The organism is Aquibium sp. ELW1220, from assembly GCF_030398385.1.
Taxonomy (GTDB): domain Bacteria; phylum Pseudomonadota; class Alphaproteobacteria; order Rhizobiales; family Rhizobiaceae; genus Aquibium.
On sequence record NZ_JAOAOQ010000008.1, the window covers coordinates 1 to 108818 of the forward strand.

The 108818-nt window shown below is 67.2% G+C and carries 122 protein-coding genes and 1 tRNA gene (1 of these 123 running past the window's edge); 48 read left to right on the forward strand and 75 right to left on the reverse strand.

The annotated features are described in order from the left end of the window. Nucleotides 1–401 (forward strand): hypothetical protein (locus N1F91_RS09595; protein WP_354670537.1); only part of this gene is annotated, 401 nt, incomplete at its 5' end. Next, on the forward strand, nucleotides 401–664 hold the full coding sequence (locus tag N1F91_RS09600) for a hypothetical protein (protein WP_289991721.1): 264 nt from the start codon (nucleotides 401–403) through the stop codon (nucleotides 662–664). The genes N1F91_RS09595 and N1F91_RS09600, both read left to right, overlap by 1 nt. Before the next feature lie 571 nt (nucleotides 665–1235). Here N1F91_RS09600 and N1F91_RS09605 read toward each other — a convergent pair. Continuing rightward, nucleotides 1236–1511: a hypothetical protein gene (locus tag N1F91_RS09605; protein ID WP_289991722.1), complete on the reverse strand. Its 276-nt coding sequence runs from the start codon at nucleotides 1509–1511 to the stop codon at nucleotides 1236–1238. 167 nt (nucleotides 1512–1678) lie between these two features. Between N1F91_RS09605 and N1F91_RS09610 the strand changes: the two genes are divergently transcribed. The 5 genes from N1F91_RS09610 to N1F91_RS09630 are packed head-to-tail and all read left to right on the forward strand — an operon-like array spanning nucleotide 1679 to nucleotide 6235. After that, nucleotides 1679–2257, forward strand: a complete 579-nt coding sequence (locus N1F91_RS09610) for a hypothetical protein (RefSeq protein WP_289991723.1) — start codon at nucleotides 1679–1681, stop codon at nucleotides 2255–2257. Beyond that, complete coding sequence (locus N1F91_RS09615; protein ID WP_289991724.1) at nucleotides 2245–2658, forward strand: phage terminase small subunit P27 family; 414 nt, start codon at nucleotides 2245–2247, stop codon at nucleotides 2656–2658. Before N1F91_RS09610 ends, N1F91_RS09615 begins: the two co-directional genes overlap by 13 nt. Next, nucleotides 2627–4246: a terminase TerL endonuclease subunit gene (locus N1F91_RS09620; protein ID WP_289991725.1), complete on the forward strand. Its 1620-nt coding sequence runs from the start codon at nucleotides 2627–2629 to the stop codon at nucleotides 4244–4246. The genes N1F91_RS09615 and N1F91_RS09620 overlap by 32 nt, the downstream gene beginning before the upstream one ends. A gap of 10 nt (nucleotides 4247–4256) precedes the next feature. Beyond that, the gene (locus N1F91_RS09625) at nucleotides 4257–4454 is read left to right on the forward strand and encodes a hypothetical protein (protein ID WP_289991726.1); all 198 of its coding nucleotides are present in this window, start codon (nucleotides 4257–4259) and stop codon (nucleotides 4452–4454) included. Beyond that, complete coding sequence (locus N1F91_RS09630) at nucleotides 4454–6235, forward strand: phage tail tape measure protein (RefSeq protein ID WP_289991727.1); 1782 nt, start codon at nucleotides 4454–4456, stop codon at nucleotides 6233–6235. The genes N1F91_RS09625 and N1F91_RS09630 overlap by 1 nt, the downstream gene beginning before the upstream one ends. A gap of 23 nt (nucleotides 6236–6258) precedes the next feature. Here the strand turns inward: N1F91_RS09630 and N1F91_RS09635 are convergent, their stop codons facing one another. Beyond that, on the reverse strand, nucleotides 6259–7140 hold the full coding sequence (locus N1F91_RS09635; protein WP_289991728.1) for an AbiJ-NTD4 domain-containing protein: 882 nt from the start codon (nucleotides 7138–7140) through the stop codon (nucleotides 6259–6261). Nucleotides 7141–7611: 471 nt separating this feature from the next. Here N1F91_RS09635 and N1F91_RS09640 point away from each other — a divergent pair, with 471 nt between their 5' ends. Beyond that, on the forward strand, nucleotides 7612–7806 hold the full coding sequence (locus N1F91_RS09640) for a hypothetical protein (RefSeq protein WP_289991729.1): 195 nt from the start codon (nucleotides 7612–7614) through the stop codon (nucleotides 7804–7806). 587 nt (nucleotides 7807–8393) lie between these two features. On the opposite strand, the gene N1F91_RS09645 is transcribed toward N1F91_RS09640, so the two are convergent. Next, nucleotides 8394–8909 (reverse strand): MarR family transcriptional regulator, encoded by a 516-nt coding sequence (locus tag N1F91_RS09645; protein WP_289991730.1) that lies wholly within the window; start codon nucleotides 8907–8909, stop codon nucleotides 8394–8396. 182 nt (nucleotides 8910–9091) lie between these two features. Between N1F91_RS09645 and N1F91_RS09650 the strand changes: the two genes are divergently transcribed. Genes N1F91_RS09650 through N1F91_RS09685 form a run of 8 tightly spaced genes read left to right on the forward strand, consistent with a single transcriptional unit; the run spans nucleotide 9092 to nucleotide 16604 of the window. Continuing rightward, nucleotides 9092–10117, forward strand: coding sequence for an ABC transporter substrate-binding protein (locus N1F91_RS09650; RefSeq protein WP_289991731.1), 1026 nt, complete (start codon nucleotides 9092–9094; stop codon nucleotides 10115–10117). Nucleotides 10118–10165: 48 nt separating this feature from the next. Continuing rightward, complete coding sequence (locus tag N1F91_RS09655) at nucleotides 10166–11233, forward strand: ABC transporter ATP-binding protein (RefSeq protein WP_289991732.1); 1068 nt, start codon at nucleotides 10166–10168, stop codon at nucleotides 11231–11233. Then, nucleotides 11230–12081 carry an ABC transporter permease gene (locus N1F91_RS09660; protein ID WP_187971442.1) on the forward strand — a complete coding sequence of 284 codons (852 nt, stop codon included), beginning with the start codon at nucleotides 11230–11232 and terminating at the stop codon, nucleotides 12079–12081. The genes N1F91_RS09655 and N1F91_RS09660 overlap by 4 nt, the downstream gene beginning before the upstream one ends. After that, nucleotides 12078–12866 carry an ABC transporter permease gene (locus tag N1F91_RS09665; RefSeq protein WP_289991735.1) on the forward strand — a complete coding sequence of 263 codons (789 nt, stop codon included), beginning with the start codon at nucleotides 12078–12080 and terminating at the stop codon, nucleotides 12864–12866. Before N1F91_RS09660 ends, N1F91_RS09665 begins: the two co-directional genes overlap by 4 nt. Before the next feature lie 13 nt (nucleotides 12867–12879). Beyond that, nucleotides 12880–13701, forward strand: coding sequence for a polysaccharide deacetylase (locus tag N1F91_RS09670; protein ID WP_289991738.1), 822 nt, complete (start codon nucleotides 12880–12882; stop codon nucleotides 13699–13701). Then, nucleotides 13698–14447 (forward strand): SDR family NAD(P)-dependent oxidoreductase, encoded by a 750-nt coding sequence (locus tag N1F91_RS09675; RefSeq protein WP_289991739.1) that lies wholly within the window; start codon nucleotides 13698–13700, stop codon nucleotides 14445–14447. The genes N1F91_RS09670 and N1F91_RS09675 overlap by 4 nt, the downstream gene beginning before the upstream one ends. A gap of 10 nt (nucleotides 14448–14457) precedes the next feature. Beyond that, a complete protein-coding gene (locus N1F91_RS09680) occupies nucleotides 14458–15213 on the forward strand; it encodes an SDR family NAD(P)-dependent oxidoreductase (RefSeq protein ID WP_289991740.1) in 756 nt (251 codons plus the stop codon). Nucleotides 15214–15224: 11 nt separating this feature from the next. Continuing rightward, a complete protein-coding gene (locus N1F91_RS09685; protein ID WP_289991742.1) occupies nucleotides 15225–16604 on the forward strand; it encodes an amidase family protein in 1380 nt (459 codons plus the stop codon). A 347-nt stretch (nucleotides 16605–16951) separates the two neighbouring features. Here the strand turns inward: N1F91_RS09685 and N1F91_RS09690 are convergent, their stop codons facing one another. Next, nucleotides 16952–17860, reverse strand: coding sequence for a LysR family transcriptional regulator (locus N1F91_RS09690; RefSeq protein ID WP_289991743.1), 909 nt, complete (start codon nucleotides 17858–17860; stop codon nucleotides 16952–16954). 128 nt (nucleotides 17861–17988) lie between these two features. On the opposite strand from N1F91_RS09690, the gene N1F91_RS09695 reads away from it, so the two are divergent. Both N1F91_RS09695 and N1F91_RS09700 read left to right on the forward strand, forming a co-directional pair. Continuing rightward, on the forward strand, nucleotides 17989–18318 hold the full coding sequence (locus N1F91_RS09695) for a nuclear transport factor 2 family protein (RefSeq protein WP_289991744.1): 330 nt from the start codon (nucleotides 17989–17991) through the stop codon (nucleotides 18316–18318). Beyond that, nucleotides 18315–19097 (forward strand): SDR family oxidoreductase, encoded by a 783-nt coding sequence (locus N1F91_RS09700; protein WP_289991745.1) that lies wholly within the window; start codon nucleotides 18315–18317, stop codon nucleotides 19095–19097. Before N1F91_RS09695 ends, N1F91_RS09700 begins: the two co-directional genes overlap by 4 nt. A gap of 31 nt (nucleotides 19098–19128) precedes the next feature. Here N1F91_RS09700 and N1F91_RS09705 read toward each other — a convergent pair whose 3' ends face one another. After that, a complete protein-coding gene (locus N1F91_RS09705) occupies nucleotides 19129–19593 on the reverse strand; it encodes a MarR family transcriptional regulator (RefSeq protein WP_289991746.1) in 465 nt (154 codons plus the stop codon). Nucleotides 19594–19735: 142 nt separating this feature from the next. Between N1F91_RS09705 and N1F91_RS09710 the strand changes: the two genes are divergently transcribed. The 5 genes from N1F91_RS09710 to N1F91_RS09730 all read left to right on the forward strand — a co-directional run bounded on the left by N1F91_RS09710 (nucleotide 19736) and on the right by N1F91_RS09730 (nucleotide 23921). Next, a complete protein-coding gene (locus tag N1F91_RS09710) occupies nucleotides 19736–20527 on the forward strand; it encodes an alpha/beta hydrolase (RefSeq protein WP_289991747.1) in 792 nt (263 codons plus the stop codon). 139 nt (nucleotides 20528–20666) lie between these two features. After that, on the forward strand, nucleotides 20667–21860 hold the full coding sequence (locus tag N1F91_RS09715) for an adenylate/guanylate cyclase domain-containing protein (protein ID WP_289991748.1): 1194 nt from the start codon (nucleotides 20667–20669) through the stop codon (nucleotides 21858–21860). Nucleotides 21861–21893: 33 nt separating this feature from the next. Further along, nucleotides 21894–22181, forward strand: a complete 288-nt coding sequence (locus N1F91_RS09720; protein ID WP_289991749.1) for a hypothetical protein — start codon at nucleotides 21894–21896, stop codon at nucleotides 22179–22181. A 157-nt stretch (nucleotides 22182–22338) separates the two neighbouring features. After that, nucleotides 22339–23313: a DUF3179 domain-containing protein gene (locus N1F91_RS09725; protein ID WP_289991750.1), complete on the forward strand. Its 975-nt coding sequence runs from the start codon at nucleotides 22339–22341 to the stop codon at nucleotides 23311–23313. Nucleotides 23314–23477: 164 nt separating this feature from the next. Continuing rightward, nucleotides 23478–23921: a DUF302 domain-containing protein gene (locus tag N1F91_RS09730; RefSeq protein ID WP_289991751.1), complete on the forward strand. Its 444-nt coding sequence runs from the start codon at nucleotides 23478–23480 to the stop codon at nucleotides 23919–23921. Between the two features lie 248 nt (nucleotides 23922–24169). On the opposite strand, the gene dprA is transcribed toward N1F91_RS09730, so the two are convergent. The 7 genes from dprA to N1F91_RS09765 all read right to left on the reverse strand — a co-directional run bounded on the left by dprA (nucleotide 24170) and on the right by N1F91_RS09765 (nucleotide 32244). Next, a complete protein-coding gene (gene dprA, locus N1F91_RS09735; RefSeq protein ID WP_289991752.1) occupies nucleotides 24170–25309 on the reverse strand; it encodes a DNA-processing protein DprA in 1140 nt (379 codons plus the stop codon). Next, nucleotides 25306–25920: a glycerol-3-phosphate 1-O-acyltransferase PlsY gene (gene plsY, locus N1F91_RS09740; RefSeq protein WP_289991753.1), complete on the reverse strand. Its 615-nt coding sequence runs from the start codon at nucleotides 25918–25920 to the stop codon at nucleotides 25306–25308. Before plsY ends, dprA begins: the two co-directional genes overlap by 4 nt. A gap of 40 nt (nucleotides 25921–25960) precedes the next feature. Beyond that, complete coding sequence (locus N1F91_RS09745) at nucleotides 25961–27250, reverse strand: dihydroorotase (protein WP_289991957.1); 1290 nt, start codon at nucleotides 27248–27250, stop codon at nucleotides 25961–25963. Nucleotides 27251–27261: 11 nt separating this feature from the next. Beyond that, nucleotides 27262–28224: an aspartate carbamoyltransferase catalytic subunit gene (locus N1F91_RS09750; protein WP_289991754.1), complete on the reverse strand. Its 963-nt coding sequence runs from the start codon at nucleotides 28222–28224 to the stop codon at nucleotides 27262–27264. Nucleotides 28225–28307: 83 nt separating this feature from the next. Further along, nucleotides 28308–29801, reverse strand: coding sequence for a glycerol kinase GlpK (gene glpK, locus N1F91_RS09755; protein ID WP_289991755.1), 1494 nt, complete (start codon nucleotides 29799–29801; stop codon nucleotides 28308–28310). Nucleotides 29802–29965: 164 nt separating this feature from the next. Next, a complete protein-coding gene (locus N1F91_RS09760) occupies nucleotides 29966–30730 on the reverse strand; it encodes a DeoR/GlpR family DNA-binding transcription regulator (protein WP_289991757.1) in 765 nt (254 codons plus the stop codon). 92 nt (nucleotides 30731–30822) lie between these two features. After that, on the reverse strand, nucleotides 30823–32244 hold the full coding sequence (locus N1F91_RS09765; protein ID WP_289991758.1) for a pyridoxal-dependent decarboxylase: 1422 nt from the start codon (nucleotides 32242–32244) through the stop codon (nucleotides 30823–30825). Between the two features lie 169 nt (nucleotides 32245–32413). Between N1F91_RS09765 and hpaR the strand changes: the two genes are divergently transcribed. Then, complete coding sequence (gene hpaR, locus N1F91_RS09770) at nucleotides 32414–32890, forward strand: homoprotocatechuate degradation operon regulator HpaR (protein WP_289991759.1); 477 nt, start codon at nucleotides 32414–32416, stop codon at nucleotides 32888–32890. Here the strand turns inward: hpaR and N1F91_RS09775 are convergent. The 5 genes from N1F91_RS09775 to N1F91_RS09795 all read right to left on the reverse strand — a co-directional run bounded on the left by N1F91_RS09775 (nucleotide 32885) and on the right by N1F91_RS09795 (nucleotide 37464). Next, nucleotides 32885–33616: a proteasome-type protease gene (locus tag N1F91_RS09775; protein WP_289991760.1), complete on the reverse strand. Its 732-nt coding sequence runs from the start codon at nucleotides 33614–33616 to the stop codon at nucleotides 32885–32887. The two genes, hpaR and N1F91_RS09775, sit on opposite strands and share 6 nt — an antisense overlap. A 34-nt stretch (nucleotides 33617–33650) precedes the next feature. Beyond that, entirely contained in the window at nucleotides 33651–34445 is a 795-nt protein-coding gene (locus tag N1F91_RS09780; RefSeq protein WP_289991761.1) for a transglutaminase family protein, read from the reverse strand. 14 nt (nucleotides 34446–34459) lie between these two features. Then, nucleotides 34460–35401, reverse strand: coding sequence for an alpha-E domain-containing protein (locus tag N1F91_RS09785; protein ID WP_289991762.1), 942 nt, complete (start codon nucleotides 35399–35401; stop codon nucleotides 34460–34462). A 165-nt stretch (nucleotides 35402–35566) separates the two neighbouring features. Next, entirely contained in the window at nucleotides 35567–35959 is a 393-nt protein-coding gene (locus N1F91_RS09790; protein WP_289991763.1) for a four helix bundle protein, read from the reverse strand. Nucleotides 35960–36048: 89 nt separating this feature from the next. Further along, nucleotides 36049–37464, reverse strand: coding sequence for a circularly permuted type 2 ATP-grasp protein (locus N1F91_RS09795; protein WP_289991764.1), 1416 nt, complete (start codon nucleotides 37462–37464; stop codon nucleotides 36049–36051). Between the two features lie 260 nt (nucleotides 37465–37724). Between N1F91_RS09795 and N1F91_RS09800 the strand changes: the two genes are divergently transcribed. Beyond that, on the forward strand, nucleotides 37725–38144 hold the full coding sequence (locus N1F91_RS09800) for a DUF4864 domain-containing protein (RefSeq protein ID WP_289991766.1): 420 nt from the start codon (nucleotides 37725–37727) through the stop codon (nucleotides 38142–38144). A 33-nt stretch (nucleotides 38145–38177) separates the two neighbouring features. Here the strand turns inward: N1F91_RS09800 and N1F91_RS09805 are convergent, their stop codons facing one another. The 7 genes from N1F91_RS09805 to coaD are packed head-to-tail and all read right to left on the reverse strand — an operon-like array spanning nucleotide 38178 to nucleotide 43027. Next, entirely contained in the window at nucleotides 38178–38600 is a 423-nt protein-coding gene (locus N1F91_RS09805) for a DUF2177 family protein (RefSeq protein ID WP_289991767.1), read from the reverse strand. Nucleotides 38601–38659: 59 nt separating this feature from the next. Continuing rightward, a complete protein-coding gene (gene tgt / locus N1F91_RS09810) occupies nucleotides 38660–39790 on the reverse strand; it encodes a tRNA guanosine(34) transglycosylase Tgt (RefSeq protein ID WP_289991768.1) in 1131 nt (376 codons plus the stop codon). Nucleotides 39791–39813: 23 nt separating this feature from the next. After that, nucleotides 39814–40890 (reverse strand): tRNA preQ1(34) S-adenosylmethionine ribosyltransferase-isomerase QueA, encoded by a 1077-nt coding sequence (gene queA / locus N1F91_RS09815; protein ID WP_289991769.1) that lies wholly within the window; start codon nucleotides 40888–40890, stop codon nucleotides 39814–39816. A gap of 10 nt (nucleotides 40891–40900) precedes the next feature. After that, a complete protein-coding gene (locus N1F91_RS09820; protein ID WP_289991772.1) occupies nucleotides 40901–41350 on the reverse strand; it encodes a DMT family transporter in 450 nt (149 codons plus the stop codon). Between the two features lie 8 nt (nucleotides 41351–41358). Continuing rightward, nucleotides 41359–41868 carry a peptidylprolyl isomerase gene (locus N1F91_RS09825; RefSeq protein WP_289991773.1) on the reverse strand — a complete coding sequence of 170 codons (510 nt, stop codon included), beginning with the start codon at nucleotides 41866–41868 and terminating at the stop codon, nucleotides 41359–41361. A 57-nt stretch (nucleotides 41869–41925) separates the two neighbouring features. After that, nucleotides 41926–42504 carry a peptidylprolyl isomerase gene (locus N1F91_RS09830; protein WP_289991774.1) on the reverse strand — a complete coding sequence of 193 codons (579 nt, stop codon included), beginning with the start codon at nucleotides 42502–42504 and terminating at the stop codon, nucleotides 41926–41928. A 22-nt stretch (nucleotides 42505–42526) separates the two neighbouring features. Further along, entirely contained in the window at nucleotides 42527–43027 is a 501-nt protein-coding gene (gene coaD, locus N1F91_RS09835) for a pantetheine-phosphate adenylyltransferase (RefSeq protein ID WP_289991776.1), read from the reverse strand. Between the two features lie 285 nt (nucleotides 43028–43312). Here coaD and N1F91_RS09840 point away from each other — a divergent pair, with 285 nt between their 5' ends. Next, nucleotides 43313–44593, forward strand: coding sequence for a D-alanyl-D-alanine carboxypeptidase family protein (locus N1F91_RS09840; protein ID WP_289991777.1), 1281 nt, complete (start codon nucleotides 43313–43315; stop codon nucleotides 44591–44593). Nucleotides 44594–44662: 69 nt separating this feature from the next. Here N1F91_RS09840 and N1F91_RS09845 read toward each other — a convergent pair whose 3' ends face one another. The 6 genes from N1F91_RS09845 to N1F91_RS09870 form a co-directional block, all read right to left on the reverse strand. Next, nucleotides 44663–45358, reverse strand: a complete 696-nt coding sequence (locus tag N1F91_RS09845) for a DnaJ domain-containing protein (RefSeq protein WP_289991779.1) — start codon at nucleotides 45356–45358, stop codon at nucleotides 44663–44665. Beyond that, on the reverse strand, nucleotides 45355–46140 hold the full coding sequence (locus tag N1F91_RS09850) for a VWA domain-containing protein (RefSeq protein ID WP_289991780.1): 786 nt from the start codon (nucleotides 46138–46140) through the stop codon (nucleotides 45355–45357). Before N1F91_RS09850 ends, N1F91_RS09845 begins: the two co-directional genes overlap by 4 nt. A 29-nt stretch (nucleotides 46141–46169) precedes the next feature. Continuing rightward, nucleotides 46170–47093, reverse strand: a complete 924-nt coding sequence (locus N1F91_RS09855; protein WP_289991781.1) for a division plane positioning ATPase MipZ — start codon at nucleotides 47091–47093, stop codon at nucleotides 46170–46172. A gap of 110 nt (nucleotides 47094–47203) precedes the next feature. Further along, nucleotides 47204–47641, reverse strand: a complete 438-nt coding sequence (locus tag N1F91_RS09860; protein ID WP_289991782.1) for a DUF1489 family protein — start codon at nucleotides 47639–47641, stop codon at nucleotides 47204–47206. 75 nt (nucleotides 47642–47716) lie between these two features. Continuing rightward, nucleotides 47717–49117, reverse strand: coding sequence for an L-serine ammonia-lyase (locus tag N1F91_RS09865; protein ID WP_289991783.1), 1401 nt, complete (start codon nucleotides 49115–49117; stop codon nucleotides 47717–47719). Between the two features lie 184 nt (nucleotides 49118–49301). Beyond that, on the reverse strand, nucleotides 49302–49430 hold the full coding sequence (locus N1F91_RS09870) for a hypothetical protein (RefSeq protein WP_289991784.1): 129 nt from the start codon (nucleotides 49428–49430) through the stop codon (nucleotides 49302–49304). A gap of 282 nt (nucleotides 49431–49712) precedes the next feature. Between N1F91_RS09870 and N1F91_RS09875 the strand changes: the two genes are divergently transcribed. Beyond that, a complete protein-coding gene (locus tag N1F91_RS09875; RefSeq protein WP_289991786.1) occupies nucleotides 49713–50402 on the forward strand; it encodes a DUF599 family protein in 690 nt (229 codons plus the stop codon). Here N1F91_RS09875 and N1F91_RS09880 read toward each other — a convergent pair. The 8 genes from N1F91_RS09880 to N1F91_RS09915 all read right to left on the reverse strand — a co-directional run bounded on the left by N1F91_RS09880 (nucleotide 50392) and on the right by N1F91_RS09915 (nucleotide 56991). Continuing rightward, nucleotides 50392–51213, reverse strand: a complete 822-nt coding sequence (locus N1F91_RS09880) for a YdcF family protein (protein ID WP_289991787.1) — start codon at nucleotides 51211–51213, stop codon at nucleotides 50392–50394. The genes N1F91_RS09875 and N1F91_RS09880 overlap by 11 nt on opposite strands. 45 nt (nucleotides 51214–51258) lie before the next feature. Next, nucleotides 51259–51894 carry a hypothetical protein gene (locus tag N1F91_RS09885; protein ID WP_289991788.1) on the reverse strand — a complete coding sequence of 212 codons (636 nt, stop codon included), beginning with the start codon at nucleotides 51892–51894 and terminating at the stop codon, nucleotides 51259–51261. A gap of 64 nt (nucleotides 51895–51958) precedes the next feature. After that, complete coding sequence (locus tag N1F91_RS09890) at nucleotides 51959–53158, reverse strand: cytochrome P450 (protein WP_289991789.1); 1200 nt, start codon at nucleotides 53156–53158, stop codon at nucleotides 51959–51961. A 249-nt stretch (nucleotides 53159–53407) separates the two neighbouring features. Further along, entirely contained in the window at nucleotides 53408–54979 is a 1572-nt protein-coding gene (locus N1F91_RS09895) for an amidase family protein (RefSeq protein ID WP_289991790.1), read from the reverse strand. Then, nucleotides 54976–55446 carry a GNAT family N-acetyltransferase gene (locus tag N1F91_RS09900; protein WP_289991791.1) on the reverse strand — a complete coding sequence of 157 codons (471 nt, stop codon included), beginning with the start codon at nucleotides 55444–55446 and terminating at the stop codon, nucleotides 54976–54978. Before N1F91_RS09900 ends, N1F91_RS09895 begins: the two co-directional genes overlap by 4 nt. A 6-nt stretch (nucleotides 55447–55452) precedes the next feature. Then, nucleotides 55453–55740: an Asp-tRNA(Asn)/Glu-tRNA(Gln) amidotransferase subunit GatC gene (gene gatC / locus N1F91_RS09905; protein WP_289991792.1), complete on the reverse strand. Its 288-nt coding sequence runs from the start codon at nucleotides 55738–55740 to the stop codon at nucleotides 55453–55455. 106 nt (nucleotides 55741–55846) lie between these two features. Further along, nucleotides 55847–56251: a hypothetical protein gene (locus tag N1F91_RS09910; RefSeq protein ID WP_289991794.1), complete on the reverse strand. Its 405-nt coding sequence runs from the start codon at nucleotides 56249–56251 to the stop codon at nucleotides 55847–55849. Between the two features lie 32 nt (nucleotides 56252–56283). Next, nucleotides 56284–56991 carry a metal-dependent hydrolase gene (locus N1F91_RS09915; RefSeq protein WP_289991797.1) on the reverse strand — a complete coding sequence of 236 codons (708 nt, stop codon included), beginning with the start codon at nucleotides 56989–56991 and terminating at the stop codon, nucleotides 56284–56286. Nucleotides 56992–57065: 74 nt separating this feature from the next. Here N1F91_RS09915 and ruvX point away from each other — a divergent pair, with 74 nt between their 5' ends. After that, nucleotides 57066–57545, forward strand: coding sequence for a Holliday junction resolvase RuvX (gene ruvX, locus N1F91_RS09920; protein ID WP_289991798.1), 480 nt, complete (start codon nucleotides 57066–57068; stop codon nucleotides 57543–57545). Here ruvX and N1F91_RS09925 read toward each other — a convergent pair. Together N1F91_RS09925 and N1F91_RS09930 are read right to left on the reverse strand one after the other, a co-directional pair. After that, nucleotides 57518–57832: a DUF6105 family protein gene (locus N1F91_RS09925; RefSeq protein WP_289991800.1), complete on the reverse strand. Its 315-nt coding sequence runs from the start codon at nucleotides 57830–57832 to the stop codon at nucleotides 57518–57520. The genes ruvX and N1F91_RS09925 overlap by 28 nt on opposite strands. Then, nucleotides 57832–58383 carry a hypothetical protein gene (locus N1F91_RS09930; RefSeq protein ID WP_289991802.1) on the reverse strand — a complete coding sequence of 184 codons (552 nt, stop codon included), beginning with the start codon at nucleotides 58381–58383 and terminating at the stop codon, nucleotides 57832–57834. The genes N1F91_RS09925 and N1F91_RS09930 overlap by 1 nt, the downstream gene beginning before the upstream one ends. Nucleotides 58384–58582: 199 nt before the next feature. On the opposite strand from N1F91_RS09930, the gene N1F91_RS09935 reads away from it, so the two are divergent. Then, complete coding sequence (locus N1F91_RS09935) at nucleotides 58583–59521, forward strand: AEC family transporter (protein ID WP_289991803.1); 939 nt, start codon at nucleotides 58583–58585, stop codon at nucleotides 59519–59521. Here the strand turns inward: N1F91_RS09935 and N1F91_RS09940 are convergent. Both N1F91_RS09940 and N1F91_RS09945 read right to left on the reverse strand, forming a co-directional pair. After that, the gene (locus N1F91_RS09940; protein ID WP_289991804.1) at nucleotides 59503–61131 is read right to left on the reverse strand and encodes an acyl-CoA dehydrogenase family protein; all 1629 of its coding nucleotides are present in this window, start codon (nucleotides 61129–61131) and stop codon (nucleotides 59503–59505) included. The two genes, N1F91_RS09935 and N1F91_RS09940, sit on opposite strands and share 19 nt — an antisense overlap. Nucleotides 61132–61274: 143 nt before the next feature. Then, entirely contained in the window at nucleotides 61275–61718 is a 444-nt protein-coding gene (locus N1F91_RS09945) for a BA14K family protein (protein WP_289991805.1), read from the reverse strand. 179 nt (nucleotides 61719–61897) lie between these two features. On the opposite strand from N1F91_RS09945, the gene N1F91_RS09950 reads away from it, so the two are divergent. The 5 genes from N1F91_RS09950 (at nucleotide 61898) to N1F91_RS09970 (ending at nucleotide 68091) form a co-directional block, all read left to right on the forward strand. Then, on the forward strand, nucleotides 61898–63361 hold the full coding sequence (locus tag N1F91_RS09950; protein ID WP_289991806.1) for a deoxyribodipyrimidine photo-lyase: 1464 nt from the start codon (nucleotides 61898–61900) through the stop codon (nucleotides 63359–63361). Further along, nucleotides 63358–64701, forward strand: coding sequence for an FAD-dependent oxidoreductase (locus N1F91_RS09955; protein WP_289991808.1), 1344 nt, complete (start codon nucleotides 63358–63360; stop codon nucleotides 64699–64701). Before N1F91_RS09950 ends, N1F91_RS09955 begins: the two co-directional genes overlap by 4 nt. A 9-nt stretch (nucleotides 64702–64710) precedes the next feature. Beyond that, nucleotides 64711–65556 (forward strand): DUF1365 domain-containing protein, encoded by an 846-nt coding sequence (locus N1F91_RS09960; RefSeq protein ID WP_289991810.1) that lies wholly within the window; start codon nucleotides 64711–64713, stop codon nucleotides 65554–65556. Nucleotides 65557–65611: 55 nt separating this feature from the next. Beyond that, complete coding sequence (locus N1F91_RS09965) at nucleotides 65612–66856, forward strand: cyclopropane-fatty-acyl-phospholipid synthase family protein (RefSeq protein WP_289991811.1); 1245 nt, start codon at nucleotides 65612–65614, stop codon at nucleotides 66854–66856. A 215-nt stretch (nucleotides 66857–67071) separates the two neighbouring features. Continuing rightward, a complete protein-coding gene (locus tag N1F91_RS09970; protein WP_289991812.1) occupies nucleotides 67072–68091 on the forward strand; it encodes an aldehyde reductase in 1020 nt (339 codons plus the stop codon). Between the two features lie 55 nt (nucleotides 68092–68146). Here N1F91_RS09970 and ilvC read toward each other — a convergent pair whose 3' ends face one another. The 4 genes from ilvC to N1F91_RS09990 all read right to left on the reverse strand — a co-directional run bounded on the left by ilvC (nucleotide 68147) and on the right by N1F91_RS09990 (nucleotide 71623). Continuing rightward, entirely contained in the window at nucleotides 68147–69166 is a 1020-nt protein-coding gene (gene ilvC, locus N1F91_RS09975; RefSeq protein ID WP_289991814.1) for a ketol-acid reductoisomerase, read from the reverse strand. 28 nt (nucleotides 69167–69194) lie between these two features. After that, entirely contained in the window at nucleotides 69195–69854 is a 660-nt protein-coding gene (locus N1F91_RS09980; protein ID WP_289991815.1) for a TetR/AcrR family transcriptional regulator C-terminal domain-containing protein, read from the reverse strand. A gap of 73 nt (nucleotides 69855–69927) precedes the next feature. Continuing rightward, nucleotides 69928–71205, reverse strand: coding sequence for an NAD(P)/FAD-dependent oxidoreductase (locus tag N1F91_RS09985; RefSeq protein WP_289991959.1), 1278 nt, complete (start codon nucleotides 71203–71205; stop codon nucleotides 69928–69930). Between the two features lie 7 nt (nucleotides 71206–71212). Then, entirely contained in the window at nucleotides 71213–71623 is a 411-nt protein-coding gene (locus N1F91_RS09990) for a helix-turn-helix domain-containing protein (RefSeq protein ID WP_289991817.1), read from the reverse strand. 122 nt (nucleotides 71624–71745) lie between these two features. On the opposite strand from N1F91_RS09990, the gene N1F91_RS09995 reads away from it, so the two are divergent. Then, nucleotides 71746–72636 (forward strand): SDR family oxidoreductase, encoded by an 891-nt coding sequence (locus N1F91_RS09995; RefSeq protein ID WP_289991818.1) that lies wholly within the window; start codon nucleotides 71746–71748, stop codon nucleotides 72634–72636. A 50-nt stretch (nucleotides 72637–72686) separates the two neighbouring features. Here the strand turns inward: N1F91_RS09995 and N1F91_RS10000 are convergent, their stop codons facing one another. Beyond that, the gene (locus tag N1F91_RS10000) at nucleotides 72687–73433 is read right to left on the reverse strand and encodes a pyridoxine 5'-phosphate synthase (RefSeq protein ID WP_289991819.1); all 747 of its coding nucleotides are present in this window, start codon (nucleotides 73431–73433) and stop codon (nucleotides 72687–72689) included. Between the two features lie 215 nt (nucleotides 73434–73648). On the opposite strand from N1F91_RS10000, the gene N1F91_RS10005 reads away from it, so the two are divergent. After that, nucleotides 73649–74473, forward strand: a complete 825-nt coding sequence (locus tag N1F91_RS10005; protein ID WP_289991820.1) for a glycosyltransferase family 25 protein — start codon at nucleotides 73649–73651, stop codon at nucleotides 74471–74473. On the opposite strand, the gene N1F91_RS10010 is transcribed toward N1F91_RS10005, so the two are convergent. The 9 genes from N1F91_RS10010 to N1F91_RS10050 all read right to left on the reverse strand — a co-directional run bounded on the left by N1F91_RS10010 (nucleotide 74470) and on the right by N1F91_RS10050 (nucleotide 79617). Continuing rightward, the gene (locus N1F91_RS10010; protein ID WP_289991821.1) at nucleotides 74470–75597 is read right to left on the reverse strand and encodes an ATP-dependent RecD-like DNA helicase; all 1128 of its coding nucleotides are present in this window, start codon (nucleotides 75595–75597) and stop codon (nucleotides 74470–74472) included. The two genes, N1F91_RS10005 and N1F91_RS10010, sit on opposite strands and share 4 nt — an antisense overlap. A 45-nt stretch (nucleotides 75598–75642) precedes the next feature. Beyond that, nucleotides 75643–76032, reverse strand: a complete 390-nt coding sequence (locus tag N1F91_RS10015) for a type II toxin-antitoxin system VapC family toxin (RefSeq protein WP_289991822.1) — start codon at nucleotides 76030–76032, stop codon at nucleotides 75643–75645. Next, nucleotides 76032–76292, reverse strand: a complete 261-nt coding sequence (locus N1F91_RS10020; protein ID WP_289991823.1) for a type II toxin-antitoxin system VapB family antitoxin — start codon at nucleotides 76290–76292, stop codon at nucleotides 76032–76034. Before N1F91_RS10020 ends, N1F91_RS10015 begins: the two co-directional genes overlap by 1 nt. A gap of 88 nt (nucleotides 76293–76380) precedes the next feature. Next, nucleotides 76381–76743: a nitrile hydratase accessory protein gene (locus N1F91_RS10025; protein ID WP_289991961.1), complete on the reverse strand. Its 363-nt coding sequence runs from the start codon at nucleotides 76741–76743 to the stop codon at nucleotides 76381–76383. 1 nt (nucleotide 76744) lies between these two features. Then, a complete protein-coding gene (nthB, locus tag N1F91_RS10030) occupies nucleotides 76745–77404 on the reverse strand; it encodes a nitrile hydratase subunit beta (RefSeq protein ID WP_289991824.1) in 660 nt (219 codons plus the stop codon). Then, a complete protein-coding gene (nthA, locus tag N1F91_RS10035; protein WP_289991825.1) occupies nucleotides 77401–78066 on the reverse strand; it encodes a nitrile hydratase subunit alpha in 666 nt (221 codons plus the stop codon). Before nthA ends, nthB begins: the two co-directional genes overlap by 4 nt. Before the next feature lie 21 nt (nucleotides 78067–78087). Beyond that, on the reverse strand, nucleotides 78088–78582 hold the full coding sequence (locus tag N1F91_RS10040; RefSeq protein WP_289991827.1) for a hypothetical protein: 495 nt from the start codon (nucleotides 78580–78582) through the stop codon (nucleotides 78088–78090). Between the two features lie 72 nt (nucleotides 78583–78654). Next, a complete protein-coding gene (locus tag N1F91_RS10045; protein ID WP_289991829.1) occupies nucleotides 78655–79248 on the reverse strand; it encodes a LysE family translocator in 594 nt (197 codons plus the stop codon). 120 nt (nucleotides 79249–79368) lie between these two features. After that, complete coding sequence (locus N1F91_RS10050) at nucleotides 79369–79617, reverse strand: ParB N-terminal domain-containing protein (RefSeq protein WP_289991831.1); 249 nt, start codon at nucleotides 79615–79617, stop codon at nucleotides 79369–79371. Between the two features lie 168 nt (nucleotides 79618–79785). Here N1F91_RS10050 and N1F91_RS10055 point away from each other — a divergent pair, with 168 nt between their 5' ends. After that, complete coding sequence (locus N1F91_RS10055) at nucleotides 79786–80667, forward strand: polysaccharide deacetylase family protein (RefSeq protein WP_289991832.1); 882 nt, start codon at nucleotides 79786–79788, stop codon at nucleotides 80665–80667. A gap of 33 nt (nucleotides 80668–80700) precedes the next feature. Here the strand turns inward: N1F91_RS10055 and N1F91_RS10060 are convergent, their stop codons facing one another. From N1F91_RS10060 to N1F91_RS10080, 5 genes are all read right to left on the reverse strand, one after another. Beyond that, nucleotides 80701–81489, reverse strand: coding sequence for an ATP12 family protein (locus N1F91_RS10060; RefSeq protein ID WP_289991963.1), 789 nt, complete (start codon nucleotides 81487–81489; stop codon nucleotides 80701–80703). Between the two features lie 59 nt (nucleotides 81490–81548). Further along, nucleotides 81549–82469, reverse strand: a complete 921-nt coding sequence (locus N1F91_RS10065; protein ID WP_289991833.1) for a DMT family transporter — start codon at nucleotides 82467–82469, stop codon at nucleotides 81549–81551. Continuing rightward, a complete protein-coding gene (locus N1F91_RS10070; protein WP_289991834.1) occupies nucleotides 82466–83455 on the reverse strand; it encodes an RluA family pseudouridine synthase in 990 nt (329 codons plus the stop codon). The genes N1F91_RS10065 and N1F91_RS10070 overlap by 4 nt, the downstream gene beginning before the upstream one ends. Nucleotides 83456–83659: 204 nt before the next feature. Further along, complete coding sequence (locus tag N1F91_RS10075) at nucleotides 83660–84322, reverse strand: DUF1236 domain-containing protein (protein ID WP_289991835.1); 663 nt, start codon at nucleotides 84320–84322, stop codon at nucleotides 83660–83662. A gap of 82 nt (nucleotides 84323–84404) precedes the next feature. Continuing rightward, a complete protein-coding gene (locus tag N1F91_RS10080) occupies nucleotides 84405–85166 on the reverse strand; it encodes a DUF1236 domain-containing protein (RefSeq protein ID WP_289991836.1) in 762 nt (253 codons plus the stop codon). 527 nt (nucleotides 85167–85693) lie between these two features. Between N1F91_RS10080 and N1F91_RS10085 the strand changes: the two genes are divergently transcribed. Next, a complete protein-coding gene (locus N1F91_RS10085; protein WP_289991837.1) occupies nucleotides 85694–86188 on the forward strand; it encodes a hypothetical protein in 495 nt (164 codons plus the stop codon). Here N1F91_RS10085 and N1F91_RS10090 read toward each other — a convergent pair. The 6 genes from N1F91_RS10090 to N1F91_RS10115 form a co-directional block, all read right to left on the reverse strand. Continuing rightward, on the reverse strand, nucleotides 86185–86850 hold the full coding sequence (locus N1F91_RS10090; protein ID WP_289991839.1) for a response regulator transcription factor: 666 nt from the start codon (nucleotides 86848–86850) through the stop codon (nucleotides 86185–86187). The genes N1F91_RS10085 and N1F91_RS10090 overlap by 4 nt on opposite strands. Further along, a complete protein-coding gene (locus N1F91_RS10095; protein ID WP_289991965.1) occupies nucleotides 86847–88214 on the reverse strand; it encodes a sensor histidine kinase in 1368 nt (455 codons plus the stop codon). Before N1F91_RS10095 ends, N1F91_RS10090 begins: the two co-directional genes overlap by 4 nt. Before the next feature lie 275 nt (nucleotides 88215–88489). Beyond that, on the reverse strand, nucleotides 88490–88867 hold the full coding sequence (crcB, locus tag N1F91_RS10100) for a fluoride efflux transporter CrcB (RefSeq protein ID WP_289991840.1): 378 nt from the start codon (nucleotides 88865–88867) through the stop codon (nucleotides 88490–88492). A gap of 94 nt (nucleotides 88868–88961) precedes the next feature. Beyond that, nucleotides 88962–89519, reverse strand: a complete 558-nt coding sequence (locus N1F91_RS10105; protein ID WP_289991842.1) for a flavodoxin domain-containing protein — start codon at nucleotides 89517–89519, stop codon at nucleotides 88962–88964. Between the two features lie 32 nt (nucleotides 89520–89551). Next, nucleotides 89552–89842, reverse strand: a complete 291-nt coding sequence (locus N1F91_RS10110) for a hypothetical protein (protein WP_289991844.1) — start codon at nucleotides 89840–89842, stop codon at nucleotides 89552–89554. A 250-nt stretch (nucleotides 89843–90092) separates the two neighbouring features. Beyond that, a tRNA-Tyr gene (locus N1F91_RS10115) sits at nucleotides 90093–90177 on the reverse strand. A 284-nt stretch (nucleotides 90178–90461) separates the two neighbouring features. On the opposite strand from N1F91_RS10115, the gene N1F91_RS10120 reads away from it, so the two are divergent. Continuing rightward, complete coding sequence (locus N1F91_RS10120) at nucleotides 90462–91637, forward strand: acyl-CoA dehydrogenase family protein (protein ID WP_289991846.1); 1176 nt, start codon at nucleotides 90462–90464, stop codon at nucleotides 91635–91637. Nucleotides 91638–91860: 223 nt separating this feature from the next. Next, nucleotides 91861–92745 (forward strand): 3-hydroxyisobutyrate dehydrogenase, encoded by an 885-nt coding sequence (gene mmsB, locus N1F91_RS10125; RefSeq protein WP_289991847.1) that lies wholly within the window; start codon nucleotides 91861–91863, stop codon nucleotides 92743–92745. 266 nt (nucleotides 92746–93011) lie between these two features. Here the strand turns inward: mmsB and N1F91_RS10130 are convergent, their stop codons facing one another. From N1F91_RS10130 to N1F91_RS10150, 5 genes are all read right to left on the reverse strand, one after another. Continuing rightward, entirely contained in the window at nucleotides 93012–93371 is a 360-nt protein-coding gene (locus N1F91_RS10130) for a hypothetical protein (RefSeq protein ID WP_289991848.1), read from the reverse strand. Between the two features lie 87 nt (nucleotides 93372–93458). Next, nucleotides 93459–93869 carry a carboxymuconolactone decarboxylase family protein gene (locus tag N1F91_RS10135; RefSeq protein WP_289991849.1) on the reverse strand — a complete coding sequence of 137 codons (411 nt, stop codon included), beginning with the start codon at nucleotides 93867–93869 and terminating at the stop codon, nucleotides 93459–93461. A gap of 77 nt (nucleotides 93870–93946) precedes the next feature. Continuing rightward, nucleotides 93947–95329 (reverse strand): aspartate aminotransferase family protein, encoded by a 1383-nt coding sequence (locus tag N1F91_RS10140; RefSeq protein ID WP_289991851.1) that lies wholly within the window; start codon nucleotides 95327–95329, stop codon nucleotides 93947–93949. A gap of 46 nt (nucleotides 95330–95375) precedes the next feature. Beyond that, entirely contained in the window at nucleotides 95376–95537 is a 162-nt protein-coding gene (locus tag N1F91_RS10145) for a capsid protein (protein WP_289991852.1), read from the reverse strand. A gap of 39 nt (nucleotides 95538–95576) precedes the next feature. Further along, entirely contained in the window at nucleotides 95577–96752 is a 1176-nt protein-coding gene (locus N1F91_RS10150; protein ID WP_289991853.1) for an MFS transporter, read from the reverse strand. 205 nt (nucleotides 96753–96957) lie between these two features. Here N1F91_RS10150 and N1F91_RS10155 point away from each other — a divergent pair, with 205 nt between their 5' ends. The 5 genes from N1F91_RS10155 (at nucleotide 96958) to N1F91_RS10175 (ending at nucleotide 104222) form a co-directional block, all read left to right on the forward strand. After that, on the forward strand, nucleotides 96958–98538 hold the full coding sequence (locus tag N1F91_RS10155; RefSeq protein WP_289991854.1) for a trimethylamine methyltransferase family protein: 1581 nt from the start codon (nucleotides 96958–96960) through the stop codon (nucleotides 98536–98538). A 131-nt stretch (nucleotides 98539–98669) separates the two neighbouring features. Beyond that, a complete protein-coding gene (locus tag N1F91_RS10160; protein WP_289991856.1) occupies nucleotides 98670–99143 on the forward strand; it encodes a DUF559 domain-containing protein in 474 nt (157 codons plus the stop codon). After that, nucleotides 99140–101713 (forward strand): FAD-dependent oxidoreductase, encoded by a 2574-nt coding sequence (locus tag N1F91_RS10165; RefSeq protein ID WP_289991858.1) that lies wholly within the window; start codon nucleotides 99140–99142, stop codon nucleotides 101711–101713. Before N1F91_RS10160 ends, N1F91_RS10165 begins: the two co-directional genes overlap by 4 nt. Before the next feature lie 241 nt (nucleotides 101714–101954). Further along, nucleotides 101955–102782, forward strand: a complete 828-nt coding sequence (locus tag N1F91_RS10170) for an NYN domain-containing protein (protein ID WP_289991859.1) — start codon at nucleotides 101955–101957, stop codon at nucleotides 102780–102782. Nucleotides 102783–102839: 57 nt separating this feature from the next. Beyond that, complete coding sequence (locus tag N1F91_RS10175; RefSeq protein ID WP_289991860.1) at nucleotides 102840–104222, forward strand: Xaa-Pro peptidase family protein; 1383 nt, start codon at nucleotides 102840–102842, stop codon at nucleotides 104220–104222. Nucleotides 104223–104252: 30 nt separating this feature from the next. Here the strand turns inward: N1F91_RS10175 and N1F91_RS10180 are convergent, their stop codons facing one another. The 3 genes from N1F91_RS10180 to N1F91_RS10190 all read right to left on the reverse strand — a co-directional run bounded on the left by N1F91_RS10180 (nucleotide 104253) and on the right by N1F91_RS10190 (nucleotide 106500). After that, on the reverse strand, nucleotides 104253–104393 hold the full coding sequence (locus N1F91_RS10180; RefSeq protein ID WP_289991863.1) for a hypothetical protein: 141 nt from the start codon (nucleotides 104391–104393) through the stop codon (nucleotides 104253–104255). A gap of 185 nt (nucleotides 104394–104578) precedes the next feature. Beyond that, nucleotides 104579–105412 (reverse strand): PhnD/SsuA/transferrin family substrate-binding protein, encoded by an 834-nt coding sequence (locus N1F91_RS10185; RefSeq protein WP_289991864.1) that lies wholly within the window; start codon nucleotides 105410–105412, stop codon nucleotides 104579–104581. A gap of 77 nt (nucleotides 105413–105489) precedes the next feature. After that, entirely contained in the window at nucleotides 105490–106500 is a 1011-nt protein-coding gene (locus N1F91_RS10190; protein ID WP_289991865.1) for a fatty acid desaturase, read from the reverse strand. A 152-nt stretch (nucleotides 106501–106652) separates the two neighbouring features. Between N1F91_RS10190 and N1F91_RS10195 the strand changes: the two genes are divergently transcribed. The 3 genes from N1F91_RS10195 to N1F91_RS10205 form a co-directional block, all read left to right on the forward strand. Further along, nucleotides 106653–107498, forward strand: a complete 846-nt coding sequence (locus N1F91_RS10195) for a helix-turn-helix transcriptional regulator (protein ID WP_289991866.1) — start codon at nucleotides 106653–106655, stop codon at nucleotides 107496–107498. A 60-nt stretch (nucleotides 107499–107558) separates the two neighbouring features. Then, nucleotides 107559–108578: a betaine--homocysteine S-methyltransferase gene (gene bmt / locus N1F91_RS10200; RefSeq protein WP_289991867.1), complete on the forward strand. Its 1020-nt coding sequence runs from the start codon at nucleotides 107559–107561 to the stop codon at nucleotides 108576–108578. 89 nt (nucleotides 108579–108667) lie between these two features. Next, nucleotides 108668–108818, forward strand: the 5' portion of a protein-coding gene (locus tag N1F91_RS10205; protein WP_289991868.1) for a hypothetical protein. Its footprint extends 371 nt past the window's final position; the window shows 151 of its 522 coding nt (coding positions 1–151); its start codon is at nucleotides 108668–108670; the stop codon falls past the right edge of the window.

The window sequence follows — 108818 nt, forward strand, 5'->3', positions numbered from 1 at the left end:
ATATTACCATTCGTCCGGTCATTGCGCCGGGCACTTACAACAATGCCGGGACGACTCCGTGGGTCGGCGCCATCATCGACCGGCTCGGCTATGACTCGCTGACCTATGCCATTGCTACCGGCACGCTGTCGGACGCGGACGCGACCTATACTGTGCTTCTGGAGGAGTCGAACGACTCCGGCATGTCGGGCGCTACTGCCGTTGCGGATGCCGACCTTATCGGTACGGAAGCCGCAGCCGGCTTCACGTTTGCCGACGATGGCGAGACCCGGAAGCTGGGCTACGTGGGCAACGCGCGTTATACGCGCCTGACCATTACGCCCGCCGCTGCGAACTCGGGAGATAGCCCCATTGCGGCCATGGCTATCCTTGGTCGTCCGCACAGCGCTCCGGTGACCTGATGCCGACCGAGATCCTTGCGACTGCCGCCACGGCAGACGATTCCGCGGATGTCGTTGTGGCTGACGGTGATTCCCTGACTGTGGCGCTTAAGGGCCTGACGGACGACACCGCCCGCGTGCTCGTTCTGCTCAAGGATGACGCAGGCGCATACAACGGCGTGACCGAACTTACCGCGTACGACAAGGCAAAGGTGCTAGCCGCGCCGGGAACCTATCGGTTCACGCGCGTTGCGGGCGGCACCTGCGGCGTCTTCAGCGGCTAGCCCACACACTTCGGCGGCACAACCACGAGGGCAACTCCTGCCGCAAGCGGCGGGACAACGGGCCTGTCCAGCAACAGATAGTCACCTCCGGGCCGCCAAGCAGTCTTTCCGGACAAGGTGACAAGGCTCAGACACCAGCCGTTTTTCATGGGCGGCCAAGGGTCGGCAGCGGCTCGTCAGTAATGGCGGGCCGCTATCACACAAGGAGGGCACTATGGCCAACCGCATATGCCCCTGCGGCCATAGCGTGCCTAAGGGCGCTAAATGCCCTTGCCAAGTTCGCAACGGCAAGGCGCGCCAGAAGACCAACGACGAGGCCCGCGGCAGCGCCGCTGAGCGTGGCTATGATGCGCGCTGGCACAAGGAGAGCCGCGCGTACCTGAAGGCGCTAGGCGCCCCCTTGTGCGCGTGCGGATGCGGTCGGCCTGCGGACATGGTTGACCACGTCGTGGCGCCTAAGGGCGACATGCAGCTATTCTGGGATAGGTCCAACTGGCAGCCGTTCAATGGGCTGTGCAATCGGCGGAAGGCAATCAAGAGCGAGGGCGCGTTTGCGCGTTAGGGTGGCGGCTTAGCTCTTCATGTTAGCGATCTTTTCGGCTCTGACGAAGAACAGGCTGCTTGTATTCAGTATGATTTCTTCGCGCGGCATGTTTCTCTCAACCGATGTGGCAAGCAATTCTTCGAACTCGTGCTTAGAGAAGTCAGGCCCTAAGAACTTAACCAAATTACCATCAACAGCCGCCACTTCATACACTCGTTCTGACTCGTACGTAGACCATTTCCCTTCGTAGTTGTCGCCGGTCTCAAGCGTAATTACTTTGTATTCACTCCCAATCTCAAACACCGAATATCTCCCGCCAGATTCAAAGGGCTAAGCGCGTCAGCAGAATGCGTTTGCCTCCACCTTTGCCACCCTCGCACAACCGGGGGGTGGTCGGCAACTTCCTGCCGTCTGGCTCGCACCACGCGCCCCCACAATTCGCAATTCACCAATAATAGGAATTTGAACCTATGGCCATTGTCGTAGTTACCGCACCGGCAGTTGAGCCGGTGACGTTGAACGATCTTAAGCAGCACGTGCGCGCGACGGACTTTACTGACGACGACGAAATCCTGACCGCAAAGGGGATTTCCGCGCGCCAGCACGTGGAGCGCTTCATTGGGAAGCCGCTAATCTCAACGACCTTCGAACTCGTCTATGACGCGTTCCCGGCTGGCGAAATCACGCTGCCGAAGGGGCCGCTGCAGAGCGTTACAAGCGTCAAATACCTGGACGCCACGACGGGCCTTGAGGCCACGATGCCGTCGGATGACTATGCGGTCGACACGGCGTCCGATCCGGGCCGAATTAAGCCGGGCGTTAGCGGCTGGCCCGACACTGCCGATACCGTCAACGCGGTCCGTATCCGCTTTGTGGCCGGTTATGGCGACGCGCCTAGCGACGTGCCGGAGCCCTTGCGAGAAGCCGTCCTGCAGCTTGCCGCGCAACTGTACCAGCACCGCGCGGCTGCGTTGGTCGGCGAGTCGGCGGCGTCCATTCCGTTTGGCGTCGGCGACATGCTCGGCGAATATCGCGAGTGGTCGTTCTGATGCGTGGCCGCAAGCCTGCGATAACGGCGCTCGACGGGGCGTTGTCGACCTCGCCGGCCGCACCGAAGTGGCTGCCGCCGCACGCCCGCACTGAGTGGCGCCGCGTGGTGCCGCAGCTAGTGGCCGACCGGAAGATCGCCGCGCACGAGCTTGCAACGGTGGAGTCCTACTGCCTTGCGGTCGCAACCATGCGATCGGCTGAGGAAGCCGTGCGCAAGCATGGCCTGACCTACGAGTCGGACAGCGGCCCCAAGCGGCGGCCGGAGACAACCATCCTTAAAGAAAACCTCGAAGCCGCGCGCCGGCTTGCCGCCGAGCTTGGGCTTACGCCCGCCTCGCGGACGAAGAACAAGGGGGGCGCGCCGGGCAATGACGACGACGACGCCCTTGGCGATATCTAGCCACCTCGCGTGGATCTTCGATAACAGCGAAATTCCCGACCCGCATGGCAAAGGCGAGCGCGCCATCCGCTTTATCAAGGCGCTAAGGCATCCGAAATCCACCCTCCCCGGCCGCGCTTTTCAGCTTGATCGCTGGCAAGAGCGGATCGTCCGCCGCGTCTACGGCGACACCCTGCCCGACGGCACGCGGCGCATCAAAACGGTCTTCGCGCTTATCCCTCGCGGCAACCGCAAGACCACGCTCGGCGCCGCACTTGAACTCATGCATCTTGGCCCGGAGCGGATCCCGCGTTCGCAGGTGGTCGGCGCCGCGGTCGATCGCGACCAGGCGCGAATTGCGCTGGAGGAGATGGTCGGGATTATCGGCGCGCATCCTCGCACTGCCGAAGCGTTCCAAATCCAGGACACGAAGAACCGCATCACCCACAAGCGCAGCGGCGCGTTCTATCGCGCTATGTCGGCGGACGCGGCAACGGCGCACGGGCGTACACCTGTGTTCGCCCTCGTGGATGAATTGCACGCCTGGAAGAAGCGCGACCTATGGGACGCGCTAAAGACCGGCCTTGTGAAGACGGCGGGCAGCCTGCTTGTCGTGACGACAACGGCAGGCGTCGGGCGCGAAAACATTGCGTATGACATGTACGCTTACGCGAAGCAGGTGGCGACTGGCGCCATTCACGACGACGCGTTCCTGCCTATCCTGTTTGAAGCCGACCCCGAAGACGACTGGCGCGACGAGGCGGTTTGGCACCGGGTAAATCCCGGCTTGTCGTGCGACCCGCCCTATCCGGACATTGTCGGCTTGCGGCAGCTAGTGCGGGAAGCCGAGCACCGGCCGGCCGATCGCGAGATGTTCCGGCAGTTGAACCTCAACGTTTGGCTGGACGGCGCGGCTAATCCGGAGTGGGATCTTGCGATTTGGGACCAGAACGGCGACGCATGCGAGCTTGCCGCGCTTAAGGGCAAGCGCGCTTGGCTGGCGGTTGACCTATCGAAGCGCATCGACTTGGCAGCCGTTGCCGCAGCGATAGAACTGGACGACGGGCGCTATGCCCTGCACGTGCGCGGCTTTGCGCCGGAAGCGCAACTGCGCAAGCGCGCTGACAACGATGGCGCGCCGTATGCGCTATGGCGCGACCAGGGGCACCTCACGGCCTGCCCCGGCGACATCGTCGACCGCGGGGTCATCGAGGACCACATCCGCGAATTGTGCGACATCCTTGACGTGCGCGAAGTGGCGTTCGACCCGTACATGGCCCGCGAAATTATCGAGAACCTGGAAACGGACGGCATCCCTTGTGCCGCCTTCTCGCAGACGCTGGCGAACTACGCGAAGCCGGTGGACGACTTTGAAGACCTGATGATGACGCGCCGGCTTTGCCACGGCGGCAACCCGCTCCTGCGCTGGGCGGTTGGCAATGTTGTGATGATGGCTGACCAGTCCGGCAATCGTCGACCGAACAAGGCGCGGGCCGCCGACCGTATCGACCCGGCCGTGGCCGCGATCATGGCTTGCGGTCGTGCCGTCGCCAGCGCGAGCGGACGCTCGATTTATGACACCGCGTCCGACGACGCTTTCTTTTTCTAGGGGATACCCAATGAACGACGAACTCTCTGTCTCCGAAGCCGCGACGGCAGCCGTTGCCGAGGCAATGATCCGCAACGGGCACGCGGTCGAGCACGTCGCCGCGGCTATGGCTATGCAAGGGATAGCTATGTTGCGCGTGCTGGACGGCGCGGCTGCGACGGCTGCCACGCTGCGCAGCCTTGCCGCACATATGGAAGGCGCGCGCTAATGGCCCAGGAAATCCAAAAGCTCGTGGTCGCACTTGAAGCACGCACGGCGTCATTCGAGAAGGCACTCAAGCGTGCGACCGGCGCGACGAATCGGCAGGCGAAAGCCATTGAGACGCGGTTCGAAGCGGCCAACAAAAAGGTCGCAGGCATTTTCAAGAATTTCGGCGCCGGTCTCGTCGGTGGCATCGCGGCGGGCGGAATTGCCGGCATCGTCACGCGATTCGCGGAAGTCGCGCGGAGCGTCGCAACGATCGGCGACGAGGCCAAGCGGGCGGGCGTGTCGGTCGAGGCGTTCCAGGGTCTGAAATTCGTAGCTGAGCAGAACCGGATCGGCATCGACGCCATGGTCGATGGCTTGAAAGAACTGAATCTGAGGGCGGATGAGTTCGTGCAGACGGGAAGCGGACCGGCTGCGGAGGCTTTCCAGCGCCTGGGCTATGGCGCCGAGGAACTTCAACGCAAGTTGAAGGATCCGTCCGAACTGCTGCTTGAGATTATCGGCCGGCTCGGCTCGTTCGACAAGGCGGCGCAGATACGCATTGGCGACGAGATTTTCGGCGGCTCTGCTGGCGAGCGTTTCGTCGAACTCATTGCCCAAGGCGAGGACGGGCTTCGCGCGACGATCGACCGGGCACACGAACTCGGCACAGTCATGGATGCCGAGCTAATCGACAAGGCCGCCGAACTCGATCGGCGCTTTAACGAGGTTGCGACCACAATCGGCACGGCCTTGAAAACTGCCATCGTCGAAGCTGCAACCGCGCTAGAGGACTTCATCAACGCCTTCAGCGGCGCGCTGGCGGACCTCGACAAGCGGCGCCAGGCGGTCGACCTTGGCGAGCAGTTTGGCGCGCTGGCGGGCACTACGGGGGGCGGCAGCTTCCCTCGCACGACGACAACCGCGAAGACCGACCGCTTGCCGCCGGCAACGTTCGTGCCGCCTGTGGCGCCCGCCGGCGGCTTTGGCGCGATTAAGGCGGGCGGCGGGACAAAGCGCGACGCAAGCGCATCCGCAGCCCTACGCGAGGCCGAAGCCGTCCGCGAGCTTATCGCGGAGCTTGAGGCCGAGCTTGCGCTAGTCGGCGCGACGGATTTAGCGCGGGAGGTGGCAACAACCCTCCGGCAGGCCGGCGCCGCTGCCACGGCCGAACAGCAGGCGCAGATTGTGGCGCTGGTCACGGCGCTGGAAGCGGAGGCCACGGCCACACGCAACGCCACGGCGGCGGCAGAGGAGCTTCGCGGCATTGGCCGCGACGTGCTCGGCGGCATGATTTCCGACCTGCGCAGCGGGGCGTCGGCTGCCGAGGTGCTGCAGAACGCGCTTAGCAAAGTGGCCGACCGGCTCATCGATATCGCGCTCAACAGCATCTTTGACGGCGGCGGCTTCAACATCCTTTCCATCTTCGGATTGAAGGACGGCGGCGGCGTGCAGCGGCTGGCAAGCGGCGGGCCGGTACGCGGACCAGGCGGGCCGCGTGGCGACAAGATTCCGGCGATGCTGAGCGACGGCGAGTTCGTCACCAACGCCCGCGCGACGTCCAAGCATCGCGGGTTGCTGGAGGCAATCAACAACGACCGCATAGGCAGCTTCCAGGCGCCCGCCATTCCGGCGCAGAGCGGCGGCGGCACAATGCGGCACGTGGTCGAGGTAACGGGCGTGTTCGTGGACGATGGCGGCGTGGTGAAGGGTATCGCGACGCAACAGTCACGCGCGGCAGTCACACAAGGGCTTGCCGGGTACGACCGCGCAAAGCAGCGGCAGCAACTGACGAATGGGTGATTACGGAGGCGCGGCGTAGACTATCAGGGCTTATCAGCTTGAAGCAGACCCGCTTCCTGACCCTTACGAATAAGAAAACTGACAAACGATGCACAAGCACCAAGCATGAACAGAGCATCTGCTTCGTCCACTTCTGCATCCGACTTGTCTAGAAGCGCGTGACGGATCCCTTCTTTGTCACTCGTGTACCCATAAAGTGAGGCGAACGCGCTACGCATAGCTCCATGAAGTTTCCCCGATTTCTCAATGCGGGCCAAGGCCGGACCGAGTTCTTTCGCTGACGGTTCCAAGCGTTTCGCGACCGATTCGACAGCGTGAATGCTCTCGCGAACACTGTCCGCCCACTTACCTTCGGTGCAGAATGCACTGGCGCGCTTCAGGTGCTCCCGTGCACCTGGAGTGGGGCCTGACAGAACTAAGGCGTCGGCTATTGCTTGTCCTTCTTGGGGGGAGGCGATCGGTACGAATGTTCGCTCCATAAGCCGGTAAGAAGCACGTGTACTTTCTAGTACGCGCGCTATATCTCTCGGAAAGTGATCAGGACATTTCGGATGTCTGACAAAAAATTGAAGTGTACCAAAAAACTCTATGTATTCACCCTCGAATATAATCTCTTTCAGATGATCGATCACACCGCGAGACGATCTGTCAAATTCGTCGATCGGTCGGTGCGATTTTTCAACATGAAAATCTTCCAGTATTATCTCCCATGCCTTCGTTACAACGGGTTTTCTCTGCAGGAGGGTATCAAGATATTTGAATTCAAGGCTTCTGTAGATCAACGCGTACATCTTTCCGCGAAGCTCTGAAGATAGCTCCTTTAGCTGAAGCTGGCGCGGAAGCGAAGCGGCTCCCTCTGCCTGCTCAAATGTGAGATGTACTCTACGCTTAAATTCGTCATCCATGTTTCTCTCGCGGATGGTCGGATACTTGAGTCAAGCTCGGCTACGTTGTCCCACGACATCAACCGGTTGTCCACTTGACCTGGCGAGGCATTTGTTCCTATTTTGTTCGCATGCCCCGCCGACGTCGCCCCGAAGCCCTCTCCCCTGCCGAAGCCGCCGAGTTAATCCGGCGCGCTTTGCACCTTCGGGATTCGATCATTCATGGGCTGGCGAGCATAAGCCCCTATGCGGCGCACTACCATGCGCTAGCGGAAGCCCGTGAATCGCTGGACAATGCACTCGCGGCCATTTCAGGCCAAGAGCTAGACTACCGTCTTCCCAACCTGGGCATCCGTCTTGACTAAATGTTTTCGCACAAAGCATTGCACGTATTGTGCGAAAACAACTACAGTAAAAACCACTTGCCGCCCAAACTACACTATGCGTATATTGTTCCCGTAGCCGCATCGGGCGGCGTTGAGGGGAATGAATATGAACATGCATGTTTCTTCGACCGCGGTTGCGGCGCCCGCTTTCGTGGCGCCAATCGCGCTTGGCGCCCAGGTCGAGGCGGACGGCCTGATCTATGACGTCGTCGGCCGGAACGAGATGAACGGCGACCTGCTCGTCCGCTTCGGCGCCGAGCACTATTGGGCGCCGGCCGATGCCTTCAAGGTGGTGGCGTGATTCACTAAGCGCGGCCAGCCGGCAGGCGGAAACCAAGCGTCGACCGCCGCGCGGCCCGTCATCCGAAAGGGTGGCGGGCCTTCTGGTACGACATTCGGTACAACATAAGCCGCGGAATTCGGGGGTTTAGGGCCGATCCGTCCAGTCCATCATGGGCGCGACGGCGAACACCTTGTTCGCGTAAACCCCGCTTCCGGTCCATATGTCCTGATTTTTCAACGTCGTGATGCTGCCCGTTTCGTCGATGGGGATCTGTCGCACCGATGGGAACCAAAAACGGCCCGCCAAACAGCGAAGGGGATGGCAACCCGATATACCGCGCAAATCCGGAAAAAGCGAGACGGACGGATCGTCCACACCGAGGCGAGGACATCGAACGCGAGCGGGCTGCAGAAGCCGGATTCCGGCGGAGAGAAATCGAGCCTTGCGAACCGGGCGTGGTCGAGCGGTCGAAAACGCCCGACATCACCTTGTCGCAGGCTATGGTCCGGCAAATTGCCTGGTCCGCGCAAGACGATCGGCCGGACGAAGGAGCAGGGCCTGAGTCCCGCCACGCAATACGGCTTCGCGTCGATGGAGTGAGCTTCTCAACGCTCGGTCGCCGCTATCATCAGCGAAAGTGCACGGGCCACGGTCTCCTGAAGTTCGGGCGAAAAGCAGTTCACAAGATCACGCTCCATGGCGGCGTGATCTGCCATGCTGGCGTCGGCCACCGCGATGCCCTTTTCGGTCAACTCGACGATCACGCCGCGTCCGTCGCGCTTGTCGGCCATGCGCGTGATATAGCCGTCCGACTCCATGCGGCGCAGCAGATTGGAGAGGCCTCCGGACGTGACCAGCAGCGACGACAGCAGTTCCGTCGGCGACATGCGGTAGGGCGCGCCGGACACGCGGATCGTCGCCAGGACGGCGTAGACCGGATACTTCACGCCATGCCGGGCGAGCACCTTGTCCACGGCGCGCATGATGATGTCGTTGAGATGCAGGATGCGGCCGACGACGGCCTTGCCGCTGCCGTCGATGTCCGGCCGTTCGCGACGCCAGGCCGCCATGCCGCGACCGACCCGATCCAGTTCCCAATACCTCAGGGGTGTTTCGTCCAATGCTTCCATGTCCCGACCGTTGCGTTCACCGTCTAGTCCGGCGGGGAGCCGCGGACAAGGTGACGGGTAAGGAAGTTTACCTTTCATATTTCTTTCTTGAAAGGTAATTCGCCCGATGGTAGCGTGATCCCCGTTGGCGTCCTTCAGAGATGCCCGGGGCCTTCGGAAATGGGAGAAAGTCAATGAAATCTCGTATCAAGCTGCTCACCGCCGCCACCATGCTGGCCGGCGTCGCCGTTTCGTCCGCCTCGGCGCAGGAGCTCGTGCTCGGCGAGTTCGGCGGCTCCTTCGCCGACAACGTGAAGGCCTGCTATATCGACGTCTTCGAGAAGGAGACCGGCGCCACCGTCGTGACCAAGCTCGCCAACTCGGCGCAGCAGGCTGCCGCGATCCGCGCCACCGCCGGACAGTCCGACATGGACGTGGTCTTCGCCGACGACGCCTTCGCCGTCCAGATGGCGAACGAGGGCCTGCTGGTCACGCTCGACCGCGCCAAGCTCGGCAACGCGCCGGAAATCATCGACGGCGCCTGGGGCAAGGACGACGCCTATGTCGCGGCCATGCTCGGCTCGACGACCATCATCTACAACAAGGACAAGATCACCACGCCGCCGACCTCCTGGAACGATCTCTTCGACGAGGCCTACAAGGGGCGGGTGACCATCGGCGACATCTCCGGCACCACCGGCTGGCAGTTCCTCGCCGCGGTGAACAAGATGGCGGGCGGCTCGCTCGACGATATCACGCCCGGCATCGAGAAGATCAAGCCGCTGGCAAAGGATGCGGTGCTCCTCTACACCCAGGCAGACCAGGTGGTCTCGCTGTTCGAGCGCGGCGAGATCGACATCGCGGTGTGGTATCCGGACCGCGCCGGCGTGCAGATCGGCAACGGTCTTCCGCTCGCCGTCGCCTATCCCAAGGAAGGCGCGGTCGGCATCCGTCCGTCCATCATGATCCCCAAGGGGACCGAGCAGGAAGATCTCGCGCTCAAATTCATCGACACGGTCCTCGACGCCGAGAACCAGAAGTGCTTTTCGGAGCGCCAGTTCATCGGCTCGGTGAACAAGAACGTCAGCCTGTCCGATGCCGTATCGGCCGTGGTACCGACGGGCGAGGCGCTGAACGACATGATGTTCCTCGATCCGAGCGAGATGGCGACGAAGCTGCCCGAATGGACGCGGCGCTGGCAGCGTGAAGTCCTGCGCTGATCAAGAACCGGGTATCCGGGAGGAACCCACGGCTTCGATTGGGGCACGATGAGCAACCTTACCCTGGACCATGTGGTCAAGCGCTACAGCAGCGTGACCGTCGTGAAGGACGTGTCGCTCGCGATCGACGAGGGCGAGTTCGTTTCGCTGCTCGGGCCGTCGGGATGCGGCAAGACGACGATCCTGCGCATGGTGGCAGGGCTCATCGACCCGAGCGGCGGCACGATCCGCATCGGCGACCGGGACGTGACCCGGTTGCCGCCCAACAAGCGCAACATCGGCCTGGTCTTCCAGTCCTATGCGCTGTTCCCGCATCTCACCGTCCATGAGAACGTCGCCTTCGGCCTGCGCCGCAAGGGGCAGTCCGGTGCCGCACTCGACGCGCGCGTCGGCGAGGCGCTGGCCATGGTGCGGCTTGCCGGCTACGGCGAGCGCTATCCGCGCCAGCTCTCCGGCGGGCAGCAGCAGCGCGTCGCCATGGCGCGTGCGATCGCCCCGCGTCCGAACGTCCTGCTCTTCGACGAGCCGCTGTCCAACCTCGACGCCAAGCTTCGCGACGAGATGCAGATCGAACTGAAGCGCCTGCAGCGCGAATTGGGCATCACCACCCTCTTCGTCACCCACGACCAGGCCGAGGCGCTCAGCCTGTCCGACCGCGTCTGCGTGATGCAGGACGGCGTGATCCAGCAGTTCGCCGAGCCCGAGACGATCTACCGACGTCCGGCGACGGCCTTCGTCGCGAGCTTCATCGGCAAGCCCAACCGGCTCGCCGGCACCATCCGCGGCGGGCGCGTGGCGCTGGACGAGCAACTCGAACTGCGTTCGGAAAGCGACCTGAGCGGCGACGGCAGGCCGGTCGAGGTCTTCATCCGCCAGGAGGCGATCAGCCTGGCGGCGAGCGGCGACGAGAGCGTCAACCGGATTGCGGGGACGGTGGCGCTGCGATCCTTCTCCGGTCCCCAGGTCAAGTATGTCGTGCGGATCGGCAGCGACCAGGAACTCGTGGTCGAAGCCCCTTCCTCGGGGCCGGCCGGCGACCTCGCCCCGGGGCAGCCGGTGATGCTGGAGGTGCACCCGCAGGACGTGCTGGTGCTGTCGCGGGAGACCGCGCCATGAGATCGTGGCGGACGGGCGTGCTGCTGTTCTCGCCGCTGCTCCTGGTGCTCGCAGGCGCCTTCATCGTCCCGCTGATCCTGCTCGCGCCGACCAGTTTCCGCGAATACCAGCCGGGAATGGGCATCGTCGCCGGGTCGTTCACGCTGCAGAACTACGTCCGCATCGTCGCCGACGATTATTATCGCGAGGTCGTGCTGCGCACCCTGGGGCTGGGCGTCGGCGTGACCGTCGCCTGCCTGCTGCTCGGCTATCCGGTCGCCTACCTCATCGTGCGCGGCCGGCCTGGCTGGCGGCTGCCACTGACGCTGCTCGTCATCTTCCCGCTGATGCTGAACCTCGTGGTTCGCTCCTTCGGCTGGATCGTGCTGCTCACCAACCGGGGCGTGGTGAACAACCTCCTGATCGACGTCGGCCTGATCGAGGCGCCGCTGAAGCTGATGTTCAACGTGACCGGGGTGACGATCGGGCTCACCCACATCTACCTTCCGTTCATGGTCCTGATGCTCGTCGCGGCGCTGCAGAACGTGCCCCGCGACCTGGAGGCCGCAGCCGCCACGCTGGGCTCGAGCCGGTTCCATGTCTTCCGGGCCGTGACCCTGCCCCTGACGGCGCCCGGCATCATCGCCGGATCGATCCTGGTGTTCGTGCTCACCATCAGCGCGCTGGTGACGCCGCGGATGCTCGGCGGGCCGACCTACCAGGTGATGGCGACGCTCATCTATGACGAGTACATGCAACTGCTCGACTGGCCGAGCGGCTCGGCGCTGTCCTTCGCGCTCGCTTTGGCGACGCTCCTCATCATCTGGATCTCGAGCCGCATGACCAAGCGCTGGGCGGGCCTGGCATGAACGACCAGCGCCCCACGCTCCCCGTCACGACGATCGCACTCCTGGTGGTCGTGTTCCTGCAGATTCCGGTCATCGTGGTCGTGCTGGCCTCCTTCAGCGAAACCTCCTACCTGACGATCCCGCCGCAGGGCCTCACGTTGAAATGGTTCGAGGCGGTGCTCACCGACAGCGCCTATCTCGGCGCTATCCGCAACAGCCTCGTTCTGGCGATCGGCGCGACGACGATCTCGATGGTGCTCGGCGTTGCCGCGTCCTATGCCCTGTTCCGCAAGATGCTGCCGGGCTCGGAAGCGCTCACCTCGCTGCTCATGTCGCCGCTGATCATCCCTTCGGTCGTCATCGGCGTGGCGCTGCTGCAGTACTTCACGCTGGTGGGGCTGCGCGGCGGCTTCGTGGTGCTGCTGCTTGCCCATGTCGTGATCACGGTGCCCTATATCGTGCGCTCGGCGCTGGCGAGCCTGTCGGGCATCGACCTCTCCGTCGAGGAAGCGGCGCGCTGCCTGGGAGCGGACGGCTTCACCGCCTTCCGGCTGGTGACGCTGCCGCTGATCAAGCCCGGCCTGGTGGCGGGCGCCCTGTTCTCCTTCGTCACCTCGATGGAGAACGTGCCGGTGACGATCTTCCTCGCCGGGCCGCGGCAGACCACGCTGCCGATCCTCATCTTCACCTCGGTGGAGATGGGCGTTGATCCGAGCGTCGCCGCAGTCTCGACCCTTCTCATCATCGCGACCGTCCTGGTGCTCTTCTTCGCCGAGCGATGGACCGGCTTCCACCGCTTCGTCTGATCGGACCATCGTCATGCATCTCACCAGCCGGGGCTTTCCCCTCTTCCTGACCTTCGATCTCGATGCCGAGACGATGTGGACAGCGCGGGACCCCTCCTATGCGAACCGCCCCGTCCTGATGTCCCAGGGCGCCTATGGCTGGAAAGTCGGCACCGATCGCATCCTGAAGCTGCTGGCGCGCTACGGGCTGAAGACGACCTTCTTCATCCCCGGCCTGATCATCGACCAGCGCCCGGACCTGATGGAGCGCATTCTGGAGGGCGGCCACGAGATCGCCCACCACAGCTACACGCATTCCTGGATCCTCAACCTCACGCCCGAACAGGAGCGCGAGGAGATGCAGAAGGGGTACGACGCGATCAAGCGCGTCGCGGGCCATCCACCGCGCGGCTGGCGTTCGCCCGCGGCCGAGATCAGTCCGATCACCATGCCGATGCTGGTCGAGTACGGCTTCGACTATTCCTCCAATTTCTTCGACGACGACTCGCCCTATCTCCACATGGTCGAGGGCCGGAAGACGAAGATCGTGGAACTGCCGTTCCGCTGGGTGCTCGATGACGCGCCCTTCTTCCAGTACTCGATCGTCCTGCCGGGCCGCACGATGCAGGCGCCGTCGGCGCTGTCGGAGGCCTGGACCGCCGAATTCGACGTGCTCTACGCGGAAAAGCGCATGATGATGGTCGGCATGCATCCGCAGATCATCGGCCAGCCGTCACGCATCGGCGTTCTGGAACGGCTGATCGAACATGCGCTGAAGCATGGCGACGTCTGGATCGGCCGCTGCGACGAAATGGTCGAGGCGATGCGTCCAGGCCTCGAAAAGGCAGCCGCATGAGCGGCGACTTCACCGGCCGACGAATTCTCGTGACGGGTGGCGCCCGTGGCATCGGGCGCGCGAGCGTGGAGCGTTTCCTGGCGGGTGGTGCACGGGTCGCCTGCCTCGATCGCGACGAAGCGGCGCTCGCAGCACTGGCCCCGCGGGACGAACTCCGATGCATCGTGGCGGATCTGACCGATGCCGGCGGTGTCCGCCGCGCCGTGGACGATTCAGCCGATGCTCTCGGAGGGCTCGACGGCATCGTCAATTCGGCCGGCATCGATCTCGAATGCCCGATCGAGGCCATGGAAGACGAGCAATGGCAGCGGCTGATGGCCGTCAACCTGACGGGGCCGATGCTGGTCTGCCGCCAGGCCGTCCGGCATCTGCGCGCGGCGGGACATGGATCGATCGTCAACGTGTCGTCGGGCGCGGGCCTGCAGCCGCTGCGGCATCGCACCGCCTACGGTGCTTCCAAGGCCGGCCTTCAGATGTTTTCCAAGGCGCTCGCCATCGAAGCAGCGGATTACGGGGTTCGCGTCAACATCGTGTGCCCAGGCGCCGTCGACACGGAGCTGTTTCGCGGTTCGCTGCCATCGAGCGATCCGGAGCTCGCGCTGCAGGCAGTACGGGACCGATATGCGCTGGCGCGCATTGCGGATCCCGACGAGATCGCCGCCGTGATCGCCTTCCTGACCAGTCGCGACGCGTCCTACATCACCGGGACGACGATCGCGGTGGATGGCGGCCGGACCTTCCACTGAGGACCTCGGGATGATCGCCGCCCAACGCTTCAGGGACCGTGTCGTGATCGTCAGTGGCGGCGGCGCAGGCATCGGCGCGGCCATCGCCAGGCGCTTCCTGGCCGAGGGCGCCCGCGTCGGCGTTCTCGACCTCGCAACCGCGGGGCTGACCGCCGACACGGGCGCAGCGGAGGCGGAAAGACTGTTCGCGATCGACGGCGACTGTACCGACGGCGAGGTGCTCGAAAGCTACCATGCCCGGACCGTGGCGCGGTTCGGACGGGTGGATATCCTGGTCAACAATGTCGGGCAGAGCGGGCGCGAACGCTCGGCACCGTTCCACGCATCGAGCGAAGAGGTCTGGCGCTTCGTCATGGAAGTGTCCCTGTTCAGCGCCATGCGGCTGTCGCGCCTCGTCGTCGGCGACATGCGCGCGCATGGCGGGCGCATCGTCAACATGGCGAGTGACGCGGCCTTCGCGGGCGATGCCGGGCTCGCCGACTATGCGGCCGCCAAGATGGGAATCGTCGGCTTCACGCGCTCGCTCGCACGCGAACTCGCGCCGCATGGCGTGACCGTCAACGCCGTCGCGCCGGGTGCGATCCGCACCCGCGCGCACGACCTCGTGCCGGCCGCCGTCATCGACAGGATCAAGGCGGCCACGCCAGCGGGCTTCGTCGGCGAACCCGAGGACGTTGCCGCCGCCGTAGCCTTCCTTGCCAGCGACGAGGCGCGCTTCATCACGGGCCAGAGCCTGCTGATCGATGGCGGCCGGTGGATGATCTGAGAGCGACGACCATGACCGACATTGCCGATCTCACCGCCACCGAACTCGCCGCGCAGTATCGCCGCAAGGCGCTGTCGCCCGTCGAGGTGACCGATGCGGTGCTCGACCGGATGGCGGCACGCGCCGACCTCAACGCCTTCATTACCGTCGCCACGCAGCAAGCGCGTGCCGAAGCGCGCGCCGCTGAAGCCAGCATGATGGCCGGAGAGGATCTTCCGCCGCTGTTCGGCATCCCCTACTCGGTCAAGGACCTGATCAATACGGCGGGCGTGCGCACCACCATGGGCTCGCGCCTGTTCGAAACGAACGTTCCGACCGAGGATGCCGTCGCGGTGGCGCGCGCCCGCAGGGCCGGCGCGATCCTGATCGGCAAGAGCACCACGCCGGAATTCGGCCATGTGCAGTCGCCGACCTCGCCGCTGTTCGGTCGCACGCTCAATCCGATCGATGCCGGCGTCACGCCCGGCGCTTCGAGTTCCGGCGCGGCGGTCGCGGTTGCGGCTGGCATGGGGCCGCTCGCACTCGGCACCGACGGCGGCGGCTCGATCCGCATTCCGGCCGCCTGCTGCGGCGTGGTCGGGTTCAAGCCGACGCTCGGGGTCGTGCCGCACCTGCAGCTGCCCGACCTCTTCGGGGCCAATTCCTACGTCGGGCCGATGGCGCGCACCGTGGCCGACGCCGAACTGTTGTTTGCGGCAATCGCCGGAGCCGATCCGCGCGATCCCTACGGCCAGGCGGCGGTAATGCTGCACGAGCCGGGCAATCCTTCGCTCAAGGGACTGCGGGTCGCCTGGATCGCCCAGGGCGGCGCCCGGGTGGAGGGCGAGGTCGCGACGATCACCGGGCGGGCGGTCCGTGCGATGGAAGCCGAAGGTGCCCGGGTCGAACCGATGGAGATCGACTTCAAGTCCTACGAGGCTGTGTTCCTCACCATTCTGCGTGTCGGGCTGGCCGCCCGCACCGGCCCGATGGTGAAAGGACGCGAAGCGTTCGTGTCGCAATCCCTGCTCGACACCATCGCGCTCGGAACGGCCTGCTCGGCTATCGAACTCGCGCAGGCGACAGCGGCGCGGACCGGACTCTTCCAGGTCGTGCAATCGCTGTTCGCAACCTTCGATCTCGTCGTATCCCCCACACTCACGGCACCGCCACTGCCGATAGAGGTCGATCCGACCGGCGACATCACGATCGACGGCCACAACGAAGGCACGGTGCGCGGCGCCTGGTATCCCTTCACCTTCCCGCAGAACCTGACGGGCCACCCGGCGATCTCGCTGCCTTGCGGCCGGACGTCGAAGGGACTGCCCGTCGGCCTGCAGCTCTGCGCGCCATGGTATCGCGACCGAGCGCTGCTGAGGATCGCTTCGACCATCGAGGCGATGTTCGGCTGACCGGGCGATCTGATCGGGCACGACAGACGGCCCCTTCCCCGCCACAGCGAGAGCGGGTCCGCGGCGGTGATTATCCGCTTGGACAAGGGAGCCATGAGCCTTCAGGGCTGCCGTGCGAGGCGGGAATCTTGACCGGGGCCCCTATCGGTCGCCCTGGCCGGCTAAACAATGTGAGTTCCGGAAGGAGTCCGCACCGGCCGCGGCATCGACCTTGTCGCCATGGCGGGAAGCAGGATCATGCATTCCTTGTCCGCCCCCGCAGTGCAGCCGTCGTCACGAATTCATACTCGACGGTCGAGGCGGCCTGATCAGACTTTCGCCGAAGCACACCACCGACGTCGCATTCCTCATCCCCGTGTCGCTGCCTTGCCCATCTCCCGCGCCATGTCGATGAAGGCGCGGAAGGCGGCGGAAGGGTTCTTGCGGCCAGGGTAATAGAGGCAGAGCGGGACGGTCGGAGGCGTCCAGTCCAGCAGGACGCGTTCGAGCCTCCCCGCGGCGACGTCGTCGCGGACGTCCGCTTCCATGAAGAAGCCGATGCCGACCCCGTCGAGAACGGCGATCCGGGACAGAGAAGACTCGTCGAGGGTGATCGGTCCGGCAACGTCGATCTGGACCGGATTGCCATCCTTCTCGAAGTGCCAGCGATAGGGTGCGCCGTCGGGCAGGCGGATGCGGATGCAGGAGTGGCCGAGCAGATCCGGGGGCACGCGCGGCCGGCCATGAGCGTCGAAGTAGGACGGGGTGCCGACGACGGCGAAGCTGCGCGGGACGCCGACGGGAACCGCGATCATGTCGCTCGGCACGAGATCCGCGGTGCGCAGCCCCAGGTCGAACCCTTCGGCGACGATGTCGACGATCCGTCCTTCCGTGACGAGATCGACATGCACCTGCGGGTGCCGCCGCAGGAACGGCAGGACCAGCGGCGCCAGAACTTCGCGGGCCCCGCTCGCGAAGGCGTTGATGCGCAACGTTCCCGACGGCGTGTCCTGCTGTGACCGCACCGCCGCCATCGCGTCCTGGATGTCCCGGAGTGCCGGCGCCACCTGATCGACGAAGGTACGTCCGGCATCGGTCAGCGAGACGCTGCGCGTGGTGCGGTTGAACAGGCGCACGCCGAGCTGCCGCTCGACCTTGGCGATCAGGTTGCTCAGCGCCGTCGTCGACAGGCCGAGTTCGAGTGCTGCCGCGCGGAACGAGCCCCGCGCCGCTACGGCAAGGACAGCTTCCAGCTCGACGAGACCGTGGCGTGGCATAATCCCGATTTCTGCACTGTGACGTCCAGCTTTGTCTCAATTATCGCGATGGCCGTCCAGCCTTATGTTGCAGCCATCGACGGACAGCCGTGCAAGGCACCGGCCGATGCAAGAGACGGAGATGACGGATGAATATCGAGTTCCCCAGGCCGATCGCGGCCTATTTCGAAGCAGACCGGAGCCGGGACGCCGATGCGGTCGCCGCCTGCTTCGGCGACACAGGCGTCGTGAAGGACGAACGTCGGACGCATGCCGGCCGGGAGGCGATCCGCCGCTGGAAGGCGCAGGCGTCGACGGCCTATTCCTACACGGTCGAGCCCTTTGCGCTGTCGCAGGACGACGGCCGCATGGTCGTGACCGGTCGGATCGCGGGCAATTTCCCCGGCAGCCCGGTCGATCTGCGCTACGTGTTCACGCTGGACGGCGACCGGATCGCCGCGCTGGAGATCGTGCCATGACCCCGTTCGTCACGCTCGAAGGCAAGCGCGCGCTCGTCACGTCCGGAACACGCGGCGCGGGCGCCGCAACGGTGCGGCTGTTTCGCGACCTCGGCGCCGCGGTCATGACCAGCGCGCGCAGCCGGCCGGACACGCTCAACGACGGCATCGGCTTCGTCGCCGCGGACCTGACCTCGGCCGAAGGTTGCGAGACGCTTGCAGCCGCGGTGCAGGACCGCTGGGGCGGCGTGGACATCGTCGTCCACATGCTCGGCGGTTCGTCGGCTCCGGCCGGAGGGTTCGCAGCGCTCGGCGACGGCGAATGGCGCCGGGAACTCGATCTCAACCTGATGCCTGCCGTGCGGCTCGATCGCGCGCTGGCGCCCGGCATGGTCGCGACCGGCGGCGGCGTGATCATCCACGTCACCTCCATCCAGCGCACCCTGCCGCTGCCGGAGGCGACGACGGCCTATGCGGCGGCGAAGGCAGCACTTTCCACCTACAGCAAGGCACTGTCGAAGGAGGTGTCGCCCAAGGGCGTCCGCGTCGTCCGCGTCTCGCCCGGATGGATCGAGACGGAAGCGGCGGTCCACCTCGCCGAACGCGTGGGCGCAGAAGCCGGCGCCGATGCCGAAGAGGGCAAGCGCCGGATCATGGCCGCGCTCGGCGGGATTCCGCTCGGCCGCCCGTCGAGCCCTGCGGAAGTCGCCAGCCTGATCGCGTTTCTCGCTTCCGATCGCGCCGCCAGCATCACGGGGACGGAATTCGTGATCGACGGCGGCACGATCCCGACCGCCTAGACACCTCGGGGCCGGTCGGGCGGCTCGCTATTCAGCCTGCCACGCTCCAGTCGCCGGACCGCGCATAGATGGCGTCACGGAGCCCGCGCAGGTCGGAGGCGATCGCATTCAGATGCGCCGGTTCCTGCCCGGACGTCGACAGCAGGGCATCGGCAAGGCAGCCCGCACGCGAACGCAGGTCGCGCCCGGCATCGGTCAGCGCGACGACGACCTGGCGCTCGTTTTCGGGATTGCGGGCGCGGCGCACGAGGCCTGCCGTCTCCAGACGCTTGAGCAAGGGCGTCAGCGTGCTCGATTCCAGCGCCAGCGCGTCGGCGATCCGGCCGACGGTCTGGGAGTCCTCGCGCCACAGGACATTGAGCACGAGGTACTGGGGATAGGTCAGCCCCAGTTCGTCGAGGAGCGGCTTGTAGACGCGCTGGACGGCCATTCCGGCCGAATAGATGGCGTAGCAGAGCTGCTGGTCGAGCGGCAGCGGCGGGTTGGGCTTGGGCATCGGGGACCTCCTTCGATACGTCCGTAGCGCATCCGATCGCAAAAAGGAATATCGCGATAAGAATTATGCTGGACAGGTCCCCGCTCGCCTGCTAGTTCTTTTATCGCAATAAACGTTATCACCACATATAAAGGAGCTCACCATGTCCACCACCACCCGCCTTCTCGCAGCGACGGCCGCGGCCTTCGGAATGGCCGCCGCCGGCGCCGCCTACGCGGCCGACCGCATCCCGGACGCGCAGCAGACCCGCAACGTCGTCCTCGTCCATGGCGCCTTCGCGGACGGCTCCGGCTGGCGCGGCGTCTACGACCGGCTCACCGCCCGCGGCTACAAGGTCACGATCGTGCAGAACCCGCTGACATCGCTCGAAGACGACGTCGCCGCGACGAAGCGGGCGCTCGACCGCCAGGACGGGCCGGTCGTCCTGGTCGGCCACAGCTGGGGCGGAACGGTGATAACCGAGGCGGGGGGCCATCCGCAGGTCCGCAGCCTGGTCTACGTCTCCGCGCTGTCGCCGGACGCCGGCGAGACCACCGCGCAGCAGTATGACGGCTTCACCACCCCGCCCGAATTCGTCCTCGACATCGGCGCGGACGGCTTCGGCTTCATCAGGCCGGAAGCCTTCGCCGCAGGGTTTGCCGCCGACGCCAGCGAGGCCGATGCGGCCTTCCTGCGGGATTCGCAGGTGCCGATCGCCATGTCCTCCTTCGGCACGACGCTCGCCAACGCCGCATGGCGGCAGAAGCCGAGCTGGGCGGTGATCGCGACCGACGACAAGGCCTTCGACCAGAAGATGCTGCACGCGATGGCCGAGAGGATCGGCGCGACGGTGACGGAAGTCGCCGCCAGCCACGCCGTGTTCATGACGCAGCCGGACGTCGTGGCAGACGTCATCGACGAGGCGGCGCGGGGCGCCGATCAGGCCGCGCGCTGATTGGGCCGGGCCTCGGCCCCGGCGACTGATGAACCTGATCCGGCGCGGACGCCCCGCGCCGGACGGATCAGGGCTCGGCCGCTAGCCGGCCAAGCCGCCGGCTCCCGATAAAAAAAAGACGATCGAAAGGAACCAGACCATGCTTGCCACCACGCAGTTCGAACCCGTTGCCGAGCACTCCGGCGTCGATACGCGCCAGGTCGATCTCCTCATCGCCTGGCTGACCGACGGCGCACGGTCGGCAACGAGCACGCAGTCCTTCGTCGAGGAGCTGTGCCGGCGGCTGGTCGCCGCCGGCCTTCCGCTCGACCGCTTCGGCCTCTTCATCAACACGCTGCATCCCAACGTCGCCGCCCGCCGGTTCCTGTGGACCGGGGCCGAGGGCGTCACGATGCAGGAAGGGCCGATCAGCCTGTTCTCGCAGGACCAGTACCTGAAGAACCCGCTTCCCCTGGTCACCGCGCGCCAGACGTCGGTCCGGCGCATGCTGACCAGCCCGGCCGCACTGAGCGAATTCACCATCCTGGGCGAACTTCGCGACGAGGGCTTCACCGACTACCTCGCCCAGCCGCTGATCTTCACGACCGGAGAAACGCATGCGGCGACCTTCTCGACCAGGCATCCGGCCGGCTTCTCCGCCGAGCATCTCGCCGCGCTGGAGCGGGTGCGCCAGCCGCTCGCGCGGATCGTGGAGGCCCATCTGCTCAGGATGAACGCCGCCTGCATCATCTCGACCTATGCCGGTCGCGGCAGCGGGATGCAGATCCTGCAGGGTCGCGTCCACCGCGGCGATGGCGAGGAGATCGCTGCTGCCATCCTCTTCGCCGACCTGATCGGCTTCACCGACCTGTCGAACACCCTGACCGGCCAGCAGATGGTGGAGACGCTCAACGACGCCTTCGACGTCGTCGTGCCCCTGGTCGCGGCGAATGGCGGGGAAATCCTGAAATTCCTCGGCGACGGCTTCTTCGCCATCTTCCCCTACGACGAGGACCGGCGGATCGACGCCGCGGTGCGGTCTGCGCGCCAGACCATCATGGAAAGCGAGGAGAGGCTCGCCGAAGCGCCGGTCGGCAAGGAGGTCGCCTTCCGCTGGGCGCTGCATGCCGGCCGCTTCCACTACGGCAACATCGGCGGCGCCGGCCGGCTCGACTTCACCGCCATCGGCAGGCCCGTCAGCTATGCGGCGCGGCTGCTTTCGGCCGCCTCGGACCTGTCGCTCAGGCACGTCGCCTCAGCAGCTGTCGCGGAGTACCTGTGCACGGCACCGCAGGTCACGGCCGAGGTGGAGTTCAAGGGGTTTGCGGGCAGGCAGAAAATCTACTCCTGCTGAAGGGAAAGCCGCGGTCGCCGCAGCCGGTTCAGGGTGGCGGGCGCGCCGGGAAACGGGCGCCGGCTCCTGCATCTCGTCACTCCATCCGGCCCGGCACGATCCGCGGTCAGTTGCGTCGCCGGGCTGACGGCGCTTTCCTTATGGCGCTTCGCGCTCGCCACGCGGCTCGGCGTGATACCGATCAGCTTCCTCTTCGCGTTCTTCGGCGACGAGTTCGTGTTGGGCGGTCCAGCCGGAATGATCGCGATCGCCGCCCCGATCGGGGGCATGACACTCCTGCCGATCGGGCTGAGGCTTCTGTGGAGCCGATACAGGCGCTGAATCGCCTTGGCGGACCGAAAACCGTCGGATCGGCCGGATCGCGAAACTTCCCCGTTGTGCCTTGCGGCCACGGCCGACGAACGGAAGGGTGATTGGACCGTGAAGTGCGAGGATGCTCCCATGCGACCCCAAACGGATCAAGACCGGGAGGCGTGACGTGCGATCCCTGATCGGAACCCTGCTGCTGGCCGCCTGCGTCATCGTCGGCCAGGGCACCGCCCGGGCCGCCCCCCAGGACTGGACGAGCGAAGGCTGGAAGACGGACTTCACGCGCATGTCGGTGCCGGCAGAGGACATCCTATCGGGCGGTCCGCCGCGCGACGGCATTCCCTCGATCGACGATCCGGCCTTCCTGCCCGCGGCGCAGGTGACCGGAGTGGCCGATCGCGAGCCGGTCATCCAGTTCGGCATCGGCGCGGACGTGCGGGCCTATCCGCTGCGCGTCCTGACCTGGCACGAGATCGCCAACGACGTCGTGGGCGACCGGCCCGTCGCCGTAACCTACTGCCCGCTCTGCAATGCCGCGATCGTCTTCGACCGCATGCTCGGCGGACGCGTGCTCGAATTCGGCACGACAGGCAAGCTGCGCAACTCCGACCTGGTCATGTACGACCGGCAGACCGAGAGCTGGTGGCAACAGTTCACGGGCGAGGCGATCGCAGGCGACCTGACCGGGCAGGAGCTCAGGATCCTGCCGTCGCGCATCGTCGCTTTCGGTGCGTTCCGGGCAGCCCATCCACGGGGACCGGTGCTGGTTCCCAACGATCCGGGCTTTCGCGATTACGGCCGCAATCCCTATGCCAGCTACGACATGGCAACCGTGCCGTTCCTCTACAGAGGCGAGCTCCCCGACGGCATTCCGGCCATGGCCAGGGTGGTGGTGGTCCGAACCGTCGGCGTTCCCCTCGTCGTCACGCTCGAATCGGTTCGATCGAACGGCTACGAGAAGGACGGCTACCGGATCGTCTTCGAGGGCGGCGTGGCGTCGGCGCTGGACGCCTCGCGGATCGCCGACGGGCGCGACGTCGGCACGGTGCGCGTCACGAAGGACGGCCAGGACGTCGCCCACGACATCACCTTCGCCTTCGTCGCCCACGCCTTCCATCCGGAGGCAGGCATCGTCGACGAGTAGGTGCGTTCCTTTCGTGGCTGTGCAGGGCTGCGCCCGCACGATCGGTGCGATCCGTCATCGGGGTCCTGCCGCAACGAAGTCGTGAACCGTCGTGACATGCGCAATCGGAACGATCACAGGCGACAGCGGCTTTCGGTCCGCAACGGAGCAACAGGAGCCCCAGCATGAAGATCCTATTCGCAGGCGCGGCTTTTGCCGCCATGGTTCTGACGGCGAACGCGCAGGACCTCGTCCAGCGCGACAGTGCGTTCAGCGTCCCGGAGACGGCCGATCGTCTCGTCGCGGCGGCGGAAGGCGCCGGCGCAACCGTCTTCGCGCGGATCGACCATGCCAAGGGCGCGCGATCGATCGACGCCGAACTCGATGACATGCAGGTTGTGATCTTCGGCAACCCGGCGATCGGCACGCCGATCATCGCCGCTGCGCCGACGGCCGGCCTCGACCTCCCCTTGCGCGTCCTCATCTACGACGACGGCGGCCAGACCCGCATCGCCTACGAGGATCCCCGCACGTTGCGCGATCGGCGCAATGTGGACGGCGCGGACGAGGCGTTCGGGGCGATGACGAAGGCGCTGGAGCGGCTGACGACCCGCGCCGCGACCGAGTAGATCCAGCACTGGTGCCAAAACCAACGCCGGGGCCGAAGGAGACGTAGCCGGCCACTAGGTACCCGGCCTTCTCCGTCCCGGCTTCCGAATCTGAGCGACCGACCGACGGCTCGACCCGAACCCGGCAAAGCGGCCAGTTTCCTGAAACGGCCCGCTCGCATCGCAGCCTTCGTTCAGTCCTACGGCAGCACCTCGACGGCTGCATCGATCTGCGCCTGACCTTGCCGTTTGGAGCGTCCCCTCCCCGCTCAATCCCCGAACAGCAGCGACACCTTGCCCCCTGCATGCCGCTCCAGGCGGCCGGCGAGGTCGAGTTCCAGCAGCACCATGAACACCTGCGCGGGGTGCAGGCCGGTGTGGCGGATGATTTCGTCGATGGCGGTGGGGGTGGTGCCGAGGCATTCGACGACGCGGGCGCGGTCGCCGTCGTCGGGCTGGCGCGTGGCGGTGAAGTCGGGCGGCTCTTCCAGCGAGGTCGCCGGCGGCAGCGGCGCGCCGATCAGCGGCGCCAGCTGTTCGAGGATGTCGCGGGCTTCCGTGACCAGCGTCGCGCCGTCCTTGAGCAGCCCGTTGGTGCCGGCCGCGCGCGGATCGAGCGGCGAGCCGGGGACGGCGAAGACCAGCCGGCCCATCTCGGCCGCCAGCCGCGCCGAGATCAGCGAGCCGGAGCGCAGGGCGGCCTCGACCACGACGAGGCCGTGCGACAGGCCGGCGATGATGCGGTTGCGGCGCGGAAAGTCGCGCGCCCGCGGCTCCCAGCCGAGCGGCATCTCGGAGATCGCGGCGCCGCCGCGGCGGGTGATCTCGGCGAGCAGCGGCAGGTTCTCGGGCGGATAGGGCCGGTCGATGCCGCCGGCCAGCACCGCGATCGTGCCGGTTCCGAGGCTGCCCTCGTGGGCGGCGGTGTCGATGCCGCGCGCGAGGCCCGAGACCACCGCATAGCCCTCGCGGCCGAGTTCGGCGGCAAAGCTGCGGGCGATCTTGATGCCGGCGAGCGATGCGTTGCGGGCGCCGACGATCGCCACCGGCGGCAGCTGGAACACCGCCGGCTCGCCCAGCACCGTCACCAGCGGCGGCGGCAGGTCCATCATCCGTAGGAGCGGCGGATAGTCCGGCTCGCCGAGCGCGATCAGCCGCGCGCCGAGCCGGGCCAGCGCGTCGAGTTCGGCCTCAGCCTCCTCGACGCTGCAGATGCGCGGCAGGCGCTGGGCGCCGCCCGCGCGGATCAGTTCCGGCAGGCGCTCGATGGCCTTCTCGGCCGAACCGAAGCGGTTGATCAGGTCGCGGAAGGTCGCCGGGCCGACATTGTCGGTGCGGATCAGGCGCAGCCAGTGGAGCCGCTGCCGGTCTCCGAGCAGCCGGGGCCCAGAGACCGGCCCGGGGGTCATCCCTTGGCCCCGATCCGCGATTCGGTTCCCGACAGGAGCCGGCGGATGTTGGCGCGGTGCTTGACGAAGACGATGAGGCTCAGGAGCACGAAGAGTTCCGCTGCCCGGCCGAAGCCGAGGATGTAGAGCGCCACCGGCACGGCGACGGCCGCGACCAGGGCGGCGAGCGAGGAGTAGCGGGTGAGGAAGGCGACCGCGAGCCAGGCGGCGGCAAAGACCAGAGCGCCCTGCCAGGCCACCGCGACCAGCACGCCGAGATAGGTCGCCACCCCCTTGCCGCCCCTGAAGCCGAGCCAGACCGGGTAGAGATGGCCGAGGAAGGCGCCGAGGCCGGCGATCAGCGCGTGGTCGGGCCCGATCAGGCCGGCGAGAAGCACGGCCGCCGTGCCCTTCAGCGCGTCGAGCAGCAGCGTCGCCGCGGCGAGCTTCCTGTTGCCGGTGCGCAGGACGTTGGTGGCGCCGATGTTGCCGGAGCCGATCTTGCGCACGTCGCCCAGGCCCGCCGCCCGGGTGAGCAGCAGCCCGAAGGGAATGGAGCCGAGGAGATAGCCGAAGACGAGGGCGGCGAGGAGCGTGGGCAGGGCGAGCTGCCAGCTGTTCGGATCGGGCATCGGCACTCCTGCGCCGGCCGAGGGCGACCCTCGCCGGCCTCTATGCTGCGGTGAAGATTGTGCGGCCCGCCACCAGCGTTTGCAAGACCCGGCCCTGCAGCCGCGCGCCTTCGAAACAGGTGTTTTTCGACCGCGAGCGGATCCCGGCCTCGCGCACCACCCAGGGCTCGTCGAGATCGACGAGGATCAGGTCCGCCGGGCTGCCGGGCCTGAGCGTGCCGCCCGGCAGGCCGAAGAGCTTCGCGGGGGCCGTGGAGAGCAGTTCGACCAGACGCAGCAGCGGCACGTCGCCATTGTGGTGCAGCCGGAGCGCGACCGAAAGCAGCGTCTCCAGCCCGATCGCGCCGTCGGCGGCATCGGCGAAGGGCAGCCGCTTGGTGTCGACGTCCTGCGGGTCGTGCGAGGAGACGATGATGTCGATCGTGCCGTCGCGCACGGCCTCCACCATGGCCAGCCTGTCCTCCTCCGCGCGCAGCGGCGGCGACAGGCGGAAGAAGGTGCGGTACTCGCCGACGTCGTTCTCGTTGAGAGACAGATGGTTGATCGAGATGCCGGCGGTCACCCTGGCGCCGTCGTTCTTGGCCCGGGCCACCGCGCCGGCCGACAGCGAGGTCGAGATCTTGGCGGCGTGGTAGGCGCTGCGGGTCAGGCGCGCGAGCAAAAGGTCGCGCTCGAGCGGGATAGCCTCGGCCTCGCGCGGGATGCCGGGCAGGCCGAGCCAGCTTGCGAACAGCCCCTCGTTCATGACGCCCGCGCCCGCGAGATCGGCGTCCTGCGTCTCGTTGGCGACGACCGCGCCGAAATCGCGCGCATAGGTCAGCGCCCGGCGCATGACCAGCGGGCTGCGGATGGAGTTGCGCCCGTCGGTAAAGGCCACCGCGCCGGCTTCGCGCATCAGGCCGAACTCGGTGAGTTCCTGGCCTTCGAGATGACGCGTGACGGCGGCGGCCGGATGGATGTTGATCGCGGCCGTGTCGCGCGCGGTGCGCAGCACGAACTCGACCAGCGACACCTCGTCGATGATCGGGTTGGTGTCGGGCATCATGACCAGCGAGGTGACGCCGCCGGCCGCGGCCGCAGCACTGGCGGACGCGATGGTCTCGCGGTGCTCGCCGCCCGGCTCGCCGATGAAGACGCGGCCGTCGACGAGGCCGGGCAGCACCGCCCTGCCCCGGCAATCGATCACGGTCGCACCCTCCGGCACGCCCTGGTTCAGGGCGGAGGCGCCGGCGGCGGCGATCGCGCCGTCGACGACGATCACCGTGCCGCGCTCGTCCAGCCCGCGCGCGGGATCGACCACGCGCGCATTGGCAAAGACCGTGGTGCCGATCGCGGGCGCCCTCATGCGCGGCCCTCCGGATCGCGGCGCGGATCGAGCAGTGCTTCCATCACGGCCATGCGAACCGCCACGCCCATCTCCACCTGTTCCTGGATGACGCTCTGCGGCCCGTCGGCGATCTCCGACGCGATCTCCACGCCGCGGTTCATCGGGCCTGGATGCATCACCAGCGCGCCGTCGTTGGCAGCCTTCAGCTTCTCGGCATCGAGGCCGAAATAGCGGAAATACTCGCGCACCGACGGCACCATGGCACCGGTCATGCGCTCGCGCTGCAGCCTGAGCATCATGACGACGTCGACGCCCTTCAGCCCCTCGGCCATCGAATTGTAGACGGTCACGCCCATGTCGCGGATGCCGGACGGCAGCAGCGTCGAAGGCGCCACGACCCGTACCGCAGCCCCCAGCGCGTTGAGCAGGATGATGTTCGACCGCGCCACGCGCGAATGCAGGATGTCGCCGCAGATCGCCACGGTCAACCGGCCGATCTGCCCCTTCGCACGTCGGATGGTCAGCGCGTCGAGCAGCGCCTGGGTCGGGTGCTCATGCGCGCCGTCGCCGGCATTGACCACCGAGCAGCCGACCTTCTGGGCAAGCAGCGCGGCGGCCCCGGCCGAGGAATGCCGGATGATCAGGATGTCGGGCCGCATGGCGTTGAGCGTCATGGCGGTGTCGATCAGCGTCTCGCCCTTCTTCACCGACGAACTCGCCACCGACATGTTCATGACGTCGGCGCCGAGCCGCTTTCCCGCGAGTTCGAAGGAGGACTGGGTGCGGGTGGAGGCCTCGTAGAAGAGGTTGATCTGCGTGCGGCCGCGCAGCGTCGACGTCTTCTTCTCGGGCTGGCGCGAGATCGCCACCGCCTTCTCGGCCCGGTCGAGCAACAGCTCGATGTCGCCCGGCGACAGGTCCTTGATGCCGAGCAGATGCCGGTGCGGATAGATCGGGAAGGCCGGGTCAGATGTCATGTCGAGACGGTCTCATAGGGCCATGCGCCTGCCCCCGCAAGCGCTGCGGAACGGGCGGCGACATTCTCCCCAGTCGAATTCCGTCAGGTCGTCGACAGCGTCCGCCGCACCGCGTCCTTCCAGCCCCTGACCTTGCGCTTGCGCTCGGCGGCGTCCATCGCCGGCTCGAAGCGGCGGTCGAGCGCCCACTGGCGCGAGAATTCCTTCGCATCCGGCCAGACGCCGGCCTTCGAGCCCGCGAGCCAGGCGGCACCCAGCGCGGTGGTCTCGAGGATTTTCGGCCGGTCGACCGGCGCGTCGATGATGTCGGCCAGCCGCTGCATCGCCCAATTCGAGGCGACCATGCCGCCGTCGACCCGCAGCACCGTGCTCGCCGCGACGCCCCTCGCGTCCTTGCCCATCGCGTCGAGCAGGTCGCGGGTCTGGAAGGCGACCGATTCGAGCGCAGCGCGGGCGAATTCCGCCGGCCCCGTATTGCGGGTCAGCCCGAACATCGCGCCGCGCGCGTCCGGATCCCAGTGCGGCGCGCCAAGCCCCACGAAGGCCGGCACCAGATAGACCTCCTGGCCGTCGTCGGCCTGTGCGGCCAGTTCGCCGCTGTGCTCGGCCTTGCCGATCACCTTGATGCCGTCGCGCAGCCACTGCACCGCGGCACCCGCCACGAAGATCGAGCCTTCCAGCGCATAGGTCGTCCGGCCGTCGAGCCTGTAGGCGATCGTCGAGAGCAGCCGGTTCTTGGAGCGGACGAGGTCCTCACCGGTGTTGAGCACGGCAAAGCAGCCCGTGCCGTAGGTCGACTTGATCATGCCGGGCGCAAAGCAGGCCTGGCCGATGGTGGCCGCCTGCTGGTCGCCGGCGACGCCGAGGATCGGGATCGCCGCGCCGAACAGCGCGGGATCGGTCGCGCCGAAATCGTCGGCGCAGTCCTTCACCTGCGGCAGCATGGCGGCCGGGATGTCGAGGATCTTCAGGAGCTCGGCGTCCCAGCGGTTCTTCGCGATGTTGTAGACCAGGGTGCGGGAGGCGTTGGTGGCGTCGGTGACGTGGCTTGCCCCGCCTGTCAGCCGCCAGATGAGAAAGCTGTCGATCGTGCCGGCGAGCAGTTCGCCCTTCTCGGCGCGCTTGCGGGCGCCCTTCACGGTGTCGAGCAGCCAGGCGAGCTTGGTGCCGGAAAAATAGGGATCGAGCAGCAGGCCGGTCTTCTTGGAAAAGATCTTCTCGTGGCCGGCCTTCTTGAGCTTCTGGCACATCGCCGCCGTGCGCCGGTCCTGCCAGACGATGGCGTTGTGGATCGGCGCGCCGGTCGCCTTGTCCCACACCACCACCGTTTCGCGCTGGTTGGTGATGCCGATGGCGGCGATGTCGCTCGCCGTCAGCTTCGCCTTCTTCAGCGCGCTCTTCACGGTGGACACCACGCTGTCCCAGATCGCCTCCGGATCGTGCTCCACCCAGCCGGAGGCCGGGTAGATCTGCGGGAACTCCTGCTGGCCGACGGCCACGACCGTCATGTCGGCGTCGAAGACGATCGCCCGCGACGAGGTGGTGCCCTGGTCGATCGCCAGGATGAAGGAACCCATGTCGTCATGCCTCCCTGACACGTCGCGGGAGACTGCCGGTCTCCCGCTGCTCGGGCCGCGGCCGGCAGTGCGCTCATCGCGACCCGTCCGCCCCTCCCCGGCAGATGACTAAAGTGAAAACCAATCGAATGTCAAACGCGCGCAAAGGAACCGCGCTCTGCCGGCTACCTCCCGGTCTCGATCAGCCGCACCTCCGCCTCGGCGCAGATCGCGCGGATCGGCTCGACGTCGCAGCGGTCGGTGATGAAGGTGTTGACCTGCGACAGGTGGCCGATCCTGACCGGCGCCGTGCGTTCGAACTTGGTACCGTCGGCCACCAGGATCACGTGCCGCGCATTGGCGATGATCGCCTGCGCCACCTTCACCTCGCGGAAGTCGAAGTCCAGCAGCGCGCCGTCGTGATCGATCGCCGAGGCGCCGATGACGGCATAGTCGACCTTGAACTGACGGATGAAGTCGACCGCCGCCTCGCCGACGATGCCGCCGTCGGAGCCGCGCACCACGCCGCCGGCGATCACCACTTCGATCGAGGGGTAGATCCGCATCCGGTTCGCGACGTTGATGTTGTTGGTGATGACCATCAGGCCATTGTGGTCGAGCAGCGCCTTCGACACCGACTCGGTGGTCGTTCCGATGTTGATGAACAGCGAGGCATTGTCGGGGATCAGTCGCGCCGCCGCCCGGCCGATCGCCTCCTTCTCGTCTGCCGCGATCTTGCGCCGCGCCTCGTACTCCATGTTCTCGATGCCGGAGGGAAACAGCGCGCCGCCATGCACGCGCGTCAGCAGACGCTGGTCGCACAGGTCGTTCAGGTCCTTGCGGATGGTCTGCGGCGTGACCCCGAAATGCTGCGCGAGGTCCTCGACGAGGACGCGCCCCTGTTCCTTCGCCATCTCGATGATGGCCGAATGCCGCGGCGACAGGAACATGCTCCCCCCTTCTTTCGTTTTATTTTCCTCTACAGAAAAACGAAAGCGGCGCCTTGGCAAGCGATTTCTCGTGCCCGTCCAGTGGGCCGCCCTCACCCCCCGGCCGACATCTCCCGCGCCGCCGACAGGATCGCGTCGAACGCCTCGGCGATATCCGCCTCCGTCGCGTCGAACTGGCCGGCCTGGAAGCGGATCGCCACGGCGCCGTCCACCCGTGTCTGGGTGAGGTAGATCCGACCGGCGTCGTTGATGCGGTTGACGAGGTCGATGTTGTGCCGGTCGAGGTCGGCAGCGCCCTTGGGGCAATGCCGGAAACTGAACAGCGACAGCATCGGCTCCGTCACCAGTTCGAACTCCGGCTCGCTGCCGATCCGGCGGGCCAGGCCCTGCGCCCACGCGACGTGGTTGCGGATCATCCCGCGCAGTCCCTCCAGCCCGTGCGCCCGCATCAGGAACCAGAGCTTCAGCGCGCGGAACCGGCGGCCGAGCGGGACGGTCCATTCGGAATAGTTGATCAGGCCGTCCTTGCCGTGCGTCTTGAGATATTCCGGCTGGATCGCCAGCGTTCGGACCAGGCTGTCGGGATCGCGCAGGAAATGCGTCGAGCAGTCGAACTGCGCGCCCAGCCACTTGTGCGGGTTCAGCACGACCGAATCGGCCTCCTCGACGCCCTTCCAGAAGGTGCGGAACTCCGGGCAGATCATCGCCGAGCCGGCCCAGGCGGCGTCGACATGGACGTAGAGCCCGTGGCGTTTGGCCACCGCACAGATGGCTCCGAGATCGTCGGTGGCCCCGACGCTCGTTCCGCCCACGCAGGCGATGACGCCTGCAGGCAGATGGCCGGCGGCCACGTCGGCCTCGATGGCGCGTTCGAGCGCCTCGGCGTCCATGCGGCGCGACGCGCCCTCGGTCGGGATGCGCACCAGGTTCTCCTGGCCGACACCGGAGACCCAGATGGCGCGGTCGATCGAGGTATGGACCTGGTCGGACGAGTAAATCCTGATCCGCTTCTGTCCGGGAAGGCCATGGCTGTTGCCCTTCCAGTCGAGCGCGCGCTCGCGCATGACCAGGACCGCCGACAGCGTCGCCGACGAGGCCGAGTCCTGGATCACGCCGACGAAGCCGTCCGGCAGGCCCAGCGCCTGGCGCAGCCAGTCGAGCACCTTCGTTTCGAGTTCGGTGGCGGCAGGCGAGGTCTGCCAGAGCATGCACTGCGCGGCCATCGCCGTGACCAGATACTCCGCCACGACGGAGACGGGTGCCGCGTTGGCCGGGAAATAGGCGAAGAAGCGGGGATGCTGCCAGTGCGTCATGCCCGGCACGATGGTGGTCTCGAAGTCGGCGAAGATCGCTTCCATCGCCTCCGGCGTCTCCGGCGGCGCTGCGGGGATGGCCGAAGCGATCTGTCCCGGAACGGTCTGGGCCCGCACGGGGCGGTCGCGCAGGCTCTCGCGATAGTCCGCGCCCCATTCCGCCGCCTTCACCGACCACTGCCGGAACGCTTCGCTGTCCATGTCGTCTCCCCGCTGCCAATGCTCGGATTACCTACCGCGCGGCAGGCGCGGCTGTCACCCGAAAGTGCGCGCTGGGCCATTTCCCATCCGCAGGACGATCGTCTATGCCTTTGTGGGACACGGCGCCGCATCGTCCGCGGCGGGATGGCAGGAGAGCGCGACCCGACGGATGAAACCCTCCCGATCGAACTGCCCCGACGATCTCCTGATCCCGCGCGACACCAACCGCTCGCTGCCGATCGCCCTCCTGCGCGCCCGCGAAGCGGTCATGTCGCATTTCAGGCCGCTGCTCGCCGCGCACGACATCACCGAGCAGCAGTGGCGCGTGGTGCGCACGCTGGGCGAATCCGGCGCCCTCGACGCGACCGAACTCGCCGCACGCGCCTGTCTGCTTGCACCGAGCCTCACCCGCATCGTCCGGACGCTGGAAGACCGCGGCTTCGTCACCCGTGAACGCGACGCGACCGATGCGCGGCGCGCCGTCATCCGGATCACGACGAAGGGACTGGACTTCATCCGCGAGGTCACGCCGGCCAGCCGGGCGATTTACGCGGAGATGGAAGCGAAGCTCGGTCGCGAGCGGATCGAGGCGCTGCTCGACATGCTGCAGGACCTCAACGGGCTCGGCGCCGGCAACGGTTCATGACATGGAGAAGTCGGGCAGGCTGCCGAAGGCCGTCCGCAGCGCGTTCGACCATCCGTCCGAGATCGTCCTGAAATAGGGATCGTCGTTGGTGATCCGCTTCTGGAAACCGATCTCGAAGCTGTCGCGCTCGTAGAACAGCATGTCGAGCGGCATGCCGACCGACAGGTTCGACTTGAGCGTCGAATCGAACGACACCATCAACAGCTTGGCCGCTTCCTCGAAGCTCATCTTCCGGTCATAGGCGCGGATCAGGATCGGCTTGCCGTACTTGGCCTCGCCGATCTGGAAGAAGGGCGTGTCCGAACCGGCCTCGATGAAATTTCCCTCCGGGTAGATCATGAAGAGCCTGGGCTCCGAGCCCTTGATCTGCCCGCCGAGAATGAAGGAGGCACCGAAGGCGTCCTGGCTCTGCCCCGCAGGCGCCGAACTGGCGATCACCTCCTTGACCAGATTGCCCACCACGCGGGCGGTCTGGAACATGGACGGCGTCTCGAGCAGCGACGGCATGCGCTCCGACGGCGCCTTCGAACGCTCGTCGAGCAGGCTGACCACCGCCTGTGTCGTCGCCAGGTTGCCGGCAGCCAGGAGCACGATGACGCGCTCGCCCGACTTGGACCAGGTGAACATCTTTCTGAACGTCGAAATGCTGTCGATACCCGCGTTCGTCCGGGTATCGGACATGAACGCAAGTCCGTGATCGAACTTGATGCCAACGCAATAGGTCATGATAGCGAATCGGCCCGATTTCCCCCGGGCGTCACTACTGCTCGACGGTGACGGAGACCGCAAGCCGTTCCTCGCCGCTGCCATGACGGATTCCCGAGACTGGCACGGCGTCGCGATAGTCGCGTCCGGTCGCAAGCCGCACATAGCGGTCGTCGGGGCACATGTCGTTGGAGGGGTCGAAGCCGACCCAGCCGAGCTGCGAGACATGGGCTTCCGCCCAGGCATGGCTCGCGGCCTCCTCGGGCGCGTCGCCGGAGTAGAGATAGCCGCTGATGTAGCGTGCCGGGAAGCCGAGCGCACGGGCGGCGGAAACGAACACGTGGGCGTGATCCTGGCAGACGCCCGACTTCCGCTGCAGCGCCTCCTCCGCATCGGTGGCGGAATCGGTCGTTCCCTTGACGTAGGCGATCTGCGACGCGACCGTCGCCATCAGCGCGTGGAGGCGTTCCAGTTCGCTGTCCGCGTCGATCGAGGCGACGAGAGCCGCCACACCCTCGCCGGGCATGGTCAGCGGTGTCGGCGCCTTGAACAGCCACAGCGGCGCAAAGCCGCGGTGGAGGCCGGTGACGCCCGTGGTGTCGACGACGTCCACTTCGCCGCGCACCTCGACCACGATGGCGTGCGGACCGCCCTCGGCGCTGATCAGGATGGTCTCGTTGCCGAACTGGTCGACGAAGCGCACCTCCTCGCGCGCGCCCTCGATGGCAAGCGACCACGAGCGCACGGTCTGGGCGCCGCCGCTGTAGGGCGTCAGGCGCAGCCGCTGCAGCGCATAGCCGAGCGGCGCCTCGTAGCTATACTCTGTCCGATGGATGATCTTGAGCCGCATGGGTCCTTCCGGCTTCAGTAGAAGCGGTAGTTCTGGGCGATCTCGTTGCCCAGGCGGTTGTTGTCGCCGATGAAGTCGGTCAGGAACTCGTGCAGCCCCTGGTCGAAGATGTCCTTGACCGCGCTCACCTTGAGCCTGCCCAGGATCGCCTCGGCGGTGTCCTGGCAGGGGTGGCGAACGCCGTACTCGCTGGCCAGGAAACCCAGGCTCTCGGCGATGTTGCGATAGCAGAAGGCCAGCGAGCGCGGCATGCGGCCGTTGAGGATGAGGTAGTCGGCGATCAGCGTCGGCTTGTACTCCGCGTCGTAGACCCAGCGGTAGGACCGGTGCGCCGACACCGAACGCAGGATCGATTCCCACTGGTAGTTGTCGAGCGTCGAGCCAACCCACGAGACCGAGGGCAGGAGCACGTAGTACTTCACGTCGAGGATGCGGGCGGTGTTGTCGGCCCGCTCCACGAAGGCGCCGATCTGCGAGAAGTCGAAGATCTCGTTGCGCAGCATGGTGCCGTGGAAGGCGCCGCGGATCAGCGCCGTCTCGCGCTTGATGGCGTCGAGCACCTTGGGCAGGTCGCGGCCGTCGATGGGCTGCGCCAGCATCCGCTTCATCGACATCCACGCCTCGTTGAGGCTCTCCCAGGTCTCGCGCGTCAGCGCCGTGCGCACCATGCGGCCGTTGTTGCGCGCCGTCTCCATCACCGACATCACGCTGCCGGGATTGGACGTGTCGCGCAGCAGGAAGTCCGACACGTTCTCGGCGGTGAAATCGGTGTGGCGCTCCTTGAAGGCGATCGAGGCGCCGGCACTCGCCACGATCGAAGCCCATTCCTCGCTCGGATCGGCGCTGCGCGTCAGCGCCAGCCGCAACCCCGCATCCACCAGCCGCGCCGTGTTCTCGCTGCGCTCGATGTAGCGGTTCATCCAGTAGAGGCCGTTGGCGGTGCGTCCGAGGAGCATGTCAGGCGGTCTCGCGATTCGCTGCTGCGGCGTTGGTCGAAGAGTGAGTGGTGAGTAGTGAGTAGTGAGTGGGGACAGGACCGGTGCCGCGTCCGTTCTCATCCGAGGAAGGAAAAGCAGCCGCGGAACGGCATTTGGAGACGAGGTCGTATTCGACTGGACTGGTCATCGTTCATCTTTTCTCTGAAGGCTTCGGATCATGCTCCGCAGCATTCGTCCTGTCTCATCGGCCTTCCCGAGAAGCGGCTCGCTTGTCGGGATGCTCAGGTAGTCAAGGCGGCCAGCTAGAATCACATGAGTCTCGAGTTCCTTCAGCGACCCCTGGGCGATGCGAAGGAACTGTATGAATGAGGCGCGACCATCGCGGCCGTAGCCCTCAGCAATGTTGGCGGGCACTGAGGCTGCGGCCCGGCGGATCTGGCTTGTCAATCCATAGACCTCTTCTCGGGGCAGTGACTTGGTCGCGGCGCAACAGGCCACCGCCAGTTCGATAGCGTATTGCCAAACAACGAGATCGCGATAGGTCCCGATTTCAAGTTTGCGCTCCGCACCCTCCATTGTTGCAGTCCCCTCCAACGACGTGGCGCCAACCCGACTTCAGAGCCCCAATCACTACTCACTACTCACTACGCACTCCCCACCACGCACTAGTCATCCAACACCCACGTATCCTTCGTCCCGCCGCCCTGCGAGGAGTTCACCACCAGCGAGCCTTCCTTCAGCGCCACGCGGGTCAGGCCGCCGGGCACGATCTGGATCTTGTCGGAAACGAGCACGAAGGGACGCAGGTCGACGTGGCGCGGCGACAGGCCGGCTTCGGTGAGGATCGGACAGGTCGAGAGCGACAGGGTCGGCTGGGCGATGTAGTTCTTCGGCCGCGCCTTGAGCTTGGCCGCGAAGGCCTCGCGCTCCTTCTTCGACGCCGCCGGCCCCACCAGCATGCCGTAGCCGCCCGAGCCGTGCACCTCCTTCACGACCAGTTCCTCGAGATGCTCCAGCACGTATTTGAGGCTGTCCTCCTCCGAGCAGCGCCAAGTCGGCACGTTGCCGAGCAGCGCCTTGCGGCCGGTGTAGAACTCCACGATCTCGGGCATGTAGGAATAGATCGCCTTGTCGTCGGAAATGCCGGTGCCAGGCGCATTGGCGATGGTGATGTTGCCGGCGCGGTAGACGTCCATGATCCCGGCGATGCCGAGCGCGGAATCCGGCCGGAAGGTCAGCGGATCGAGGAAATCGTCGTCGACGCGCCGGTAGAGCACGTCGATCTCCTTGTATCCCTCGGTCGTGCGCATCGCCACGCGACCGTCCACGACGCGCAGGTCCGAGCCCTCGACGAGCTCGACGCCCATCTGGTCGGCCAGGAAGGCGTGCTCGAAATAGGCCGAGTTGTAGATGCCGGGCGTCAGCACCGCCACGCGCGGCACGTCCTTGCGGCAGCCGTTCGGCCGCACCCGCGACAGCGACTGGCGCAGCAGCTGCGGATAGTTCTCGACCGGCCGCACCTTGACCTGCTGGAACAGCTCGGGGAAGAGCTGCATCATCGTCTCGCGGTTCTCCAGCATGTAGGAGACGCCCGACGGCGTGCGGGCATTGTCCTCCAGCACGTAGAACTCGTCCTCGCCGGTGCGCACGATGTCCACGCCGATGATGTGGGTGTAGACGCCGCCCGGCGGCTTCACGCCGATCATCTCGGGCAGGAAGGCCTCGTTGCCGGCGATCAGTTCCTTGGGAATACGCCCGGCGCGCAGGATCTCCTGGCGGTGGTAGATGTCGTCCAGGAAAGCGTTCAGCGCGACGACGCGCTGCTCGATGCCTTGCGTCAGCCGGCGCCACTCGCGGCCCGAGATGATGCGCGGCACGATGTCGAACGGGATCAGCCGTTCGGCGGCCTCCGTCTCGCCATAGACGTTGAAGGTGATGCCCGTCTTGCGGAAGACACGCTCGGCGTCCCCCGTCTTCTCGGTCAGTCGCGCCTTGTCCTGCGACTGCAGCCAACCGTCATAACCCTGGTACGGATCTCGCACGGTCGAACCGTCCGGCCGCATCTCGTCGAACGCTGTCACTGAGATACTCCCCTATGACGACCATTTCAGAGTGTTCGCCTGCGGAAATCAAGCGCAATCGCCCGTAAGCGCCTGTGAAAGGGACGATTTCCGGCGTTTGCCGAACAAAGCGGCAATTTGCCTCCGCGACTGCATTTTCGATGCGCAGCGATATCTTGCCGGGGTCGAACTCCGGACGGCATGAAACCGGAATCGCAACGGCACCGTATCTGCTATCGTCCGCGTCAGGCGGATTGCCGTGGCCACAGGAGGTTATCGCCATGCCGAGACTGATCGCCGTCGCCGCCCTCGGCGCCTTCCTCGCATCGGTGCCGGCTCAGGCCGGCGAAGCCGAGGTGAAGGCGGCGCAGGGCGTGATCCAGAACCAGTTCGAGGCCTTCCTCGCCGACGACGCGGCGCGCGCCTATTCCTTCGCCGCACCCAACATCAAGCGCTACTTCCCCACCGAGCAGTCCTTCATGTCGATGGTGGAGAGCGGCTACATGCCGGTGCGCCGCCCGCAGAGCTACGCCTTCGGCAAGTCGCAGGAGACGAGCTCGACCGCGATCATCCAGCAGGTGCTGCTGGTCGGGCCGGACGGCAAGACCTACGAGGCTGTCTATACGCTGGAGATGCAGCCGGACGGCTCGTGGCTGATCACCGGCGTCAGCATGCGCGCGTCGAACGCGCTCAGTACCTGAGCGACGAAGGCGTTCAGCACCTGACGCAGAGACCTACCCGGCCGAGGGCTGCGGCAGCAGCCCGAAAGCCTTCATCGCGAAGAGCGTGCCGGCGGCCACCGTGGCGCTCAGCACCGTTCCCCAGACGACGTCGACGACCGCGACGACGGGGTCGTAACCCTTGAGCACCGCGAGGTTGGTCGCGTCGTAGGTCAGGTAGCAGAAGAAGCCGAACAGGGCGCCGTTCAGCGCTGCCGCAAGAACGCTGTCCTGCGCCATGCCGACGCTGATCGCGAAGTAGACCAGGCCGCCGACATAGGCGAGATAGAAGACGGCGGCCACGCCCCAGCGCGGGTGGTCGAGCATGAGTTCGCCCATGCGCGAGGCGTAGAACCCGCGGGCCACGATGCCGAGCCAGATCGCGTCGATGATCAGGAAGATGACGACCGCGATGCCGTAGGCGGTGACGTATTTCATGGCGGGCTTCCTCCTCGCGGGGACCGCGACGCATGCGCGGTTCGGAAGCTGTTACGCAGTCAGAGCGCCGGGAGATCACCCTTTGCCCAAAGCTCCGCTGTCTCCGCCGCGAAATCGGCCATCCGGCCTGCCGAGATCGCCTCGCGGATGCCCTGCATCAGGCTCTGGTAATAGGCGAGGTTGTTCCAGGTGAGCAGCATGCCCGCCAGCGCCTCCTGCGACCGCACGAGGTGATGCAGGTAGGCGCGCGAATAGTCGCGGGCGGCCGGGCAGTCGCTTTCCTCGTCGAGCGGGCGGTGGTCTTCGGCGTGTCGGGCGTTGCGCAGGTTGATCTTGCCCCGCCGCGTGTAGGCGAGACCGTGCCGGCCGGCCCGGGTCGGCATCACGCAGTCGAACATGTCGACACCGCGCATCACCGACTTGACGATGTCGTCGGGCGTGCCGACGCCCATCAGGTAGCGCGGCTTCTCCGCCGGCAGCACCGGACAGGCGACGTCGAGCATGTCGAGCATCACCGCCTGCGGCTCGCCGACGGCAAGCCCGCCGACGGCATAGCCCTTGAGGTCCATTGCCTTGAGGGCAGAGGCAGAACGCTCGCGCAGCGCAGCAATATCGCCCCCCTGCACGATGCCGAACATCGCCTTGCCTGGCTGTTCGCCGAAAGCCACCTTGCAGCGGTCGGCCCAGCGCAGCGACAGTTCCATCGCGCGTTCGATCTCGGCGGGCTCGGCCGGCAGCGCCACGCATTCGTCGAGCTGCATCTGGATGTCCGAATCGAGCAGGCCCTGGATTTCGATCGAGCGTTCCGGCGTCATCTCGTAGGCGGCGCCGTCGACATGCGACTTGAAGGTGACGCCCTTCTCGGTGAGCTTCCTCAGCTGCGCCAGCGACATCACCTGGAAGCCACCCGAATCCGTCAGGATCGGATGCGGCCAGCGGGCGAATTCGTGCAGGCCGCCAAGCCGCGCCATGCGCTCGGCGCCCGGCCGCAGCATCAGGTGGTAGGTGTTGCCGAGGATGATGTCGGAGCCCAGCGCCCGGACCTGGTCGAGATACATGGCCTTGACCGTGCCGGCCGTGCCGACCGGCATGAAGGCCGGCGTGCGCACCACGCCGCGCGGCATCGAAATCTCGCCGCGGCGCGCCTTGCCGTCGGTCGCGAGCACGCGGAAGGTGAACTGGTCAGTCATGGGGTGGTCCCGGGTCGCCGATGTCAGTCGTCAGCGCGCAACAACAGCGATGCATCGCCATAGGAATAGAAGCGGTAGCCGCTGGCGATCGCATGGGCATAGGACGCGCGCATCGTCTCAAGGCCGCTGAAGGCCGAGACCAGCATGTACAGCGTCGAGCGCGGCAGGTGGAAATTGGTCATCAGCGCATCGACCGTGCGGAAGCGGTAGCCCGGCGTGATGAAGATCGAGGTGGCGTCCGACCAGGCGGTCAGCGTGCCGTCGGCGGCCGCAGCGCTCTCGAGCAGCCGCAGCGAGGTGGTGCCGACGGCGACGACGCGCCCGCCACGCGCCCGCACGGCGTTCAGCGCGTCTGCCGTCGCCTGGTTCACGTGGCCGATCTCGGCGTGCATCCTGTGGTCGGCGGTGTCGTCGGCCTTGACCGGCAGGAAGGTACCGGCCCCGACATGCAGCGTCACGAAGTGCCGCTCGATGCCCATGGCGTCCAGTTTCGCGAAAAGGTCGGGCGTGAAGTGCAGGCCGGCCGTCGGCGCCGCCACGGCCCCCTCTTCCCGCGCGTAGATGGTCTGATAGTCGACGAGGTCGCGCGCGTCCTGCGCCCGCTTCGAGGCGATGTAGGGCGGCAGCGGCATGTGCCCGACGGCATGCAGCGCCTCGTCGAGCAGCGGGCCGGCAAGATCGAAGACGAGCAGGGCCTCGCCCGCCTCCCCCTTCTCGGCCACCGTCGCTTCCAGCGCCCCCAGCATGCAGGCATTGCCGTCATGACCGAAGACGATCCTGTCGCCAGCAGCCACGCGCTTGGCCGGGCGCAGGAAGGCCTTCCAGCGGTCTGCGCCGACGCGCATGTGCAGCGTCGCGTCGACATGCGCCACCGCCTCGCCGCGCCGCCGCGTGCCCGACAACTGCGCCGGGATCACCCGCGTGTCGTTGAAGACCAGCGCGTCGCCGGGCCGGAGAAACGCCGGCAGGTCGCGCACGATGGCGTCTTCAACCCCTTCGCCCGGCCGCACGACGAGCAGGCGCGCGCTGTCGCGCGGCTCGGTCGGCCTGAGCGCGATGTTGCCCTCGGGCAGTTCGAAATCGAAGAGATCGACCCTCATCGGCGGCCACTCAGAACCGTCGGATCATCAGCGCGCCGGCGATCAGCAGCACCGCACCGGCGATACGGCCGAGCGTCAGTTCGCGCACGGCGACGCCGAGCAGGCCGACGCGGTCGATCAGCAGGCCCGCCAGCAATTGTCCGGCGACGACGAAGGCGATCAGCGCCGCGGCACCGAGCTTGGGCACCAGCACCACGACGCAGGTCACGTAGAACCCGCCGAGACAGCCGCCGACGACGAAGAGCCAAAGCGCCGGCGCGCGGAAATCGATCGCCGTGCCGTTCATCTTCGCCCAGCCTGCCGAAACGAGGCCGAGCACGATCGCCCCCGACAGGAAGGAGAAGGCCGCGGCCGCGACCGGCTGGCCGAGGCCGCGCGCAAGCGCGGAATTGACGGGCGCCTGCAGGGCGAGTGCCGCCCCGGCGATCATGCCGACGAAAGGCCAGATCACGCCCGCCATGGAGCGCATCACGCGTCGGCCGCGACTTTCATCGAGACGATCTTGTCGGGATCCTGCACCGGCTCGCCGCGCTTGATCTTGTCGACGTTCTCCATGCCTTCGATGACCTGGCCCCAGACCGTGTACTGGCGGTTGAGGAAGCCGGCATCGCCAAAGCAGATGAAGAACTGCGAGTTGGCCGAATTCGGGTTCTGGGCGCGCGCCATCGAGCAGGTGCCGCGGGCGTGGTTCATGTTGGAGAACTCCGCCTTCAGGTCGGGCTTGTCGGAGCCGCCCATGCCGGCACGCGCCGGATTGAACGATGCGCCGCCGGATTTGCCGAACTTCACGTCGCCGGTCTGGGCCATGAAGCCCTCGATGACGCGGTGGAACACCACGCCGTCATAGGCGCCTTCGCGGGCGAGTTCCTTGATCCGGCCGACATGGCCGGGCGCCAGGTCTGGAAACAGCTCGATGACGACGCTGCCCTTGGTCGTCTCCATGAGGAGAGTGTTTTCCGGATCCTTGATTTCAGCCATTTCTGGGCTCCCTTCGTTTGAGTTTCCTGCGGCGCGGCTTTCCTGCCGTTCGCCTGCTTACTGCGGGTCTGACGCGATGCGCGCGTCGATGATCCGGTCGGGGTCCTGGACGACGCCGTTGGCGGCACGTTCGCCGCGCTTGATCGCATCCACGGCATCCATGCCGCTCTCCACCTCGCCGACCACGGTGTAGCCGCCGTCGAGGTTCGGTGCGGGCGCGAACATGATGAAGAACTGCGAATTGGCCGAATTCGGATCCTGCGCCCTCGCCATGCCGACGATGCCGCGCAGGAACGGGGTTCGCGAGAACTCCGCCGGAAGATCGGGCAGCGACGACCCGCCGGTGCCGGCGCGGCGGGCGTTGAAGCCGTCCGCCATGTCGCCGAACTCCACGTCGCCGGTCTGGGCCATGAAGCCGTCGATGACGCGGTGGAAGGCGACGTTGTCGTAGGCGCCCTCGCGCACCAGCGTCTTGATCCGCTCGACGTGCTTGGGCGCAAGGTCGGGCCGCAGCGCGATCGTCACGTCGCCGTCCTTCAGCGTCAGGATCAGCGTGTTCTCCGGTTCGGCGGCGGCTGCCGAAAAGACGAGACCCGCCGATATGAGGCAGGCCGAGGCCAGCTGTTTGAGCAGCATTGCGTTTTCTCCCTGGAAACTGTCAGGCCTTGAACTTGGCGGCCAGTGCCAGTGCGACGGCCGCCGGGACGAAGGGGCGGATTTCGCCGCCCATCGCCGCGATCTGCCTGACGAGTGTGGCGGTAATGGTTCTGACCGAGGGACTGGCTGGAATGAACACGGTCTGCAGCTCCGGCGCCATGGTCTCGTTCATGCCGGCCATCTGCATCTCGTAGTCGAGGTCGGTCCCGTCGCGCAGCCCGCGGATCATGATCGTCGCACCATTGGCGCGCGCGGCGTCGATCAGCAGGCCGGAGAAGGAGATGATGCGCACCCGCCCCTCCTGCGCCCCGAGTTCGATGGAAGCCACCTCCTCGACCAGCGCCACGCGCTCCTCGAAGGTGAAGACCGGTGTCTTGCCGTGCTGGATGCCGATGGCCACGATGATCTCGTCGGCCACCGCCAGCGCGCCCTTCAGGACGTCCAGGTGCCCGTTGGTCAGCGGATCGAAGGACCCGGCATAGATGGCGACGCGCTTGCTCATTCCCGGCTTCTAGAGCGCCGGCGTCCCGATGGCAATCGCCACGGCATTCCATGTCCCGCTTGACGTTGCGTGACGACCCAAACGCTAAAACTCGAACCGAATGGTCATGGATCCGGCAACATTCCGGTTACCTTAAACGGATTGGTAACGACGTCGGCCTACCGTCTGACCCCATGTCGTGGCGGCACGCGTGCCGCTGAAAATCGAACAACAAGAATTCGAAGGTGCAACGTGCGTCAGTCGAACGGTATCCCCAGAACCCTTCTCGCCGCTCCCAAATTCCTCATGATCCTGGCTATCGCGGCCATCACGGCCCTGTCGTCCGCGCCGGCCCGCGCCGCCGACTATGCCGGCATCGTGATCGACGCCAACACCGGCAGGACCCTCTACGAATCCTCCGCCGATTCCGCCCGCTATCCGGCGTCGCTCACCAAGATGATGACCCTCTACATGGTGTTCGAGGCGCTCGACGCCGGGCGCATCCGCAAGGATAGCCGCGTCCCCTTCTCGGCGCATGCCGCCGCCCAGCCGCCCACGAAGATCGGCGTCCGCGCCGGCAATTCGGTGACGGTCGAGACCATCATCTACTCGCTGGTCACCAAGTCGGCCAATGATGCCGCAGCGGCGGTGGGCGAGCTTCTCGGCGGGACCGAGTCCGGCTTCGCCCGGCAGATGACGGCCAAGGCACGCCAGCTCGGCATGTCCAACACCACGTTCCGCAATGCGTCGGGCCTTCCGGATGCGAGCCAGAAGACGACCGCCCGCGACATGGCCATCCTCGGCATCGCGCTTCGCGAGCATTTCCCGCACCACTACGACTATTTTTCCACGCGTTCCTTCACCTTGGGCAAGGCCCGCATGCCCAACCACAACAAGCTGCTCGGACGCGTCAAGGGCGTGGACGGCATCAAGACCGGCTACATCCGCGCCTCCGGCTTCAACCTGGTCTCCTCCGTCAAGACCGACGGGCGCAGCATCGTCGCCGTCGTGATCGGCGGCCGCACCGGTGCCAGCCGCGACGCGCAGATGACCAAGCTCATCCGCGACTATCTGCCCAAGGCTTCCACCCGCCGGAGCGGTCCGCTGATCGCGCGCCGCGCGATCCAGCCGGGCGCCCCGGTTGCGACTGCGGCCGTCTCGCTGCCGAAGACGGCCATCCCCACCCCCGACTTCCGGCCGGACGGCGAGGAAGTGGAGGTCGCCGCCTATGCGCCCGAGCCAGCGGCGCGGGCAGCCGCAGAGGTCGCCGAAGCCGCGATCGAGAAAGTCACGCCCGCCGCCGGTGTCGATCCGATCCGCACGGCCTCGATCATCAGCCAGGGCGGCTGGGTCGTCCAGGTGGCGTCGACACCGTCGAAGGAACAGGCGATGGCCGTGCTCGACGCGACGAGCTCGCGCGCCGGCACCATCCTGGCAGGCGCCCTGCCCTTCACCGAGCTCTTCGAGCTCAAGGGCAATGTCTACCACCGCGCACGCTTCGGCGGGTTCTCGACCAAGACGGCGGCGTTCGATGCCTGTTCGGCGCTCAAGCGAAAGAAGATCGACTGCTACGCGGTGCAGCAGTGACGTGACGCAACCGACCGCGGGGCCTTTCCGGCCCCGGTCTCCCGGTAATGTTTTCGAGTCGACGGAGAATTAGTCATGACCATTCAGCAGAACGTCCTTGGCCTCGTTGATACGCGCCGCAAGAAAGGACGAGCCGCCGAGGTCGGGGTGCACGCGCTGCATCAGGCGGCGATGCGCCTTGCGGATGTCCGCCGTACTGGCGCCCGCTTCAAGACCAAGGACCTGGTAGGCCTCCTGCTCAGTCATGGCGCCCGTGCCTGGAGGGCCTCCCTTCCCCCCGCCAACGTGCGCGTCCATGCCGTCACGCCAACCGGGGAAGCGGCCGTCAAGATAAGCTTCCAGAAGTTGTAGGCTGTCGGCCTCGCCTTCGAGCTCCCGGTAGAGCGCGACGAGATCGTCGCGCGAGAGACTGGCGAGCTGGCGACCTTCGAACCGGCCGGCCAGCACGATGCCGGCGAGTGCGCCGCTGTCGTGGTCGAGTTCCATCTCGAGTGCTGCGGTGCGGACGGTCGAGCGCTTGCCGGGGGTCGGCTGCGCCGCGCGCCGTCTCTGTCCCGACAGATACCAGGCCGCAGCACCCGAAAACGCCGCCCCGGCCAGGCCGACCCGGCCGAATGCGAGCAGCCCCAGGCCGGCGAGGCCGAGCAGGGCTGGACCGGCGAGCCCGAGAGTCCTCGCCACCGTCGCCGCATCCGCCCGCACGAAGGCAACAGTGAGCAGGAAGACGACGACCAGCACCGCTGTCGCGTAGAACATGAAGGTCATTGCCCGGCCCCGCCGTGACCCTTTCCGCCGAGATGCTCGATAAGGAGCCGGTCACTGGCACTGCCGCGGGCCTCGAGCGCCTTCAGACCGCCGGTGGCGAAGACGGCGATGGACGACAGCAGGCGGGCAAGCGTCGCAGCCGATTGCTGGTCGAACCGGAACCATGCGCCCCTGGACAGCCGGGCGATCTCGCGGAACGCCGTCTCCACCGCACCGTCCCGTCCCTCCTGGAAGATGAACAACGGCACGCCGCGCAGGCCGAGCTGGCCGGCCTTGTCGGCGAGGTCGTCGACGTTCTCCTCCATCGCGTCGCCGATGTAGACCAGCGCGTCGATCTTCTCGCGCTCGTTCTCCTTCAGCGCATGCGCCAGCACCTTGTCGATCTGCGTGTGGCCGCCCCGGCAGTCGATCTTCGTCATCAGCCGGGTGAGTTCGCCGGTGTCGTTCACGAACCTCGAGGCCCGGCATTCGCCGAAGCCGCGGAAATAGACCAGCTGGACGTTGAGCGCGGTGCGGCCGACCGCTTCGAACATCTCGCCCTGAAGGCGGCACGCCAGATCCCAGGTGGGCTGGCGGCTCATCGTGGCGTCGAGCGCCAGCACGAGCCGACCCTTTGCCGTCGCGCCTTTCATGGCGCCAAGCGCGCGCACGTGACGCACGAATGCGTCGACGTCGCTGCCCGCTGCGGTCGTGCCCTCCCCGGGCGCGAGCGGATTGTCGGTCTTCTGAAGCCGTTTGTCGCTCATGGCGATGAAGATGTGGCGCTGCGTGCCGCGATGCAAGCCCCGGCGAGGTCGCGCCGGCAGCGCAGTCACTTGGCGAAGATGTCGGGCAGCTGGAGCGGGCGCCCGGCGGTTTCCACGAACTGGCGACGGAGATCGGCGCGCCTTTTGCCCGCCACGTCGGTTGGAAGACGCAGCGCCGTGATCAGCTGGCGGATTTCCTGGCGCGCCGCCAGATGCGACAGCGTCGGCCGCGTGCCGAGGACGTGCTCCTCGAAATCGTCGAGCGCCGTGAGGCCGATCGGGAAGAACTCGCGGAAGATGACCCGTTCGGAAATGCCGTCGGCGATCCGGAAGCCGAGCTTCGCCGACAGGTTCTTCAGGCAGGAATCGATCTTGCGCTCGTTGCGGGAAGCGATGCTGGCCATGCGGTTGCGAACCACCACCCAGTCGAGGATGGAATTGTCCGCGCGCCGCCGCTCGCGCCGCGCCTCGCGAACCGCGTTGGCATATTGCGACGTCTCCAGAATCTCGTTGCTGAGCGGATCGACGCGGGCAAGCACGTCGAAATCGATGAAACTGTCGTTCATCGGCGTCACCAGCGTATCGGCGATCCGGTGGGCGAGCCGGTTGAGAAAGGTGTCGGATCCGGGCGTGTCGATGACGACGAAGTCGTGGCTGTTCTCGATCTCGGCCAGCCCGTCGGTCAGGCGGCGGAACTCCTCGCTCTCGGCAGCCGAGACCGTCTCCTTGTAGGCGGGCGGAACATGGAAATGGTGCGGCACCGGAAGCGTCAGGCGCGCCTTGGCGGCCCAGCGGCGGCGATTCTCGAAGTAGCGGGTCAGGGTGAGCTGGCGACCATCGAGATCGATGGTCGCGACCGAATGGCCCGAGCGCTGGAGGGCAATGGCGATATGCGCGGCCGTGGTCGACTTGCCCGAGCCGCCCTTCTCGTTGCCGCAAACGATGACGTGAGCGCTTTCGCGCTTTCGTCCTTCCGTGGGACCGGTCAATCCCGTCACTAACATGGTTTCGCCACCCGCACGCCCGGCGAAAGAATGCCCTCATTCGCCGGTTGGCACAAGCCGATCAAATGTTTAACGGACTTCGGTCGACGGCGCGGTCAGAGCAGCCCGAGATCGGCAAGTTCGCGCCGCAGCTCGGTCGGAAGCGCCGCCCAGCCGGCTCGGCCCGTGCCCAGGTCGGCGGGGGCGTCGGCGGGCGTCAGGTAGCGCCAGCCCTGGAAGGCGCGGCGCGGCTGCCACTCGGTCGGCACCACTTTCTGGTCGAGCACGAGGTGGCACCGGCCGATGCCGTCCGTATCGACGAAGGGACGGATATCGACCAGCCGCTGCCGGCACTGGACGTTGCCCTTGATCACCCAGTAGAGCGATCCGCCATCGAGCAGCTCTTCGACGCGCTTCGGCACCATCCGCGTTGTATGGAACTGCTCCGGCGTCTCGCCCGCCTTGCGCATCTCGCCCAGCCGGAACGCGATCCAGGTCTCCAGGTCCTCGATGCTCTCGGCACCGACGCAGAGCTTGATCATGTTGAGCGACATGGCCGCAGGTGTAGCGCGCCGGACCGCCCGGTCAATCGGCGTCGCCGGTTCTCCACAGGGCCCGGTGTCGCGGCGCTAGCACTCCACCACGTTGACCGCGAGTCCGCCGAGGCTCGTCTCCTTGTATTTCTCGCTCATGTCGAGGCCGGTCTGGCGCATCGTCTCGATGGCGGCGTCGAGCGGCACGAAGTGCTTGCCGTCGCCCTTGATGGCGAGCGAGGCGGCCGTCACGGCCTTCACGGCGCCGAGCGCGTTGCGCTCGATGCAGGGCACCTGAACCAGCCCGCCGACCGGGTCGCAGGTCATGCCGAGATGGTGCTCGAGCGCGATCTCGGCGGCGTTCTCGATCTGCTCTGGCGTGCCGCCCATCACCGCGGCGAGACCGGCGGCTGCCATCGCCGAGGCCGAGCCGACCTCGCCCTGGCAGCCGACCTCGGCACCCGAGATCGAGGCATTGTGCTTGATGATCCCGCCCACCGCCGCTGCCGTCAGGAGGAAGGTGCGGATGTCCTCCTGGCCGGCGTCCGGAAAGAAATGCGTCCAATAGCGGATCACGGCCGGAACCACCCCGGCGGCGCCGTTCGTCGGCGCCGTCACCACCCGGCCGCCTGCCGCGTTCTCCTCGTTCACCGCCATGGCGTAGACCGACAGCCAGTCGTTGGCGAGCAGCGGGTTCGGCCGGTTCTCCTTCCAGTCGTTCTGCATGCGCTCGTTCAGCATCCTGGCTCGGCGCCGCACCTTCAGCCCGCCGGGCATGATGCCCTCCTGCGACAGCCCGCGGTCGATGCAGGAGCGCATCGCCTGCCAGATCGCGTCCAGCCGTTCGTCCAGTTCGGCCGGGCTCGACTGGGTCTCCTCGTTGGCGCGCTTCATCTCGGCGATCGAGAGCCCGCTTTCCGCCGCCATCTCCAGCATCTCGGCCGCATTGCGGAACGGATAGGGCACGGCCGGGCCGGCCTCCGGCTCACTGCGCGACTGCATCCGCTGCAGTTCCTCGTCGGAGACGACGAAGCCGCCGCCGATCGAGAAGTAGATGCGGCGCAGCAGCATCCGGTCGTCGGCATCGAGGGCGTTGAAGGCCATCCCGTTGGCGTGGCCGGGAAGCGGCGTCTTGCGGTCCATGACGAGGTCGACGGTCGGATCGAAGCGATAGGCCGGATGTCCCTGCGGATGGACGTGCCTGTCCGTGGCGACGGCCGCCAGCACCGCATCCACCCCGTCCGGGTCGACAGTGGTTGGCGTCAGGCCGGCGAGGCCGAGCACGACCGCGCGGTCGGTGCCATGGCCGATGCCGGTGAAGGCGAGCGACCCGTGCAGGCTCACGCTGATGCGCGCCACCCTGGCGCCTGCGGGACGCGGCCAGTCGCCCGTGGCGATCTCGTCCAGGAAGCGCGCAGCCGCCGTCATCGGCCCCATCGTGTGGGAGCTCGACGGGCCGATGCCGATCTTGAAGAGGTCGAAGACGGAAAGGAACACGGGCAGGCCTCCAGGAAGCGATCAATGTTTCGACTGTTCGCGCCAGCTTTGCTGCGCGGCGGCCGACGTCGGCTGATCCTGCCGCGACATCGCGGGACGGCCGATCCCGGTCGGCGTCTCCTGGAAATGCGAAGGGCGCGGCAGTGATGCCGCGCCCCCGAATTCCGTCTGCGACTGGCAGTTCTCAGCTCGAAGCGAGAACCGTTGCGTGCTCGGCGCCGCCGACCAGCCATGCCAGAAGAATGAGACCCGCAAAACCCACGATCGCCTTGGCGGTGACGCCCCAGCACGATTTCGGTACCGAATTGTCCATGATCTTCCGTATTGATGATTGCCCCGGAGCGTTTCAACGCGTGACAGGAACGCTCCAATTCACGCCCTCCCTGTAATGCGTCGGCTTCCTGTTCGCAACTGCAAAAAGCGGCATTCTGGCGGCATCGCGGGGCGAAGCTACTCGCCCCGGACGTGTCGCACCAATCCGATCAAGGGTTTAGTCACCAATTTCCGTCAACGGTATTTAAATCGTTTTGTCCAAATCATGGCAGCGGACGGAAGCCTGCTCCCGTCGCCCCGGCGAGGAGGATATGCTGGACCGATGGACATCGATTCCTTCCACTGGACCGACGCCTCGGCGCTCGCCGTCTTCATCCTGCTCTGGGTCCTGTTCTCGCAGGCCACGTCCGGCCGCTTCTTCAAGCGCAAGTCGTTGACGCAGCTGATGAATGCGCACCGCGAGGCGTGGATGCGCACGATGGCGCGGCGCGAGCTGCGCATGATCGACACCGGCATCATGACCGGCCTGCAGCAGGGGACGGCCTTCTTCGCCTCCAGCGCACTGCTGGCGCTCGGCGGCTGCTTTGCGCTGCTGCAGTCGTCGGACGCCGTGCTCATGCTGCTCGCCGACCTGCCGCTCGCCGGCGCACCCGACCGCGCCGTCTACGAGGTCAAGGTGCTCGGCCTGATGACGGTGCTGGCCTATGCCTTCTTCAAGTTCGGCTGGGCCTACCGCCTGTTCAACTACTGCTCCATCCTGATCGGGGCGGTGCCGATGACCAGGGACGCCGAAGAGGACCTCCTCGACGCCGCTGTCGTCCGCGCGGCCCGCATGAACGTTATCGCCGGCGGCCACTTCAATTCCGGGCTGCGGGGGCTTTTCTTCTCGATCGGCTATCTCGGCTGGTTCATCGGCCCGGCGGTGCTGGTGATGACGACGCTGCTCGTGCTCGTCGTCCTCGTGCGCCGGCAGTTCTTTTCCACCGCCCGCACCGCCCTCATCACGGTTTGACCGGGCGGTCCTGCTCGTCCGGCGCGGGCAGCAGGACGTCGATCCTGCCCGTCAGCCGGTATGCCGCCAGGCCGATCCACTCGCGGATCGCCAGCGCCGTGTTCTGCATCGAATCGAAGGCATTGTCCTGCGCGAGCCCCGGCCTTTCGGCGCCCGACGTCCGATAGTCCGCCGGCCACGGCACCACCGGGAACTCCGCCTTGCGGAACAGGCCCACCGAACGCGGCATGTGGAAGGCCGAGGTCACGAGCAGCCAGGTCTCGCCCGGCTGCGGATCGGCCAGCCGCTTCGAGAAGATGGCGTTCTCCTGCGTGTTGCGCGCCTCGTTGTCGATGAGCAGTCGGCTGCGGTCGACGCCCAGAGCCATAAGCAGCCGCGGCGCCGTCTCGCCGTCCCCCTCGCCGGCCAGCATCAGCGCCCCGGTCCCGCCCGAGACCAGCACCTTGGCCTCCGGGTACCGCAGCGCGAGCGCCGCCGCTTCGACGAAGCGGTCCCCGGAAGCATTCAGCTCGTAGCCACCGCGCACGCGGTTGATCCCGCCCTCGAAGCCGCCGCCCAGCACGACGATGCCGTCGATACGCTCCGGAAGCGTCGCCGGACGCTGGAATCGCTCCTCCAGCGGATGCAGCATGAGCGCGCCCGCCGTCGTCCAGCCGGAGATCGCCAGTATGAGGAAGCCCAGACCGCCCGCTGTCGCGGCAAGGCGCCGCCAGCCGGAAAGAACCAGCAGGACCGTGGCGAGCGCCAGGATCGTCGCCAGGGACAGCGGATTGGCGACCATCCAGAAAATCTTGGAAGCAAGGAAGAACACGGGAATCGCCTCTTTCAGTCGAACGCGGTGGTGCGGCGGAAGAGCTCAGCTCCGAACCGGCTGCGAGGCGCCGTCCTGCGCATCCGCTTCGCCGTCCGCGGCGGGCGCCGGCCGGTGCCGTTCGACGAAGTCCCGCATCAGGCTCACCACCCGCCCGGTCTCCTCCTCGTCGAGCTCGATGCCGAAAGACTGCGGCTTGCCATCGACGAAGAAGCGCACGGCACCGCCCGACAGGATGCCCTGGGCGCGATGAGTTCCGAGCTGGTGCGCGAAGCCGATGTCGCCAACCTGGTCGACGCGATACACCTTGCGCCTGGTCAGCCGGCCGAAGCCGCGCTCGACGACGATGCCGCCGCCTTCGATCAGGAACAGCTTCTCCACCCCGACGAGATTCCACGCCACGACCGCCAGGACGGCAAGGCCGCCGAGCGTCCACGCCGTGGCCCAGACGAGCAGGAACAGGTCGATCGCCAGTGGCGTACCCGGTCGCAGAATCTCGGACAGCGCGAACCATTCGCCCGCCGACCAGCCGCAGAGCCAGACCAGCATGAAGACGACCAGACCGAATTTCCGCCGCGTCGGATTGTAGACGCCGATGCCATCCGCCGTCTTCCGCACGGTGATGCGCCAAGGCACCCCGTCGCGCCGCTCGCGCCCGATGTCCAACTCCGTGGCCTTCATCAATCTTCCCGCCGCCGTCTCGGCACAGGCTAGCAACCGGTACGGGGCTGTGCAAACGATGCCGTCAGCCGACAACGAGGTTCAGAGCTTCCGGCCAACGATGTCCGACGCGGTGCTGCCAGCGGATTTCGCGATCCCGCAATGCAAGCCGGCGACCTTGGCCGAAAAGCACCCGGAAGGTGGCGGCCAGCTCGCTTTCGACAAGGGCGCTGCCGAGACAGCCGTGATAGCCGGCGCCGAACGCCAGGTGTCGCGGTCCGGACCGTCCGATCCTGAAGCGATTCGGCTCGTCGAACGCCGCGGGGTCCCGGTTCGCCGCCCCGAAGCACAGGGCGACGATCTCGTGCCGACGAATCGGCTTGCTCCCGATCTGCGTGTCCTCGATGGCGTTGCGCAACTGGTACTGGCCCGGGCTCTCGAAGCGCAGGCATTCGCCGATGGCACCGCGCACCACCGGATCGTCCCCGCCCGCGATCGCGGTCTTCAGCTTGTCCAGTTCATCCGGGTGGGACAGCAGCGTCGCCACCGAACTCGCGAGCCCGGTCTGCACGTTCTCCACGCCATCGGCCGCCAGCAGCATGCAATTGTCGATCACCGCCTGGACGGGCATCCGATCGCCATCCTCCTGCGCGGAGAGTAGCAGGCTGACGAAATCCCGCCCGGGGAGAGCCGTCCGGTTCTCCGCAACGGCCGCGAAATAGGCCCGAAACTCCTCCAGCGATCGATTCAACGCTTCCAACGCCGTCCGGTCGGGCATGGCATGGAAGAGCTGGAAGAATGGCGTGCTCCATCCTCTGATCTTCTCGGCATCGGTTTGCGGAAGGCCCATCATGCGGCACACCGCGAGCGACGCGAATTGCGAAGAGAAGTCGCGCATGAACTCGATGTCCGTCCGTCGGAACATTCGCTCGGCAAGTTGTTGCGCAAGCTCGTCGACCGAGGGACGAAACTCCGCCAGCGCCGCCCCGAAGGCCCGCATCATCGCCCGTCGCGGCGCCACATGCTCGGGCCTGTCCTGAAAGGCGATCAGGTTGTTGGCAACGTCGGCGGCCACATGGATCGAGGCGTTCCGCTTGTGGACAAGCGCGAAGGGTCCGGGCCGGTTGCTCAGCGCCCTGTTCTTCAGACCTTCGACGACATCGTCGTATCGAGTGACAAGAACAATACCCGATCGGGTACGATGCAGATCCCCCGCATGGTCATCGCCCTGCAAGAGAGACACCAGATCCGGAACGGGATCGGTCGGTCTTCTTTCGAGGCTCATTTGCACGGCGATATCGAGCTGCCGAGACTCCTGTGTTCTTCGCTCGATAAACTCACACGTGCACTCCCGATGCTGCAATACAGTCGGGACTATCGCTCATACAACTTGTCGGATCAAGTACCGATCAGGTGAACGGTGCGGTAGGTGGCGCTGCCTATGTTCGAACGTCGTCTGTGCGGAACTGATGACGACGACGCCATGGAACGCCGGAGCCTGCTCGGTGCTGTCGGTAGGCCGCGTGGCCGCAGCCTACCACCACTTCATCGGCTCGAACCGCCCGGCCGCCTGCTCGATCACATGCGCCGTGCGGAACAGCGTCTCTTCCTCGAAGGGTTTGCCGATGAGTTGCAGGCCGAGCGGCAGGCCGCGGCCGTCGAGTCCGGCGGGGACGGCAATGCCGGGCAGGCCGGCCATGTTCACCGTCACCGTGAAGATGTCGTTCAGGTACATCTTCACCGGGTCGCTCGCCATCTCCTGGTCGGCGATGCCGAAGGCGGCCGACGGGGTGGCCGGTGTCAGGATGGCGTCGACGCCGGCAGCGAAGACGTCCTCGAAATCCTTCTTGATCAGCGTGCGAACCTTCTGCGCCTTGAGGTAATAGGCATCGTAGTATCCGGCCGAAAGCACGTAGGTGCCGATCATGATGCGACGCTTGACCTCGCGGCCGAAGCCCGCGGCGCGGCTCTTCTCGTACATCTCGACGATGTCCTTGCCGGGCACGCGCAGGCCGTAGCGGACGCCGTCGTAGCGGGCGAGGTTGGAGGATGCCTCGGCCGGCGCGACGATGTAGTAGGCCGCCAGCGCGTATTTCGTGTGCGGCAGCGAGATGTCGACGATCTCGGCGCCGGCGTCGCGCATCCAGTCGATGCCCTTCTGCCACAGCGCCTCGATCTCGGCCGGCATGCCCTCGACGCGGTATTCGCGCGGAATGCCGATCTTCATGCCCCGGATCGACCGGCCGAGCGAGGCCTCGTAGTCCGGCACCGGCAGGTCGACGGAGGTCGTGTCCTTCGGGTCGACGGAGGCCATCGAGCGGAGCAGGATCGCCGCATCGCGGACGTCGCGGGCAATCGGGCCGGCCTGGTCGAGCGAGGAGGCGAAGGCGACGATGCCCCAGCGCGAGCAGCGGCCATAGGTCGGCTTGATGCCGACCGTGCCGGTGAAGGCCGCCGGCTGGCGGATCGATCCGCCGGTATCGGTCGCGGTCGCGCCCGCGCAGAGCCAGGCCGAAACGGCGGCCGCCGAACCGCCCGACGAGCCGCCGGGCACGAGGTCGACATTGTCGAACACGCGCTCGGTACGCACGCCGCTGCCGGCGCCGGCGAAGCCGCCCTCGCCGCCATGCGTCACCGGCATGCCCGCCACGATCATCTCGCGCGAGCGCCGCCAGGGGTTCACCACCGGCCCGTAGTAGGACGTCTCGTTGGAGGAGCCCATGGCGAACTCGTCCATGTTGAGCTTGCCCAGCATCACTGCGCCGTCGGCCCAGAGGTTCGCCGTCACGGTCGACTCGTAGCGCGGCTCGAAGCCGTCGAGCACGTGGCTGCAGGCCTGGGTGTGGACGCCCTCGGTCCCGAACAGGTCCTTAATGCCGAGCGGGATGCCCTCGAGCGCTCCACCCTCGCCCTTCGCGAGCCGTGCGTCGGAGGCGGCAGCCATGGTCCGCGCCTTGTCGTGGGTGACCTTCACATAGGCATTGAACGCGCCATTGGCCTCGTCGATCGACGCGAGATAGGCGTCGGTGAGTTCGCTCGCGGTGAACTCCTTGGCCGCAAGCTTGTCGCGCGCCTGCGAGATCGTCAGTCTGGTCAGCTCGGTCATGGGTGAATCTTCTTTTCGTAAAAGCGCGAATAGCCTGAATCGGGATAGTCGAGCACCGCTCCGCACACCGTGAAGCCGCCGCGCTCGTAGACGCGCCAGGCCTCCTCGAAGCCCGGCGCCTCGCCGGTTTCGAGCACGAGCCGCGACAGGCCCTTGTCCCGCGCAAGTCGCTCGATGCGCTGCAGCAGCAGGGAGCCGACGCGCTGGCCCCGGACCTCGGGAAGCGTGAACATGCGTTTCACCTCGCCAAGACCGTCGCCATGGTCCTTGAGCGAGCCCATTCCGACGGCCCGTCCGGCCTCGTCGCGCGCCACGAAGCAGGTCACCGACGGTTCGGCCATCTGCTCGACCGTGAGCTGGAACTGGAACTCGCGCGGCGTGAGCGGGATCATGTAGGCATTGAGCGCGGCGACGAGCCGGCGGACGTCGTCCTGCAGCGGAGTCTCGGCGGCGATCGTCACGGCCATTGCGGGCTACTCCACCACCTTCGGCACCAGGAAGAAGTTCTCCGCCGAGGCCGGCGCGTTGGCGACCACGTCGGCGGCCTTGCCGCCGTCGGTCACGACATCCTCGCGCTTCCGCATCTCCATGGGGATGACGGACGTCATCGGCTCGACGCCCGAGACGTCGACTTCGTCCAGCTGCTCGACGAAGCCGAGGATGGCATTGAGCTCGCCGGTCATCCGCAGGGCATCCTCCTCGGTGACGGCGATGCGGGCGAGATGCGCGACGCGCTTGACGGTGGCGAGATCGACGGACATTCACTTCTCCGGGATGTGACCGGCCCCGTGGCTCGCCCGGGGCCGCTCCGCGCCTATACCGGTCGGACGTGCAAGGCGCAACGCCCGACCGGCCGGCAGCTTTGGCTCAAGGCAGCGCCACACCTTCGCAAAGATGATACGTGCCGCTGTTGGCGGACGGCTCGCCGCCGGCCGCGTCCAGCGCCGAGGTGACCTCCAACTCGCCTTCGCCGCGCGGCACGATCGCCAGCAGGTCGGGAAAAGCAAAGCCCGGCTCCTCGCACAGCGCGGTGACCACGAAGCCCGGCGTCCGCTTGCCCGCCAGCACCTGGACGAAATCGCAATGGTACTCGATCCCCTCGAAGCCCGCCGCCGTCAGGACCGTGTAGCCATCCTCGAAGATGGCCTGAAGACCGCCCGCCCGTGCCGCCTCGCAAAGCTCGGGCGACGCGACGTGGACGCCCACGGGAAAATCCGCCGCCCACGCGCCGGCCGCCCAGGCCAGTCCGCCGGCCACCACAAGTAGTCTCATGCTCCCCAGGAGCTTTCCCCCCGCAGCCTGCATCAGAGGTCGAACGCCTCGCCGACTCTCGGCGTCTTCACTTCCACGCCCGATCCCTCCATCCCCGCCACGAAGGTCTGTGCGCTCTGGTCGAGCATCGGGAATGTCCCGAAATGGCAGGGGACGACCGCGTCGAACGTGAAGAACCGGCGACAGGCGAGTGCCGCCACGGCGCCGCCCATCGTGAAGCGGTCGCCGACCGGCACAAGCCCGATCTTCGGCTCGTGCAGTTCGTTGATCAGCGCCATGTCGGAGAAGATGTCGGTGTCGCCCATGTGATAGAGCGTCCTGTCACCGGGGAAGTGCAGGACGAGGCCGAGCGGGTTGCCGAGATAGGTGTTCTGCCCGCCTTCGCCGGCAAAGGACGACGAATGCAGCGCCTGGACGAAGGTGACGGTGAAGCCGCCGCAATCGACCGTGCCGCCGGCATTGCCGGGATTGATCTTGTTTGCGTCCACGCCCTGCCCCACCAGGAACATGCACAGCTCGAAATTGCCGACGACCATCGCGCCGGTCTTCTCGTGGATCGCCACGGTGTCGCCGACATGGTCGTTGTGGCCATGCGTGAGCAGCACGTGCGTCGCCCCCTCGGCTGCTTCCTCCCAGCCCTTGCCCCAGGAGGGACTGCCGGTCAGGAAAGGGTCGATCAGGATGCGTGCGTCGCCAGCCTCGATGCGGAAGGCCGAATGGCCGAGCCAGGTGATCTTCATGGATGGTTCTCCTTGCTATTGGTCGGCGGCAGGATAGAACGCGGCTCGACCGAGAAGAAAGGCCCCGATCGGCCATGCCCGTGATTTCGATGGAAGAGCTGCCCGCCGTGCTCGCCGGCGGTCACACGCTGGCCGGCCTCGATCTCGGCGACAAGACGATCGGCGTGGCGGTGTCCGACAAGGGCCTGAGCTTCGCCAATCCGCGCCCGGTCATCCTGCGCCGGAAGTTCACGCTCGACGCCGAGGTCTTGATGGCGCAGGCGCGCAAGGACGGCGTCGCCGGCTTCGTCATGGGTCTGCCGGTCAACATGGACGGATCGGAGGGGCCGCGTGCGCAGGCCAGCCGCGCCTTCGTTCGCAACATGCAGCGCGTGACCGACCTGCCCTTCGTGTTCTGGGACGAGCGGCTGTCGACGGTGGCTGCGGAGCGGGTGCTGATCGAGATGGACGTGTCGCGCAGGAAGCGCAGCGGGCGGATCGATTCGGCAGCCGCCGCCTTCATCCTGCAGGGGGTGCTCGACCGGCTTCAGGCGCTCGGCGCCGCCGCTTCCTGAGCCGAAGGGCTGCCGCGCCGTTCCCGCAGCCAGCCGGCGATCGCCTTGCGGCGGCGGAACGCCAGGATGCCGAAGATCAGCGCCGTGTCCAGGATGCAGGCCCGCGCCACCATCCCCGGCAGGATGGCCGGGTCGAGGCCGAGAATCTCGCCGTAGAGGCGAAACACCTCGTCGTGCAGCAACCGGCTGAAGAACAGCATGCCGAAATTGATATCGTTGAACGACAGGCCGTACCAGGACCAGAACAGCCCCATCGGCAAAGCCCAGAACAGGAGGACGTAGCGCATCAGAACCTCTTCGTTGGGCTTGGATCGCGGCGCGACAGGCGCGCCAGCATCGTGTGGTGCGCGGCCCCTATCGCCATCGCCCGCGCCGGTCCGGTCGTGCCCGTGTCTTCGCTGCCAGAACGCGCAGCCTGGCGCGCCGCTTCGGCAAGGGTGGCGCCGTAGGAGGCGAGCAGTGCGACGAACTGCAGCGTGACGGCGGACAGCACGTCGCCGACACCCGACCAGACGCCGAGGGCGAGCAGCACCGTCATCATGCCCGCTGCGGCGGCGAGCGCGATCCGCGCCAGTTCGTCGCCGTCTCCCTGCCGCTCCTCGAAGAGCATCGTCACCAGGGTCCACAGGAACAGCATCGCCACCAGCAGGAAGCCGATGGCCAGCATCGCGGAGACCGGCGCTCCCGCCGGGATCCGGAATGGCGACGTCTCCGGCGACAGCAGCGCGTACAGGGCGGGGAATCCTTCGCCCGTCACCTCGCCCACCGCCGCAAGCGTGAGGATCGCGAAGAACGTCGTCCAGTACGCGGCGACGAAGAGGGTGAGCAGGCGTGGCATCGGCATTCCCGGTCTTGAACGCAGACGATGCCGGTCCGGCTCCCGCCGGGCAACGGAAACCATTCGTTAAGGTTAACGCTTTCGACCGCAGCGGGCGCGCCTCACGGTCTGGACGGCGGCCCTCGATCGGCCGGTCCCGCTTCCCTCCCCAGGCAAAACCCTCTAAGCCGCCCCATTCATCCCGCCTGGCCTGTCCCCCATGACCGCGACCTTCGAAAGCATCCTGCCGATCTTCCTGCTCATCGCGGCGGGCCATTTCCTGCGCCGGATCCGGCTGGTCGACGACGCGGCCTGGCCGGGCCTCGAACAGCTCGGCTACTGGTTCCTCTATCCCGCGCTCCTCTTCGTCACGATCTACAATGCCGACTTTTCGGGCCTCGAGTGGAACGGCATGCTGGCGGCGCTGGCGATCGCCATCGTCGTGACGGGTGCCGGCACCGCGCTGCTGTGGCTGCCTTTGCGGCGCTGGGGCTTAGCTACGGCGGGCGAATTCTCGTCGATCTTCCAGACCAGCGTCCGCTGGAACGGCTTCATGGCGCTGGCCATCGCCGACAAGATCTTTCCACCGGAGGGGGCTGCGGTGGTGGCCCTGATGATGGCCTTCATCATCGTGCCGATCAACGTCGAGTCGGTGATCGTCGTCAGCCGCTTCGCCGACCGGGACGCGAACTGGGGCCGGATGCTGCGCACCATCGCCCTCAACCCGCTGATCCTGGCGTCGCTGGCGGGTCTGGCGCTGCGCTTCCTGCCTTTCGGCGTCTACGAGCCGCTCAACCAGACGCTCGGCCTCGTCGGCCGCGCCGCGCTGGGGATGGGACTGCTGACCATCGGCGCGGGCCTGCGCCCGGCCGATGCGCTGCGGCCGCGCCTTCCGGTCCTGCTGCCCGTCGCCATCAAACTGGTCGTCTTTCCGGCACTGCTGGTGAGCCTGGCCTGGGCCTTCGGCGTCGACGGCCCGCAACTCCAGTATCTCGCGCTATGCGCGGCGGTGCCGACGGCGATGAACGGCTACCTGCTCGCCCGCCAGCTCGGCGGCGACGCCGAGTTATACGCCGCCGTCACCACCGTCCAGACGGCGGCTGCCTTCTTCACCATCCCCGCCGTCCTTGCGATCACGGCCTATGCCGTCTCGGGATAGAGCGTATCGACGATCAGCCGGGCATCGTGGCGCGAATCGAGCATGCCGTAGGTCGTCCGCCACTGTCCTGCCAGCCGCGTCTCGATGAAGGCGTCGGCGATCCGCCCCGCCCCCAGACGCTTCAGTTCGGCAGCAGCGGTGGACAGCGCCAGCTGCTCGGTCAGGATGCGCGCCGATCCCTCGTCCGACTGCGCGACCTCGAGCGCTGCTCGCAGCACCCCGACGGTTCCCTTGCCGCCGGGGCCGAGATCGTGCTCGACGATACCCATCACCTCGGAGAAAAGCCCCGGCGACTGCCTGAGCACCCGCAGCGATTCGATCGCGGCCACGTTGCCGGGTCCCTCCCACATCGCATTGGCCGCGGAATCGCGGAAGAGGCGGGCCATCGGGCCGTCGTCGACATAGCCGCCGCCGCCGAGACACTCCATCGCCTCGCAGACGACGGTGGGACAGATCTTGCAGACCCAGTATTTGATGACCGGCGTCATCGCCCGCGCGAAGGCCGCCTCGGCCCGGTCGTCGGCGGCGCGGTCGAAGGACCGGGCCAGCCGGAAGGCGAGCGCGGTCGTCGCCGCGACCTCCAGTGCCAGATCGGCGAGCACGCGCAGCATCACCGGCTTGTCGATCAGCTTGTGGCCCTGGATGCGCCGATGACGCGCGTGGTGGACGGCTTCGGCAAGGGCCGCCCGCATGATGGCGGCCGACGACAGCGCGCTGTCCAGGCGCGTCAGCGTCACCATGTCCATGATGGTCTTCTGCCCCGCGCCCGGTGCACCGACGCGTTCGGCGATCGCGCCGGCGAATTCCAGTTCGGCAGTGGCACCGGACCGGTCGCCGAGCTTTTCCTTCAGCCGCTGGATGCGCAGGCCGTTCGCCTGGCCCGTGCTCAGGATCCGCGGCACGAGGAAGCAGGACGGGCCCTCGGGCGCCTGCGCCAGCATCAGGAAGGCGTCCGACATCGGCGCCGAAACGAACCATTTATGGCCGGTCAGGCGGAAGAAGCCGTTCTCGGCCCGCTCGGCACGGGTCGAATGTCCCTCCGCGTCGCTGCCGCCCTGCTTCTCGGTCAGAGCCATCCCGATCGTCAGGCCGGTCTTCTCGACCGGCGGCTTCTGGGCCGGATCGTATTTCCGCGTCGTGGCGCGCGGCGCCCACTCCCGAAACAGTTTCGGCGACGCCATCAACGCCGCCAGCGCCGCGCTCGTGGTCGTGATGGACTTCAGGTGCGGCGATTCGAGCTGCGCCATCATGTAGAACCGCACCGCACGCACCTGGTGGCGGCGGCCGGTCTCGGCCTCGCCATTCTCCCAGACCGACGATTGCAGGCCCGTCGCCACCGAGCGGCGCATCAGCGCGTGGTAGGCGGGATGGAACTCGACGACGTCGATGCGCCGGCCATGCCGGTCGTGGGTGCGCAGCCGCGGCAGCTCGGAATTGGCGAGGCGGGCGAGGTCCTGCGCTTCGGCCGACATCGCGAAACGTCCGGCCGAATCGAGATCCTTGCGGACGACCGGCGAGAACTCTTCCGAAAGCTGCACGAGGAGCGGATCGTCCCGCCAGGCATTGGAACCCGCGTGCGGCGGCGGCTGGTTCGTCACTTCATGCGTCACTTGCGATTGTCCCGTCGCCCCTGATTTTCGCGTTTATAGCGCAAGCGCAGGACAGCGGGCGACGGAATTGCTCCATGCACCCACAGCCTGTGGACGGGATGGCGCCGACGCCGCAATCGGCGCCGGCGTCCGACTTGTCACGCTCAGTAGGCGTAGGGAGAATGACAGGCGCGCCGGCGGCCGTGATAGGGCTGGAACGTGTTCGAATAGACATCGTAGGAGCGGTAGCGCCGCAGGCACCAGTCGACATGGGCGCTGCGGTGGCCGCGATAATGATGGCGCGGCTGGCCGGCGATGATGCCGCCGATGATCGCGCCGGCAACCAGGCCGCCGATGATCGGCCCGGCATCGTTGCGCCGATGGTAGCGCACGTGCGGACGATGGTGGTGCCGACGATAGTCGTAGCGATAGTGCCGGTGACGGTCGTAGCGGCGATAGCGCTGTCCGACCTGAACGACATCGGCCTGTCCCGCCGCGACCGCCGGAGCCGAAGGCCGGAGCGAACCCGCCGTCGACGGAAGGACCGAGGCAATGGTGAACGAGAGGGACAGGACCAGCGCGAGGCCGGCGGACAAGATGCGCTTCATACGATCCTCCATGAATTCTTACCCGTCTTGCGATCCTACCACCGAAGCCGAAGTTCTCCAACATGCGGACCTGCGCACGATCGGGCCGGCATGAATCGCGCCTGCCTAATCCACTGGCGCGATCGCTGCGTATCTCGGGAGATGATCGACATCCAGGCGACTGATCCGCGGAATTTTTCATGACCGGCATGCGACCGGAGGGGGACGACGTTCCCGTCCTCGTCCTCTTCAGGCACGACCTTAGGCTCGCCGACAATCGGGCGCTCGGTGCGGCCGTGGCGTCCGGCAGGGCCGTGCTTCCCGTCTTCATCCTTGACGAGGAAAGCCCGGGGGTCCGGCCGGTCGGCGGCGCCCGCCGCTGGTGGCTGCACCATTCGCTGACCGCGCTGTCGCGCGACCTCCAAGACAGGGGCGCCCGCCTCGTCCTGCGGCGGGGCCGCACGCGCGCCGTCGTCGAATCGCTGATCCGGGAAACCGGCGCCGACCGCGTCGTCTGGAACCGGCGCTACGATCCCCCCGGCGCGGCGGTCGATGCCGCGCTCAAGGAGGCCCTGCGAAGCCAGGGCATCGATTGCGAGAGCTTCGAAGGCCAGCTCCTGCACGAACCGACGCGCCTCAGGACGGGAGCCGGCGGGCCTTACCGGGTCTATTCACCCTTCTGGCGGGCGCTGATGGCGGAGCCGGCGCCGCGAGCGCCGATCGAAGCGCCGAAAGCCATCCGCGGCCATCGCGGCACGGTCGCGGGCGACGAACTCCAGAGCTGGAGCCTGCTGCCGACCCGGCCGGACTGGTCAGGTGGGCTGCGGGCCGAATGGACGCCCGGCGAGGCGGGCGCGATGGCGCGGCTGCGGGTCTTCCTCGCCGCCGCGATCGACGGCTACGGCGACAACCGCGACCGGCCGGGCCTTCCCTCGACGTCGCGGCTGTCGCCACACGTCGCGCACGGCGAGATCACGCCTTTCCAGATCTGGCAGGCGGTGGAGGAGGCGCGCGACGCGATTCCCGCCCACGACGCCGAGAAATTTCGCAAGGAAGTCGTCTGGCGCGAATTCTCCTATCATCTCCTGTTCCACAACCCCGACCTCGCCGAACGGAACTACAATCGCGACTTCGACGGTTTCCGCTGGCGCCCGTCCGGCGATCTCGTGGAAGCCTGGCAGCAGGGCCGCACCGGCTATCCGATCGTCGACGCCGGCATGCGCGAACTCTGGCAGACGGGGTGGATGCACAACCGGGTGCGGATGATCTGCGCCTCCTTCCTCATCAAGCACCTGCTGCAGGACTGGCGCGAGGGCGAGCGCTGGTTCTGGGACACGCTGGTCGACGCGGATGCCGCCAGCAATGCCGCAAGCTGGCAGTGGGTCGCGGGCTCGGGCGCCGACGCCGCACCCTACTTCCGCATCTTCAACCCAATCCTCCAGGGGGAGAAGTTCGATGGCGACGGCGACTACGTGCGCCGCTACGTGCCCGAACTCGACCGCGTGCCCAACCGCTTCCTGCACAAGCCGGGCGATGCCCCTGCCCTCTTGCTTGCCGAGGCCGGCGTGAAACTCGGCCGTGAATATCCCGTACCTGTCGTCGAGCACGCTCAATCCCGCGACAGGGCGATGGCTGCCTACAATGCATTGAGAGGATCCGCATGAGCATCGTCACACTGGACCGCGCCAACCACCGCGGCCGGAAGAGAATTGCCGTCGTCGGGTCCGGCATTTCGGGAGCCTCGGCGGCCTGGGCGTTGCATGCGGGGCACGACGTGACGCTTTTCGAGGCGGACGCCCGTGCAGGCGGACATACCGCCACCGTCGACGTCGACTACGACGGCACGACCATACCGGTCGACACCGGCTTCATCGTCTACAACGAACTCAACTATCCCGAACTCAAGGCGTTGTTTGCCCATCTCGGCGTCGCCACGCACGAGAGCAACATGGGCTTCTCGCTGTCGCTCGACGGCGGGCGCCGCGAGTGGAGCGGCCAGACCTACCGCTCGATCTTCGCCCAGAAGCGCAACGTCTTCTCCCCCTCCTTCCTCTGGATGCTGCGGGAGATCCTGCGCTTCAACCGCCAGTGCATCCAGGATCGCGAGGCCGGCCTGCTCGGCGGCGTCACGATCGGGCAGTATCTCCAGACCCGGAAGTTCTCGGCCGAGTTCCGCGACGACTACCTGATCCCGATGGCCGCCGCGATCTGGTCGACACCGCGCGTCAAGATGCTCGACTTCCCGGCCGCGACCTTTGTCTCCTTCTTCGAGAACCACCGCCTCATCCACAACGAGCGGCCGATGTGGCGCACCGTCACCGGCGGCTCGCGGAGCTATCTCGAAAAGCTGCTCGCCCCGCTCGGCGACCGGCTCCGCCTGAATGCGCCCGTGGAGAACGTCCTGCGCGACGATCACGGGGTCGTCGTGACGGTGCGCGGCGCGGCGCCGGAACGCTTCGACGAGGTCGTCGTCGCCAGCCATTCCGACCAGGCGCTGGCCCTGCTCGGCGATCCGTCGCCGATCGAGGAGAAGATCCTCGGTGCCGTCGCCTACCGGCCGAACCGCGTGATCCTGCACCGCGACCCGCGCCTGATGCCGAAGCGCCGCGCCGCCTGGTCGGCCTGGAACTACATGCGCTCGAGCGGGATGGACCTCGAGAAGGAAGTCTGCGTCACCTACTGGATGAACGCGCTGCAGGGCATCGACGCGTCCCGCCCGCTCTTCGTCTCGCTCAATCCGGTGGTCGAGCCGGCGGCGGGAACCGTTTTCGGCGAATGGAGCTTTTCCCATCCGCAGTTCGATTCGCGCGCCCTGTCGGCACAGGTCCGTCTCGACGACATCCAGGGCGTGCGGCACACCTGGTTCGCGGGCGCCTGGACCGGCCACGGGTTCCACGAGGACGGTCTGCGATCCGGCCTCAAGGTCGCCGAGGCACTGGGTGGCGTGATACCCTGGCGCCGGACGGAACCGGCGGACACGGACCTGCCGCTGGCAGCGGAATAGACACGGCAGATGGCACGAACCGATCGACCCACGACCATGGCTGGCAACGGCGCGCCGCCGCAGGCAGCCGCGGCGCTCTATCGCGGCGAGGTCATGCACCAGCGCCTGAAGCCCTTCGGCCACCGCTTCGCCTATTCCGTGTTCTCGCTGCTGGTCGATCTCGATCGGCTCGACGACGCCCACCGCCTGTCGGCACTGCTGTCGGTCAACAAGCCGAACGTCGTATCCTTCCGCGACAGCGACCATGGCGAAAAGCCGGGCGAGACGGCCAGAGCCTATGCCGACCGGCTGCTAGCGGCCTCGGGCCTGGAGCGCCGCGCCGCGCGCATCCTGCTTCTCTGCTACCCGCGCATTCTCGGCTACGTCTTCAACCCGCTTTCGGTTTACTTCGCCTATGACGAGACCGGCGACCTCGTGGCGCTGATCTACGGCGTGCGCAACACCTTCGGCCAGCGCCATTCCTATGTCGCGCTGGTGGAGCCCGGGGACGTCAGCGCGGCAGGTGTCCGCCAGACGCGGCGCAAGCTCTTCCATGTCTCGCCCTTCGTGGGCATGGACGCGCGCTACCATTTCCGCATCCTGCCGCCCGGCCGTGCGGTCCGGGTGCGTATCCACGAGACCGAGGGCGGCGAACCGCTGCTCGCCGCGACCTTCGCAGGGGCCGCCCGCCCGCTGGATACGTCGACTCTTGCCGCTTGCCTCTTGCAGTTTCCGCTTCTCACATGGAAAATCGTCGCGGGCATCCACTGGGAGGCCCTCAAGCTCTGGCTGAAGGGCGCGCGGTTCAACTCCAGTCCCCCCGCGCCTTCTACTGCGAGCTATCGTGACAGTCCGGCCGTCGAGCCGGGAGAGTGAGTTGCAGACGCCGCCAAGCGGGCAGAGTCAAGGGCGGGCACCGATGATCGAACTGATGACGATCGATACGTACGAAGAGAAGCCGATCAGGCTCACCGACGAGAACATCGCCTCCTTCACCAGGGGCCTTCCGGCGAAGGCCCGCATGGTGCTCGGCGCAGCTATCCGCCTGCCGAAGGGCACGCTGACGGCGAAGCTGCCCGACGGGCGCCTGATCCTCGTCGGCGGCAATGCGCCGGGGCCGGATGCCCATGTCGAACTGCGCAACTGGCGGCTTCCCGGCCGGGCCTTCTCCGGCGGAACCATCGGCGTCGCCGAATCCTACATGGACGGCGACTGGGACAGCCGCGACGTCACGACCTTCCTCGAGCTCTTCGTCGTCAACCAGGAGACGGGCGAGGAAGTGGCGGGCGGCGCCAACTGGCTGCTCACCGCCATCCAGCGCATCCGACACTGGCTGAACGAGAACACGCGCACCGGCTCGAAGCGCAACATCTCCGCGCATTACGACCTCGGCAACGCCTTCTACCGCGAATGGCTCGACCCGAGCATGACCTATTCATCCGCGCTCTACGGTACCGGAGCCAACGACCTGGAGTCGGCGCAGGCGGCAAAGTACCGGGCGCTGGCGCGCGACGGCGGCATCGGCCCGTCGAGCAGCGTGCTGGAAATCGGCTGCGGCTGGGGCGGCTTTGCCGAGTTCGCCGCGCGCGAGATCGGCTGCAAGGTCACCGGCCTGACGATCAGCCGCGAGCAGCACGATTTCGCCCGCGAGCGCATCCACAAGGCAGGCCTCTCCGACAAGGTCGAGATCAAGCTGCAGGACTACCGCGACGAGACCGGCCGCTACGACAACATCGCCTCTATCGAGATGTTCGAGGCGGTGGGCGAAAAGTACTGGCCCGTGTTCTTCCGCAAGGTGAAGGACTGCCTCAACCCCGGCGGCACCGCCGCCATGCAGATCATCACCATCAACGAAGCCGCCTTCGATTCCTATCGCCGCCGTCCCGACTTCATCCAGCGCTACGTCTTCCCGGGCGGCATGCTGCCGACGCCGAGCCTGCTGAAGACGCTCGGCTCCGACCAGGGCCTCTCCTTCCTCAAGGAGCGCGTCTTCGCGCAGGACTACGCCCGCACGCTCGCCGACTGGCGCGAGCGCTTCTGGGCCTCCTGGGAAAGGCTCGTCCCCCTCGGCTTCGACGACCGCTTCCGCAAGCTGTGGGAGTTCTATCTCCACTACTGCGAGGCGGGCTTCCGGGCCGAATACATCGACGTGCGGCAGGTGGTCTACAAGGCCTGAGCCGGGGCGCGTGGCCGAGGCGCGCCGTCTTACCCCTCCCCAGACAAAGTCGCAGCCGGCCGAACCGCCTGAGCGTGCCCTGCCGATCGCGCCGCTTCGAATGCTCCCCCGACCGTTCCCCGTAAAATTCTCGGGGCGCTGATCCGCGCTTTCGCCTTCGGCGTAGACAGGATAACTTTACACTGTCTAGATTTCTGAACGCGGGAGATCATCGCATGGTATCGCAGACCATCCTCGTGACCGGTGCATCCGGTTTCATCGCCAAGCACATCGTCGCGCAGCTGCTCGGCGAGGGCCACGCCGTGCGCGCCTCGGTCCGCTCGCGCGAGCGCGCCGACGAGGTGGCGGCGGCCGTCGGTGGGACCGCGCAGGAAGAGGCGGGGCGCCTGTCCTTCGTCGAACTCGATCTCGGCCAGGACCGCGGCTGGGCGGACGCGCTGGCGGGGGTCGACGCGATGATCCATACGGCCTCGCCGTTTCCGCTCGTCCAGCCGAAGGACCCGGACGAGCTGATCCGTCCGGCCGTCGACGGCACGCTGCGGGCCCTGCGCTCGGCAACGAAGGCGGGGGTGCGGCGGGTGGTGATGACCTCTTCCGTGGTCGCCGTGACGCGGAGCGCCCTGCCCGCCGGCCGCGACCGCTACGACGAGCGCGACTGGAGCGACCTCGACGGACCGATCTCGGCCTATGGCAGGTCGAAGACGATGGCCGAGCGGGCGGCCTGGGATTACGCGGCCGGCGAAGGCAAGGGCCTCGCGCTGACCGCGATCAACCCGGGCTTCGTGCTCGGACCGCCGCGCGACGACCGCTTCGGCACATCGCTTCGCGTCGTCCAGCGCATGCTCTCGGGCAAGGATCCTGCCGTTCCCCGCGTCGGCTATGCCGTCGCCGACGTGCGCGACATCGCCGCCATGCACGTGCGGGCGCTGGACCGCCCGGAGGCGATCGGCAAGCGCATCCTCGGCGCGTCGGAGTTCCTGTGGTTTTCCGACATGGCCAAGGCGCTGAAGGAGGCGTTCCCGAACCGGAAGATCGCGACCCGCGTCGCCCCTGACCTGCTGATGCGCATCATCGGGCTCTTCGACAAGAGCGTCGCCACCATCCTGCCGGAACTCGGCCAGCGCGCCGAGGTCGACAATCGCCGCGCCCGTGACATCCTCGGGATGGACTTCATCCCGGCGCGCCGCAGTGTTGTCGACGCCGCCCGCTTTCTCGTCGACCGAGGGCTCGCCTGAACGTAAAAACGGGGCGCCTTGCAGCGCCCCGTCTCGTCGAAGCGTCGGATGACGCTCAGTTCTTCGTCTTGTCGACCAGCTTGTTGGCCGAGATCCACGGCATCATGCCGCGCAGCTTTTCGCCGACCTGTTCGATCTGGTGCTCGTCGTTCAGGCGGCGGATGCCCTTGAAGCGGGCCATGCCGGAGCGGTACTCCTGCATCCACTCCGAGGTGAATTTGCCGGTCTGGATGTCCTTCAGCACGCGCTTCATCTCGGCCTTGGTCTCGGCGGTGATGATGCGCGGGCCCGACACGTATTCGCCCCACTCGGCGGTGTTGGAGATCGAGTAGTTCATGTTGGCGATGCCGCCCTCGTAGATCAGGTCGACGATCAGCTTCACCTCGTGCAGGCACTCGAAATAGGCCATCTCGGGTGCGTAGCCGGCTTCCACCAGCGTCTCGAAGCCGGCGCGGATCAGTTCGACCAGGCCGCCGCAGAGCACGACCTGCTCGCCGAACAGGTCGGTCTCGCATTCCTCGCGGAAATTGGTCTCGATGATGCCCGAACGGCCGCCGCCGACGCCGCAGGCGTAGGACAGCGCGAGGTCGAGCGCGTTGCCCGACGGGTCCTGGTTGACGGCCACGAGGCACGGCACGCCGCCGCCCTTCTGGTATTCGCCGCGCACGGTGTGGCCGGGGCCCTTCGGCGCGACCATCAGCACGTCGACGGAGGCCTTCGGCTCGATCAGGCCGAAATGCACGTTGAGGCCGTGGGCAAACGCGATCGCCGCGCCGTCGCGGATGTTGGGGGCGATCTCGTTCTTGTAGATGTCGGCCTGCAGCTCGTCGGGCGTGGCCATCATCATCAGGTCGGCCCACTTGGCGGCGTCGGCCACCGTCATGACCTTGAGGCCGTCGGCCTCGACCTTCTTGGCGGTCGCCGAGCCGGCCTTGAGACCGACGGCGATGTCCTTGACGCCCGAATCCTTCAGGTTCAGCGCATGCGCGCGGCCCTGGGAGCCGTAGCCGATGATGGCGACTTTCTTGCCCTTGATGAGATTGAGATCGGCGTCGCGATCGTAATAGACACGCATGGTGGTTTCCTTCCCGTGTTTTGCGTCGTCAGTTGGATCTTGTTCGCGGAGCGGACCGGCCCGCACCGAAAAGCGTGAGAAACTGCCTGGTGGCGCGCGCGGCGTCGGCCGCGATCTCGGCCTTCGAGGGCACCATCGCATCGCCCAGCAGCAGCCGCACCTGCACGTCGCGGCCGACGAGGCCGAAGAAGGTGCGGAAGGCGGTCTCGGTGTCGTCGAAGCCGATCAGGCCCGCCTCGCGGGCGGCCTCCAGCAAGGGCTTCAGCCGCTCGCCGATGGCGAAGCGGCCGTTTTCCAGCACGATGCGGCCGAGGTCGCTGCGGCCGGAGGCGGCGTGCGCGACGGCGACGCGGTTGAGCGCCACCGAGGTCTTCGAGGAGATCACCGTCAGCCAGTTGGCCGCGAAGGCCTCAAGGCTCTCGGCCAGCGCATCCGCGTCGAGGCGCTGGCGGTCCCAGTTGCCGGCCCGCACCTTCGAGGCCTGCCAGCGCACGGTGGCCGTGAGCAGGCCGTCGCGGTCGCCGAACCACTTGTAGAGCGTTTCCTTCGAGCAGCTCGCCCGGCGCGCCACCGCCGTCATGGTCAGTCCGTCGCGGCCTTCCAGCAACAGCGCCAGCACGGCGTCGAGCACCTCGCCCTGGCGGGGCGTGACGATCTCGTCAGCGGCGGTTGCGGCGGCCTGCGGCACACGGGATCCTGTCGGCTCGATTGGTGTACCGTACGGTACGGTTCGGCGTGGTTACCGCTCCGCGCGTCTGCGGTCAAGGGGACGCGGGCGGTTCGCACGACGTTCCCGCGCCAGGCATATCCCGTGCCGCCCAGTCCGGCTCCACCAGCCCGATGCGCCGCAGCGGATCGGCCACCATGCCCGAGACGAGGGCGGCGAGCATCGCCGGCGCGGGCGGCACCCTCGCCACGCTCGACACCAGCGTATCGCGCAGGAACGGCACCAGCCGCGAATCCGACTGATAGAAGGGCGTGAATGCGAGAGACAGCGCCTGGAACAGGCGCACGTGCAGGCGCCGGGCAGCGCAGTAGCGAGCCAGCGCATCGGACAGGTCCTGCACCGAACCGAGCGCATGCGCGAGTGCCGCGGCGTCGAGCAGTGCCATGTTGGCGCCTTGCCCCAGCTGCGGGCTCGTCGAATGCGCCGCATCGCCGATCACCGCCAGCCGCCGCCCGGCGGGGCGGCGAAGCGTATGATGGCCATAGCGCGCAAGCGTCAGCTGCTCGAAGCTCCCGATCTGGCCGAGATAGGCCTCCGTCGCCGGCCAGAGCGACCGCACCCGGTCCTTCCAGGCCTCAAGCCCCTGCGCCTGCACGGCGGCCGCCTCGTCCGGCTTCAGGCTCCAGAAAAAGGCGGCCTGCTCCGCCCCGCCGGCTTCGACGCGGCCGATCGGCATCACCCCGATCATCACGCTGGCGTGGCGGTAGCGCTGCGACAGCGCCCGCGGGTCGAAGCCATCGCCGCGCCAGGACAGCGAGGCCCAGAACGCGCCGTAGGCGAGTGCCCGCGGCTCCGTCGGCCTCTCCACGTGCTGCTTCAGCTTCGAGCGCGAGCCGCTGGCATCGACCACGAGATCGAACGGTCCGGGCCGCGTGCCATCGGCCAGGACGAGGCGCTGCCGTTCGCCCGACTCGTCAAGCGCCGCGACGTCGCGGCCGGCCTCGACGGCGATGCCCGCGTCCAGGACGGCGCGGTGCAGCATGCCGAACAGCGCGGCGCGGTGGACGGCGAGGCCGAACCTTCCGTTGCGGCCCGACGCGTAGCGGACGTCGAGAACCGTGCGGCCGGAAGCCGCGTCCGCGCCGTGCAGCCGCTCGATCCGGCTGCCGAGCGCCAGCATCGACGGCAGCAGCCCGAGCGCGTCCAGCACGGCGAGCCCGGTCGGCTGCAGGATCAGTCCGGAGCCGACCGGCTTGGCCGCCTCGAAGCGCTCGAAGACGATGACACGATGGCCCGCGCGGTGAAGCAGCAGCGCGGCCGCCAGCCCGGCCGGCCCGGCGCCGCAGATGCCGATGTCGAGCGCCCGCAAGATTAGCTCGTCAGGCGCCGGCCGCGTCGTAGGCCGAGCGGGCCGCTCGAACCTCCCTGTGGTGGGTCTCGGCCCAGTTCAGCAGGTGCTGGAGGCTGTCGAACATCGAGCGACCCAGGTCGGTCAGGCTGTATTCGACGCTCGGCGGCTTGGTGGGATACACCTCGCGATGCACATAGCCGTCGCGCTGGAGGTCGCGCAGCGTCTCGGTCAGCATGCGCTGCGAGATGTCGGGCACCAGACGGCGCAGTTCACCAAAGCGGTACGGCTGGTCGGCCAGCGCCATCAGGAGCAGCGCACTCCATTTGCCGAAAATGTTCTGCACCACGTTGCGGATGGGACACTTGGTCAACCCGCCCTGCTCCACGTCGGCGCGGCAGATTTCGATCTTCTGCCGTGCCGATACGACCCGTGCGTCCATGCCGGTACCCTCCAGGTAACCACCGGAGCAAAAAATGCCTACTTTACGCCGGGCGGTCAATGCATATTTAAGACCTGCTCTCTTTTTGAGACTTACTCCTCAACAATGCAAGGAAGTTCGCCATGTCCGATACCATCCTCGTCACCGGAGCCTCCGGCTCGCTCGGCGGCGCCATCATCCGCCACCTGCTCGACAGCCAGGGCGTAAAGCCGGAACGGGTCATCGCCGTCACGCGCGATCCCAAGAAGCTCTCTGCGCTGGCGGCCAGGGGCGTGACGGTCCGTGCAGGCGACTTCGACGAAGAAGCCAGTCTGGTCGAGGCCTTTTCCGGCGCGGGTACGGTGCTGATCGTGTCCACCGATGCCGTTGGCGAGCCCGGCGCGCGCCTGCGCCAGCATCTGGCGGCCGTTTCGGCCGCAACGAAGGCTAGTGTCTCGCGCATCGGCTACACGTCGATGTTCAGCCCCGAGCCCGGCAATACCGTTCTCTTCGCGCCGGATCACTACGGCACGGAGCAAGCCATCCGGGAGAGCGGCATTGCCTACTCCATCTTCCGCAACGGCTGGTACCAGGAGAACCTCATGATGTCGCTGCCGGCCGCCGTCGGCATGGGCCAGTGGTTCACCTCGGCCGGTGACGGTCGAACCGCCTATGTCGGACGCGACGATCTTGCCCGCGCCATTGCGGCGGATCTCGCCGAGGCGCCGGCCGGGAGCGCCACCTACACCCTGTCGGGGGCCGAGGCCTTCACCAATGCCGAGATCGCGGCGATGGCGTCCGAGGCGATCGGCAAGCCGATCACGGTCGTGAACCTCACCGACGAGCAGTTGGCCGAAGGCATGAAGGCCGCAGGCGTTCCGGCGCCGATGGTGCCGCTCCTTGTCTCCTTCGACGCGGCCGCCCGATCGGGCGTGCTCGGCACCGTCACCGACGACATCGAGAAATTGACCGGCAGCAAGCCGGCGCCGCTGAAAGCCTGGATCGCAGCCAACAAGGCCGCGCTCGGCGGCTGACGCGCAGACACGTCGAGGGAGCGGTCCTGAAAGCGGCCGCCCCTCGACGATCAGCCCTCCAGGGCCTTCAGGAAGCGACCGACCGTTCTGGCCATGCCGTGTTCCAGCGCATCTGCGGTCAGCCCGTGGCCGATCGACACTTCGGCGAGGTTCGGGACCGCGCGCACGAGACCCGGCAGATTGGCGACCGTCAGGTCGTGCCCGGCATTGACGCCGAGACCGGCCGCCTGGGCCAGCGCCGCCGTCTTGTCGAGTTTCTGCAATTCGATGGCACACTTTGCCGGATCGTCGTGGCAACCGCCATACGGGCCTGTATAGAGTTCGACGCGGTCCGCGCCGGTGTCGCGCGCGGCCTCGATCTCGCGCTGCGAGGCGTCGGGATCGCAAAACAGCGACACCCGCATGCCGCGCTTCTTCAGCCGCGCCACGATCGGCCGCAGGAAGTTGCCCTGCCGTTCGAACGGCCAGCCATGGTCGGAAGTCGCCTGTGCCGGATCGTCGGGCACCAGCGTCACCTGCTCGGGCTCCGTCCTCTCGACGAGGTCGAGGAATTCCCCGGTCGGATAGCCCTCGATGTTGAATTCCGCCTCCGGAAACGCGTCGTCGATCAGCGCGCGCAGGTCCGGCAGGTCGGAAAAGCGGATGTGGCGCTGGTCGGGACGCGGATGCACCGTCAGGCCGTGCGCGCCGGCGGCGAGCGCGATGCGGCCGAGCGCCGTCACGCTCGGCCAGGGCAGATCGCGCCGGTTGCGGAGCATGGCGACGGCATTGAGATTGACGGAAAGCTTGGCGGGCATGTCTGGGGTCGATCCTGAACTGTGGCACGATGCCGTTAGCACAGGCGCAAGCGAGGCGCACGGGGCCAGCATCGCGGCACCGGGTGGCCACAAGCCCGCACGGGGCGTGGACCGCGATCGTCAGAGGCGGGCGAAAAATGCTGCTCCTTCCCTGTTCTCTCCGACCGGCTTTCCAGCTAACACCTCACGCGGGAAGATATCGGGGACCTCGTTACTTGCGTGTATTCTACATCAATCTCGATCACCGCACGGACCGCCGCGACTATATGGAAGCGCAGTTCGAGGCGCTAGGACTGCGGGCGGAGCGCTTCCGGGCGGCGACGCCGGCCGACGTCACCGCTGCGGATCTCGCGCCGGTCACCGCCGAGGAAGCTCGCCGCTGCCTCACGCCGACCGAGATCGCCACGAGCGTCAGTCATCAGCGCGTCTGGCGCCGCATGATCGAGGACGGCCACGGGCATGCGCTCGTTCTCGAGGACGACTGCGAACTGTCGCCGCAGATTCCCGCCTTCCTCGCCGAATTCGACCGCCAGGGCGGCGCCAGCGGTCTGGTGCGGCTGGAAACCCGGTCGCGCAGCCAGATCCTCGCGCGCCGCGCGTCGCGGATGGTGCGCGGCGTCGGGCTGCACCAGCCCTACACCTGGGAATGGGGATCGGCCGCCTACATCATCTCCGCCGACGAGGCGCGGCGCGTGCTCGGCTCGCCGCATCGTTTCCGCGCGCCCGTCGACGACATGCTCCTGTCTCCGAGCAGTCCGATGCGCGTCTCGAGCAGTCTGCTGCAGGCCGTCCCCGCGCTGGCCTTCGTACCGGAGGAAAACGTCGCCGAGGGCAGCCAGCCGGCCACCGTGCGCCAGAGCGACATGCAGGACGAGCGGCTGCGCCGTTTCAAGGAAGAGAAACCGAAGGTGAAGGCGCGCAAGCTCGCCCGCGAGATCCGCCGTATCCAGCGGCAGATCACCGACATCCGGCGCATCCTCCGCGACCGGGTCTTCGGCCGCACGATGGTCGTGCCCTTCGCGCGGGACCCGGCGGTCTAGCGCACGATCGTCAGTCGTTCCGCCGCCCGCGTGATCGCCGTGTAGAGCCAGCGCTCGCGCGTCTCGCGGAAGGCGTAGCTCTCGTCGAACAGGACGACGTCGTCCCACTGCGAGCCCTGCGCCTTGTGCACGGTCAGCGCGTAGCCATAGTCGAAGTCGTCGAAGCGCTTCTTCTGCTGCCAGGGAATGTCGGCGTCCGGATCCTCGAAGGCGGCCTTGAGCAGCTTGATCTTGGCCACGCCGCGTTCGGGATCGTCCTCCTCGGGCGAGACGAGCAGGTTGATGCCGGGCTTCACGGTCTCGCGCGAGGCCGTCATCACCTTCCACAGCGAACCGTTGAGCAGGCCCTTGGCCGGATCGTTGCGCAGGCAGACCAGCTTGTCGCCGGCCATCGGCAGCGGCCCTTCGAAGCCCTTTAGCTCGCGCAGCCTTGCATTGTAGCGCCGCCGGGTCCGGTTGGTGCCGACCAGCACCTGGTCGGCGGCCAGCACCAGATCCTGGTTGACGTCCTCGCGGCCGATCACCTGCGCCGTGCCGTAGTCGCCCTTCATGAACTCGCGGCCCTCGCGCACGTCGAGCGCCAGCCGGATGATCGGATTGTCGCGCGCCTGGCGGTGGATCTCGGTCAGCAGGATGTCGGGCTCGTGCTCGGTGAAGAAGCCGCCGCCCGAGATCGGCGGCAGCTGCGCGGGATCGCCCAGCACCAGGATCGGCGTGCCGAAGGTCAGCAGGTCGCGGCCGAGCTGCTCGTCGACCATCGAGCACTCGTCGACGACGACCAGCTTGGCGCGGGCGATCGGGCTCTGCCGGTTGAGCGAGAAGGTCGGCGACATCGACGTCTTGCCGGTGGTCTCGTCGGCCACCGCCTCCTCTCCGCGCGGGCGGTAGATCAGCGAATGGATGGTCCGGGCATTGGTCGCGCCCTTGGAGCGCAGCACCTGGGCCGCCTTGCCGGTGAAGGCGGCAAACTGCACCTGGCCGTCGACATGCTCTGCGAAATGGCGCGCAAGCGTGGTCTTGCCCGTGCCGGCATAGCCGAACAGGCGGAAGATCTGCGGCTGGCCGTCCTTCAGCCACCGCGCCACCGCCTTCAATGCGGCGTCCTGCTGCGGAGAGAATTCCATCAGGCGGAGAGACAGGATTCGGGCGTCAAGGGCAAGGACCGAATGTCAAGCGAGGTCGGTGCGACTGAAGTCGTTACCCTTGTAGAGAAGCGACATACCTTTCGCCTTGGCGACGGCGTAGGAAAAGCAATCGCCCATATTGAGCTGGGCGGGGTGGCCGGAACCCTTGCCGAACCGGGTGTGCGCATCGGCCAGCCCGTCAAAAAGATCCTCTCCGATGGTGGCGATACCGATTCCCGCGAGATCGAGGAATTCTCGAACGACGACCGCAGCGGCCGGCCGATCCGCAAGCTTGGTTCCCATTGCCAGGAATGCCTCGAACGCCGAAACAACGGACGAAATGCGCTCATCGGCAGCGGCAAGGCGTGTGACCAGTGCTTCTGCGTCATCCTCGCCGGTTATGATCGCCACCATGGCCGACGCGTCGACATACATCAGTCGTCCCCCTGCCCCCACAGTTCATCATAGAAGGCCTTGTCGAGTGCGACACCGGTCTTCGGCATAGACTGGACCCTGTCGATCAATGGTTGCAGCCGGTCTCGCAGTTCTTCCGGACTCATCGACCCGGCTCCAGGCTTATGCATCAGAACTTCTTCGAAAACCTCACGGATGGTCTCCGTAATGCCAAGTCCACGTTGCCTGGCAACCTCGCGGACCAAAGCATCGGCCTTTGGGTCGCGCACATGAAATGCCATCGTCCCTCTCCGTCAGTTACGATCTTCTGCTTATCATCAGCAACAAAAGAACACAAGAAGAACGAAGCGCGCCGCTGAATGTGCCGCTTCAACCGTTCCGCGTCGCCATTTCCGGATCGTTCTCCAGCACGATCGGCGTGCCGTGCGGCGTCGCGTGCGCGGCGCGCTCCCAGGCCGCCTGCAGCGCATCGACCTCGGCGTCGCCCGCGATGCCCTTGGCCGCCAGCAGCGCGCCCAGCGCCGCAACCCAGTGCTCATAGTAGTCGTGGCCGTGCGGGTCGGCCTCGGCCCGGTGCAGTTCGCGCGACAGGGTTTCGGCCCATTCGTCCCAGGCAAACAGGCCGGCCTCTTGCAGCGCCACCACCATGGCGAAGGCCTGCGCCTGCCAGGGTTCGGCGAAGACCGGCTCGGCAGGGACGGGCCCGGCGGCAACGGCCCCGGCGTCCGGCATCTCACGCAGGCTCAAGATAGCTCTCCCAGGCATCGACGCTGACGGTCAGTGTCGGATCGGCATCCTCGCCCCAGAGGTCGCGGCCGGCGAATACCACCGTGTAGACCGGCTGCGGGTTCTCGCCGCCGCCATGGGCGTTGCTGTCGGGAAACACGAAGCCGCCGCGCACCGCTTCGACCGTGCCGACATGGCCCCGCACGTAGCGCGGCAGCCGCGTATGGCCGGATAGGTGGATGTTGCGCGTCCGCACCCTGTCCCCGGGCGCGAAGCGGGGCGGCCCCTCGACCGCACGGTCGCAGGGACCGCCGCGGGCGAGCACGGCCGCAACGTCGGCGGCCTTCAGAACGCGCTTCGGCGTAGCACCCGGCCTCAGCGCCCTGCCCTGCGCCAGTTCGTCCTCGTCCACGAAGCCATGCCGCACCAGCAGCCGCTCCAGCGCCTTCGTCCAGATCTCGTAGTAGGTCGAAGCATAGTAGTCGGCCGGGTGGAGGCTCTCGCGCGCATGCCGGCTCTCGTCGATCGTCCAGGCACCCATGGCGCCAGCGGCCAGCGTCACGCCGAGCGCGCGGCGTTCCCAGCCGGCATGGAACAGCGGCTCGTCCGTCTCCGGCGCGACCGGCCCGAAACCCATCTGCCCGCCGAGATCCTGCGGCCCGTTCATGCCGCCTCCGGCGACCGGGCAAGGCCGGTCCCGATCATCGAATCGCGCGTCACCAGGTCCGCCAGCCGTTCCTCGTCGAGGTCCTCCGTGCCGGCCGGCCGCTCGGGCACGACGAGATAACGCAGTTCGGCGGTGGAATCCCAGACGCGCACCCGCGTGTCGGCGGGAAGCGTCACGCCGAACTCGGCCAGCACGCCGCGCGGGTCGATGACCGCGCGGCTGCGATAGGCCGGCGCCTTGTACCAGACCGGCGGCAGGCCCAGCACCGACCACGGGTAGCAGGAGCACAGCGTGCAGACGACGAGGTTGTGGGTGTCGGGCGTGTTGAACACCGCTTCCATGTGCTCGCCCTGGCGGCCGGTATAGCCGAGGGAGGCGATGGCGGCCGTCGCGTCAGTTCGCAGCCAGTCAGCGAAGGACGCATCGCTCCAGGCCTTCGCGACCACGCGGGCGCCGTTGCGCGGTCCCACCTTCGTCTCGTAGGTCTCCACGATCGCATCGATGGCGGCCGGGTCGATCAGGCCCTTTTGCGTCAGGATCGTCTCCAGGGCGCGCACCCGCGCCGCCATCGGATCGAGATGATTGTCGTGATCGCGGTGATGATCATCGTGGTGATGACCATGGTCATGTTGGTGATCGTCGGGTCGGTGATGTCCGGTCATGAAAGGTCCCACAGCTTCCAGTCAGCCGCCGCTCGACGGGTTTCGCGCGTAGCCCGGTCCGACGGTGAGCGGGCGCTCCGGCACCACCGCGTCGCTGATGCGGCTCTTGAACACGAGGTTGTGCGTCCACAGGAGCTGCTTGTCGGCACGGTCCAGAACGCGGATGTCGACGTGGTATGGCCGGTCAGCCTCCACGCCGCGCACCGGCGGCGAGCGCAGCGCGTACCGGCTGGTATCCGTGCCGACGCGCGTGCGCACCACGTGCCTCTGCCCGCCAGCCGGATCCTCGAACGCCGCCTCGATGATCGAGCCGGTCGGCAAGGGGCGGTCGACCATCGCGGTGAAGCCGTAGTAGACCTCCGCGACGCGGTAGTTGAACATGAAGCCGCCGCCGAGGATCTTGAGATAGGGCTTGGTCGCCGGATCCTCGCGCATCGCCCAGCCGACCGCGAGCAGCACGGCGAGCAACGCGACAGCGGCTCCGACGATGCGGGGCAATGAAATCCGTTCGAGCACGCCACGGCCTCCTGCCGCAAGCCTAGCACAGGCAGGCACCGCATCGCCAGCATGCGAGGTCTGGAACGGTCTTCAGGCCAGCATCGGCCAAAGCGTCGCGACAAGCAGCAGGCCCATCGCGACGTTGAACCACCGCAGCCGCACGGGGTCCGAGAGCCAGCCGCGCAGCGCCGTGCCGAAGCCGGCCCAGACCGAGACGCTCGGCAGGTTGACCAGCGCGAAGGCGGCCGCCACGAGCAGCACCGAAAGCACGGGCGCCTCCGGGGTGGTGTAGATCGCCATCGCAGTCACCGCCATCACCCATGCCTTCGGGTTGACCCACTGGAAGGCGGCGGCCTCCGAGAAGGACATGGGCCGCGACGCGCTGCCGGCCTCCGCCAGCGTCCGCGACGTCGCGATGCGCCAGGCCAGGTAAAGCAGATAGGCGCCGCCCGCGATCTTCAGCGCGAGATGGAGCGCCGGGAAGGCCGCGAGAAGGGCGCCGAGGCCGAAACCGACGCCGAGCAGCAGCGAGGCAAAGCCGAAACCGATGCCCAGCATGTGCGGCACCGTGCGGCGAAAGCCGAAATTCACGCCCGAAGCCAAGAGCATCATGTTGTTGGGACCCGGCGTCACCGACGACACGAATGCGAAGCCGACGAGCGCGGCGAAGAGATCGAGTGACATCACGGGGGTTTCCAGGGCAGACTTTTTATGTCAGTAATATTGACCTGTTTGGCATCCTGCGCAGCTCTTTTCTTGTGTCCGTGACAAGATCGTCGCGCACTGCCGCCCGCGCCCGCCGGCTCAGTGCTTGCGTGCCTGCACCAGATAGGCGTCGATCTCCTGCTCTCCCAGCCACTTGGCGGCCTCGAGCCGGTGCAGCCCCTCGATCAGCACGTGCCGGTCGCCGTCCTTGCGCACCTGGATCGGCACCTTCATGCCGTTCTCCAATATGTCCTCGGCGAGCACGCGCACCGTCTCCGGGTGCAGCGTCTTCTTTCGCGCGGTCGGCACGTAGATCGTCTCGATCGCCACTTTATGCGTCCGAAGCATGGCTCTCCCCTTGTTGCACCCATTCGACATGTGGGCCTGCGGGCGCCGTAAGTCCAACGCGGAATGCCGATCCGCCGCTTCGGCATGGTGAATGAACCGTTGCCTTTAGGGCAGCGTTAACCAAAGCGGGTCACATCTGGCGCAGTTCTGGTTGCATCCGGTGGCTTCATGCGTCTCCTGTCCCTTGCTTTCATCGCACTCGCGCTCGCCGGCTGCGCCAATTCGCCGAGGCAGGTTTCTCAGGCCGACGGCACCACCCTCGCCTTCGCGCCGGGCGAACGGCAGAGGTCGGAGCCTGGCCCGCAGGTTGCGATGCTGCGACCCGATCAGCCGGCCATCCCCAGCGGCCTCGCCGGACGAACGATCCGCGTGGCGAGCCCGGCCGACATCCGCCTCGGACCGAAGGAAGTCGTGCTCACCTTCGACGACGGTCCGGTGCCGGGCAAGACCGACGCGATCCTGAAGGCGCTCGACCGGTTCGGCGTCAAGGCGACCTTCCTGATGGTCGGGCAGATGGCGGACGCCTATCCGGCCACCGCCCGCAAGGTCGCCGCCGCCGGCCATACGATCGGCACCCACACGCAGAACCACAGGAACCTGCGCTCCGTCGGGCCTGCGGTGGCGGAGGCGCAGATCCGGGCGGGACGCGAAAGCGTCGCCGCAGCCCTGCGCCCGGGCGGTTACAGACCTGCGCCCTTCTTCCGCTTTCCCTACCTCGCCGACACGAAGGCGCTGCGAAGCAGCCTGGCGGGCCAGGGCATCGTGGTGATCGACGTCGACATCGATTCGCGGGACTATTTCGCCACAGGTTCGGATGTCTTGCGCGCCCGCGCGGTCGCCTCGGTGGAGAAGCGCGGCTCCGGCGTCATCCTGTTCCACGACCTGCACGCCCGCACGGCGACCATGCTGCCGCTGCTTCTCGCCGACCTGAAGGCGCGCGGCTACAAGGTGGTGCACCTCGTGCCCGCCAGCTCCGGCATCGACCTCCTGGCGTCGGCGCCCTGGGCGCCCCTGCCGCCGTCAGGCATGACGCCTCCCGATCGCGGCTGACGGCTCCGACTGAAGCTCGGCTGCGAGCCGGGCTCAGCCGCGCGCGGCCCTCAGCAGCGCGTCGGCCGCCCGCATGTCGCGCAGCCGGTTGGCCCGGGCGACGGCGGCTTCGGCATCCTCGCCCCATTGCGAGATGGTCCAGTCCTCGTCGACATGGGCGAGCGTCCAGGCCGTTTCCGCGTCGATCTCGCCGGCGTCGACGGCCAGCGCCAGCAGCGCCGATCCGGTCAGCGTGGTCATGACGTGCAGGCAGCCCAGCCGGAGCGGGTCGGGATCGAGCCGCAGATGCACGCCGAGCGCGGCGATCGCCTCGCGCGGTTGCTCGACATGCATCACGCCCTCGGCAAGGTACAGCCGCGCGCCCAGCCGGTTGCGCGCCCAGTCGAGGATCGGGTCCCAGGCCTGCGCCTGCAGTTCCACCAGCCGCGCCGGACTGTCGGCGCGGTAGCAGAGAAGGTCCGTCGACGCGTAGCGCAGCACGTCCTCGGCCACCGCATCCGGGTCGAGCGCGACACCGTCGATGACGGTATTGACGAGGCGCGTCACCGGCATCCGCACCGGGTTGATCTCGGCCTCCTGCGCCTCGAATTCCTCGGCGATCAGGCGGGCAGCCGCCTCGGTCCGCAGTGCCATCGGCCCCTTGCCCGGCGTGCGGACCGGCCGGCCGTCGAGATGCACGGCGAAGCCGCCGTCGACCGGCGCGACGGCAACCGCCTTGTAGAAGCGCTTCGGCAGCGGCTGGCGCATCTGGATCTGCGCCCGCCTGACCGGATCGGGATCCGACAGGAAGCTGCCTTCGAGGTCGTTGAGAATGTCGCGCATCGTCGTCTTGCCGCCGTCGTCGGGATGAGAAGCCAAAGGTAGTCCGGCCTGGCCGCCGTTCAACCCGGCGCGACCTTCCGCACCGGGCGATTGACGATGACGATGCCGACACCGATCAGCCCGAGCGCCAGGAAGATGCGCAGGCTCAGCGGTTCGTCCAGCAGGATGCCGCCCGCCAGCACGCCGAAGGCGGGCGTCAGGAAGGCGAAGGAGGACAGGCCCGCGGCCGGATAGCGCCGCATCAGCCAGAACCAGAGCAGATAGGTGAAGGCGACGATGAAGATGCCCTGGAACAGGATGGAGACGATCGGCACCAGCCCGACGTCGCGCAGCACCGGACCGGTGAACAGCAGCAGCGGCAGCGTCACCAGCGGCGCGACGGCCAGCTGGTAGAGCAGCGTCTTCTCGGCGCGGGCGGTCGACAGGCGCGTGGTCTTGATGACGATGATCGTCGCCGCCCAGGCCATGCCGGCGGCAAGGCTCATCAGGTCGCCGATGATCGCCTCGGGTCCGGGCAGGCTGAGCTTGTCGGAAAACACCAGCGCCACACCGCAGAAGGCGAGCAGCGTGCCGCCGACCTTGGCCAGCGACATCCGTTCGCCGAGCAGGAAATGCGCGCCGATCAGCACCCAGAACGGCATGGTGTTGACCATCAGCGCGCCGCGCGCGACCGTGGTGTAGTCGAGACCGGTGAAGATCAGCGCGAACTCGATGCCGAACAGCGCGCCGGCCGCCAGCCCGCCTGCCAGCGTGCCGTCCCTGTCGAACAGGGAAATGCCGCGCCACCCGCACCAGGCAAAGACGCAGGCCGCCCCGATCGCCGACCGCACGATGGTCACGAAGACGGGGTCGAAGCCCTGGTTGGAAAGCTTCGCCGCGACGCCGTTCAGCCCCCAGGCGAAGGTGAGGAAGAGCATCAGCCCGACGGCCGCGCCGTCGACCGCCGCCCGCCGCTCGAACGTCTCGGTCGCCACGCTCACCCCTGGTCCTCGCCGGCACTCGCCTCGTCGAAGCCGAGCAGGTTCCAGCTCTGGCGCATGTGCGGCGGCAGCGGCGCGGTGACGTCGATCACGCCCCGGTCGGGATGCGGGATGACGATGCGGCGCGCATGAAGATGCAGCCGGTTCTGCAGCCCGCCCGGGAAGTCCCAGTTGGTGTCCGCCTCGAAGTATTTCGGATCGCCGATGATCGGGTTGCCGATGTGGGCCGCGTGGACGCGCAGCTGGTGCGTCCGGCCGGTATAGGGTTCCATCTCCAGCCACGACAGCGTCTGCGCGGCCTGCTCGACCACGCGGAAATAGGTCACGGCGTGGTCGGCGTCGGGCTCGCCATGCCTGGCGACGCGCATCTTGTCGCCGTCGGGCGTCTGCTCCTTGACCAGCCAGGTCGAGATCTTGTCCTCGCGCTTGGACGGCACGCCCTTGACCAGCGCCCAGTAGGTCTTCTTGGCGTCGCGGCCGCGAAACGCCTCGGCGAGCTTCATGGCGGCCAGCCGCGAACGGGCGACGACGAGCACGCCCGACGTGTCGCGGTCAAGCCGATGGACGAGGCGCGGCTTCTCGCCCTTCTTGTTGCGCCAGGCCTCCAGCATGTCGTCGACATGCCGCGTCACGCCCGAGCCGCCCTGCACGGCCAGCCCCGACGGCTTGTTGAAGACGAAGACCTTGTCGTCCTCGTGGATGAGCATCTTGGCCAGCACCGCCGCGTCGTCCTGGCCGCGGATGGTCTTGCCGGTCAGCGGCGCCTCGCCCTTGCGATCGATGCCGATGGGCGGGATGCGGATCACCTGTCCCGGCTCGACCCGCGTGTCCGACTTGGCCCGGCCGCCGTCGATGCGGATCTGGCCCGAGCGAAGGAGCTTCTGGAGATGCCCGAAGCCGAGGCCCGGAAAATGCGTCTTGAACCAGCGGTCGAGGCGCATGCCCGCCTCGCCCGGCTCGACGCTGATCTGCTGGATACCCGTCATGATTGCCCGCGGCTGCCTCGATGGTGAAAGGAGCGGCGCTGCCGTCCGTTGGCCATGGCAATAGTGCAGCCGGCGGCGGAATGCAAAAAGCGAATGGGGCAAGGCCCGCATCTGCCCGCCTCTGCGGGAAGATTCGGGCCTTGCCCTTCATTGTCCCGGAGACCCGGAGACCGCAAGGACGCGGCCTCCTGGTCGCCTTGCGGATCAGCGATAGACGTAGACGATCCGGCGCGTCGCGGGGTCGACCAGAACCGGCTGGCCGTTCACGTGGCGGTAGCGGTACTCGTAGTCGGGCACCTCGCGCAGTTCGACGGTGTCCGGCAGGCCGGCGCCGACCACCACCTCTCCATCGAGATAGACCGGATCCGTGCGGTTCTCGACGACATAGGTGCGGACCGCGTCGGGCGGCGTGACGACGGCACCCGCCGCCGCGCCGGCAACGCCGCCGATCGCGGCACCGACCGGGCCGCCGATCAGCGCGCCGGTAATGGCGCCGCCGGCCGCACCCACCGCTGCATTGGTGCTCGCGGTCTGCTCGTAATCCACGACGGGCACCTCCACCGTCGCCGGTGCCGAGGAGATCACGACGCGCTCGCCGCCGAAGTCACCGGCGAGATATTCCGAATAGGACCAGCCGGTCACGCCATTGTGGCTGACCTCGCACCATCTGCTGCCCTCAAGACAGCCGTTGACGGTCGCCGACTGCGACGCCCCGATGGAACCGACCACCTCATACTGAGGTCCCGGACCGCTGCGGATGTTGAGATCCGTCGTGGCGACGGCGGAAAACTGGGCGAACGCCGGGGTGGCGAAGGCAAGCGGCGCGGCAAGGGCTAGCGCGCCCATCGGAAACAGGAACGTCTTCATGGTTTGAACTCCGTTGATAGATGCGTGGGACCGGATCTCCGATCGCGGGGAATGGAAGCGGACGGCGCGCGCCGGCCCCGCGTCAGGCGCGGATGACGTAGACCACCTCGAGCGTCGCCGGCTCGACGATGATGATCTGGCCGTTCGCCAGCACGAAGTACCGGTAGCTCTCGTAGGCCGGCACGATCTCGACGATCCGCGGCGGCAGCGGGTGGAGCGTCACCGTCGTCGGCACGACGGCGCCGATCGACACCTGGAAATCGACGTTCACGGGCTGCACGTTCGACTCCACGATGATCTCGCGGACCTCGGTGCGCTGCTCGGCCGAAAGGTCGATGCTCGCCGTCGTTTCGTCCGAGACGCCCTTCTTCATCTGCCCGGGCGCCGCCTCCGACGCGCTGTCGACCTCGCCGGCCTTCTGCAACTGGCCCGGGGCCGCCTCGGCGGCCGTATCGACGTCGCCCGCCTTCTTTTGCTGGCCGGGAGCATTGTCCGAGGCGGACGTCCCGTTCGCCGTCGTCTCCTCCGATGCGCCCTTCTTCATCTGCCCGGGTGCCGCCTCCGACGCGCTGTCGACCTCGCCGGCCTTTCGCAACTGGCCCGGCGCGGCCTCGGCGGCCGTATCGACGTCGCCCGCCTTCTTCTGCTGGCCGGGAGCATTGTCCGAGGCGGACGTCGCCGCGGAAGGACGGAGGACGTCGGCGCCGCCTTCGATCTGTGCGCCGGCCTTGGCGCCCGCAGTCGGCTTCAGCGTCGTGCCGTCCTCTGCGCCCGCCTGGGTTGCGAAGGTCGCCGTGCCGGCCAGCAGCATCAGCGCCAGGGTTCTGGTGAGCATCGTCTTCATGGTATTCTCCCTGTGGTCAAATTGAAACGCGGATCGGATTTCTCTTCTCCTCATCCGGAAGAACGTCATGCCGCTCACCGAAGCAAAAACCATAATAATTTTACCTCGTACCGGCATGATTTTCTTTCCTGCACTGCCTCCTCAGCGAAGTGCGGCCGGGAAGCGCAGGATGAACATTGGATCGGCAATGATGTTCCGGGCTGGGCCGCAGGTCCCGGTTCGGACGGGACCTTCGCTTTTCCGGTCCTCGGCCTTTGGTCCTGCATTGCCCGCGCATTGGTCCCGATCGCAGCGCGACCCGGAACGCGCGGCCCCGCATCTCATTCCCGCCTCATTCGGCGCAAGGAGATCGACATGGACAAGAGCGTTTATCAGGCACGGTGGCTGCTGCTGCCCGTTTTAACCCTCTGTCTGGGGTTCCTGATACTGGGCGCAATGCTAAGCTGAAGTCGCAGGGGCAGGCCGGCGCATCACGGTCGGTTCGCATCCGTCAGCAAGGTTCGATCATGATCACCCGTCGGACATTCATGCGCTTCCTGGCCTGCACTGCGGCCGCTTCGCCGGCAATGCTGCATCTCGCCACCTCCACACCCGCATCGGCGCAAGGGAACGGCGGCGGCAATGGTGGTGGCGGAGGTGGCGGCGGCGGCGGTGGGGGTGGCAACGGCGGCGGCGGCGGCGGCGGCGGAGGCAACGGTGGGGGAAACGGCGGAGGCAACGGTGGGGGAAACGGAAACGGGGGCGGCAACGGAAATGCCGGCGGCCAGGGCAATGCTGGCGGCCGTTCGGACGAGGCCCCCGGCCGCGCCGGCACGGCGCCCGGCCTCGCGCGATCGGGTGTCCCGGCCGGCGCGACGGTCGAGGACCGCGGCCGCTCGATCACGGTTCTGTACCGCGACGGCAAGCGCGAAATGATCGAACCCGGCCGCTACGTCATGAAGGATTCCCGTGGCCGCACGATCATCGACAGGAAGGCGACCCCGCAGGACTGGCAGCGGCTCCGGTCGATGGCCGGTCGCTAGGACCCCTCCACGGCAAGGTCGCATCCGGCGCGGTGAACCAGCACCGCCGCCTCGGTCCGGTTCGTCACGTTCAGCTTCGCGAGCACCCGGGTCATGTGGTGCTTCACCGTCTTCTCGTGCAGGTCGAGCCGGATGGCGATGCGCTTGTTGCTCAGTCCGGATGCCACCAGGCATACGACCTCGCGCTCCCTGGGGGTCAACTGGTCCATGAGGCCGGCGGCGCTCGGCCGGTCCGGCTCCGCGTCCCTGCGCGTGAGCAGGCGCGCCGACAGCGTCGGCGTCACGTAGCGCTCGCCGGTAGCGACGGACGTCAGGACGTCCGCCAGTTCCTTCGCGCCGATGCCCTTCAGCACATAGCCGGACGCACCCGATCGCATCGCCCGCGTGACGTCGTCGCCCGATTCGGAAACGGTCAGGAGGACGATCTTCTGTTTCGATCGGGCGGCGAAGACGGCAGGGATGACATCGAGGCCACCGCCGGGCATGGAAATGTCCATCAGCAGGATGTCGGGAGCGGTTTCGGCGACGAGCCGCACGGCGTCCGCACCGCTCGCACCTTCGCCGACCACCTCCAGCCCCTCGACCTCGCGAAGGCTGCGCATGACGCCCTCGCGGTAGAGGGGATGATCGTCCACCACCGCGATCCTGATCTTCTGGCTCATTCCTTCGTCCTCCCATCCATCGACAGGACCAAGCGCAGCAGCGTTCCGCGGGGCGAAGTCTCCACCTCGAAGGTTCCGCCGATGCTCTCGATCCGATCGCGCAGGCCGGCAAGGCCGAGGCTCCCCGGCCGGGTGGCCGCGGCGTCGAAACCGGGCCCCTCGTCCGACACCTCGATGACCAGCGCACAATCCTCGGTCCGCAGCGCGACGACCTGCCCCTCGCCGCCGGCATGGCGAAAGCTGTTGGTCAGCGCCTCCTGGACGAAACGGTAGATGCAGATTTTCTCGGGCGTGCTGATCGCTTCGGCAATTTCGGCAAGGCTGAGACGGACGGCCGTCCCGGTGCGCTTCTCATGCGTCCGCGCCACCTGCCGGACGATCTCGTCGGCGGCCGCAGCCTCGATATGCGGCAGGACCAGGCCCGTGCAAATCGAGCGGATCTCCTTCATCGCGTCGTCCAGATGGGTCTTCACCGCCTGTGCTTCGCGAAGTCGATCCTCGGCCTTTCCCGCACCGGTCATGGCCCGGCTGTCCAGCCGCAGCGCCGCAAGCGCGATGAGCTGCGCCGGCCCGTCGTGGATGTCAGCGCCCACACGGCGCAGATAGCTCTCGTTCAGGGCGGTGGCACGCCGCGAGGCACCCTGGACGCGCTGGTGGAGTTCCTGGTTCTGCGCCAGCAGGACCGAGAGGTCCCGCACCCGCATCCCCAGGTCTATCCGCTGCCGATCGATCGTGCGGCTCCCGCGCAGCACGACGAGGGAAAGGGCGACGAACAGGCCGATCGTCGCCCCTGCGACCGAGAGCCAGCTGAACACCCGGGCACGCCAAAGGTCACGCTCGAGGTCCGGCGCCGTCTCGTCGAACTGCATGACGCCCACCACCTCGCCGCTCCACGGCTGGAGAACAGGACTGTAGATCCTCAGGATGGGACCGGGGGTGTCGCCGAAGCTGGCGAAGTCGGCGGCGACGCGGCCGCGCAGTGCCTGTGCGGTCATCTCGCCCCGTTCGGCGGCCTGCCCGATCAGATCGCCATCTTCGGCATAGAGGATGGTTCCGTCCGATGCCGAGAGACGAAACGAGATCAGCCGGCTCGCCAGCGCGCCCTGCGACAGCGTCTCGTCGAGGGCGCGCCTGTCCTGTTCCTCGAGGTTTTTGGTCTGCTGCATGTCGGGCAGGAGGGGCGCGATCACGCTGTCGACATAGAGCGCGGTCGTGGCAGCGGCGTTGCGCGTCACCACGTTCTCGATAAGGCTCGACACGACGGCACCGACCATCAGCATGGCGATCACGGAGACGAGCCCACCCAGCATGAGAAACTGGCGGGCAAGGGTCTGTCGGCTCCAGCCGGTCATCATGTCCTTCATGCTGAGGAAAGGAAGTGCCGTCGGGCGCGGGTCGGCGCGGTCCTGCGAGGACGTCTCGCCCGGCACCGTTGCCAGTCTTGGCACGACGACGGAAGCATTAGTAGGGGTGTCGCTCCGCATCGAGAATGTCTTGCGCCCGATAGAAGGCGGTTCCCTTGCCGTTCAGTGCCGGAAAAACTGCATCGGCGCAAACTGGTTCCAGCGCCGTCTTAGCTTTTGACATTCTGGTCCGGCCGCGCCTGGCCGGATACAGCATGGCTGGGTGCATCAGGGCGTCAGCCCATCACGCGAACCAGCCACAGCCCCGCAGACAGTGCGCAGACCGAGCCGATGACGCTGGCGAGCACGTAGGCGAACGCGGCTGGCGCCATGCCGCGTTCCCACAGAATGGCAACGTCGAGCGAAAAGGACGAGAAGGTGGTGAAGCCGCCGAGCACGCCCGTGGCGACCAGCAGGCGCAGCTCGTTCGAAGCGCCGAAACGCCGCGCCAGCAGTTCGATGAACAGCCCCATGGCGAAGGAGCCGAGGATGTTGACCGTCAGCGTGCCCCAGGGAAACGCGGCACCGGCAAGGCGCAGCATCAGGAGGCCTGTCAGGTGCCGCAGCGCTGCGCCGATGGCTCCCCCTGCCGCGACGATGGCGATGTCTTTCATGATGGCCTGCCTGCTGTGCTTCCACTGCAGGCAGTCTTAGCGGATGAAATGACCGGCAACCACGGCGGTTCCGTCATCCGCTGTAAGGGAAGCGCTATGCGGCCGTCGTCGCCGTCGTGGTCCCGCAGGTCTCGACGAACCCTTCGGCGAAGGCGGCGAGCGCATTCCAGTTGGTGAACTCGTGATCCGTCGTCACGTCCGTCGGGCCGCCTTCGCGATAGGCGATGTGCTTCATCAGGAGCCGCTTCAGGAAGTCGTACTGCGGATATTTCAACGCTCCGGCCGCCTGATGCACCATCAGGGGCTTCCAGCCGGTCTGCTCGAACAGAGCGGCCGTGATCTTCTGGATTTCGGCGTGCTCCTCGGGAAACGGCGACGCGGCCGCCAGCGACACCGACACGAAGGCGCCCGGCAGGCCCGCAAGCCGTTCTGCCTTGATCTTCAGCCAATGCGAAATCGCCGTCGGATAGGCGCCCATATGCACCGGCGCGCAGACGATGACGGCGTCGGCGATGTCGAGATCGACGTCGCCGAGGTCGCCCGCGTCGAAGACCGTCGCCTGATGGCCGAGGCTCTGCACGGTCGAGGACAGGGTGCGGGCGATCTTGCGCGTGTGGCCTTCGACGGTGCCGAAGATGATCAGGACGTGCATGGCGTTTCTCCTTCGTTTCCCGGCAACCGGCGTCAGCAGACGCGGGTGCCGCATTCGCTGATGGTGAACTTCGGGTCCTGCTCCGAGCGCGAGGCATCGAACTGCCGTCCGTCGACGCACTGCAGCCGAGCCTCGTGCACCGTTCGGCCGCCGAGTTTTTCCTCGTTGACGAAGATGTAGAATCCGACCTCGCACTGCTCCTCGGCCGCGATCTGCTCCTCGAGCTGATCGAGCCAGGCGGGATTGTCCGCCTGCGCGAGCGCGCAGGCCGGGACGAGCAGGAGACCGGCAGCGATGGCGGCCGGCCTGAGGGAACTGAACATGGCGCATCCTCTCTTCGATGCGCCGACACTAGGTGGTCGGAGATGCCCCGGCCTTGATGCGGGTCAAACGGTTTCGGTCCGCTCCCGCAGCCCCGCAGACCGCCGGGCCATGCATCGTCTTGATGGAGATCGTCGCGGGAGAGGAGCCTGTGCCGCCGGAAGCGTCCGCTCAGGCTGCGCCGCAGCGCCCTGCCCCGCCGGCCGCATCCTGGATGCGGCGGCGCCCTGCAGCAGGCTTCCGTGTCGGCGGTGGTGGAGGGGGCTGGATTCGAACCAGCGTAGGCTGAGCCAACGGATTTACAGTCCGTCTCCTTTAACCACTCGGACACCCCTCCAGTCGCCATCCGGAGCCGTGCAGCGAGGCAGTCTCGAAAATGCCGTTTCCGTTGCCGGACCCGGCCGTTCCGCGAGGGGCCTTATGGCGACTGGCTCGATGCCTGTCAACCGCAACACGCGCGGTTTTCCGGGGAGATTCTACAGCCGTCGCCGGCCTGCCGCACGCGATCCCGCGCACAACGCGAGGCGAAACGGCGCACAGCCTCTGTGTCGGTCGAAATGTTGCGCCCTCCCGGCATTGCACTAGAGTGCCCGAAGGACAATCGACGCCAGGGAGGACGCCATGGACGCCGTCGTCGACACGACACTTTCGCAGTTCGAGCTCAACGAGGACCAGCGCGCCATTCAGGACATGGCCCGCGCCTTCGCCGCCGACCGCGTCGCGCCGCATGCGCTGGACTGGGACCGCAACCGGCACTTTCCCGACGACGTGATCCGGCAGACCGGTCCCCTCGGCTTCGGCGGCATCTATGTGCGCGACGACGTCGGCGGGTCGGGGCTCGGCCGGCTCGACGCCGTCCTGATCTTCGAGGCACTGGCGCAGGCCTGCCCGGCCTTCTCTTCCTTCATCTCCATCCACAACATGGCCGCCTGGATGATCGACGTCTTCGGCAGCGACGAGCAGCGGCAGCGCTTCCTGCCGTCGCTGACCTCGATGGAGACGCTGGCGAGCTACTGCCTGACCGAACCTGGCTCGGGGTCGGATGCCGCGGCGCTGCGCACCCGCGCCGCCCGCAGCGGCGGCAATGGCTCAGACTACGTGCTCAACGGCGCCAAGCAGTTCATCTCGGGGGCCGGCGACACCGATTTCTACGTCACCATGGTGCGCACCGGCGAGGACGGACCGAAGGGCATCTCCACGCTCGTCATCCCCAAGGATGCGCCGGGCCTCTCCTTCGGCGCGGTCGAGAACAAGATGGGCTGGCACATGCAGTCGACCCGCCAGGTCATCTTCGAGGACTGCAAGGTGCCGGCCGAGAATCTCCTCTCGGGCGAAGGCACCGGCTTCCGCATCGCCATGGCGGGGCTCGACGGCGGACGCCTCAACATCGCCGCCTGCTCGCTCGGCGGCGCCCAGTCGGCCATGGACAAGGCGCTCGACTACGCCGCCCAGCGCAAGGCCTTCGGCAAGACGATCGACCAGTTCCAGGCCATGCAGTTCAAGTTCGCCGACATGGAGACGAGCCTGCAGGCCTCGCGCATGCTGCTCTACACGGCGGCCGCCAAGCTCGACCACAAGGCGCCCGACGCCGGCAAGTGGTCCGCCATGGCCAAGCGCTTCGTCACCGACGCCGGCTTTGCCGTCGCCAACGACGCGCTGCAGACGCTCGGCGGCTACGGCTACCTGCACGACTACGGCATCGAGAAACTGGTCCGCGACCTGCGCGTCCACCAGATCCTCGAAGGCACCAACGAAATCATGCGGGTGATCGTGGCGCGGCATTTGATCGGGCGGTGAGGGTGGGCGAATGGCCAATAGTGAGTAGCGAATAGTGAGTAGTGAACAGCTCTCCGTCCTGCGCTCGCTCGTGATCCGCCTTGCTTAAAACAAGATCCAGCGCAATCGCCCAGCATTTCGACATCCACGACATATATCGACTACTCCCTACTCACTATTCGCTACTCACTATTCGCCATTCGCCACTCACAACCCTCACCCCCAGCCCCCGGAGGACCCCCACATGACCACCATCGCCTTCATCGGCCTCGGCAACATGGGCAATCCCATGGCCGCCAACCTCGTCAAGGCCGGGCATGCCGTGCGCGGGTTCGATCTCGTGGCGGCCAATCTGGAGGCGGCGAAGGGCAATGGCGTGGCAGTCGTGGCCGACGCGGCTGCGGCCGTGGATGGGGCGGAGGTCGTCATCACCATGCTGCCCGCCGGGAAGCATGTCGTGGCGGTCTGGTCCGACATCGCTCCGAAGGCGGCGAAGGGGACGCTGTTCATCGATTCCTCCACCATCGACGTCGAGTCGGCCCGCAAGGCGCACGCGATCGCTGCCGAGCATGGCCTGCTCTCGGTCGATGCGCCGGTCTCGGGCGGAACCGGCGGTGCGGCGGCGGGCACGCTGACCTTCATGGCCGGCGGCGCCGACGACGCCTTCGCCAGGGCCGAGCCCATCCTCGAGCCGATGGCCGGCCGGATCGTCCATTGCGGCGGCGACGGCGCGGGACAGGCTGCCAAGATATGCAACAACATGATCCTCGGCATCTCGATGATCGGCGTCTGCGAGGCCTTCGTGCTCGCCGAGAAGCTCGGCCTGTCGCACCAGGCACTGTTCGACGTGGCGTCCACCTCGTCAGGCCAGTGCTGGTCGCTGACCACCTACTGCCCGGTGCCGGGTCCGGTCCCCGCCTCCCCCGCCAATCGCGATTACAAGCCGGGCTTTGCCGCTGCGCTCATGCTCAAGGACCTGCGGCTCGCGCAGGAGGCGGCCGCGGCGTCGGGCGCCGTCACGCCGATGGGTGCGGAGGCGGCCCAGCTCTACGCGCTGTTCAACGCACAGGGCGGAGCCGACGCCGACTTCTCCGGAATCGTCGAATTCCTGCGCGGCCGGAGCGTCTGACGGCCGCCACGCATTTCTTGCTCAGGCACCAGAAAAAATGGCCGATTCATCCTTGCTTAACCCCCTGCTAACCACGCGGTAAGGATGTGCCCTTACAAGGGATTGCAAGGCGGCCGACGCGAAAGCCGCCCCTGCTCCGGATCAGGTCTCGCGTACCGGAGCCGCTCCTCGCAAGCGTGAGCGTAAGACGAAGTGCCATGCGTATCGTGGCAAAGCCGCATTCTTCCCGCCGGGAGAATGCGGTTTTCGCCGTTCGACGTGCCGCCTCAGCCCGCAGGCCGCGACAGCCGCTTGAAGTTGGCGCGCACGCGCTTGCCCGATGGCTTCAGCGCCGCATGGAGCGAATGCTCCAGCGCCGCACCCGACAGCAGCGCAGGCGTCCTGCCGGCCAGCAGCTCCGGCCAGAAGCTCATGATCGAGCCTGCGAGCGAGACGTTGGCGGCCATGATGCCCTCGGCAAAGGCCGCCGCCTTTTCGGTCACGGCCTCGAGCGTCTCGGCGCCGACAAGTCCGGAGCCCCGTGATTCGGTCATCATCAGCGGTAGCCGCATCGTCGCCACCATCGGCACGAGCATCAGATCAGCGGCGAGGATCGCTCCCGAGCGCCTTGTGTTGCGTCTGGTCATGCTTGGGTCCTGCACTTTCCTGGGTGTCCGCCCGACGCCGTGCTCTCAGCCGCGACGCGGGTCGGGTTCAGTGGCTCATCCGTCCGCTCAGCCCCGTGGCTTGAACGCATCGTCCACCGGAGGTCTCAACGCGTTGGCGAGACGATTGGTTTCGTTGGCCTTGCCGGCGACCGCCAGCACCTCCATCAGCATGGCGTCCGTCATGCCCTTGGCGCGCGCCGCGGCGGTGTGCGAATAGGTGCAGTACTCGCAGCCATTGGTCGCCGACACCGCGATGTAGATCAGTTCCTTGGTCAGCGGGTCGAGCGCGCCCGCACCCATGATCTCCTTCAGGCTCTCCCACATCCGCTTGAGCTGCGCGGGATCGTGCGCCAGCACCTTCCAGAAATTGTTGATCCAGTCGGATTTCCGCGTCGCCATGATGTCGTCGTAGACGGCGCGCACCTCCGGAGAAGCATCTTCGTATTCGATCAGCGGAACGATGGGGGGATTGGTCATCGGTCACCTCCGGTGGCGGTTTCGGCAAGGTGGCTCCCGTCCCGTCCGGTTCGGGAGCCGTTCGGCGAGGCTGGCCGCTAGGCCGCGTTGCGAAGATCCTCCTTCGCCGCATCCAGCGCCTTGACGATGCGGTCGCAGGCCATGTCGATCGTGTCCTTCGTCCAGATCAGCGGCGGCGACAGGATCATGGTGTCACCGGTGGCGCGCAGCATCATGCCGTTGGCGATGGCATGGTCCCGCACCAGCACGGCGGCCGATCCGGCCGGCTGGAAGCGCCGGCGGGTCGCCTTGTCCTTGACGATCTCGATCGCGCCGAGGAAGCCGAACGTACGCACCTCGCCGACGAGGTCGTGGCCCTCGATGCGCTCCTTCAGCGATTTCGCGAGATAGGGGCCGGTCTCGTCGCGGACGCGCTCGATCATGCCCTCGCGCTCGATGATCTCCAGGTTCTTCAGCGCCACCGCGCAGGCCACCGGGTGCCCCGAATAGGTGTAGCCGTGGTAGAACTCGCCGCCCTTGCCCACGATCGTCGCCGCCAGCCGATCGGAGACGAACAGCGCCGACAGCGGCTGGTAGCCGGAGGTGAGCGCCTTGGCCGTCGTGATCGTGTCGGCCTCGATGCCCATCGACTGCGCCGCGAACCAGTCGCCGGTGCGGCCATAGCCGGTGATGACCTCGTCGAGCATCAGGAGCACGTCGTACTTGCGGCAGATGCGCTGGATCTCCGGCCAATAGCTCGCCGGCGGAATCTTGACCCCGCCCGCGCCCTGCACCGGCTCGCCGATGAAGGCCGCGACGTTTTCAGGTCCTGCGCGCAGGATCTCGTCCTCGACGGCCTTGGCCGCGCGCAGGCCGAAATCGTGGTCGCTCTCGCCGGGATGCGCCAGCTCGTAGGCATAGGGCATCATCACATGGGCGATGTTGGGCACCCCGCCGCCCAGCTGGTCGTGCATGCCCTGCATGCCGCCGAGCGATGCGCCGGTGATGGTCGAGCCGTGATAGGCCATGTGGCGCGAGATGACGCGGTTCTTCTGCGGCTTGCCTTCCAGCATCCAGTACCAGCGCACCAGACGCAGCGCGGTGTCGTTGGCCTCCGAGCCGGAGGAGCCGTAGAACACCTGGTTCATGTTCGACGGCGCGATCTCGGCCAGCTTCTGCGACAAGAGGATCGGCGTCGGCGTCGAGCAGCGGAAGAAGGAGTTGTAGTAGGGCAGCTCCTTCATCTGCGCGTAGGCCGCCTCGGCCAGCTCGTCGCGGCCGTAGCCGATCGCCACGCACCACAGCCCGGCCATGCCGTCGAGGATCTCGTTGCCCGAGGCGTCGTAGATGAACGGCCCCTTGGCATGGGTGATGACGCGCGAACCGGCGTCGCGCAGGTCCTTGTGGTCGGTAAAGGGATGCAGGTGATGCGCGGCGTCGATCTGCTGGAGCTGCGCCAGCGAGTAGTTCTGGTAGGTCATGATCTCGGTCTCCGATGAAAACAGTCCGGCAGCGCCGGAGGCGGATTCAGCGGGAGACCGGCGGCGAATAGCCGATGCGGGCGCACAGCCGCAGCAACTCGGCATGCAGGGTCCGCCGCGACGGTGTCACGGCGATCGGCTGCTTCCTGCTGGTGCGGGCCGAAAGAGGCATGCGCGCAGTGTAGACGAGGCCGGGCTCGCGGTTCAAGCGGCGTTGCGCACGGCGATGTCGAGTCGACGGTCCCGCTCAGCCGCCGCCGCGCCGCCTCACCTTCTCGCGGTACAGCGCGAATGCCACCAGCGCCACGCACATGGCCACCATCACGACGGGCAGTCCCTGCGGGCCGAAGGCCTGGATGGCGAAGCCTGCGCCCGGCGGTCCGGCGATGCCGCCGACGCCCCACATCACGGCGAAGGCCGCGTTGCCGGCCACGAGTGCGGAGCCGGTGAAGCGGTTGCCGAGCTCGATCAGCGCCATGGTGTAGATGCCGTAGCCGGTGGCGCCGACGACGAAGAGCAGCGGCCAGATCGCGATCGTCTGGATCAGCAGCGGCATCATGGCCGCGCCCGCCGCGCTGATTGCCGCGCAGGCGATCAGGAGCAGGCGCGGGCTGATCCGTTCGGCGAGCAGGCCGAGCGGCAGCTGCAGCACGATGTTGCCGGAAATCATCACGGTCAGCAGCGCCGACATGGTGACGGCGGCGATGCCGTAGGCCGCGCCATAGACCGGCAGCAGCGAGAGAACCGACTGTTCGAAGGCCGCCGCCACGGCGGTGGCCATCAGCAGTGCGGGCGCGAGATGCAGGAAGTCCTTCAGCGGCACGGCCGCATGGTCGTCCAGCATGGTGGGCAGGCGCGGTCCGATGACGAGCAGGATGACGACGCAGGCGAGGAACGCCGCGATGCCGATGCCGAACGGCGCCCAGCCGGCCGTGCCGACCAGATAGAGCGTCAGCGGCCCGCCGGCGAAGCCCGCCCCGACGATGGCGGTGTAGAGCCCCATGATCCGGCCGCGCTTGGCGGCGGGCGCGAGCGAGATCATCCAGACTTCCGACAGGACGTAGAGCGGGTCGATCGCCACGCCGATCAGGAAGCGCAGCAGGAACCAGGCCCAGCCGTTCTGCAGCCAGCCGACGAGGAACAGAAGCACCGAGGCTGTCATGGCGCAGGCGATCGCCAGCCGGGGCCCGCCGACCAGCCGCGTCAGCCGGGGCACGAAGGGCGCCGAGGCGATGATGCCGAGCGGAGTCATCGCCGCCGAGAGGCCGATCAGGGCCGGCGGCATCCCCTGCTCCTGCATCAGGAAGGTGAACAGCGGATAGGACAGGCCCTGCGCCAGCGCAAACACCGTCACCGTGGCGGTGACGCCGGCAAGGGCAGCGACCGGCAGCGGCGCGGAACGAGATGGCGCGGTGGTGACCATGGCGCGGCCCTAACCCGTGCCGACGGTCTCCGTCGAGAGCCAGCGTCCGGGCGACGGTCGGCCAGCCATCCCGCCTGCGGCGTGCAAAGGCTGCGACGAGGGCATGTCGCATCCCTTGCCCTTCTGGTCGCCGCCTCCGCTATCGTCGGCACCCTGCGCCGCCAATATGGCCCGCAATGAAACCGACCTTCCCGCGGGGACGCGCATGACCGACGACATTCCGGCTCTGGAGCCCGCGCCCGGTGCGGATCGCGCGCGACGCGGCGGCGGTCGGGCGGGCAAGCGCGCCGGCGGATCGGCGACCTTCGAGCAGCCGCCCTTCCGGCGCCTGAAACGTCCCTTCCCGCCGACCAACATCGTCTCGGAGGACCAGCTCGAGTCGATCCACCTCGCCTCGCTGCGGGTCCTGTCGGAGATCGGCCTCGACGTGTTGCACGAGGGCGCGCGCCGCATCATGAAGGACGCCGGTGCCGACGTGCGCGACGGCTCCGAGCGCGTGCGCTTCGACCCGGCCCTGATCCTCGACTGGGTGTCGCACGCGCCGTCGGAATACCGGATCCACGCCCGCAACCGCGATCATTCGATCGACTTCGGCGGCGACAACCTCGTCTTCGCGCAGGTGGCGTCGGCCCCCAACTGCTCCGACCTCGACAATGGCCGCCGGCCCGGCAATCGCACCGACTTCCGCAACCTCGTGAAGCTCGCCCAGATGCACAACGTCATCTCGGCCACCGGCGGCTATCCGGTCGAACCCATCGACATCCACCCGTCGATCCGCCACCTCGAATGCATCCGCGACCTCGTCTCGCTGACCGACAAGGCCTTCCACATCTATTCGCTCGGCCGCGAGCGCAATCTCGACGGCATCGAGATCGGCCGCATCGCCAACGGCCTGACCCACGACCAGCTGCTCGAGACGCCGGTCTGCTACACCATCATCAACACCAACTCGCCGCTGAAGCTCGACGTGCCGATGATGGAGGGCATCATCCAGATGTCGTCGCACGGCCAGGTCGTCATCGTCACGCCGTTCACGCTCGCCGGCGCCATGGCGCCGGTCACGGTCGCCGGCGCCGTCGTGCAGCAGAACGCCGAGGCGCTGGCCGGCATCGCCTTCACCCAGATGGTGCGCAAGGGCGCGCCGGTCGGCTATGGCGGCTTCACCTCCAACGTCGACATGAAGTCGGGCGCGCCGGCCTTCGGCACGCCCGAATACATGAAGGCGCAGATGCTGGGCGGGCAGCTCGCGCGGAAGTACCGCATCCCCTACCGCACCTCCAACACCTGCGCGGCCAATGCCGTCGATGCCCAGGCTGCCTATGAAAGCGTGTTCTCGCTCTGGGGCGCGGTCCAGGGCGGCGGCAATTTCGTGCTGCACGCGGCGGGCTGGCTCGAAGGCGGGCTGCGCGCCTCCTTCGAGAAGACCATCCTCGACATCGACCTCCTGCAGATGGTGAGCGAGATGCTGACGCCGCTCGACCTGTCGGAAGACGCACTCGCCATCGAGGCGATCCGCGACGTCGGTCCCGGCGGCCACTTCTTCGGCACCCAGCACACCCAGGACCGGTACAAGACCGCCTTCTATGCGCCGATCCTCTCCGACTGGCGCAACTTCGAGACCTGGGCCGAGGCCGGATCGCCCACCGCCTACGAAAAGGCCAACCGCATCTGGAAGGAGCGCCTGGCCACCTACGAACGCCCGCCCATGGACCCCGCCATCGAGGAAGAACTCAACGCCTTCGTCGACAAGCGCATCGCCGAGGGCGGCGCGCCGACGGATTTCTGAGAGGACGGCTCTTGGAGCAGAAATCCCCCCCCTCCGTCGTCGCTTCGCGACGCCACCTCCCCCCACTGCGTGGGGTGGAGGACGGCCGCCAGGCCGGAGCCCCGTCCTCTCCACCCGGAACGGGGGGAGAGGTGGCGCCGCGAAGCGGCGACGGAGAGGGGGAAACGGCCTCGCGCTCCCGGCGCAAGCCCGGCTCCACCGACCGCGCCCGCACCATGCGGCAGGACGGCACCCGGGAAGAGGCGCTGCTCTGGATCGAACTCAAGGCAAGGCGTCTCGGAGGGTTTCACTTCGTCCGCCAACTGCCGATCGGACCCTACATCGCCGACTTCGCCTGTCGCAAAGCAAGGCTGATCGTCGAGGTCGACGGCAGCCAGCATGCCAATAGCGGGCACGATCAGCGCCGCGACGACTATCTCCGCCGCGAGGGATGGTCGACGATCAGGTTCTGGAACGAAGACATCGTCCGCCACCGCACCTCCGTCTTCGAAACCATCCGGGCCGCGCTCGACGGCCGCCTTTCCGAAAACGTCGTCGCGGAAGATCTGCGCTTCGTGTTCGCCTCGTCTGAACCCACGTCCAAACGCACGGAACTCACCACATGAAATCCCACGTCAAGGCAGTTGTCATCGGTGGCGGCGTCGTCGGCTGTTCGGTGCTCTATCACCTGGCCAAGGCCGGCTGGACCGACATCATGCTGATCGAGCGCTCGGAGCTGACCTCCGGCTCGACCTGGCATGCGGCGGGCGGCTTCCACACGCTGAACGGCGATCCCAACGTCGCCAAGCTGCAGGCCTACACGATCTCGCTCTACGAGGAGTTGGAGAAGCTGACCGGACAGGCCTGCGGGCTGCATCTGGTCGGCGGCTTCCAGATGGCCGACACGCCCGAACGCATGGACTTCCTGCGCCTCGTCCATGCCAAGTGCCGCTATCTCGGCATGGACACCGAACTCGTCACGCCGTCGGAGGCCAAGGCGATGTTCCCGATCATGGACGAGAGCAATTTCGTCGGCGCCCTGTGGGACCCGATCGAGGGCCATCTCGACCCGTCGGGCACCACCCACGCCTATGCCAAGGCGGCTAAGATGCTGGGGGCCGAGATCGTCCTGCGCAACCCGGTCAAGGAGCTGACGCAGGATCCCGACGGCACCTGGAACGTGATCACCGTCAACGGCACGGTGAAGTGCGAACACGTCGTCAATGCGGGCGGGTTGTGGGCGCGCGAGATCGGCCGCATGGTCGGCGTCGAGCTGCCGGTGCTGGCCATGGAACACATGTATCTCCTCACCGAGGACATGCCCGAGGTCATGGAGTACAACCAGTCGTCCGGCCGCGAACTCTGCCACGTCATCGACTTCAAGGGCGAGATCTACACCCGCCAGGAGCGGCAGGGTATGCTGCTCGGAACCTACGAGAAGGCCTGCAAGCCATGGTCGCCGGTCAACACGCCGTGGGATTTCGGCCATGAACTGCTGCAGCCCGACATCGACCGCATTGCGCCCTCGCTCGAGGTCGGCTTCCGCCACTTCCCGGCGATCGAGAAGGCCGGCATCAAGCAGATCATCAACGGCCCCTTCACCTTCGCCCCCGACGGCAACCCGCTCGTCGGCCCCGTCCAGGGCCTGACCAATTTCTGGTCGGCCTGCGCCGTCATGGCGGGCTTTTCCCAGGGCGGCGGCGTCGGTCTCGCGCTGTCGAACTGGATGGTCAACGGCGATCCCGGCTTCGACGTCTGGGGCATGGACGTCGCCCGCTTCGGCGAATGGGCCGGCCTGCGCTACACCAATGCCAAGGTGCGCGAGAACTATTCGCGCCGCTTCTCGATCCGCTTCCCCAACGAGGAGCTGCCGGCCGCGCGCCCGGCGCAGACCACGCCGCTCTACGACACCATGCTGGCGCAGAACGCCGTCATGGGCGATTCGTGGGGCCTGGAGACGCCGCTGTGGTTCGCGCCCGCGGGCACCGAGCCGAAGGACATCGTCTCCTTCCACCGCTCCAATGATTTCGAGCACGTCGGCGCGGAAGTTCGCGCAACACGCGAGCGCGTCGGCGTCACCGAGATCGCCAATTTCGCCAAGTACGAGGTGTCGGGCGCGGGCACCGAGGCCTTCCTCAACCGGCTGATGACCAACCGCATGCCGAAGACGGGCCGCATCGTGCTCACGCCGATGCTCAACGAGAACGGCAAGCTGATCGGCGACTTCACGATCGCCAATGCAGGTTCCGAGCGCTTCATGATCTGGGGCTCGTCGGCAGCGCAGAAGTATCACATGCGCTGGTTCGAGCAGCATTTGCCGACCGACGGGTCCATCCGCATCCACCGCTTCGACCAGACGCTGGTCGGCCTGTCGATCGCCGGACCGAAGAGCCAGGCGCTGCTCGCCAAGCTCGTCGACGTCGACGTGTCGAGCGCGGCCTTCCGCTTCATGGATTTCCGCGAGATGGCGGTCGGCGGCGCGCCCTGCATGGTCAACCGCATCACCTACACCGGCGACCTCGGCTACGAGATCTGGATGGCGCCCGCCTATGAGCGGCTCGTCTACGCGGCCATCAAGGAAGCGGGAGCCGAGTTCGGCATCGTGGATTTCGGCATGCGGGCGCTTCTGTCGATGCGTCTCGAGAAGAACTTCCCGACCTGGTACCGCGAACTGCGTCCCATCTACGGCCCCTTCGAGGGCGGCATGGAGCGCTTCGTCAAGCTGGAGAAGAACGACTTCATCGGCCGCGAAGCCGCCGCGAGGGAGAAGGCCGACGGCCCGAAGCTGCGCCGCGTCTCGCTGGTGGTCGACGCTGTCGACGCCGACGTGATGGGCGACGAGCCGATCTGGGCGAAGATCGGCGACACCGACCACGGCACCGTCACCGGCTCCGACGGCCACGGCCCCAGGCGCTACGGCAAGGACGGGCAGGTTGCCACGGGCTCCGAGGCCGACTACGGCGCGGCCTCGATCCGCGGCATCGCCGACGGCGAATGGCGGGTGGTCGGCTGGGTGACGTCGGGCGGCTATGCCCATTACGTGCAGAAATCGATGGCGCAGGGCTACGTGCCGGCAGCACTCTCGACGAACGAGAGCGAGGGCCTGTTCGAGATCGAGATCCTCGGCCGCCGCTGCGCCGCGCGCATCAATGTCGAGCCGCTGTTCGACCCGACCGGTGAGAAGATGCGGGGGTAGGCGAGCCGGCGGGAGGCTTCGGTCTCCCGCGCTTGCGATACGGCGCGGCGACGCGCGGGCAAGCAATGGCGATTGCAGCGGCGGAGGTCATCTGCGATGTAGGGGCGGGCTCGTCCCGCCCCCATTGGCCGCGCGTACGGTACCGGCAGGGCGGGCGGCCTTTCCCGCCCGGCTCACCGGGCCAACGAGCCGCGCAACGCCCGCATCGGGCGGCTGCCGCGACAGGAAGAACGGAAACGCCATGGCTTCCCCCGACCGCTCCCCCCGCCTCGCCGTCCTCATCGACGCCGACAACGCCTCCGCCAAGATTGCAGGCGGTCTCTTCGAGGAGATCGCCAAGATCGGCGAGGCGAGCGTCCGGCGCATCTACGGCGATTTTTCCAGCAGCCGCTCCAAGGCCTGGATCGACGTGCTGGCCAAGCACGCCATCGTGCCGCACCAGCAGTTCGCCTACACGACCGGCAAGAACGCATCCGACATCACGCTGGTCATCGACGCGATGGACCTCCTTCACACCGGCCGCTTCGACGGCTTCTGTCTGGTCTCGTCCGACAGCGATTTCACCCGGCTCGCCTCGCGCATCCGCGAGCAGGGCATCGACGTGTTCGGCTTCGGCGAACAGAAGACGCCGGAAAGCTTCCGCCAGGCCTGCCGCCGCTTCATCTACACCGAAAACCTCCTGCCCGGCGCGGCGGCCGACAGCACCGAGACCAGCGACGAGCGCCCGTCCGGCACGCTGCAGCCGCCGAGCAACGCCGTGCCGCTGATCCGCCGCGTGCTGGCCGAGATGGAAAGCGCCGACGGCTGGGCCTATCTCGGCGGCGTCGGCACCCAGCTCGTCAACCGCTACCCCGACTTCGACCCGCGCTCCTACGGCTTCCGCAAGCTGTCCGACCTCGTGCGCAAGACCGAGGCCTTCGACGTCGAGCAGGGCGAAGACCGGATGGTGCGCATCCGCCTGCGGAAGAAGGCGGCGGCGGAGGACGCCGTCCCGGTGAAGGAGAAGACCGGCGGCGGACGCCGGCGCGGCAAAGGCCAGAGCGCGGACAAGAAAGCCGCCGCAAAATAGGCCGGGCGGCGACAGGGCATCGGGAACGGGACAGCGAGGAGCCAGCGGGGGACGAGCATGACGGGCACGCTTTCGGGATCGACCTTCGGCCGTCATCGCAAGATCATGCCGTTCCATCCGGCGGTCGAACCCGGCGGCGGCGTCCGTGACGAGGCGACGCTGCGGCAGGCCTCGCGCGAGAAGGCCGCCGCGCTGAACAGCCACGTCCTCGGCTACGGCGCGCTGGCCGAGGCCGAGTGGGCGGCGGCCGGCATCGCCGCGCCCGACCAGCCGGCGATGCGCCGCTACCGGCTCGAGCGCATCCGCGCCGAGTTGAAGCGGCGCGACCTGGCCGGCGTCCTGCTCTACGATCCGGTCAACATCCGCTACGCCACCGATTCCACCAACATGCAGCTCTGGGTCGCCCACAACCCGACGCGGCACTGCTTCGTCGCCACCGAAGGCCCGGTGGTGCTGTTCGACTATTTTGCCTGCGAGCACCTGTCGGATCATGCGGGCACGGTCGACGAGGTGCGACCGGCAATATCGTGGATGTATCTCTATTCGGGCGACCTGACTGACCGGAAGGTGGAGCGCTGGGCGGCGGCCATCGCCGATCTGGTGCGCGAGCACGGCGGCGGCAATTCGCGGCTGGCCGTCGATCATCTCAACCCCGAGGGTGCGGCTGCGCTCTCCCGGCTCGGCGTTTCGATCCACAATGGCGAGGCGGTGATGGAAAATGCCCGCCTCATCAAGTCGGCCGACGAAATCCTCGCCATGCGCCGGGCGATCGTCGCCTGCGAGGCGGCGATGGGCGGGATGGAAGCCGCGCTGCGGCCGGGTCAATCGGAAAACGAGCTGTGGGCGGAACTGCACCGCGGCAACGTCGTGCGCGGCGGCGAGTGGATCGAGACGCGGCTGCTGTCGTCGGGCCCCCGCACCAATCCGTGGTTCCAGGAATGCTCGTCGCGCATCATCGAGGCCGGCGACCTCGTCGCCTTCGACACCGACCTGATCGGGCCCTACGGCTTCTGCGCCGACCTGTCGCGCACCTGGCTCTGCGGCGACGTTCGGCCGTCGAACGAGCAGCGCGCCCTGTTCCGGATTGCTGCGGCGCAGATCGCGGAGAACACGGCGCTCATGCAGCCCGGCATCTCGTTCCGCGACCTCGTGGAACGCTCGACCGTCCCGCCGGCCGATTGCTTCGCGACCCGCTACGGCGTGCTCTACCACGGCGTCGGGCTCGCAGACGAGTACCCGACCCTCCCGCATGCGGCCGACTGGACCGACGACACGCCGGATGGCGTGCTGGAATCCGGCATGGTGCTGTGCGTGGAAAGCTATATCGGCCGGCTCGGCGGCCATGAGGGCGTGAAGATCGAGGAGCAGATTCTCATCACCGCGACCGGCAACGAGAAGCTCTCCTCCTATCCACTCGACGAACGGCTGCTCGGCGCCTGAGCGCCGCGACAGCCTGCCCGGTCTCTGCCGTCAGCGGCGGTCGCGATCCTTGCGGATGCGCACCGGCACCGGGCGGGGACGGTTCTGCTGGACGATGGCATGCGCCACGACCGCGACCAGCGCGATCGACGAGCCCACGAGTGCGACGAGCCAGTACCCTTGTTCGACCATGGCGACATCTCCTTTGGACGAGGCAACGCCGCCCCTTCCGTCCCGTTCCATGACAGTGTGTGTCATATGTGAAGAATAGGTAAGCACGCCGCGGCGCGCGTCAACTGCGTCAGTGCGTCCACACGATTTCGTGCGATGACGCAGCGGAAGCAACCGTCCGCAAGGGGCGTCTCCCGGCCCAGCGTCTACGCGGCCGGTCTTCCGGCGGCCAGGGCCTGCCGCACCGCGTCGGCGATCGCCGGTACCGGATGACCCGGCGAGCGTGCGCAGATCAGCGGCAGCCCCAGCCGGCGCGCCGTCCATCCGGCGACCCGCAGCCGTGCCGTCTCCGGCTCGAAACGTTGCGCCAGAGCGAGGCTCCTGCAGTCAACCGCGCAGACATCCGCCCTGCCCTGCGCGACGGCCTGCATCGATGCCCTGTGGCCGCCTGTCGCCATCAGCCCGCCCAGCATCGCCACGTCCCCGCCCGCCGCGCGCAGGTCGGCTAAAAGCGCCAGCCAGCCCGACATCGAATGCTTCTCGTTGAAGGCCAGCCGCCGGCCGCGCATCGCCTCGAGCGGCAGGCGTGCGGTACCGTCGGGCGGCGGCGCGACATCGCTGGCCGGCGCGCCCGAATCGTCTGCGCGCATCAGGATGGCGCTCGAATAGAATACCTCCGCGCCGCCCGGAACATCCGAATAGTCCGGTTGCGCCACGACCCGCACGAGGTCGCGCAGCCCGGTCTCGTTCATCGGTCCCCAGCAGGTCTGGGCGAGAAGCAGGTCCGGGTGCCGCCACAGCGTCGGCAGGTCGAATTCGTCGGGCGGCAGCGTCGCGGGATCGGGCGCGACGACGGCGCCGGATGCATCGCGGATGCCGCCCGGCACGGCCGGCATGTCGCCATTGCGGCGGCAGAGCGCGTCGGGCGCTTCGATGCCCGCCGCCCGCAGCCGGTCGCGCATCGCCGCCCACAGGGCGTCGACCTCGGCGCGGGCCTCGGGCCAGTCGTACATGGGAAGGGCGGCAATGAGATCGCTCATCGCATCATCACGCCCGATCCGCGCCGGCGTGGCAAGCCCGGGCAACCACGGCGATCCTCGATCGCGCCTGGAACCGCTCAATCCTTCGATGGCTCGGTCGGCACCGGCGCCATGCCGCCGAGGCCTGCCACCGAGCGTCCCCGCACGCGGGGCCGGAAGGCGCGGCCGCCTTCCGGCGCGCGACGCAGCACGGGGTGCACCACCGGTTCCTTGGCGCGGAAGGCGTAGGTGGCGAGCAGCGCGCGGTAGTTGGGGAACACGTAGCCGCCGTTCATCTTCACCCATTCCTCCCGCCGCGCGGCAAACAGCGCCGGCAGCCGGTACCAGGCCACGTTCGGCATCTTGTGATGCACGAGGTGCAAATTGTTGTTGAGGAACAGGATCGACAGCGGCGAACGTTCGACGATGATGGTGCGGCCGTCGGGACGCTCCGACCACTGGTGCTCGGCATAGGTGCGCACCGAGATCAGCGCCTGGCCGAGCCAGACCGGGCCGATGACGTAGAGCCAGAGCGGGATGCCGAAACCGTAGTGGATGACCGGCAGGACGACGGCGAGCCCCAGCCCGTGCATGAGCCAGGCGCGGCCTATGACCCGGTCGCCGCCGAGGATCGCGCGGGCGTCCGCGATCAGGAAGCCGATCGAGCCGAGCCACGGGTTGAGCAGCATGCGGCCGAGCATGGTGTTGTTGATCGCCAGCAGCGCCCTCATCGCGCGCGGCAGCCGGTCGTGCTGCCAGAGCGCCCGGTAGTAGCTCTCGGGATCGTCGAAGGGATCGGTCAGCCGGTCGTCGGCGTGGTGGCGCAGATGCACCGTCTTGAACCGCCGGAAGGGCCAGACGAGGCCGACCGGCAGGGCGACGAGCAGTTCGTTCAGCCGCGCCGAGCGCGTCGGATGGCCGTGCGAGGCCTCGTGCATCAGCGACGACTGCAGCGCCAGCACGACGCCGAGTGCGGCGAGCGCCAGCAGCGGCCAGTCGGGCCAGACCCACAATCCCAGCGCCAGCCAGGCGCCGTAGCAGGCCGCGATCAGCGCGATCGTCGGCCATTCGATGCGCAGGAGGCCCCCGCCTCTCTCGCTGCTTCTCATGATTGTCAAGTTTCCCCGGGAATCAAGAAGTGGTGATCCTGACGGAATGTTGTCAGGAGCAGCCGCGCTCGACCATGTGCGTTTGCGCACGAAACGTTGACACTGCGCCGCGAAGGCTGCAAATGTTGTGTTTGGTAAACAGCGGAGGGCTTATGGTCGACAAACGCGACCTGTCGGATCTGTTCCGCGAGCGGCTGCGGGTGCTGCTCGCCCGATCGGGCAAGAACCAGTCGGCCTTCGCGGCCGATGTCGGCATCGACCGCTCGGCGCTGTCGCAGCTCCTTTCCGGCACCTCCACCCGCCTGCCCCGCGCCGAGACGCTGATGAACATCGCCGCCGAGCACCGCGTTTCGCTCGACTGGCTGATGGGGCTCAGCCAGGACGAGGGCCTGACCGGCGAGATGCGCGAGACCTTCGAGATGGAGGAAGCGACCGGCGGCTACGACGGCACGCCGCTCGCGCGCTGGCACACGGAAGCCGCGGGCACCAAGATCCGCTACGTGCCGGCCGGCATTCCCGACCTGCTGCGCACCGAGGCGCTGATCGATTTCGAGTCCGACGTGTCGCTGCGCAGCCGCGAGGTGCAGGCGGGCGAAACGCAGTACCGGATCGACTATACGCGCCGGCCCGAGACCGACATGGAAATCTGCATGCCGCGCCATACGCTGGAGATCTTCGCAGCCGGCATGGGTGTCTGGTCGGGCTTTCCCGCGGATGCGCGGCGCGCGCAGCTGCGCCACATGGCCGGTCTCCTCGACGAACTCTACCCCGCCGTGCGGCTCTACCTCTATGACGGGCGCCAGCGCTATTCGCTGCCCTACACGATCTTCGGCCCCTACCGCGCCGCGATCTATGCCGGCGACGTCTACCTCGTGCTCAACTCCATCGCCGCCATCCGGGCGCTGACGCGCCATTTCGACAATCTGATCCGCGGCGCGGTCGTCAACGCGCACGAGGCCGCGCGTTTTGCCGCGGAGATGGAACACGGCATCCGTTGACTGGATATAAAGATTTCTTTATATCATTATCCGAACTTCCCTCCGTCGGACGATACGCCCATGACCAATCCCATCGATGCCCTCCTCGCCGAAAAGGGCGTGCTTCTCGCCGACGGTGCCACGGGCACCAACCTCTTCGCGATGGGCCTGGAATCCGGCGAGGCGCCCGAACTCTGGAACGAGACGTCACCGGAGAAGATCGAAGCCCTGCACCGGGGCTTCGTCGAGGCCGGGGCCGACATCATCCTCACCAATTCCTTCGGCGGCACGCGCCACCGGCTGAAGCTGCACCATGCCCAGGACCGGGTGGCCGACCTGAACCGCCGCGCCGCCGAACTCGCCCGCAAGGTCGCAGACGCCGCCGGCCGCAAGGTCATCGTCGCCGGCTCCGTCGGCCCGACCGGGGAACTGCTGCAGCCGCTCGGCGCGATGACCTATGACGAGGCGGTCGACGCCTTCGCCGAGCAGATGGAGGGGCTGAAGGCCGGCGGTGCCGATGTCGCCTGGATCGAGACCATGTCGTCGCCGGACGAGATCCGCGCGGCCGCCGAGGCTGCCATCCGCGTCGGCCTGCCCTACACCGTCACCGCCTCCTTCGACACCGCCGGCCGGACGATGATGGGGCTCGCCCCGAAGGACATCCACGGCGTAGCCGAGGGCCTGGCGAGCCAGCCGGTCGGCATCGGCGCCAATTGCGGCGTCGGCGCCTCCGACATCCTGTCCTCGCTGTTCGACATGGCGGACGCCCGTCCCGACGCCACGCTCATCGTCAAGGGCAATTGCGGCATCCCCGAATTCCGCGGCACCGAGATCCACTATTCCGGCACGCCGGAGCTGATGGCCGATTACGTCCGCCTCGCCGTCGATGGCGGCGCGAAGATCATCGGCGGCTGCTGCGGCACCTCGTTTTCGCACCTCGCCGCCATGCGCGTCGCGCTCGACCACCATCACAAGGGCACCCGCCCGACGGTCGAGGACGTCGTCTCCCGCATCGGCCCGCTGCGCAACAAGGTGGCGAGCGAGAGCGGTGCCGGCACCGGCGGCGAAGGCCGCCGCGAAAGGCGCCGCGCGCGGGGCTGACGCAAGCATCGCGACGACTTGCATGTAACGTTGAAAATCAACTGTCGTTCATCTAAGCATACCTCCAGAGGTTCGTGGGGGAATCGCGTTTGGATGACGATCTCGACCTTCGTTTCGGTGTACTTCGCAGCCCTGAACGAATAATGCCCTGGGAACACGAGAGGGAACCGAACTCGCTCTGCACGCTCGACCCCGATCTTGCGGGACGGCTGAAGAACCTTGAGCAGTGCGTTCAGACGG

Coding starts and splice junctions, on each gene's coding strand:
- N1F91_RS09600 (WP_289991721.1), top strand. CDS start 401: ATGCCGACCGAGATCCTTGCGACTGCCGCCACGGCAGACGATTCCGCG.
- N1F91_RS09610 (WP_289991723.1), top strand. CDS start 1,679: ATGGCCATTGTCGTAGTTACCGCACCGGCAGTTGAGCCGGTGACGTTG.
- N1F91_RS09620 (WP_289991725.1), top strand. CDS start 2,627: ATGACGACGACGACGCCCTTGGCGATATCTAGCCACCTCGCGTGGATC.
- N1F91_RS09625 (WP_289991726.1), top strand. CDS start 4,257: ATGAACGACGAACTCTCTGTCTCCGAAGCCGCGACGGCAGCCGTTGCC.
- N1F91_RS09630 (WP_289991727.1), top strand. CDS start 4,454: ATGGCCCAGGAAATCCAAAAGCTCGTGGTCGCACTTGAAGCACGCACG.
- N1F91_RS09635 (WP_289991728.1), bottom strand. CDS start 7,140: ATGGATGACGAATTTAAGCGTAGAGTACATCTCACATTTGAGCAGGCA.
- N1F91_RS09640 (WP_289991729.1), top strand. CDS start 7,612: ATGAACATGCATGTTTCTTCGACCGCGGTTGCGGCGCCCGCTTTCGTG.
- N1F91_RS09650 (WP_289991731.1), top strand. CDS start 9,092: ATGAAATCTCGTATCAAGCTGCTCACCGCCGCCACCATGCTGGCCGGC.
- N1F91_RS09655 (WP_289991732.1), top strand. CDS start 10,166: ATGAGCAACCTTACCCTGGACCATGTGGTCAAGCGCTACAGCAGCGTG.
- N1F91_RS09660 (WP_187971442.1), top strand. CDS start 11,230: ATGAGATCGTGGCGGACGGGCGTGCTGCTGTTCTCGCCGCTGCTCCTG.
- N1F91_RS09665 (WP_289991735.1), top strand. CDS start 12,078: ATGAACGACCAGCGCCCCACGCTCCCCGTCACGACGATCGCACTCCTG.
- N1F91_RS09670 (WP_289991738.1), top strand. CDS start 12,880: ATGCATCTCACCAGCCGGGGCTTTCCCCTCTTCCTGACCTTCGATCTC.
- N1F91_RS09675 (WP_289991739.1), top strand. CDS start 13,698: ATGAGCGGCGACTTCACCGGCCGACGAATTCTCGTGACGGGTGGCGCC.
- N1F91_RS09680 (WP_289991740.1), top strand. CDS start 14,458: ATGATCGCCGCCCAACGCTTCAGGGACCGTGTCGTGATCGTCAGTGGC.
- N1F91_RS09685 (WP_289991742.1), top strand. CDS start 15,225: ATGACCGACATTGCCGATCTCACCGCCACCGAACTCGCCGCGCAGTAT.
- N1F91_RS09690 (WP_289991743.1), bottom strand. CDS start 17,860: ATGCCACGCCACGGTCTCGTCGAGCTGGAAGCTGTCCTTGCCGTAGCG.
- N1F91_RS09695 (WP_289991744.1), top strand. CDS start 17,989: ATGAATATCGAGTTCCCCAGGCCGATCGCGGCCTATTTCGAAGCAGAC.
- N1F91_RS09700 (WP_289991745.1), top strand. CDS start 18,315: ATGACCCCGTTCGTCACGCTCGAAGGCAAGCGCGCGCTCGTCACGTCC.
- N1F91_RS09705 (WP_289991746.1), bottom strand. CDS start 19,593: ATGCCCAAGCCCAACCCGCCGCTGCCGCTCGACCAGCAGCTCTGCTAC.
- N1F91_RS09710 (WP_289991747.1), top strand. CDS start 19,736: ATGTCCACCACCACCCGCCTTCTCGCAGCGACGGCCGCGGCCTTCGGA.
- N1F91_RS09715 (WP_289991748.1), top strand. CDS start 20,667: ATGCTTGCCACCACGCAGTTCGAACCCGTTGCCGAGCACTCCGGCGTC.
- N1F91_RS09730 (WP_289991751.1), top strand. CDS start 23,478: ATGAAGATCCTATTCGCAGGCGCGGCTTTTGCCGCCATGGTTCTGACG.
- dprA (WP_289991752.1), bottom strand. CDS start 25,309: ATGACCCCCGGGCCGGTCTCTGGGCCCCGGCTGCTCGGAGACCGGCAG.
- plsY (WP_289991753.1), bottom strand. CDS start 25,920: ATGCCCGATCCGAACAGCTGGCAGCTCGCCCTGCCCACGCTCCTCGCC.
- N1F91_RS09750 (WP_289991754.1), bottom strand. CDS start 28,224: ATGACATCTGACCCGGCCTTCCCGATCTATCCGCACCGGCATCTGCTC.
- glpK (WP_289991755.1), bottom strand. CDS start 29,801: ATGGGTTCCTTCATCCTGGCGATCGACCAGGGCACCACCTCGTCGCGG.
- N1F91_RS09760 (WP_289991757.1), bottom strand. CDS start 30,730: ATGTTCCTGTCGCCGCGGCATTCGGCCATCATCGAGATGGCGAAGGAA.
- N1F91_RS09765 (WP_289991758.1), bottom strand. CDS start 32,244: ATGGACAGCGAAGCGTTCCGGCAGTGGTCGGTGAAGGCGGCGGAATGG.
- hpaR (WP_289991759.1), top strand. CDS start 32,414: ATGAAACCCTCCCGATCGAACTGCCCCGACGATCTCCTGATCCCGCGC.
- N1F91_RS09775 (WP_289991760.1), bottom strand. CDS start 33,616: ATGACCTATTGCGTTGGCATCAAGTTCGATCACGGACTTGCGTTCATG.
- N1F91_RS09780 (WP_289991761.1), bottom strand. CDS start 34,445: ATGCGGCTCAAGATCATCCATCGGACAGAGTATAGCTACGAGGCGCCG.
- N1F91_RS09785 (WP_289991762.1), bottom strand. CDS start 35,401: ATGCTCCTCGGACGCACCGCCAACGGCCTCTACTGGATGAACCGCTAC.
- N1F91_RS09790 (WP_289991763.1), bottom strand. CDS start 35,959: ATGGAGGGTGCGGAGCGCAAACTTGAAATCGGGACCTATCGCGATCTC.
- N1F91_RS09800 (WP_289991766.1), top strand. CDS start 37,725: ATGCCGAGACTGATCGCCGTCGCCGCCCTCGGCGCCTTCCTCGCATCG.
- N1F91_RS09805 (WP_289991767.1), bottom strand. CDS start 38,600: ATGAAATACGTCACCGCCTACGGCATCGCGGTCGTCATCTTCCTGATC.
- tgt (WP_289991768.1), bottom strand. CDS start 39,790: ATGACTGACCAGTTCACCTTCCGCGTGCTCGCGACCGACGGCAAGGCG.
- queA (WP_289991769.1), bottom strand. CDS start 40,890: ATGAGGGTCGATCTCTTCGATTTCGAACTGCCCGAGGGCAACATCGCG.
- N1F91_RS09820 (WP_289991772.1), bottom strand. CDS start 41,350: ATGGCGGGCGTGATCTGGCCTTTCGTCGGCATGATCGCCGGGGCGGCA.
- N1F91_RS09825 (WP_289991773.1), bottom strand. CDS start 41,868: ATGGCTGAAATCAAGGATCCGGAAAACACTCTCCTCATGGAGACGACC.
- N1F91_RS09830 (WP_289991774.1), bottom strand. CDS start 42,504: ATGCTGCTCAAACAGCTGGCCTCGGCCTGCCTCATATCGGCGGGTCTC.
- coaD (WP_289991776.1), bottom strand. CDS start 43,027: ATGAGCAAGCGCGTCGCCATCTATGCCGGGTCCTTCGATCCGCTGACC.
- N1F91_RS09840 (WP_289991777.1), top strand. CDS start 43,313: ATGATCCTGGCTATCGCGGCCATCACGGCCCTGTCGTCCGCGCCGGCC.
- N1F91_RS09845 (WP_289991779.1), bottom strand. CDS start 45,358: ATGACCTTCATGTTCTACGCGACAGCGGTGCTGGTCGTCGTCTTCCTG.
- N1F91_RS09860 (WP_289991782.1), bottom strand. CDS start 47,641: ATGTCGCTCAACATGATCAAGCTCTGCGTCGGTGCCGAGAGCATCGAG.
- N1F91_RS09870 (WP_289991784.1), bottom strand. CDS start 49,430: ATGGACAATTCGGTACCGAAATCGTGCTGGGGCGTCACCGCCAAGGCG.
- N1F91_RS09875 (WP_289991786.1), top strand. CDS start 49,713: ATGGACATCGATTCCTTCCACTGGACCGACGCCTCGGCGCTCGCCGTC.
- N1F91_RS09885 (WP_289991788.1), bottom strand. CDS start 51,894: ATGAAGGCCACGGAGTTGGACATCGGGCGCGAGCGGCGCGACGGGGTG.
- N1F91_RS09890 (WP_289991789.1), bottom strand. CDS start 53,158: ATGAGCCTCGAAAGAAGACCGACCGATCCCGTTCCGGATCTGGTGTCT.
- N1F91_RS09895 (WP_289991790.1), bottom strand. CDS start 54,979: ATGACCGAGCTGACCAGACTGACGATCTCGCAGGCGCGCGACAAGCTT.
- N1F91_RS09900 (WP_289991791.1), bottom strand. CDS start 55,446: ATGGCCGTGACGATCGCCGCCGAGACTCCGCTGCAGGACGACGTCCGC.
- gatC (WP_289991792.1), bottom strand. CDS start 55,740: ATGTCCGTCGATCTCGCCACCGTCAAGCGCGTCGCGCATCTCGCCCGC.
- N1F91_RS09910 (WP_289991794.1), bottom strand. CDS start 56,251: ATGAGACTACTTGTGGTGGCCGGCGGACTGGCCTGGGCGGCCGGCGCG.
- N1F91_RS09915 (WP_289991797.1), bottom strand. CDS start 56,991: ATGAAGATCACCTGGCTCGGCCATTCGGCCTTCCGCATCGAGGCTGGC.
- ruvX (WP_289991798.1), top strand. CDS start 57,066: ATGCCCGTGATTTCGATGGAAGAGCTGCCCGCCGTGCTCGCCGGCGGT.
- N1F91_RS09925 (WP_289991800.1), bottom strand. CDS start 57,832: ATGCGCTACGTCCTCCTGTTCTGGGCTTTGCCGATGGGGCTGTTCTGG.
- N1F91_RS09930 (WP_289991802.1), bottom strand. CDS start 58,383: ATGCCACGCCTGCTCACCCTCTTCGTCGCCGCGTACTGGACGACGTTC.
- N1F91_RS09935 (WP_289991803.1), top strand. CDS start 58,583: ATGACCGCGACCTTCGAAAGCATCCTGCCGATCTTCCTGCTCATCGCG.
- N1F91_RS09945 (WP_289991805.1), bottom strand. CDS start 61,718: ATGAAGCGCATCTTGTCCGCCGGCCTCGCGCTGGTCCTGTCCCTCTCG.
- N1F91_RS09950 (WP_289991806.1), top strand. CDS start 61,898: ATGACCGGCATGCGACCGGAGGGGGACGACGTTCCCGTCCTCGTCCTC.
- N1F91_RS09955 (WP_289991808.1), top strand. CDS start 63,358: ATGAGCATCGTCACACTGGACCGCGCCAACCACCGCGGCCGGAAGAGA.
- N1F91_RS09960 (WP_289991810.1), top strand. CDS start 64,711: ATGGCACGAACCGATCGACCCACGACCATGGCTGGCAACGGCGCGCCG.
- N1F91_RS09965 (WP_289991811.1), top strand. CDS start 65,612: ATGACGATCGATACGTACGAAGAGAAGCCGATCAGGCTCACCGACGAG.
- N1F91_RS09970 (WP_289991812.1), top strand. CDS start 67,072: ATGGTATCGCAGACCATCCTCGTGACCGGTGCATCCGGTTTCATCGCC.
- ilvC (WP_289991814.1), bottom strand. CDS start 69,166: ATGCGTGTCTATTACGATCGCGACGCCGATCTCAATCTCATCAAGGGC.
- N1F91_RS09990 (WP_289991817.1), bottom strand. CDS start 71,623: ATGGACGCACGGGTCGTATCGGCACGGCAGAAGATCGAAATCTGCCGC.
- N1F91_RS09995 (WP_289991818.1), top strand. CDS start 71,746: ATGTCCGATACCATCCTCGTCACCGGAGCCTCCGGCTCGCTCGGCGGC.
- N1F91_RS10000 (WP_289991819.1), bottom strand. CDS start 73,433: ATGCCCGCCAAGCTTTCCGTCAATCTCAATGCCGTCGCCATGCTCCGC.
- N1F91_RS10010 (WP_289991821.1), bottom strand. CDS start 75,597: ATGGAATTCTCTCCGCAGCAGGACGCCGCATTGAAGGCGGTGGCGCGG.
- N1F91_RS10015 (WP_289991822.1), bottom strand. CDS start 76,032: ATGTATGTCGACGCGTCGGCCATGGTGGCGATCATAACCGGCGAGGAT.
- N1F91_RS10020 (WP_289991823.1), bottom strand. CDS start 76,292: ATGGCATTTCATGTGCGCGACCCAAAGGCCGATGCTTTGGTCCGCGAG.
- N1F91_RS10025 (WP_289991961.1), bottom strand. CDS start 76,743: ATGCCGGACGCCGGGGCCGTTGCCGCCGGGCCCGTCCCTGCCGAGCCG.
- nthB (WP_289991824.1), bottom strand. CDS start 77,404: ATGAACGGGCCGCAGGATCTCGGCGGGCAGATGGGTTTCGGGCCGGTC.
- nthA (WP_289991825.1), bottom strand. CDS start 78,066: ATGACCGGACATCACCGACCCGACGATCACCAACATGACCATGGTCAT.
- N1F91_RS10045 (WP_289991829.1), bottom strand. CDS start 79,248: ATGTCACTCGATCTCTTCGCCGCGCTCGTCGGCTTCGCATTCGTGTCG.
- N1F91_RS10050 (WP_289991831.1), bottom strand. CDS start 79,617: ATGCTTCGGACGCATAAAGTGGCGATCGAGACGATCTACGTGCCGACC.
- N1F91_RS10055 (WP_289991832.1), top strand. CDS start 79,786: ATGCGTCTCCTGTCCCTTGCTTTCATCGCACTCGCGCTCGCCGGCTGC.
- N1F91_RS10060 (WP_289991963.1), bottom strand. CDS start 81,489: ATGCGCGACATTCTCAACGACCTCGAAGGCAGCTTCCTGTCGGATCCC.
- N1F91_RS10070 (WP_289991834.1), bottom strand. CDS start 83,455: ATGACGGGTATCCAGCAGATCAGCGTCGAGCCGGGCGAGGCGGGCATG.
- N1F91_RS10075 (WP_289991835.1), bottom strand. CDS start 84,322: ATGAAGACGTTCCTGTTTCCGATGGGCGCGCTAGCCCTTGCCGCGCCG.
- N1F91_RS10080 (WP_289991836.1), bottom strand. CDS start 85,166: ATGAAGACGATGCTCACCAGAACCCTGGCGCTGATGCTGCTGGCCGGC.
- N1F91_RS10085 (WP_289991837.1), top strand. CDS start 85,694: ATGCGCTTCCTGGCCTGCACTGCGGCCGCTTCGCCGGCAATGCTGCAT.
- N1F91_RS10090 (WP_289991839.1), bottom strand. CDS start 86,850: ATGAGCCAGAAGATCAGGATCGCGGTGGTGGACGATCATCCCCTCTAC.
- N1F91_RS10095 (WP_289991965.1), bottom strand. CDS start 88,214: ATGAAGGACATGATGACCGGCTGGAGCCGACAGACCCTTGCCCGCCAG.
- crcB (WP_289991840.1), bottom strand. CDS start 88,867: ATGAAAGACATCGCCATCGTCGCGGCAGGGGGAGCCATCGGCGCAGCG.
- N1F91_RS10105 (WP_289991842.1), bottom strand. CDS start 89,519: ATGCACGTCCTGATCATCTTCGGCACCGTCGAAGGCCACACGCGCAAG.
- N1F91_RS10110 (WP_289991844.1), bottom strand. CDS start 89,842: ATGTTCAGTTCCCTCAGGCCGGCCGCCATCGCTGCCGGTCTCCTGCTC.
- N1F91_RS10120 (WP_289991846.1), top strand. CDS start 90,462: ATGGACGCCGTCGTCGACACGACACTTTCGCAGTTCGAGCTCAACGAG.
- mmsB (WP_289991847.1), top strand. CDS start 91,861: ATGACCACCATCGCCTTCATCGGCCTCGGCAACATGGGCAATCCCATG.
- N1F91_RS10130 (WP_289991848.1), bottom strand. CDS start 93,371: ATGACCAGACGCAACACAAGGCGCTCGGGAGCGATCCTCGCCGCTGAT.
- N1F91_RS10135 (WP_289991849.1), bottom strand. CDS start 93,869: ATGACCAATCCCCCCATCGTTCCGCTGATCGAATACGAAGATGCTTCT.
- N1F91_RS10140 (WP_289991851.1), bottom strand. CDS start 95,329: ATGACCTACCAGAACTACTCGCTGGCGCAGCTCCAGCAGATCGACGCC.
- N1F91_RS10150 (WP_289991853.1), bottom strand. CDS start 96,752: ATGGTCACCACCGCGCCATCTCGTTCCGCGCCGCTGCCGGTCGCTGCC.
- N1F91_RS10155 (WP_289991854.1), top strand. CDS start 96,958: ATGACCGACGACATTCCGGCTCTGGAGCCCGCGCCCGGTGCGGATCGC.
- N1F91_RS10165 (WP_289991858.1), top strand. CDS start 99,140: ATGAAATCCCACGTCAAGGCAGTTGTCATCGGTGGCGGCGTCGTCGGC.
- N1F91_RS10170 (WP_289991859.1), top strand. CDS start 101,955: ATGGCTTCCCCCGACCGCTCCCCCCGCCTCGCCGTCCTCATCGACGCC.
- N1F91_RS10175 (WP_289991860.1), top strand. CDS start 102,840: ATGACGGGCACGCTTTCGGGATCGACCTTCGGCCGTCATCGCAAGATC.
- N1F91_RS10180 (WP_289991863.1), bottom strand. CDS start 104,393: ATGGTCGAACAAGGGTACTGGCTCGTCGCACTCGTGGGCTCGTCGATC.
- N1F91_RS10185 (WP_289991864.1), bottom strand. CDS start 105,412: ATGAGCGATCTCATTGCCGCCCTTCCCATGTACGACTGGCCCGAGGCC.
- N1F91_RS10190 (WP_289991865.1), bottom strand. CDS start 106,500: ATGAGAAGCAGCGAGAGAGGCGGGGGCCTCCTGCGCATCGAATGGCCG.
- N1F91_RS10195 (WP_289991866.1), top strand. CDS start 106,653: ATGGTCGACAAACGCGACCTGTCGGATCTGTTCCGCGAGCGGCTGCGG.
- bmt (WP_289991867.1), top strand. CDS start 107,559: ATGACCAATCCCATCGATGCCCTCCTCGCCGAAAAGGGCGTGCTTCTC.